Genomic DNA, 115,343 nt, shown 5'->3' on the forward strand with positions numbered 1-115,343 from the left:
GTGCGGTCGTCGCCCGAGGGCCGGCCCGGTCAGCACGCACCGCGGCGGCAGCGGCGCCGGGCCGGTCAGCGCCGGACCGGTCAGGCCGATCGTCAGGTACGGCGAGAACCGCAGGTCGAGGTGCTCGTCGACGGGCAGGTCGGCCATCGCCCACACCCGGTCGAGTTGGGCCCGTACGAAGCCCGCGAAGCCGGGCATCCCGTCGGTCGGCGGGGTCAGCTCCAGCGTTCCGACGCAGACGGTCGCCCACGGCACCCCGTGCCGGTACGCCGCCAGGGCGCCGGCCAGCGCGTACTGGTCGGCGACGACGACGTCGGGACGGCAGTCGGCGACCGCCCGGTCGGCGGCGTCCCGGATGAACCGGTTGGCGGGCAGCACGTGCCCCTCCCAGAGGCTGCGCACCGAGGCCATCCCGGACTCGCCGTCGGGCCGGTACCAGCGCTTGCCGGTGGGGTGCAGCGTGGCGTCCGGGCCGATCAGCGGGCGCAGGTCGCTGCGGGGACCGCACCAGGCCACCTCGTGCCCGGCGTCCTCCAGCGCCTGGGCGATGGCCAGCGGGGCGCTCAGGTGGGAGACGACCGGCAGCACCACGAACAGGAAGCGAGCCACGTCGATATGATGCCACGCCCGTTGACATCCATCGACGTGATTGGTGTGATCCATCGGTGGCGGTCCACTCGGCTCGGACGCGCGACCGGGACGCCGACGGCCCGGCGCCGCCCGCATGACGGCGCTCGACGCCGTGTCGGTGTACCTGCCACCGCGCCGGGTGCCGATCGACAGCCTCGGCGGGCCGGTCGAGCTGACCGACATGCAGGTCCGGCTCTTCCGCCGCTTCCACGGCCTGACCGAGGTACGCCGCGACCCCGACCTGTCCCTGCCCGACCTGCTGCTGCGCGCCACGGCCGGGCTCACCGCGCTGCACGGCCAGGAGCACCGGGTCCGGTTCGTGCTGTACGCCCGGGCGTTCCCCGTCGTGGTGCCCTACCCGGACAATCCCCTGCACGACGTCTGCCGGGCCCTCGGGCTGGGCCACGCGCTCGCGTTCACCCTCACCCAGCAGTCCTGCGCCAGCGCGCTCGCCGCGATCGACGTGGCCGGACGGCTCCTGCGGTCCGAGCCTCCGGGCCCGCAGGCGCCGCTCGCGCTGGTGCTCACCGGGGAGAAGGCGTTCACCGCCGACGCCCAGTTCATCCCGGAGACGTCGGTGTTCAGCGAGGGCGCCTCCGCCTGCCTGGTCAGCGCCGACGGGCCGCGCGACCGGCTGCTCTCCTACGCCTGCGAGCAACGCGGTGAGTTCGACGTCGCCGGCGGCGCCGACCTGACGCGGTTCCAGCGCGAGTACCGGCCGGCCCTGGCGGCGGTGATCGACCGGGCGCTGGCCGGGGCGGGCCTGACCCTGGACCAGATCCGGCTGGTCCTGCCGCACAACGTCAACCTGATGACCTGGAAGCGGCTCTGCCGGCTGATCGGGCTCCCGCTGGACCGCGTCCTGCTGGACAACGTGACCGAGGCCGGGCACGTCTTCTGCGCAGACGCGTTCGCCAACTACCGCACCGCCCGGCAGCGCGCCCTGCTGAGCCCGGGCGACCGGTACCTGGTGGCGGCGGTCGGCGCCGGGGACGGGGTCACGTTCGCCGCGATGGTCCTCCAACACTGACCGCACCGACGAAGGGACGTCCGATGTGGATCCCACCGACCGGCGTCGACGGGCGCGGGTGAGCCCGTGTTCGTCGCGCTGCCGCCACCGCACCCGTCGCCCGGCGCCGACCTGCGCCTGGTCCGGGCCGTACGCCGGACCTTCACCGGGCCGGCCGGGCTGCTCGCCGACCCCGTCCTGCGGGAGCGCGCGCTCACCTACCTGGCGGACCTGGCCGGGGCGTCCGGGCCCGGCGCGCCGGCCGACCGGTTCGACGCGGCGTCGGCGGTCCGGGGCCAGTCCTACGGGGAGATGGCCGCCGAGCTGATCCGGGAGCTCGTCGCGCCGCACGAGCCGGTCGACCTGCTCGTGCTGGCGTTCGCCGTGCACGACGTGCTGCCCGGCCGGGCCACCGCGACCTATCTCAGCCACGTCTGTCCGGGCGCCCCGCTCTCCTTCGCGCTCTGCGACCAGGGCTCCGCCGCCACCTTCAGCGGCCTGCGGATCGCCCGCGAGTACGCCGCGTCGGCGGGCTGCCGCCGGGTCCTGCTGATCACCGCCGAGCAGGCGGTGCTTCCCTATCCGGCGCGGGCCGTGCCGGCGCGGCACCGCGCGGTCGCCATGCTCCTCGGCGACTCGCCGCCCACCCCGAACACGGGCACGCCGGGCACGCCGGCCCGGGTCACCGCCGTCCGCCAGCTCACCGACGTCGCCCCGGAACGGGTCGCCGAACTCGCCGCGGCGGAGCTGGGCGCGCTGGTCGCCGGGCGCCCGGACGTGCCGGTGGTGCTGGGGGAAGGGCTGGCCGCGGCCTGGCCGGCGCAACAGCGCGGCACGGTGCTGGCCGCCCCGCCCGGGCAGCCCTCCACCGGCGTCTGGTGGGCCCTGCTGGACCACCTGGCGCGGGACCCGGACCGGCCGGTGGTGGCCGCCGAGTACGAGCCGGACCTGCGCTACCTCTGCCTGGTCGCGCTGGCGCCGGACGGGCGGTCAGAGCCCGGCGGCGAGCGCCTCCCGGACGAAGGCGGCCAGCCGCTCGGTGGCCTCGTCCGAGCCGACCGTGATCCGGACCCCGGCGCCGGGGAAGGCCGCCACCAGGATCCCGGCCGCCCGGGCCCGGTCGGCGAAGGGCACCGCCCGCTCCCCCAGCGGTAGCCAGACGAAGTTGGCCTCGCTGGGCGCCACGGTGAGGCCGAGGCCGCGCAGGGTGTCGGTCAGGCCGGCACGGGACACCGCGAGCCGCTCGCACCGCCCGGCCAGTTCGCCGGTCGCCGCAGGCGTCAGGCTCGCCACCGCGGCTGCCTGGGCGAGCGCGTTCGGGAAGAACACCGCCCCGGTCAGCGCGGCCGCCCGGACGAGCCGGGGCGGCAGCACCGCGTACCCGATGCGCAGCGCGGCCAGACCGTACGCCTTGGAGAAGGTCCGCAGCACGCAGACGTTGTCGTACGCGCGGTAGAGGTCCATCCCGTCGGGCGACCGCGGGTCGGTGACGAACTCCCGGTACGCCTCGTCGACGATCACCGGCACGTCGGCCGGGATCCGGTCCAGGAACGCCGCGACCTCGTCGGAACGCAGCACCGCGCCGGTCGGGTTGTTCGGGTTGCACAGCAGCACGCACCGGGTCCGCTCGGTCACCGCGTCCGCCATCGCGGGCAGGTCGTGGCCGTACCCGGTCATCGGCACCGGCACCGCGCGGGCACCGACGTTGCCGATGATCAGCGGGTATCCCTCGAAGGAGAGCGCCGCGTGCACCACCTCCGGCCGGGGGCCGAACGACTGCACGAGGTGCTGGCAGAGGCCGGCGGAGCCGGGGCCGACGAGGATCGCCTCGGGTCGCACGTCGAGCCGGGCGGCCAGCGCGGCGACCAGGGCCGAGGCGGTGCGGTCCGGATAGCGGTGCAGGGTCGCGGCACCGTCCCGGACCACCTGGGCGACGCTGGGCAGCGGCGGGTACGGCGTCTCGTTCATCGACAGGTCGGCCGGCGGGTGCGTCCCGACGGAGGTCGCAGCGGTCATCGTCGCTCGCTTCGGGTCGGGGCCGACGGGGCCGGGGTGTGGGCGTGCCGGTCGGTGAGCAGCCCGAGCTGGTACAGCCGGTCGGTGCGGGACAGCGGCCGGACGTCGGTGCCGGAGAGGTTGCCGGCGGTCAGGCCGAGCAGCCGGGGATTGGCCGCGGTACGGCGCATCATCCGCGCGCCGAGCACCCTCGGCAGGCCGGAGACACTGGTGATCATGCGGGAGGCGTTGTGGCTGACGGTCGCGACGTGGTCGAGGCGGGGCCGGCGGGCGGCCTCGAAGGCCCGCAGCGCACGGTCCACCGCGGCCGGATCGGCCGGGTCCCCCTCGGCCGCCAGGGTGGCGGCGAGCGTCTCGGCGTCGCCGAGGGAGCTGTTGACGCCCTGCGCGGCCATCGGGTGCACCGCGTGGGCCGCCTCGCCGACCAGGGCCAGCCCCGGCACGGCCAGCCGGTTGGCCCGCAGTCGGTACACGGCCAGCAGCTGCCGGCGGTGCAGGCTGGCCCGGATCGCCGGGCCCAGCGGCCGGATCGCCGGCACCTCGGCGAGCAGCCGGTCGCACCACGGGCCGAGGTCGCCCGGGCCGCGACCCCGGAACTCGCCCGGGGTCACCTGCACGTAGAGCCGGCACCGCTCCCCCGGCAGCGGATAGACCAGGCAGAGGCCGCGGCCGGTGCGGTAGGCCGACACCTCGTCGGCCACCTCGACGCCGGCCACGTCGAAGGCGACCAGACCGTGCGGGTACTCCCGGCGGTCCACGGCGACCCCGACCGCCCGGCGCAGCGGCGAGGACATGCCGTCCGCGGCGACCACCAGCGGCGTACGGATCTCCTCGTCGTCCCCGCCGCCGGCGACGCGTACCCCGGTCACCCGTCCGTCGGCGCCGCGCAGGACGCCGGTGACCCGCCGGCCCCAGCGCAGCTCCACCGTGGCCGGCAGCCCGTCGGCGAGCACGCCGCGCAGGTCGCCGTAGTCGGCGCAGAGGATCTGCCGGTACGCCCCCGGCAGGTCGGCGTAGTCCAGGCAGAGCAGCGGCGCGCCGGCCGGGTCCCGGATGGCCAGCCGCCCGACGGGGCACGCGCCGCTGGCCCGCAACGCGTCCGCGACACCCCAGGAGTCGAGGATGCGTACCGTCTCGGGTTGCAGGATCTCGCCCTTGGCGATCGCCGCGGGGGTGCGCTGCCGGTCGAGGACGAGCACCCGGCGGCCGAGCGCGCCGAGCGTGCGGGCGGCGGCGAGGCCGCCGGCGCCGGCCCCGACCACGACCGCGTCGGGGGTCATCGGGCCACCGCCCCGGGGGTGGCGTCGGCCCGCCCGGCGGTGACCCGGCGGTACTCCCCCAGGGCCCGCAGGGCGACCGCCTGGGTGATCACCGCGTTGGGGTAGCGCAGGTAGTGCCGGATGTAGTTGCACACCCGGGTCGCCGGCCACCCGCCGTCGGGCCCGGCGGCGGCCAGCAACCAGGCGACGCCCCGGTCGACCGCCCCGGCGACCCCGGGCTCCCCGGTGGCCAGCAGGCCGTGCACGGCCCAGGCGGTCTCCTCGACGGAGCCGGCGCCGCCGTCCCCCGGCCCCCACGAGCCGTCCGGCAGCTGGGTGTCGCACAACCACCGCACCGCGCGCCGGACCACGTCGTGCCGGGCGTGCCCGACCCGGGACAGCGCACCGACCACCACCGCCGTGCCCGAGGTGTGGTCGCGGTACCAGAGGTTGTCGAACGTGCCGTCGGGCCGCTGCCGGGTCAGCAGCCAGGCCGCCGCCGCCCGGATCGCCGGATGGTCGTCGGGGTGACCGGCGTCGTGCAGGGCCAGGACGGCCTGGCTGGTGATGGCGGGACAGGGCCCGTCGTTGGCGAGCCGGGTGTCGCGTACCCACAGGCTCCACGAGCCGCGGCTGTCCTGACGCCCGGTCAACCAGGTCAGGCCGGTGCGCAGGGCCGGGTCGGCGTCGGCGTCGGGCAGGCCGGCGAGCGCGGAGAGGATCTCGGCGGACTCCAGGGTCACCGGCCAGCCGACCCGGTCGGAGTAGCTCCAACCGCCGGCGGGCACGTCCAGCACCTCGAACGGCTCGGTCTTCTGGGCGGCGCGCAGGAACTCGCGGGTCGGACGCAGCCGGGGGTCGGCGGCGTAGCCGGCGGCGATCAGCCCGGTCGCGGCGTACCCGGTGCGGGTCAGGTCCAGGTTGGTCACGGCGTCCCAGGCGCCGTCGGGGCGGACCGCCCGGCGCAGCCAACCGGTGACGGCCCCGGCGATGTCCGACGCCTCGCCGCTGCGGGCCAGGCCGAGCAGCACCAGCGCGGCCGGCCAGGGGTCGGCGCTCAGCGCCCCGGTGCGGCCCTCGTGGTCGTGGATGGAGCGCAGCAGCCCAACGGCGGCCGGCCGGGCCCGGGCAAGGGTGGCCCGGCGCAGCCGACCGGTGGGCAGCAGGTCCGCCTGCATCAGGGCCAGGCCGACGAAGGGGGCGGTCCGGAACGACAGCCGACGGCGGCGGACCCGGTCGAACAGGACGATCTCCAGCGGCAGCCGGCGCAGCCGGCCGGCCTCGGCGGTCATCCCGGCCATGGTGAGCAGCTGCCGGCAGAGCAGCGCGATGGCCGGGTCGGTGATCGTGTCGACGCCGCCCATCGCGGCCAGCCGGGCCCGGCCGGCGCTGATCTCCCCGGCGCTCGCCGCCGGGGCGGTGAGGGCGAGCGCGGCGACGGCGACGGCGGTGGCGACGACCTCGCTGTCGGCGCCGACCACCCCGCCCCAGCCGCCGTCGTCGTGCTGCTGCCCGCGCAGCCAGGCGGTGCCGGCGTCGACCAGGTCGGCGTTGCGCGCCGGGTCGGCGGCGTGCAGCGCGGCAACCGTGCCGGCGGTGCCGAGCACCGAGGCCGGCGGGTCGTCACCGAAGGCGCCGTCGGGGCGGCGGCGGCGCAGCAACGCCTCGGCGCCGTCGGCGATGGCCTTCTCGACGGCCTCGGCGGTCACAGCGGTCACGGGGCATCCTCCAGGGCGACGCGGTGGGGGGTGGCGAGCACCAGCTCCGGTGCGGGTGGGCCGAGCTCGTGCCGGGCGCGCATCGCGCGCTGGGCCCACCAGGTCAGCCCGACCAGGGGCAGGGCCAGCGCGAGCTGCACGCCGCCACCGAGGCCGAGTCCGACGACGGCCGAGGCGAGCACCACCCGTTCGACGACCAGGACGGAGTGGGCGCGCAGCGCCACCACGACGGGCATGTCGTCGCGGTGGCCGACCAGCGGCGCCAGCGCGGCGATCCCGGCCAGCAGGACGACGAGCAGCGTGGCCAGGTAGGCGGGCCGGTCGCCGCGGTCGGCCAGCAGGCCGGCGGTGAGGGCGGCGCCGAGCGTGCCGGCGTACAGGGCCACCACCGTGCGGACCGCGAAGGGTACGCCCCGGCGTACCGGCAGCGTCCGGTAGCCGCCGGCCCGGTCACCGTCGACGTCGCGCAGCGTGCCGACCAGGTTGGACATCGCGTCGTGGGACCAGAAGGCGACGGCCAGCGCGAGCAGCACGGCAACGCTGGACGACCGGTCGGGGGCCGTCCCCACGGCGAGCGCGCCGTAGAGCAACGCGACCGCGCCGAGCGCCCCGCGGACCAGGTTGCCGGCGATGCCCCGGGCCTTGCACCAGCGGCTGTACGCCACGATGCCGAATCCGGCCGCGAGGGCCGCGGCGGTGGTCCCCCAGCCGCCCGAGAGGGCCAACACGGCGAGCACCGCGAAGCAGGCCCAGCCGCAGCGCAGCGCCGCGCGGGCGCCGAGCCGGCGCGACGGGATCGGCCGGTGCGGCTTGCTGCCGGCGTCCAGCTCCCGGTCGAAGTAGTCGCCGAGGTAGTGGCCGCCGAGCCAGCCGGCGGTCGGTGCGGCCCACGCCGACAGCAGCAGCAACGGGTGGTGCGGGCCGTCGGCCACGGCGGCGCCGGCGAGGCCGACGAGCCCGACGTACCAGAGGGTGTAGGGCCGCCAGGTCTCCACGTGCGCCCGGAGCGCCCGCCCGGCACCGGCCGCGCTCACGCCGTCTCGCTCGTCATCCAGGTCGCGATGCCGGAGAGCACATCCGCGCTCGCCGAGGGGGCGAGCACGGCCAGCTCGGCGCGGGCCCGCTCGGCGTGCCCGACCAGTTGCCGGCGGGCCGCCTCGACCGCGTCGACCTCGTCGAGCAGGGCGGTGACCCACTGCACGTCGCCGGGGCCGGCGCCGCGCCGGTGCAGCACCGCCATCAGCTCCACCCGGGCGGTGTCGGTGGCCGCCGCGTACGCCAGCAGCAGCGGCAGGGTGGGGCGGCCGTTGTTCAGGTCGCTGGTGGCGGGTTTGCCGGTCTGCTCCGGGGTGGCGACGTAGGAGAGCAGGTCGTCGCGGATCTGGAACGCCGTGCCGATGTGCTCGCCGTAGCGGGCGAGCGCGGCGGCCACGGTGGGGTCGGCGCCGCCGAGCAGGGCGCCGATGTGGCAGACGGCCCGGAACAGCGCACCGGTCTTGAGCCGGATCATCTCCGGGTACCAGCGGGCGCCGGCGTCCAGGTCACCGACGAGCCGCGCCTCCAGCGCCTGCCCGCGGCACAGGTCCTGCCCGGCCTCGGCGAGCGCGGCGAGGGCCGCCACCACGTGTCCGGGCGGGACGGCCCGGCCACCGTCCACGATGGCCGCGAAGGCGGTGAAGATGAGGTGGTCGCCGGCGACGATGGCGTCGGGGATGCCGAACGCGACCGGCACGGCCGGGCGGCCCCGGCGCAGCGTGTCGGCGTCGATGATGTCGTCGTGCACGAGCGTGGCGACGTGCAGGTATTCCGTGCCGAGGGCGGCGGCGAGGACGTCCCGGGGAGAGCCACCCACCGCCTCGGCGGCGTGCAGCGTCATGATCGGGCGCAGCAGCTTGCCGGCCGGCAGCAGGGCGTAGCGGGCGATCGTGAGGAGCTGGTCGGTCGTCTCCGGCCACCGTCTGCCCAGTTCGGCGCGGAGCAGCCGGCCCGATTCGCTGCGGGCTAGGTCGTCGATAAAGGGCGGATTTCGCGTGAAGCCAGTAACCGTCATAGCGCGTCGACCCTTTCGCGAAGGCTCGGCCAGCCGCAGGCGAGACGTTACCGGTCACCCCACCCGGGAACAACCATTGATAAATGTGCGTACGCATGGGTGGGCGCAAATGTCGCTGTGGCGTCCTCCGGCCGATTGTCGGGGGACACCGGAATCGGCCGATCCGCTCGCTCCGGGTCAGCCCGCGACACCGAACTCCATCAGCGTGAGCCCACCCGTGCCGTGCCAGGTGCGCAGCGGCGTCAGGCCCGCGGCGGCGGCCAGGGCCACGTTGTCGGCCACCCCGCGCTCGCGCCCACCGACCAGCACCAGCATCTGGAGGTCGTACGCGGACAGGTGCGGAACGTACGGCTCGGTCGGCAGCACCTCGACGACCAGCACCCGCCCGGCGCTCCCGGCCGCCGCGGCACAGCGGCGCAGGATCCGGACGGCGTGGTCGTCGCTCCAGTCGGTCAGCGCCCGGGAGACCACGTAGACGTCGGCGCCGGCGGGCAGGGCGGCGAAGAAGTCCCCGACCACCGCCTCGACCCGGTCGGCGAGGCCGTGCTCGGCGAAGGTGCGGGCGGCGGTCGCCACCGGCTCGGGGCGGTCGACGAGGGTGCCCCGCAGCCGTGGGTGCCGGCTCGCCACCTCCCGCAGCAGGCCGCCCGCGCCACCGGCGACGTCGACGACGTGCCGCACCTCGGACCAGGGGTAGAGCGTCGCCACCTCGGGGGCGGTGATCCGCTGCTGGCTGAGCATCAGCGCGTCGAAGTAGGCGCGGTGGTCCGGGTGGGCGTCGAGGTCGGCCCAGAAGTCACGGCCGTGCACCGCCCGGTAGCCCGGCCCGCCGGTGCGGACCGCGTGCGGCAGGCCGGCCCAGGCCAGGTCCATCCGGGCGCCCAACCCGCCGAGGTCGAGGTGGGCGCCGTGCCCGCCGCCGGAGCGGTCGCGCAGCAGCTCACCGACGTCGGTCAGGGCGAAGACGTCCGGGGCGACCTCGACGAAGACGTCCCGGTGCACCAGGTAGCGCAGCAGGCGGCCCAGGGCGGCGGGGTCGGCGTCGCACGCCACGGCCAGCTCGTCGAGGCGGGTCACGCCGGCCGCGATCCGGTCCGGCACCCGCAGGGTGACCGCCGTCCGGACGGCGAACGGGGTGGCCAGGTCGGTGAGCCGGTCGAGCCGCGTCGCGGCGTCCAGCCCGGCCGGGAGATCGATCGCCATCAGCGCATCTTTCAGCTCCACGGTGGACGAGTCAACATCGACCGCTGGTGGACGCATCGACCGGCGTGGAAGAATTCGCCGACGATCCACGGCGCGCCGACCGGAGGGGACCACCGATGACCACTTCCACCGCGACCGAGGTCCGGCTGGTCGCCGGCGCCCTGGGCGCCCAGGTCCGCGGCATCGACCTCAACACCCTGACCGACGAGGGGTTCGCCCAGATCCACGACCTGCTGCTCAAGCACCAGGTCGTCTTCGTCGCCGACCAGGCCGCGCTGACCCCGCAGGCGCACATCGCCTTCGGCCGGCGCTTCGGCGAGGTCGAGCTGCACCCCTACCTGCCCCGGCTGGAGGGGCACCCGGAGATCGTCCTGATCGACTCCACCGACGGCGGCAAGGTCGACGTCTGGCACACCGACATGACCTTCCACCAGAGCCCGCCCATCGCCTCGATCCTGCACCTGGTCGAGCTGCCCGCGGTGGGCGGCGACACCATGTGGACCAACCAGTGCCGGGTCTACGAGGCGCTGTCGGCGCCCCTGCGGGACCTGCTCGACGGGCTGACCGCGATCCACGTGATCCGGATCGGCACCGAGTTCACCAGCCGGGCCGAGCACCCGGTCGTCCGGGTGCACCCGGAGACCGGACGCCGCTCGCTGTACGTCAACCGGCTGTTCACCTCGCACATCCCGCAGTTGACCCGCAACGAGAGCGACGCGCTGCTGCAATACCTGTTCGGCTTCTCCGAGAGCCCCCAGTTCACCTGCCGGTACCGCTGGCAGGCCGGGGACGTGGCGATCTGGGACAACCGGGTCACCCAGCACTACGCGGTCAACGACTACGACGGCCTGCGGCGCGGGCAACGGATCACCGTGCTCGGCGACCACCCGAGCGGGGACCGACCCCGCTGGCCGCACTACGCACCGGGCGCCGGCGAGCGCTACTGGCCGGACCGGGTGAACGCGGTGGAGAGCTACTGACCGGCGGGCTCACCAGGTGACCGGGAACGAGGCGATGCCGCCGTTCATGCGGTCGTGCCGCCACGGGACCTCCTCGATCGGCACCGCGGGCGCCAGCCCCGGCATCCGCTCCAGCAGCGCGCCGAGGGAGAGCTCCACCTGCATCCGGCCCAGCGCCGCACCCAGGCAGAAGTGCGGCCCGAAACCGAAGGTCAGGTGCGGCGCGGTCACCGGCCGGTCGATGTCGAAGACGTTGGGCTCGGGAAAGAACCGCGGGTCGCGGTTGCCGGCCCAGGGCACCGCCATCACGCACTCCCCGGCCCGCATCGCGACCCCACCGAGGACCAGGTCCTCCCGCACCACCTGCACCCGGAACATGCTGCTCACCGAGGTGTACCGGAGGATCTCCTCGGTGGCGGCGGCGAGCTTCTCCGGCGCCCCGCGCAGCTTCGCCAGCTGCTCCGGGTGCTGAAACAGCGCGCGCAGTCCCGCGCTGGTGGCGTTGATCTCCAGGCCGCCGAGCAGCACCCCCATGGCCAGCTCGACCAGCTCGGGGTCGACGAGCTCGTGCGCGTCCTGGCCACGGACCCAGGCCGAGAGCAGGTCGTCGCCGGGGTCCAACCGCTTGCCCGCCAACTGGTCGGCCAGGTAGGCGCGCAGCTCAGCCTGGGCGGTGACGGCGTCCGCCGAGCCGTACGCGGTGATCGAGTTGAGCCCCTCGATCCAGGCGTAGAAGCGGGGGCGGTCCGCCGCCGGCACCCCGAGCACGTCGCAGACCACCAGCACCGGCAGCGGCGCCACCAGACCGGCGACCAGGTCGGCCGGTCGGGGGCCGGCCAGCACGGCGTCGACCAGCCCGTCGACGAGTCCACGCACCCGGGGTCGGAACGTCTCGATCCGGCGGGCGGTGAAGGCGCGACTGGCCACCCGCCGCACGGTCGCGTGCGCCGGACCGTCCATGTTCAGCTCCCGCGGCCCGACGTCGTCCGGGGCCGAGGTCGCCCCGATCGGGAGCCGGGAGAACCGGGGGTCGGCCAGCACGGTGCAGCAGTCCGCGTACCCGAGCACCAGCCAGGCGGCGCGGCCGTCGGGCAGCCGCACCCGGCTGACCGGGTCGGTGACGACCATCTCGAGCAGCTCCGCCGGAAGGTCCCCGGTGAACGGCTCGAACGGATACCGCCGCAGCGCGGAATCGACAGTCATGGTGCGCACCACCTACCGGTCGCGGCCCACGTCGGGCACCGGACAAGACTCCGGTACGCGTTAGGCCGACGTCAATATCTTTCGGTGGATCGTCGGCCTTCCGCCGTCCGACGTCCATCGCCTAGCATCTGTGGGCCGGGACTGCCCTTTGGCGTACGGATTGGTCGGACTTGACTGCGTCTTTGCGAATTCTGTTGTCGACCTGGGGCTGGCGGTCGCATTTCTACGGACTGGCCCCGCTCGGCTGGGCGTTGCAGGCGGCCGGGCACGAGGTGCGGGTGGCCAGCCACCCGTCGATGGCGTCGACGATCAGCTCGGCCGGGCTCGCGGCCGTGCCCCTCGGCGCCGACCTCGACTTCGCCGAGGCGTTCGCCGGCCGGATCGGCACGGTGGGCCCGCTGGACCCGAGCGCGACGCAACCGACCGGCGCCCTGGAACCCGCGATCACCGCCGACGGCGGTGTGGTGCGCTTCGCCGACGCCCTCCTCGACGAGCTGGTCGACTTCGGCCGGTCCTTTCGGCCGGACCTGATGGTGTGGGAGCCGTTCAACCTCGCCGCGCCGGTGGCCGCCGCCGCGCTGGGCGTACCCGGGGTACTGAACCTGTGGGGACCGGACTCCTCGGTCACCCTTCGGCTCGACCGGGAGGCGGTGATCGGGCCACTGGCCGCCCGGTTCGGGTTGCCGGCCTCGGCCGTCGCCCTCGACGGCGCGCTGACCCTGGACCCGGTGCCGCCCCCGATGCAGGTGCCGCTGGCCCGCCCGGGCCACCCGGTGCGCTTCGTGCCGTACAACGGCCCGGCCGTGCTGCCGGCGTGGCTGCGCCGCCCGGCGCAGCGGCGACCCCGGGTCTGCGTCACGGCCGGCACCATGATGGCCGGCAACGGCCTCGCCGACCGGCTGGACCTGCCCCGGGTGGTCCGCTCGCTGGCCGAGCTGGACGTCGAGGTGGTCGTGGTGGTCGACCCCCGGCAGCACGCGGGCCTGGACCGGCTGCCGGACGGCGTCCGGCTGGTCGACGCCCCGCTCGCGCTGCGCCTGGTCCTGCCGACCTGCGCCGCGCTGGTGCAGCAGGGCGGCGCCGGCACCATGATGACCGCGCTCAGCTTCGGCGTGCCGCAGGTCGTCCTGCCGCAGGTCAGCGACCAGCACTTCAACGGTGAACGGCTGGCCGTCACCGGGGCCGGCACCGCGCTGCCCCCGGAACAGGCCGGCGGCGCCGCCCTGCGGGACCTGGTCGGCGAGCTGATCGACGACGGCCCCTGGCGGACGTCGGCGGCGCTGATGCGGGACCGGATCCACGCGACGCCCACCCCCGCCGAGGTGGTACCGACCCTCGCCGCCCTCGCCCGGGCCTGACCGTCCACAGGAGCCGTCGATGTCCTCGCAGCAGTCGCCCATCCCGTACCCGCTCGACCCGGCGCCGACCATCTACCACCCGGCGCCGGCCTACACCGAGCTGCGCGAGCGGTGCCCGGTGGCCCACGTGGCGCTGCCCGACGGGACGTCGGCCTACCTCGCCACCCGGCACGCCGACGTCCGCCGGGTCTTCACCGACCAGCGCTTCAGCCGGGCCGCCGCGGCCGGCCCCAACCGGCCGACCCGCGAGCTGGGCTCCCTCGCGGAGGACTCGCTGATCGGCATGGACCCGCCCCGGCACACCACGATGCGTCGGGCCGTCTCGCACGCGTTCACCGTCCGCCGGGTGGAGGCGCTGCGCCCGACGGTGGCCACGCTCGTCGACGGGATGATCGACGCGATGGTGGCGGCCGGGCCACCGGCCGACCTGATCACCCACCTCTCCGCGCCGCTGCCGATCTACGTGATCAGCAAGCTCTTCGGCATTCCCGAGCAGGACCGGGAGCGGGTACGCCAGTGGTCCGACGCGCTGGTCGGTGACTGGGACGCCGACCCGGCCGCGCCGAAGGCGGCGCTCGACGCCTTCGCCGAGCTGATCGCGCAGCGCCGCCGCGAACCGGGCGACGACCTGATGAGCGCGCTGATCGGCGCCTGGGACACGCACGACGACCTGACCGAACGGGAGCTGGTCTCGGTCACCGCCGGCATTTTCGTCGGTGGCCACGAGACCACCACCAACCAACTCAACCTCTTCCTGCTGGTGCTGGCCCGCCACCCCGAGCAGCTGGCCGGGCTGCGCGGCGACGACCCGGTGGCGGTGGCCCGGGCGGTCGAGGAGCTGTCCCGCTTCATCCAGCTCGGCGACCACGGGGTGCTGCTGCCCCGGGTGACGACCGAGGAGGTGCAGCTCGGCGGGGTACGCCTGCCGGCCGGCGCCCCGGTGCTGCCGGCGATCGCCTCGGCCAACCGGGACGAGGAGGTCTTCACCGGCGCGGACCGCCTGGACCTGACCCGGGCGCACAATCCGCACCTGGCCTTCGGCGCCGGCCCGCACCACTGCCTCGGCGCGGCACTGGCCCGGATGGAGTTGCAGGAGGCGCTGGGCGCACTGCTGCGCCGGCTGCCCGGCCTGCGGCTGGCGGTCGACGAGGCGCGGCTGCGGTTCCGGCCGGGCCTGGTCGTCCGCAGCCTGGAGGCGCTGCCGGTGACCTGGGACACCGTCGACCGGTGACCCGGGCGGCCGGTCAGTCGCCGGTCGACCCGGGCGTCACCCGGGTCGGCGTGTCCGGGTCGAAGGCCGCCTCCACGGCCACCTCCTCCACCCCGCGCAGCAGGCGCTCGGCCTGCGCCTCGGTGAAGCAGGCGAAGTCGAAGATCACCTGGAGGTACACGGTCTCCGGCTGGTCCTCGACGGTGATGAAGACCTGCTCGTGCAGGTGGTCCAGGGCGCCGTCCCAGACCAGGAAGGTCTCGGCGGCCCGCCGGCGGATCAGGTCGGCGGTCACCCGGTCGTCGCGCGCCCCCTCCTCCGCCGCCCGCCGGGTCACCACCCGCCGGTCGTTGATCCGGCAGGTGACCCGGGCCGGATGGCCGCGCTCGCCGTCCAACCGGGCGGTGAGCTCCTCCAGCTGCGCCGGGTCGTAGTAGGCGTACTTGCCGGCGGCGACCGCCGCCCGCCGGGCCCGGGACACCACCTCGTCCACGGTGGTGTCGGCGGTGTCGACGGTCAGGACGCCGTTCTGGCTCAACGGGGCGATCGCCTCGGCGAAGCCCGGCCGGAACCGGTTGCCGACGATGAGCTTCGCGGTGAGCGGGCTGACCCCGGTGGCCCGGCCGACGGCCACGGCGATGACGGCCAGCAGCACGCGCGAGGTGTCGGTCCGGGTCCGCCGGGCGATGGCCTGCACCGCGAGGTACGCCGCGGGCGAGCTGAACCGGCCGTGCCAGTACCGCCGGCCCTGCCGGCCGCCGGGCTCGCCCGGCCCGCCGAAGGTCAGCGGCGGGATGGACCGCAGGTGCGCCTCCCAGTGGCGTACGGCCCGGTCGCTGACCCGGCGCAGCGGCGGGGTCTCCTCCCGCCGGCCGAGGTCGAGCAGCTGCACGGTTCGCGGATCGGGGGTGCGCCGCGCCGCCAGGTCGACCAGGCCGAGGTCGGCCATGAGCAGGGCGGTGGCGGTGCCGTCCACCACGAGGTGGTCGAGGGTCAGCACCCGGTGCACCAGGGCGCCCCGGTGCCGGACCACCGCCATCCGCACCGACCAGTCGCGGTGCAGGTCGTAGGGGGTCAGCAGCCGGAAGTGGCCCAGCTGGTAGGCGTACGTCGCCACGTCGGCGGGGTCTGCGTCGTCGGGGACGTCCACCACGTCTAGGGGCAGCTCACCGGAGGCCGACACGACCTGGCAGGGTCGGCCCCGGTCGTCGGTGCCGAGCCGCATCCGCAGGGCCGGGTGCCGGCCCATCAGGTCGCTCAGCTGCGCGGCCACCTGCTCGACGGTGATCCCGGCGGGCATCGGGTTCGCGCCGCTGACGTTGTGCGTCCAGCCGGTCTCCCGCATGTCCTGCATGATCGCCTTCTGTCCCCAGGTCAGCGGCGCGGTCCCGGCGCCCGGGCCGGCGAAGGGGACGGGGACGCACGCCTCGGCGGTCTGCGCGATCACCGCATCATCAGAGCAACGGCATCGGTGTCTGTCAACGTCCTGCGGGTCGGCGGCGGTTACCCTTCGGTCCATGCGGGACACCGTGCGGCTCTGGGTGCTGTCGGCCACCGCCGGCCGGCGGGAGCTGGCCCGGTGCGTGGCGGTGCTCGACCCCGCCGAGCGGGCCCGCGCCGCCGCGCTCGGGAGCCCGTCGCTGCGCGACCGGTTCACCGTCGCGCACGGCGCGCTGCGGCTGCTGGTCGGGCGGGCGGTGGGCGTGGCGCCCGGGGACCTGACCTGGACCCGGGGCCGGCACGGCAAGCCGACGTTGACCGGGCCGGGGGCCGGGCCGCACACCAGCCTGTCGTACTCCGGTGGTCTCGTCGCGGTGGCGGTGAGCGCCGGGCGGGCGATCGGGGTGGACATCCAGCATCCGGCGCCGGGTCGGGACCCGGCGGCCCTCGCCGCCCGGTTCTTCGATCCACGGGAGGCCCGGCTGGTGGCCGACGCGGGCGACCGGGCGGCCCGGCAGGCACGCTTCACCCGGTTGTGGACCCGCAAGGAGGCGGCCGTGAAGGCGGCCGGGGCCCGGCTCTGGCCGCACCTGGCGCTGCCGGTGCACCGGGGCGACGTGGTGACCGTCGGGTCGGCCGGCAGCTACCGGCTCACCGACGTGGCCACCGGCGGCGCGTTCCGGGTCGCGGTCGCGCTGGCCGGTGAGGCGCCGTACGCCGTCGAACCGGCCGGTGCCGGCCCGCCCCCGACGGCCGAACCGTTGACACTCACCGATGTCCTTTGCTCTGATGGGTCCATGCTGGAGCGTTCGACCGCCCCGCGGGGCCACCGGTGCTAGAGCCGGACACGACGACGGCCGCGGCGCCGCGCGAGCAGGTCGTCGGCCGCCTGACGGCCCTGCTGACCCGGATGTTGAAACCCACCGAGCCGGTCACCGAACGCACCCAGCTGATGGACGAGCTCGGCCTCAGCTCCTCGCTGGCGCTGGAGCTGCTGCTCGAGCTGGAGGACGAGCTGGAGATCCAGATCGACGTGGAGGACCTCGACGAGGACCGGATGACCACCCTGGGCGACCTGGCCGACTACATCACCGCCAACTCCACGCCCCGCTGACCATGGACCGACCTCGGCTGAGCGTCGTCGTGCCGGCGCACGAGAACGGCTCCGCCCTCGACGCCACCCTGCACTCGCTGACCCGGCAGAGCCTGCCCCCGCAGGACTTCGAGGTCGTCGTCGGCGACGACGGCTCCACGGTGCCGCTGGAGCCGGTCGTGGCGAAGTACGCCGACCGGTTGCGGGCCAGCTGCGTACGCAGCGACCGCAACCGGGGTCGCAGCGCCAACCGCAACGCGGCGGCCGCCCGGGCGCAGGCGGACACGTTGATGTTCCTGGACGCCGACACGGTGGCCCACCCCCGGCTGCTGGAGCGGCACCGCGACTTCCACGCCGGACGAGCCGGCCGCCCCGGGGTGCTGCTCGGCCAGCGGTACGACCTCGACTGGGCGGGCGCCGACGCGGTGCGCCGCGGCGAGGAGGTCGTCCCGGCGATGCTGGACGCCGAGCGTGGCGACCCGCGCCTGGAGGACACCGCCCACCCGCAGCGGATGGGGGACTTCCCGAGTGCGCCGTGGGTCCTCGGGCTGACCCACAACGCCTCGGTGGACCGGGAGTCGTTCCGGCGGGTCGGCGGCTTCGACGAGGCGATGATCAAGTGGGGTTTCGAGGACCTCGACTTCTTCTACCGGGTCTTCCACCTGCACGGGGCGCCACCGGAGCTGTTCCGGCTGGACGCCGACGCGCTCTCCTACCACCTCCCCCACTTCCGCAAGACGTCCAACGGGATCGCCTCGATGGACAACATGAAGTACCTGCTGCGCAAGCACCTGCGCTACGACGTCGAGGTGCTGTACGGCCTGAACACCTTCGGCCGGCACCTGGGGCGCATCCGCATCTACGGCGCGGCCATCGAGGCGTACCGGCGGCTCGGGCTGGGCCGACCGGAGGCGCTGCCGGCGGCGCTGCGCGACGAGTTGGCCACCGCCGCGGCCCTGGTGGTCGGCAACGGCGTCGCCACCCTGCCGCTCGGCGCCGGCTCGCACACCTTCGACCACGCGACCCCGCCGGGCCCGACGAACTCGCACCTGCTCGGCACCGTCCTGCAGCAGTTCCGGGCCGGCACGCTGAAGCTGATCGTCAACGTCGACCTGTGGCGGTGCTTCCTCCCCGACGACCTGCCGGCCTTCCTGACCCGGGGCCTGCTGAAGGCCGATCGGATCGAGCTGGTCGCCTCGCACCGCGAGGTCGACCAGCGGGCACTGCTGCCGGTGCCGCTGGTGGCCGACCTCGACTACCTGGTGGACATGCTGGACCCGCACTTCGCGGTCAGCGTCCGCCGGCACGAGGCGGCCACCCTGGTCACGGTCCGCTGAGTCCTCGGTCGCACGCCCGCCTCACCCGGGCAGCGGCTCCGGGTGGCCCAGGACCAGGCTGACGTTGTGGCCGCCGAAGCCGAACGAGTTGGAGAGCACCGCCCGCACCGGGACCGCCCGCGGCTCCTTGCGGATCAGGTCCATCTCGCAGGCCGGGTCCGGGTCGTCGAGGTTGTGGGTGGGTGGCAGCAGGCCGGTCCGCAGCACCTCGGCGCAGACGGCGGCCTCGACGACCCCGGAGACGCCGAGCAGGTGCCCGGTCACGCCCTTGGTCGAGCTGACCGGTGGCGTGGAGCTGCCGTAGACCTCCCGCAGGGCGGTCGCCTCGGCGGCGTCCCCGGCCCGGGTGCCGGTGCCGTGGGCGTTGACGTAGCCGATGTCGTCGGGTCGCAGGCCGGCGTCGCGCAGGGCGATCCGCATGCACTGCGCCGCGCCGGTGCCGTCCGGGCGGGGGGTGGTCGGGTGGTGGGCGTCGTTGGTCGCGCCCCAGCCGAGCACGTCGGCGTAGCGCCGGGCCCCGCGCGCGGCGGCGTGCGCGGCGCGTTCCAGCAGCAGGACGCCCGCCCCCTCGCCGAGGACGAGACCGTTGCGGCGGCGGTCGAACGGCCGGCTCGCGGCGGTCGGGTCCGACCAGCCGCGGGCCAGCGCCCGGGCGTTGCCGAACGCGTCGGCGAAGGTCGGGAACAGCGGCGCCTCGCTGCACCCGCAGAGCACCATGTCGGCCTCGCCGGCGCGCAGGATCCGCACCGCCTCACCGATGGACTGGGCGCCGGCCGCGCAGGCGGTGCCGATCGAGGAGGTGTAGCCGCGCACGCCGAACCGGATGGCGATCCGGGCCGCGCCCATGTTCGGCAGGGTCCCCGGCAGCATGTACGGGCTGACCCCGAACCGCCCGCGCCGGGCCCGCTCCAGCACCTGGCTCTCCAGGGTGGACAGTCCGCCGACGCCGGAGACGATGACGGCGATCCGGTACGGGTCGACGTCCCGGCCGACCTGCACGCCGGCGTCGGCCAGGGCGTCCTCGGCCGCCCTGAGGGCCATGACGATCGAGCGGTCCACCACCCGGGACTCCGGGCCGGGCAGCACGCTGGCCGGGTCGATCGGCGGGCTGAACCCGGCGACGTCGACCACCCCGTGGACCGGGTGGCCCTCGGGCGGGCGGGTGAGTCCGGATCGGCCTTCGCCCACCGCGGTGAAGACCTCGGCGGCGGTGGCGCCGACCGGGCTGACCAGTCCGACGCCGGTCACGGTGACGATCGGCCGCACGCTGATCCCTTCGGGTCGAGGAGCACCGGTCACCGACCGGTACGACGCCGGCGCCGGCTCAGTGCGCCGAGGCCGGTTGGATGCGGGCCTGCACCGATCGGCAGAGCTCGCCGACGGTCATCATCGCGAGGTCCTCCGCCTCGTCGTCGTCGAACGCGACGCCGAACCGGTCCTCCACCCGGACGGCGAGTTCGGCGAGGCCGAGGGAGTCCACGTCGAGGCCGGCCGGACCGAAGACGGTGTCGTCGTCGGCGTCCTCGGCGTCGTACTTCATCTCGGTCAGCGCGGCGAAGAGGAACGTGCGGATCTCATCGGTCATCTCCGGTGTCTCCTGTCCGCTGGGACGCCGCCGGACCGACGGCGCGGCACCGCGTGGTGCATCGACCCTACTCGATCGGAACGGTTTGGCAAGGTCCCCCTGCTCACAGCGGGGGCACCGGCGCGGTGAGGCGTACCGGCAGCCGGTCGTACCCGCGCAGCATGAGCTGGCGACGGTCGCCGGGCGCCGCGGCGAGCGTGAGGTCCGGGAAGCGGTCCAGCAGGCGGGGCAGGACCAACCGCCCCTCCGCCCGGGCGAGGGCCGCGCCCAGGCAGTAGTGCGGGCCGGCGCTGAAGGCCAGGTGGCGGTTGTCGACGCGGGAGGGGTCGAACGAGTCCGGGTCGGCGAACCGGCGGGGGTCCCGGTTGGCCGCGCCGGTGAGCACCACCACGGTCCGTCCGGCCGCGACCGGCAGGCCGCCGACCTCGGTGTCGTGCCCGGCGTACCGGAGCGCGAAGTGCACCGGTGGCTCGAAGCGCAGGATCTCCTCGACGTACGACGCGGCGAGGGTGGGGTCGGCGCGCAGCACGGCCAGGGCGTCCGGGCGCTCCACGAGCAGGGCCAGCCCGTTGCCGAGCAGGTTCGCGGTGGTCCGGAACCCGGCGTTGTACATGATGATCAGGTTGGCCAGCAGCTCGTCCGCGGTCAGCTGCTCCGGGTCCCGGTCGCGGATCGCGACCAGCGCCGAGACCAGGTCGTCGTGGGGTCGTGCCCGGCGGGCGGCCAGCAGCTCGGTGAAGTACCCGGTCAACTCCCCCGCCGCGTCGTTGGCGGCGCGGATCTCCCGCATCGACCGCCGCCCGATCTCGAGCACCGCGTCGAAGGTGCGCACCCGGGACGGGAACCACGCCCGGTCGGCCTCCGGCACGCCGAGCAGCTCACCGACGACGTCGCTCGGCAACCGCAGGGCGAACGCGGCCATGAAGTCCACCGGCCTACCGTCCGCGCCCGCCTCGGCCAGCTCGTCGAGCAGCCCGTCGGTGATCCGCAGGATCGCCGGTTCCAGGGCGGCGACCCGGCGTGGGGTCAGCGCCTGGCTGAACAGCTGCCGGGCCCGCAGGTGGTCGCCGGCCCCGGCGTTGAGCATCGACGTCTGGAGGATGCGGGTGACGGCGTGCTGCCGCCAGCGGATTCCGGCCCGGTCCAGGTACTCCGAGCCGAGCACCCGGAACACCGGGTCCCGGAGCACCCGGTTGACCGCGTCGTAGCCGTGCACCACCAGGGCGTGCGGGTCGGTGGGGCGCAGGGCGGCGACCTCCCCGAGCCGGTGCAGCCGGGCGTAGAACGGGTACGGGTCACGCCGCACCTGGTCGCCGAGGAGCTCGTCGAGGGAGACGGAGACGGCCATGCGGCTCCTCGGGCGGGCACGGGCACGGTCGCAGTGACCATAGGCTCACGGTGGTCGATGTGTCCATGGTCGACCCGGGCTCACCGTCGACTCGGGCTCACCGGAGGCCGGGCGACCAGCCGGCGTCGGCCGCCGCCTCGGCGAGGCTGACCCGCCAGTGCGGCAGGGCCGGCAGGCCGGCCTCGGCCCACCGGTCGTGCCCGAGCACGGTGCAGGCCGGGCGCGGGGCCCGGTCCGCCAGTCGGCTGCGGGGCATCGGGCGGACCCGGTCGGGGTCCAGGCCGCGCAGCGCGAAGACCTCCCGGGCCAGCTCGTGCCAGCTGCTCCGGCCGGCGCAGGTGCCGTGGTAGACGCCGGGCGCGGCCCGACCCGCGAGCGCCGCGTCCAGCAGCGCCACGAGCTGCCGGGCCAGCGCCCGCGCCCAGGTGGGCTGCCCGTACTGGTCGTCGACGACGTGCAGCTGCTCCTGGCGCTCCGCCAGGCGCAGGATCGTGGTGACGAAGCTCGGCCCGCGGGCCGACTGGAGCCACGCCGTGCGGACCACCCAGCCGGCGTCGGGCAGCAGCCGGGCGACCGCGAGCTCGCCGGCGAGCTTCGACCGCCCGTAGGCGTTGATCGGGGCGGGCGGGGCCGACTCGGCGTACGGCCGGTCGGTGTCGCCGGCGAAGACGTAGTCGGTGGAGACGTGCAGCAGCCGGGCGCCGGTCTCGGCGCAGGCGCGGGCGAGGTGGGCCACGGCGTGGCCGTTGACCTCGGTGGCCGTCCGCTCCTGCCGCTCGGCGGCGTCCACGTCGGTGAAGGCGGCGGCGTTGAACACCGCGTCGTGGCCGGCGACGGCGGCGCGTACCGCGGCGGCGTCGGTGACGTCCAGGTCGGCCCGGGTCGCCGCGGTCACCGTCAGGTCCGGCCGGGCGGCGAGGACGGTACGCAGCTCACGGCCGAGCAGCCCGCCGGCGCCGGTGACGAGCAGCCGGGTCGTCGGGCGGTCGCCGGCGGCAGGTTCCCTCACAGCTCGGTGAGCTTACGTCCCGGCCCGCTACGGCGCACGGCTCGACCGCCGCGCACCCAGCCATCGGCACGTATCGTTGCGATGGTGCGCGGAATCATCCTGGCCGGCGGCGCCGGCTCCCGGCTCTGGCCCATCACCAGGGCCGTGTCCAAGCAGCTGATGCCGGTCTTCGACAAGCCGATGATCTACTACCCGCTCTCCACACTGGTGATGGCCGGCGTCCGGGAGATCCTGGTGATCACCCGGCCGGAGGACCGGGACCAGTTCCAGCGGCTCCTCGGCGACGGGGGTCACCTCGGGCTCACCCTGGAATACCGCACCCAGGAACGACCGGCGGGCATCGCGCAGTCCCTGGTGATCGGCGCGGACTTCATCGGCGACGACGCGGTGGCGCTGATCCTCGGCGACAACATCTTCCACGGTGCGGGGCTCGGGCGGCAGCTCGCCGCCTACCGCGAGCCCGTCGGGGGCCGGGTCTTCGCGTACCCGGTGGCCAACCCGCAGGCGTACGGGGTGGTCGAGTTCGACGCGGACGGTCGGGTGCTCTCCATCGAGGAGAAACCGGACCGGCCCAGGTCCCGCTACGTGGTTCCCGGGCTCTACTTCTACGACAACCGGGTGGTCGACATCGCCCGTGGGCTCACCCCCAGCGCCCGGGGCGAACTGGAGATCACCGAGGTCAACGAGACGTACCGGCGGATGGGCGAGCTGACGGTGACGGTGCTCGACCGGGGCACCGCCTGGCTGGACACCGGCACCTTCGCCTCGCTGGTGCAGGCCGCCGAGTTCGTCCGGGTGATCGAGGAGCGGCAGGGCATGAAGATCGGCTGCGTCGAGGAGGTGGCCTGGCGGGCCGGCCTGATCGGCGACGTGCAGCTGCGCGCCCTGGCGGAGCCCCTGCTGCCCAGTGGCTACGGCGGATACCTGCTCGGCCTGCTGGCCGGGCAGCCGGGCGGGACGGCGTCCCGGTGAGAATCGCGCCGATGGGCATCGCCGGCGCCTGGACGCTCACCCCGCAGCAGCACGGCGACCAGCGTGGCCTGTTCCTGGAGTGGTTCCGCGCCGACCTGCTCGCCGAGGTGACGGGGCGCCCGTTCCCGGTCGCCCAGGCCAACCTGTCGGTCTCGGCGCGCGGGGTGGTACGCGGCATCCACTTCGCCGACGTCCCGCCCGGGCAGGCGAAGTTCGTCATCTGCGTACGCGGGGCCGTGCTGGACGTGGTGGTGGACCTGCGGGTCGGCTCGCCGACGTTCGGTCGCTGGGAGGCCGTACGCCTGGACGACGCCGACCGGCGGGCGGTCCACCTCGGCGAAGGGCTGGGGCACGGTTTCTGCGCGCTGACCGACGACGCGACCGTGAGCTACCTCTGCTCGACCGGCTACGACCCGGCGCGGGAGCGCGCGGTGCACCCGCTCGACGCCGAGCTGGCGATCGACTGGCCGGTCGACGTGCCCACCCTCTCCCCCCGCGACGCGGGCGCGCCCACCCTGGCCGAGCTGCGCCGGGCCGGGCTGTTGCCGCAGCACGGTTGGCGCCGGCCGCCGTCGGGCGCCGGGTAGCCGGTTGCGGTGTCGCCGGGAAACGGGCTGGCGGGCCGGGCCGGCCGGTGCGATTGGTCACCGTCCGGATCGCCGGCTCAACTGGACAGAACATTCGACTCGACAGCGCGCCCGCTCTCATTCCGAGTGGCGGACCCGAAGGTGAAGGCGTGTTGTGGTACCGATGGTGACGCCGCCCGGGCGGTTGGCTGGTCGGTGACGGCGGCTACTGTCGGGGCATGGTGCAGCAGCGGATCATCGTGGTCGATGATCGGGTGTATCGGCCTGCCGGGTGGTGGACTCCGACGGTGCATGCGCTGCTGGAATATCTGCACGGAATTGGATTCACCTGCGTTCCGAAGCCGTTCGGCGTGGTCGACGGCACGGAGGTCCTCGGCTTCATACAGGGCGAGTCCGGGGCGGTCGGCTGGCAGCGGGCGGTGCCCGAGGCCGGTTTGCGATCGCTCGCCCGGCTGCTGCGCGACTACCACCAGGCGGTGGCCGGATTCGTCGCACCGGATGGGGCGTGCTGGGCGTTGTCCGACCGGCCGGCCCGGTCCGGTGAGGTCATCTGCCACGGCGACTTCGGGCCGTGGAACGTGATCTGGGACGGCCTGCGGCCGGTGGGCCTGGTGGATTTCGACTTCGCCCAGCCGGGTGACGCGCTGGACGACGTTGCATACGCCTTGGAGTACCTGGCACCATTCCGCGACGATGCGCACGCGATGCGCTGGCAGGGCTTCACGGCACCGCCGGACCGCGTACGCCGTATCGAGCTCTTCGCCGAGGAGTACGGCATGGCCACCAGTGAGGGGCTCGTCGAGGCAGTGATCCGTCGACAACAGTTGACCGGCCGCAACGTGCGTGCATTAGCCGAACGAGGGCTGGAGCCACAGCGCTCCTGGGTTGCCGACGGGTTCTGCGACGAACTGGCGTCCCGCGTGCAGTGGTCCAAGGACAACCGAGCCCTGTTCACGTCGCCGACTCTACGTCAGGAGCCAAGGTAACGGTCCGCCGCCAGCCTGGCCGCCCCGGCTGGAGTCATCGTGTCCGCCCACCCGGCGTACCGACCTGCTCCCCGCCGGGCTCCCGCGGAGGCCGGTCAGTCCACAACAAAGGGTGGGCCTACCAGTGCCGGGACGACCCGGCTCGAGACCATTCGCGCCCGTCGCGCCACGGTCCCACGGGCGGCGGGGCGCCGCGATAGCATCCATCCGCTTCGAGGCGGCGCTCCGCCGGCCGGTGCCCTCGCACTCCCCGGCTACGCACCCGACCGGGGCCGCCGCCCACCCCCACGGCAGGAGGCAGGTCTTGCGGAGGTTTCTCACCGCGGTCGCGGCGGTGCTGCTCGTCGCCGCGCCCGCCCAGGTGGCACGGGCCGACTCGGGGTCCGTCACCAGGGTCACGTTGAGCAGCGCGAACAACTTCTACCCGAACACGGAGGAGCGCCTGCTGAGCAGGATGGTCACCCTCGCGGCCGGAGAGTCCCGGCACGTACGCGGGCGGCTGGAGGCGACCAGCAGCGTGACCCAGGTGGTGGCGATGAACGACACCCTCAAGTGCGTCGACTCCACCGGCGCGGTCGTCGGGGTCACCTCGACGTCGTCGCGCAACCACGAGGGCTCCGACACCAGCTACTACGCCGTGCCGGGGCATCTGCCCATCTACGCCGACCTGCTCTTCACCGCGCCCTCGGCTGGCACCTACACCTGCGGCCTGTACGCGTACACGGCGTCCAGCTCGCTGGACAACTACTACCTGACCGCCGTCGCCACGGACACCTGGCTGGAGGTCAGCAACAGCAACCAGGTCGGCGCCCGCTGGTGGCAGAACCCGGCCTGCAACAGCACCGGCACCTCCAGCACCTGCACCTACGTCGGTGCCGGCACCTCGTCGGCCTGGGTCTTCTACAACGACGGCACCCCCGTCTACAAGTGGACCGCCGCGACCACCGCCACCTCCGTGCAGGCGCTGGCCACCCTGGAGCTCACCACCTGCTACACCGGCACCAGCTCGTGCACCAGCGGCATCGCCGGGTACGAGAAGCCCCGCGGCACCGACGCGGTGGTCGACGTACGCCTCGAGTTCATCCAGCTGGACACGACCGCGCACACCTGCCGGACGACGAGCACCACGACCTCCCGCAAGACCATCCGCGACGACGCCCACCACTACGTGGCGAGCCTCGGCCTGTCCAGCATCCCGATCGACGCCGGCTGCGGGACGCGGACCTTCATCATGCGGATCTACGTCGACCACGTCTCCGGCAACCCGGTCAAGATCGACGGTGTGCAGAGCTCGACCTCGCTCACCAACGGCATCGCGATGAACATCTTCTGACCGCTCCCGCCCGCCGGCGTCACCTGTGACGCCGGCGGGCGGAACGCCGCCCGAGTGGCGAGTACGCCGCCCAGGACCTGCACCTCGTTTGCCCACGCGGACCGGCCTGGGTGCGCCCGAGCCGGCCGACCGCGGCCCGCACGTTCGCCCTGCGCTGAACTCCGTGGATCGGACTCGTAATCATGTAATCATGTAATCCGAGACCGCAGGAGGTTGCCGTGTCCCCTCGTACCGCCCCGCACGGGGCTCGCCAGGACCCGCCGCCCGCCGACGGCGCCACCGGCTGGATCACCGGGGCCGTACCGGACGGCTGGTTCGCCGAGCCGCCACAGATCGTCATCGACCGCGACGAGATCATCATCTGGGGGCGTCTCCCCGAACCCCAACTGGCCGACGACGCCACCGACGCCGACCGCACCGCCGCCCGCTCCGGGCGGATCCACCAGTTCCGCGAGGACACCCGCGACGACCGGATCCGGGTGGCCCGGCAGGCCGAGCACCGCTACCGGCGCAAGGTGAGCTGGGGCGTCCGGTGCGGCGACGCCGAACAGCTCTTCTCCCACCTGGCGGCGCCGGTGATGACCCGGCTGCGCCAACCCGAACGACAGATCCTCGACACGCTGGTCGACGCTGGTGTGGCCCGCTCCCGCTCGGAGGCGCTCGCCTGGTGCGTCCGGCTCGTCGGCCGACACACCGACGACTGGCTGTCCCAACTGCGACAGGCCATGTCGACGGTGGACGACCTGCGCCGTCAGGGCCCGGACGGGCTCTGACGGTCCGACCTGCCCGGACACCGGACCGGCGGGTCCGGGGCGGCCACGTCCGCCCCGGACCCGCCGGGTGCGGGCGCGGCCTCCTCCGCCGCCCCGGCGCCGCGGCGGCGGTCCGGATCGCCGGACATTCGGGACCTCAGCCGACCCCGGTGGACGGCGACGCGCACTGACCGAGCACCGTCAGCGCGTCCTTCTCCAACAGCTCGTAGCCGTACTCCCGGCAGATGACCAGCGCCTGCGTCGCGTACGCCCGCACCTGGTCGGTGCCGGTCGCACCGCGCAGCCGGTGGGCCCGGGCCAGACAGATCAACGCCTGCGCCTCGGCATGCCGGGCCCCGTCGCCCCGCGCCAGGGCGAGGACCTGCTGAAGGTGGTCGATCGCCGGGTCGGCGTCCCCGGCCCGCAGGTCGAGCTCGGCCCGGGCCAGCAGGGCGTGGGCCTCGACCCAACGGTCGCCGACCTCGCGGGCGATCCGCAGGGCCTCCGCCGCCTCGCCGCGCGCCTCGCCGAGGTCGCCCGTCGCCCCGTGCACCGCCGCCAGCAGCCGCAGGGTGTCGGCCTCGCAGCTGCGCGCCCGGGCCCGCCGGTGAGTGGTCAGTGCCTGAGCGAGGTAGGTCGACGCCTCGTCGTAGCGGCCGAGCAGCAGATGCGCCTCGCCCAGGCAGCCGTGCGCCGTGCCCTGCCCGTGCCACTCGCCGATCCTGCCCTCGAGCTCCGTGACCTGCTCGCAGTGGCTGATGGCTTCGGCCAACCGGCCCTGCTGGAGGCGGATGTTGCCGAGATTGGCCAGCCGGGCCAGCTGGCCGGCCAACCGGCCGATCCTGGTGTCGATCTCCAGCGCGTCGAGGCTGTACCGGGCGGCCAGGTCCAACCTGCCGGTCTCGAACGAGACGTGGGCCAGGTTGCTCAACGCGCACCCCTCCCCCTCGGCCCAGCCACCCTGCCGGGCGAAGCCGAGCGCGCGCTGGAAGTCGTCGAGCGCTTCGGCGTACCGGCTGGTCGCCAGCAGGACGGTGGCCCGGCTCAGGTACGCGGCGGCCTGCCCCAACGGGTCGTCATCAGCTCGGGCGTGATCCAGGGCGACCTCGGTGACCGGCAGCCACTCCGCCGACGGCGAGGTGAAGTCCAGGTGCCAGCGCAGGTGGTCGGTGAGTCGCCAGGCGGCCGTACGATGTCCCGGCCCGGCCGCCACCACCGCGGCCACCAGGTTGCCTCGCTCGGCCTCCACCCAACTCAGCGCCGCGTCGGCGGTCGGCAGCTCGACCCGGTGCCGCCCGCTCACACTCGCCGGCAACGGCAGCCGGACGACGCTCGGATAGAGCAGACTGGCGGCCCGGTCCATGCTGGACAGGTAGTGGTCGTAGAGGCGGTCGAGCGCGGCCTCCCGGTCGGTGTCCTCGACCAGACCACGCCGCCGGGCGTAGAGGCGGACCAGGTCGTGCCACCGGTAGCGGCCGCGGGCCACCTGCTCCAACAGGTGGGCGCGGGCCAGGGCATCGAGCATCGGCTCGACCTCGGCCACCGGCATGTCGGCCAGGGCCGCGGCAGCCGGCGGGGTGACGACGTCCCCCGGAGCGATGCCCAGCAGCCGGAACAGCCGGCGGGTGGCCGGCGGGTGCGCCTCGTACGAGAGGTCGAAGGCGGCGACGGTGGCGGTCGTGGCGTCACCGGGAACGCCCAGCGCCGCCAGCCGGTCACCGGCCGCGAGTCGCTGGTTGTACTGCCCGATCGGGGTCAGCTCGGCCCGAAGGTTGGCGGCGGCGATGCGGATGGCCAGCGGAAGATAGCCGCAGAGCCGGGCGAGCTCCGCGGTGTCCCGCCCGGGCGCCCCGGGCAGCAGCTCGGCGAGCAGGTCACCGGCCTCGTCCGGGGAGAGCACGTCCAGCGGCAGCCTGACCGCGCCCTCCCGGGCGGTCAGGCCACGTAGCTGCTCGCGGCTGGTGACCAGCACGACGCAGCCGGCCCCGCCGGGCAGCAGCGGACGTACCTGGTCGGGCTCCGCGGCGTTGTCGAGGACCACGAGGATCCGCCGGAGGGCGGTCACGCTGCGGTAGAGCCCGACCGCTTCGTCCAGCTCGGCGGGAACCTGCTCGGGCGGCACGCCCAGGGCCTGGAGGAAGTGGACGAGCGCGGCCATCGGTGTCACCGGCGGTCGTGGCGAGCTGCCACGCAGATCCAGATGGAGCTGGCCGTCGGGGAACCGGTCACGCACCGCGTGCCCCCAGCGGACCGCCAGGGCCGTCTTGCCGACCCCGGCCAGGCCGGTGACGACCACCGGAGGAACGGGCCGCTGCCGGGCCAGGGCGTCCAGGGCCGCCAGCTGGTCGTGGCGGCCGGCGAAGTGGGTGGCCGCGGCCGGCAGCTGCGCCGGGGTCACCGGCCGGACGGCGGGCGCGGCGAGACTCCGGTCGTCGGTGAGCACGGCACGTTCCAGGTCCCGCAGCTCCGGGCCCGGTTCGAGCCCGGTCTCGGTGACCAGTACGTCGCGGACCCGCCGGTACGCCTCAAGTGCCTCCGCGCGGCGCCCGCAGCGGTAGAGCGAGATCATCAGATACCGGCAGAGCCGCTCACGCATCGGATGCGCGTCAACGAGCGCGGCCAGCTCCTCGACGATCTCCCCGTGCTGGCCGAGTTCCAGTTGGGCGGCGAAGCGTTCCTCGTACGCCGCCAGTCGCAACTGCTCCATGCGGGCCGCCTCGGCCGACACGGTGAGCGTGTCGGGCACGTCGGCCAGCGCCGGGCCGCGCCACAGGGCCAGGCCCTCGGACAGCTGCCGCGCCGCATCGGCGACCCGACCCTCGGCGGCCTCCCGCTTCCCGGCGCGTACCATCCGCTCGAACACCTGGATGTCCACCGCGTCCTCGCCGGTCACCAGCTCGTAGCCGGCCGCACGGCTGACCAGTTCGCCGGCCTCACCCGCGCCGAGCAACCGACGCAGCCGCATGACGTAACCGTTGACGGCGCTGGTCGCCGTCCGGGTCGGCCGCCCGCCCCAGATCTCGTGGACCAGTCGGTCCCTGCTCACTGGCCGCCCGGCCTCGGCCAGCAGCACGGCCAGCACGATGCGGTGGTGAGGCGCGCGGATCGGTGTCCACTGTGCGCCGTCCCAGATCCGCATCGGTCCCAGCGCCCTTATCCGCACCGCCCAGTCCCATCGCTTCACCGCGGACTCATCGACGAATTATCACCCCTGGCTACGTTCCCCGCGAGGCGTAGCGGCGCGGATCGGCGCCGTACGCCCCGGCTGACAGCCCGAGAGGAGACGCCAGCTCATGAGATCCGCGTTACGACCGAGTGGCAAGGCATGGGGGGCCGGCACCGCGGCCCTGGCGGCGGTGGCCGTCCTCAGCCTCATGCTGGGAACCGGTGTCCACGTCGGGGCCCCCGAGCCGCTGACCATCAGCCCGGTCGCGGCCCAGCCCGGCGCCGACCCGGGAATCTGCACCCGCGACATCACCTACCGGGGAGTGCCCACCCGGTGGACCTTCGACCCCTGCATCCCGGACGGGGAGCCGCTGCCCGCCGACGTGCACCAGGCGTTGGAGCAGGACTGGCGGGACGAGCAGGACTGCCCGCCGGCGACCCCGACCGCGACGAACACCCCGGTGCAGCCGACCGTGGCCGGGACCCGGGCCGCGGTCGGGGTGGCGCCACAGGCCGTCGGGACGTACCCGAGCGGTCCCACCGGCAGCCCGAGCCCTCCGGCGAGCAGCAGCCCGAGCGGCAGTCCCTCGCCATGCCCCAGCTCGCCGTCCGGGCCGAGCGGCAGCCCGAGCGGGTCCCCGTCGGCCAGCCCGAGCACCTCACCCTCGACCAGTCCGAGCGGGTCTCCCTCGGCCAGCCCCAGCGGCTCCCCCTCGGCGAGTCCGAGCGGTTCTCCGTCGGCCACCCCCAGCGGCTCCCCGTCGCCCTCCAGCAGCGCCAGCAGCTCACCGTCCGGCAGCCCCAGCGGCTCCCCGTCGGGCAGCCCGTCGGGCAGCCCGTCGGGGAGCCCGAGCGGATCACCCTCCGGCAGCCCCAGCGCCTCCCCGTCGACCAGCCCCAGCGGGACCGCGACGGGCACCCCGAGCCAACCGCCCACCATCGGGCCGACGTGGCCGACGGACCCGCCCCCCAGCCCGACGCCCGCCCCGCCGTGCCCGAGCAACGCGGCGGACGAGAGTCTGACCGAGGCACGAAAGGACCGCTACTGCCCGCCGAACCGCAACCCGTCGCAGCCGGTGGTGCTGGTGGCCACCGGGGACTCGGTCACCTCCGCCCACCTGCAGTTCATGAACGCGTTTCCGATGGGGGCCTGCGTCGGCAACACGAGAGCCGACTTCCGTGGTCTGCCCGGCAACGACATGCTGTTCAGCTACGCCGGCAAGTACGCCATCAACCGGAACCAGCGGGTCGTGGAGTACTACAACTTCGCCCGCACCGGCTACGGCACCGGCCAGATCCTCGGGGCGGGTCCGGGGCACCAGGACGCCTGCGGGAACGCCTGGGCCAGGAACTGGCCACCGATCGATCTGGCCACCAGGGCCATCCGGCAGGCCAAGGCGGACCGCAAGGCCGCCTACTACGTCAGCACGGGCGGGGTGAACAACACCAGCTGGACGACCCTGCTGAAGGCCCTCGCCAGCTGTGGACTGATGGACCACTACCGGTTCCTCATGCAGAAGCACTTCACCGAGAACAAGCTGCCCCTCCAGGCGCAGATGGACTGGTTCGACCGGGCCGGCAACCTCATCGCCAAGTCCGACGTCATCGCGGGCGGCGCGTGCCACGGCAAGATCGTCGGTGACGTCTCCGGGATCCGGTACATCCACCACCGGGTCGAGGTCCCCGTCTGGGACGGTCCCGCCCTCTACCCCCAGATCAAGACGGATGTCGAGGACATCGCCGACCAGGTGCTCACCGCCGGCGCCGACAAGGTGGTGTGGATGGGCTACTACGACATCAGCCCGGCCCGGTTCGACGTCGGCCTGCTCGCCGAGCAGTACCGGGTGAACCTCGCCAAGGACCTGCTCGGCTTCCTACCCGGGCAGATTCCCTCGCAGGAGCGGGACCTGATCGACGACCCGGGATGGAAGGCGACCGTCGCGCAGTGGACGAACCAGCTCAACACGGTGATCCGCAGCGGGCTGCCGGACCAGGCGAACGTGCGGTTCGCCCCGGCTCCGGCGCTCGGGGTCACCGACCTCCAGAAGACCGCCTTCGGCGGATCCCCCCACCCCAACGAGCCGGGTCACGACAAGCTGGCCGCGGCGCTGGCCGCGACCTTCAACTGATCCGCGCCTGACCCGGTCCGCCCGGGGCCCGCCGCTTTCCTGGTGCTGGGCCCCGGAAGGCCGCCGAGGGCGGCGGGGGCGGACAGGGGATCGACACGGGCCCTTGACAGCAGATGAATTGCTTTCGTTAGATACTGCTGCGGTGAAATGCCGACCGCACCTGCGGCAGGTCAAAATCATGGGGGTGTCTGTGCCGAAGGGCATGTTCACAAGAGGCGTGGCGAGAACCGCCTTGTTCGTACTGGCGCTGTGCGCCGGAGTGGTGGCGGCACCGACCGCGGCCAGTGCGGCCTACTACAACACCTACAGCACCGTCGCGACGCTCGGCAACGCGAACGGCTGCTATTCCGCGCAGGGATTCGGCGTGGGGTCCACCTACACCTACTCGGTGAAGGTCAACGGCGACAACACCAAGGCCGTCATCTACCGCACCAACATGAGCGACGGGACCACCACGCTCATGACCAACGGCGACAACGGGTCCAGCTACACGACCGCGCTCGGCCACGCCAACGACGTCGCGCTGCACTCGAACGCCGGCAACTACTACATGTTCGTCGTCACGATGGAAGCCGGCAGCGCGAGCCTCGTGAAGCTGAAGTACGTGGGGGCCACCTACTACAAGGTGGGTAGCTACACGATCGCGTACGGCGGCGCGGGCAAGGCGATGTCCGGTATGAAGATCACCGGCAAGGACGCGAGCAACATCTACTTCCTCTTCAAGAGCGGTCGGACCTTCTACCGAGGCTCACTGCCGCTGAACGCGACCAGTGGCACCATCAACACGACCTACGGTTTCTACGTGAATATCGAGGATGCCCTGGTCAACGGCAGCACCGTCTCGAACATCACCTCGTACGTGACCCAGGGGATCGGCTACCACAACAACACGTTGTATTACCCGCTGACCTACAACAATGTCAGCATCGTGCTCGTCTATCGCAACGTCTCGACCGCCTCGGGAACGATTTACGCGGACAGCGGCCTGTCGTTCAGGATCACGTCCAGCGCATATTCCGACCTCTTCGAGATCGAGGGGCTCGGCGTCGCCAACGGGGACAAGCTCTGGTTCAACACCAACCGAAGGGCCAATCCCGACGACACGACCAGCGACGGCGTGCACTACTTCAACGACTACAGCGCCGTCTGACCTCGCGCCTTGATGACGGCCCGTCGTGAACGGCGGGCCGGGAACGTGGAAGCGCCCCCTGGGCCGGAAGGGTGGGACCCGTCGAGGGTCTCGGCGATCCGGAACAGGGGGCGCTTCGTTGCTTCGCGCCGCAGGAGGGAGGCCGAACGGTCGCCCCTACCGCAGGGCGGCCGCGAGCGCTTCGGCGTTCTTCCTGTCCACCCGGGGGAAGGTCAGCGCGACACCGTCACCGAGTGCGCCGAAGGCGATCCGCAGCAGGGTGACGACGCCCGGCTTGACCTCGGCGAGCGAGATCTGGTCGCGGGGCACCTCGCCGATGACCTTCTTGCCGGGTCCACCCAGGAACGTCTGCGTCAGGAAGATCAGTCGACGGTCGGTGAGCACCACGAACTGCTTGCTGCTGGAGGAGAGCAGGGCGGCGCCGAGCGCGCCCCCGCCCTGCTGCTTCAGCGTCTGGCTCACCACCGTCTCGAGCCGACCGGACGCGAACCTCCCGACGACGGCGCGGGTCGCCGCTACCGGCTGCTCGCCCGGCTGCAGGATCGACGCCACCTGCTCGAAGGCACGGGTCTCAAGCTTCTGCTGCACTGTGGCTCCGTACTCTGGTGATGATCGTGATCGCGCCAGACACTAACCGCCCGGAGCCACTGCCCCATCGGTCGGTCGGCGGCCAGGTCATGACCGAACGGCCTGGCCGGCCTGCACGGGCTCGCCCGACCCGGGCGGGCCGACGACCGGCGCCGTCACGATCCCCGGCACCGCGGGCTCGTCACCGGCTGCCTCGCCTGGTCGAGCGACTCCGCGCTGCCGCACCCGGTCGCGCTGTCCGGGCTCACCGCGTGACGGGGCTGACGGCGAGTGCCGCGGTCAGTGCCGACCCGCCCCCTCGTCGAGCAGGTCCGGCTCATCCCGGACGATCTCGTCGTAGAGGAGCTGGAAGCTGAACCGGGACAGTTGGGCGTCGCCGAAGCCGTCCTTGGCCGCCACTGCCTGCTCGTGGCTCATGACCTTTCCGACGCCGGCCGCGGCGACCAGCAGCTGGACCTGCGCGCAGCTGTCGTACGTGATGAACCAGTGCACGGCCTCCTCGATCGATCCCCCTACGGTGATCAGTCCGTGGTAGGTCAGCAGGATGGCCCGCTTGTCGCCGAGCCGCTCCGCGATGTCCGCGCCTTGTTCGACGGTGACGGAAGGGCCCTGGTAATCGGTGTAGAGCACCTGGTCCTGGTAAAAGGCGGCGGACTCCTGATCCATCGGTTCGAGCAGGCGGCCCAACGTCCCGAGCGCACGGGAGTGTGTGGTGTGGGCGTGGGCCGCGGCCTCGGCACCGGGATTGAGCGCATGAATGCGTGAGTGGATGACGAACGCACTCGGATTGACGGCATGCCTGCCCTCGACCACCCTGCCCGTGTCGTCGACGCAGATCAGGTCGCCGACGGTGACCAGCCTGAAGGACACGCCGAACGGGTTCACCCAGAACCGGTCCGGGTGCTCGGGATCCCGGACCGAGATGTGGCCGGAGATGCCCTCGCCGAAGCCGTACCTGCCGAAGATCCGCAGGGCGGCTGCCAGCCGTTGCTTGCGGTGTCTCCGCTCGTCGTCGACGCGGTCGAAGGTCGGCCTGCTCGGGATCGGCAGCCCGGTGTGGGTGCCAGCCAGGTACGCGGGGCGCAGGCCCTCGGTTGTCGTCATTCTTCCTCCAGGGTTACCCGAGTCGGCTCGGACCGGCCGAACCGGCAGTGGTCAGGCGGGTTGCAGGACCGTGGCGTCAGCGGCAGCGGGCGATCCCGAGGACCTGCCCACATCGTTGATCAGCGCGGTGACGATGTCGGTCGCCCGATCAACCAGTGACTGCACGCCGAAGGTGAAGAACAAGCTGCCGGCGGCGGGGTCACCGAGCGCGAAGAGCCGCTGCTGTAGCCGCCCCTCCGCGATGAGCCGGCTCGAGCGCGGGTCCACACAGAGGCCGCCGTTCGGGTGCAGCTCGGCGAGGCCCGCCCGGACCAGGGAGCGGAAGAGCGGTTCAGCGCTCTCGGCCATCGGGCGGGCACGGGCGTTGATGGCGTTGATCACGTGATCGGCCCGGTAGGTGCCGCCGCGCGCGACGAGGCGGAAACCGTCCCCGGGAACCGAGGTGACCTCGCGCAATCCGCCGATCACCGTGACCTGGCCGCTCTCCAGCAGATCGAGCAGGGTGGCGGCCGTGACCGGCGGCATCGGGCAGCACAGGCTCATCAGCGTCGGCTGGTGGGTGCCCAGCACCGTCGAGCGCTCAGCCGCGGAGAGCAGCGGCCAGAGATCCGGGCCCGCCTCCGGGACCGCCCGCTGCAGAATACGGAGCCCCAAGGCCGGCGAGTCGACCTCGGCCAGTTGTCGGCGCAGTCGGGCCACGGGGTTCTCTGCCCTGACCGCCCGGATCTCGGCCTCGACGAGGCCCGTGTCCTCACCCGCTTCGATCAGCTCAGCACGCACGATGCCGACGAGGTCGACCAACTTGAGCGGCCCCCGCTCGGCAACGAAACGGAGGTGCTCCGGAGTGCAATGTCGCAGGGTGAGCTGGACCGGTCGCTGCCGGACGCTCGGCAGCACGCCGCTTCGGGACGTGAGGTGGATCGGACCCCGGTGCCCCTGGGACGTCAGGGCGAGCACCATGTCGACCGCCGTCAGCCCGCTGCCCAGTATCGACACGGCTGCGTCGGGATCGATGCCCGCCAGTGACGACCGGGCCGGGTAGGGGTTGGCGACGTAGCCCGGTGCGCCGCTGATCGGGTACGCGTCGGGGGGCTGACCAGCCCCCACGGCGACCACCGCGTAGTCCACCGTGACCCGGGTCGCGTCCCCGGTCACCAGCGTCAGCCCTCGTTCCGCCGGTGAGATCCGCTCCACCCGCTCCCGTACCACGTCCACCCGCCAACCCTGAGCGGTCAGGGCGGTCAAGCAGGAGCCGGCGCTGTACGACAGATAGTCGCCATACATCTCCCGAGAGAAGAAGTACGACTGCACAACGGGGTCGAAGAAGGGAGACAGCTCGGCGGTCAGCGCATTCTGCTCCTCCAGCCACGCCCGGAAATGGTTCTTCTCGTCGGCGCGTACGGACATTTCTTCGGGTGGTACATTGATCCGCAGCACGGGAAGGTCGGCCTGATAGGGCTTACCTCGCCACAGCTTTTCTCCAATGTCGAAAACCGTAACCATACCGGGTGACATTCCTGCGTTCGCGAGTGCGCTGAGCAGGCATACCGCGGATGGCCCCCCACCAATGACTCCGATGCTCCATGACGACATCGCAATCCCCCGTCACCCTGACGTGAACTGGCTGCTACCGATGAGTCCCGGGTGGACCGGCGCAGCGTACCGAACCAGCGCTCCCTCCGCGGCCTTGGTCACCCTGCCGCTTCGCTGACCCTCCACTCAGGGCAATGCGCGATGGACGACCGACGCGAGGCGCACTCGGAAGACGTTGGCTCCCGACCTTAGCCCTGCATGTTTGGTCTAGGTCTAGTGCTAGTTCTAGTTCTAGTTCTGCACCGATCTTGACCGGCTTCACACCCGTCGGGCTAAATAGATCTGCCGGCGCGACGGCCGTGGCTCGCTCCGCTGCCATCGGGAAGAACGGAGAATCCGTCCGGGCGGCACGTTGGCAGGCGATGCCACTTGCACATAGTCGGGAGGCAATCGGATGGGTGTGGCGCACGAGGGAGAGCAGGCCGTCCAACGCCTGGCAGGCGAGGGCGCTCCCGGCTGGGGTTCACCGATGTTCGACGGGAGCATCGGCGGCTTCGCCGCGTTCATCCGGCAGCAACGTCTGGTGGCGTTGTCCGGGAGGGACGCCGAGGGAGCCGTATGGTGCACGGTCCTCACCGGCGACGAGGGGTTCGTCGAACCCGTCGACGACCGGACGATCGTCGTTCACGCTCTCCCACCGCCGGGGGATCCGCTGCGGGACGCCTTCGTCCAGCCGGGCAGCTTCGGCATGGTGGTCCTCTCGCCGCCGACTCTTCGCCGCGTGAAGGTGGCCGGCACCGCCCGCCGAGAGGGAGATGGTCTGGTGCTGCGTACTGAGCAGGTGCTCGGCAACTGCCCGAAGTACCTCCAGATGCGTACGGTCATCGACGACAGCGCTGCGCGGGCCGCTCCCCTCGCGACAGTTGCCCGGGAGCTGAGCGCAGATCAGCAGGCCATGGTGCGTTCGGCGGACACGTTCTTCATCGGCAGCCACGCCGCAGGACACGGCGCCGACGCCAACCACCGCGGCGGGTTGCCTGGTTTCGTCGCCGTGACCGGCCCGCGGAGCCTGAGCTGGCCGGACTATCTCGGAAACTCCTTCTTCATGACGCTGGGCAACATCCAGCTCGATCCCCGGTGCGGACTGGCCTTTCTGGACTGGGAGACCGGCCGGACGCTGCAGCTCAGCGGGACCGCGAGCATCAACTGGGACCAACCGCGCGCCCGTGAGTTTCCCGGAGCACGGCGCCTGATCGAGTTCGAGACAAGCCACGTGGTGGACATCGAGCGGGCCAGCCGGCTGCGCTGGCAACTGCTTGGCCGCTCCCGCTTCAACCCACCGGTCTCCGGGCCGGCCGCCTCGCACACCTCGCGCCCCGTCGATGCCCCGTGACCGCGCCGGGACGAGGATCCGGGGGCTCGGTGCTCGACGGTGGACCGCCACCGGAATCTCCGCAAGCAGTTCTCGGTGACGCTCTCCTCGCCGCGGCGCGGCTGCCGGAAGCGGGCCACATCGTGTATCTGGACCACGGCAGGGAGCGGCGCCAGACGTATGGGGAGCTGCTGGATGCGGCGCGGCGCGTGCTCACCGGGCTGCGGCGAGGAGGTGTGCGACCGGGTGACAAGGTGATCCTGCAGATCGACGACGACCGGGACCTGCTGAGTACGTTCTGGGCGTGCGTCCTGGGTGGTTTCGTGCCCGCCCCGACGACGCCGCGCCCTCCGGTGGACACCCGCCTGTCCCCCGAGGCCTGGCTGGCCCGGGTGTGGGACGCGCTCGACCGCCCGTGGGTCGTCACGGGGAGTGCCGTTGAGCCGGACGTGTCGATCGTCGACTCCTGGCTGGGCGCGGCCCCGGCGCTGGCCCACAATGCCGCGGCCACCCACCTCCGCCGGGCCCGGTCCGACGACATCGCCACGCTGCTGCTCACCTCAGGCAGCACGGGCGCGCCCAAGGCGGTGATGCTGAGCCATCACAACATCATCAGCAGGTCGACCGCGACCATCCAGGTTCGCCAGCTCTCGTGGGCCAGTCGGACCTTCAACTGGATGCCGTTGGACCACGTCGGTGGCCTTGTCATGTTCCATGTCCGTGACACCCTGCTCGGCTGCCACCAGGTGCACGCCCGGACCGGGTGGATCCTGGCGGAGCCCCTGCGATGGCTCGACCTGATCAGCGAGCATGAATGTGACACCACCTGGGCCCCCAACTTCGCATTCAACCTCATCGTCGACCGCGAGAACGAACTGCGCGGCCGGCCATGGAACCTGAGCCGGCTGCGGTACATCATGAACGGCGGCGAGTCGATCAAGGCGAGAACGGCGCACCGGCTGCTGGCACTGCTCGCTCCGTACGGCCTACCGGCCACGGCGATGCACCCCGGATGGGGCATGTCGGAGACCTCGTCCGGGGTCGTGGACGCGGTTTTCGACCCCGACACGCAACCGGCGGACGGCCGCTACGTGCCGGTGGGGGCCCCGCACCCCGGCGTCCGTCTCCGGGTCGTCGACGACGAGGGAAACGTAGTGCCGCAGGGAGTGTCGGGGCGGCTCGAGGTCAGCGGAGCCCCGATCACGTCCGGCTACTATGGCGACCCTCCTGGGAACCCACAGTCGTTCACTCCGGATGGCTGGTTCAAGACCGGCGACCTTGCGGTCATCCGCGACGGATCCCTCACGGTGACCGGACGCGCCGACGACGTCCTGGAGATCGATGGCATCAGATACCACGGTCACGAGATCGAGGCAGCCGTCGAGGAACTGCCGTTCGTGGAGCCGTCGTACACCGTCGCGTGCCCGGTCGAGGGCGAGCGAGGAGAGCGGACCGCCCTCGTGGTCTTCTTCCACCCCCGCTCCGGCGTGGCCGGGGACGGGGAGCGGGCGCAGATCAGCGAGCTGGTTCGGGTGCGCTTCGGGCTGCCCGTCGCGCGGGTCGCACCGGTTGCTCGCGAGGACGTCCCGAAGACCGGTGTGGGCAAGCTCCGTCGGGCACGAATGCTGGAGTCACTGCCAAGGGACGTCTCGTGATCCCGGCGTCCCGTAGGCCGGCGCCGGACGGCCACCGGCGGGCCATCCGCACCGGCCGCCCGCAGATGTTGAAGCTCACCCAAGAGCGGTCGCGTCGATGACCTCTTCGGATCCGCGCGGTACGCTGCACCGCCTCTGATCTGCGGAAACGAGAACCTGTAGGTCGGGGTGGGTGCAGTTGAACTCCGCTGGGTGCCGTTGGACGCTGTTCAACGCCGTTCGGTGCACCCGTCTGCTGCGAGCCCTCTCCCCCGAACTCGGCGCGAGCCCGCCGTCGGCTGGTCGGCGAGCATGGCTCCCGGGCGCAGGCGCGCTCCTGAGTGGTCGCCCGACGCGCGGTGTTGCTCCCTCAACTTCGACGCGGTCGCCACGTCGACCGGGCTTTGTCCGCCAGCCCCCCGGTCCCTTGTGGCCCGTCAGCCAGCTCGCCGGGTCGATCGGGACGGGCCCACCTGGCGCTCCAGTCGCCGTTCGGCGATCTCGGCTGAGGCATTTCGCCGGAGCGGGCAGACGCCACGGCCATCTACGAAGGCTTTCCCGATGTCGGCGGAGCTGTGGCAAGTGTTTGGAAGCAGGGGCGCAGTAGGTCGATGATCTGCTCGGGTGAGGCGTCCGCGAGGTGCGTGAGGCGCAGCAGGTGTCGCTCGGCTATCACGCCGTGGACGATCGCGCTGAGCAGGCCCGCGCGTAGGTGGGCGTCGGGCGCGGAGATTGCCTCGGTGAGTTGGTTGAGCTGGGGCTTTCCGGCGGCCCGGTAACGATCGGCGGCATCGGCGTTCGTGAGCATCGAGCGCAGCAGCGCCAGGGAGGCCGCCGGCTCGTCGGTCAGGCGCCGGCGCAGCGACGTCAGCAGCGCCTCGGCCACCTCCCCTGAGGTGCCGCCGGGCAACTCGTCGGCGGGCACCTCGACGGCCCGGGCGAAGAGCAGGTCCTTGCTGCCGAAGTAGTGCATGACCAGGCCGGCGTCGACACCGGCAGCGGACGCCACAGCCCGGATCGTGGTCCGCTCGTAGCCGAGCTCGGCGAAGATCTGGCGGGCCGCGGCGAGGATGCGTTCCTCGCTCTGGAGGCGCTGCTGCGCCCGGGTGGGGCGGGCGCTCGGTTCGGTCACGGGTTCATTCTACGGTTGTTGACCGGCGGCTCCATACGTCCTACGCTCGTTCAATCAACGGGCGTTGAACGAAAGGAGGTGCCATGACCGCCACGTCACGCGAAGTCGTCGAGCAGATCCTGCGCGCAAGCCGCGAGCAGGACACCGAAAGGTTCGTCGACCTGTTCGCGCCGGACGGCTATATCGAGTGGCCGTACCTACCAGCAGGCATACCGGGTCGCGTGGAGGGGCGCGACCAGATCCGAGAGTTTCTGACCGCGCACGCCAACGGCCTCGTCAAGTTCGACGAGTACCGCGACACGGTCATCCACGAAACCACCGACCCGCAGGTGGTGATCGTCGAGTATGAAGCTCACGGCACCGTGATCCCCACCGGCGCATCGTTGCACCAGAAGATCATCGCCGTCCTGCGGATCAGGGACGGCCTGGTCGTCGCGTACCGCGACTACCTCAACCCCCTGGTGTTGGCCGAAACCCTGGCCAGCGTCGGCAACGTTCAGTGACGATCTCGCTCGGAGTCTTGTCCGGTGCTGGGCTGCTTCGCGGGCCGGTTCGCTCGCGTGGAGCCGCGTCGTACGGCGGGACAGTTCGTGACCGGGCTGCTGTCCGATCTTGAGGTCAAGACGTGCCGGCAGTTGGCCGAGCAGGCCGAACATGCCCGTCCGGATGCGATGCGGCCGACTGTTGTACCGGGCGGTGTGGGACGCCGACGCCGTCCGCGACGACTGGCGGCAGTTGGTCACCTCCCGGTTCGGTGGTCCGGACGCGGTCCTGGTCGTTGACGAAACCGAGGGCCGGAAGACCCCTTGGCCGACAACGAGATCACCTCGTCCTCGACTCCGGACGACCGGCACTGACGCTGACGCACGATCTGCGGCTCGAAGCTGCCGTCACGGTCACTGGGGCACCTCGATCTGCACCGGACCGGCCTCGTCAGCACTGTCATCAGGTGCTGCTCCTTGTTCAGGAGTTACACCGATCGTCTTACAGTCCCCGTCGTCGACGTGTTCGCCGGCGCCGGCCGACTGCCGCTCTGACAGCCGGCCCACCGGTGTCGCCGCGCACACCCGCCGGCCCGCGTGCCGCCGGTGCGGGCTCAGGTGGTCGTACCGCCCGCATCGGGAGATGCCGGTGGCTCGGCTGGCCGGCACAGACGTGGTCCGCCACCGCTGCCGGATCGCACGCCTCACCCGGGCCAGCCTGCAAGAGCCGGCCCCGCGCTCAGAGCACCCCGCTGAGGCGGCCCCGCCAACCGGCCAGCACCGCACCCGCGTCGGTGTCCAGCACCTCGTCGAGCAGGGTGGCGTAGACGTCACGGAAGTCGGTGGTGAACCTCAGGTCGCCGTCGTCGAGGTCGGTGAGGCTCGGCGGCGCGCCGTGCAGCCCACCTCGCACCGCGGTCCCGAGCAGCAGCAGATTCGAGGCGGTCCCGTGGTCGGTGCCGTCGGAGCCGTTGGCCCGTACCCGGCGACCGAACTCCGAGTAGACCGCCACCACCACCTTCCGGCCGGCGTCGGTGCGCGCCATCCGGTCGGCGAAGCGGCTCAGCGCCCGGTCCAACTGCCCGAGCAGCACCTCCTGGAGCTGCTTCTCGTCGGCGTGGGTGTCGAAGCCGCCCAGCGACACCGAGAAGACCCGGGTGGACACCTGCGCCTCGACACACTGGGCAACCAGGTCGAGCTGGGCGTCGAGCGGGGTGCGGGCGCCGCCGGTCGCGGTGGCCGGCGCGGCTTCCTCGTCGCTGTCCTGCTCCTCGGCGGCGTCCGCGTCGCGTACCTGGCGGATCATCTCGTCCACGGAGCGCAGGTCGGCGAAGCAGGCGGCGGCGCGGGCCCGGGCCGCGGACTCGCCCGACGCGGTGGCCGCGAACGCCGCCAGCGTCTGGTCGGCCAGGCCCCTGGCCGCCTTGCCTCCGGCCACGGGCACCGACGCTCCGGCGCCGTGCTCACCGGCCAGCAGGGGCGGCAGGGCCGGTTCGAAGGAGACCGCCAGTCGCGGATCAGCGCCGACATGGTCGAGCCACCGGCCCAGCCAGCCGGTCGTGCCGGGCCGCTCCGGCTGGGCGGTGTGCCAGATGTCCATGGACCGGAAGTGACTGCGGTCCGGCTTCGGGTAGCCGACGCCGCGGACCACCGCCAGCCGCCCCTCGCCGTACAGCCGGTGCAACCCGGTCAGGGCCGGGTTGAGCCCGAACTCGTCGTCCAGCCGCTTCACCGCCTCCGCCGGATACGCCAGCTCCGGGCGGGCGTCCCGGTAGGCCGGGTCGGCGTACGGGATCACCGTGTTCAGGCCGTCGTTGCCGCCGTACAAAGTGACCAGGACCAGTGTTTTCGCCTGCGGGTCCCGGTCACCCGCCGTGTCCAGCAGGTCGTCGAGCCGGTACGCGGCAGCGCCGGCGGCCAGCGCGGTCGCGCCGACCACACCGCTGGCCACCAGGAACCGCCGCCGGGTCAGGATGTCCATGCCTCGCTCCTCTCAGCTGACCACGTACTCGGGACTGACCAGGCCGGCCACGAGCAGCCGGCGCGGCTCCCCCGCCAGGGGCGACAGGGCTGCCCGGGTGCGCTCGCTCCAGCCGTCCACCACCAGCAGGCGGGCCAGCGCGTCCGCCCGACCGGCCGGCGGCGCGGCGGTGAGCCGGGCCAGCACCGTCGGTGCTGCGGCGGCGGCGAGCACACCGGCGCAACGCATCCGGGCCTGCAGGGACGAGGTGGTCAGCCAGGCGCTGCCGGCCGGCCAGCCACCCACGCTCGGCGGTCGCAGCGGCACCTGGTCCAGGGCGTTCAGCCCGGCCGACAACCGCTGGCGGGTCTGCTCAGGCAGCGCCGTGGGCCGCACACCCAGTTGCCGGGCCGCCCCGACCAGCCACTCCACCGGCTGCTTGACCAGGGTGCCCCGGGTTCCGGTGAAGGCCGGGGCGGTGAAGATCCGCCGCAGGGTGGTCATCGTGTCCGACCCGGCGAGATCCGCCGGTGGCGGCGCCTGGGCGCCGGCGTACCGCAACCAGAGCCGACCCGCGACGAACCGCGCCGCCTCCGGACGCTCGGCCAGCAGCCCGGCGTACGAGGCCGCGTCGAAGGCGGCGCGCCGGCCGAGGATGGTCTTCGGTCCCGGGTCGTGCCGACGCGGCGCGAAGCGGGCCACACCGGTACGCCGGTCCACCGTCCATCCGGTCAGCGCCCGGGCGCCCTCCTTCACGTCAGACTCGGTGTATCCGCCGTCGACGCCGAGGGTGAACAGCTCCATCAGTTCCCGGGCCAGGTTCTCGTTGGGCGCCCGGCGGGTGTTCTGCTGGCCGTCCAGCCAGAGGATCAACGCCGGGTCGCGGACCATGGCCTGCACCATCGGGCCCAGCGGGCCCGGGCCCACCCGCCGCAGCGTCTCCAGCTGGCGCAGCATCAACGGCGCGGAGCGGACCTTCTGGACGCTGGTGGCCCAGTGGCCGTGCCAGAAGAACAGCAACTTCTCCCGGCACTGGTGGTCGGCGGTGATCATCCGCGCCAACCACCATCCGGTCAGCGCCGTCACCTGCGCCCGGCGCTGCTGGTTGGCCTGCTGGCGCTGCTCCCGCCCGGCTCCCTTGCCGAGCTGCGCGGCCGGGTCCGGGCCGAGGGCGGGCACCAGAGTCCCCGCCGCGCCCCGGTCCGGTCCGTCCGGATCGAGCAGCCGGTCCAGGGTGGCGTCGTATCCGGCCCGCTCGGCGGCATCCACCTCATCGGCGGTCGGCCCGAAGGTGGCCCGCCGCAGCAGATGTGCCACCGCTTCCCGCTCCGTCGTCATTGCTCGGACGCTAGATCGCCGACGTTCGAGGCGGGTAAGGACGCGGTGCGAACGGCATCTGGGACCCACGTCGTGTCGACTACCGGTGGGGAGGCGGGCCAGCAGCACGGCCGGGGCCGTGCCCGCTGCACCGCGCGCCGGTCCAACCCGGGATCGAGGTCAGTGCGGGAGCTCGGCGGCGCAGCAGGCTTCGCCGTCAGCGGAGAGCAGGCCCTCGAAGTCCGTACACTTGATCTTGAAGCGGCCGTGCTGGCCCCAGCCGGTCCCCCACGAGTTCTGGAACAGGTACGCCTGCTCCTCGTCCAGCCGGTCCAGCATCACGTAGCAGTGCCCACCGGCCACCTTGCCGGTCGGCTTCACGTAGCCATCGGCGTCCGGGTGGAACATGTCGTCCGTCCAGTTGGTACCGACCACCACCGAGCCCTGGGCGTCGATCCACCGGTCGATCTCGGCCAGCGACCCGGCGAACGCGAACGCCGCGAGCCGACCCCGGCTGCGCAGCGCCAACGCACCGGACCGGACGGTCGAGCCGTTCTCCGCCCGCGGCTCACCGTCGACCACCTTGCACTCGTAGTACAGCGCGTGCGCGTCGCCGTTCTGATACTCCCCCGGGACCGGCGTGGCGTCTATCCAACCCGACCAGCCGAAGCCCACGCAGTGCCCGGTGTCACCCTGGTCCAGCTGGATCGGCAGCTGCCAGGCCGGGGCCGCGTCACCGGCCGGCGTCGGGCCCGGCGCCGGTGGGGTCCCGCCGGCCTGCTTCTTGAGCCAGCGCCAGAAGACCAGGTACGCCCGCCAGTCGGTGAAGTACGTGGTCTCGCTCAGCACCTGCTCGATGGTCCGCTGCCGGATCTCCTCCGGCGGCTCGGCGATCTCCATGAGCTGCGACAGCGACCAGTCCCGCGGGTCCGGCCGGTACACCCGGCCCAGCAGACGGGGGCCGACCACCTCGCTCGCGCTGCGTTCCGGTGGGTCCTGCACCAACCGCCGGTCCAGCTTCATGACGGTCTCCCTCTCCGACCAGGCCCCAGCAGGGGATGTCCAGCTCCCACGATGCGCCCCGCCCGGCGGCCGGCACAGTCCGTTTGACGACTGCCGGCACAGATATCCGCTGGCCGGGTGGGCTCGGGAGCGGCGACTGTCGCGAATTCACACCCACCGGCGCGGCGGGCCGGCGGTGGACCGGCAGCGGAACGCCGGGACCAGTCCGACCGCATCCCCCGGCCGCCGCGCTGCGACGGTCGTTGCACACCTCGTAACGGGACAGCTGGTGCGGGGCTCCAGGAAACCGCCGACGGACCTACTGCTGCCCAAGCCAGCGACGTGGCCAATCCGTTGTCGCCGAGGATCGACACGAACTGAGCACCAACCCGGGCTGCGCGTCGTCAGCGCCATCCCGATCGGCCGACAATCATGCCGCGGGGCAAGGGCCCTCGCCGGATGAGCCGAGCTGAGATCACGAACGTGGTGGCAACCTCGGGGACATCGCCACCGTGCTCCGCGCGGGCGGCCGGGCGGAGAAAGCAGAGGTCTACCGGCAGCTCGGCCTCCGGCGGAACTACCAGCCAGCGACAAACGGCGCGCGCTGAAAGGATCTCAGCACGCACCCTTGAATTCTTGTTGTGTCCGAGGGGCGACACGAACCATCGCCCCACCGCCGATGACGCTCGGCGCGACTCTAACGCTCACGTAAGGCTAGGGGACCGTCGACATCAACCGCGACGACGGCACGGTGGTCGGGGCCGACCAGTCCCCTCCCCGCGCACGAACCGCGCACCGACCCGGCCGCCGCCGGAATCACCCGGCCCGCGCTGCTGCACGGGCGGCACGGGCATAGCCGGTCAACACGGTCGTCAAGGCGACGGCCTCCCGCGCGGCGGTGTCGGAGGCGTGGAGCGTCCGTACAACAGCTGCCGATCAGCCGCCGTTCCACCAACCGCCAACGCATCCTCGCTGGTCGATATCGTGCAGTCTGAGTGCGGCGGTGAGCGGGATCACGGCCGACTCCCTGGTTGCTGGCGCTTCGTCAGCTGCGCTGCGGGTCCATTCGTCGAGTAACGCGATGTGGACAGTCGGTGTGCGGCCGAGCACGCACGAGGCTTCGGCCAGGTACCACTCCCGGGCCAGCGACGACGACCCGGCAGTGGCAGGGTCGGCTGAGCCCGTCGTCGATGCCGAGGCGGCAGGGGTTGCCGTACGGGATATCAGTCCTGGCACGGCTGCGGCCAGGTCGTTGCGGAGCTCGACCAGGCGTCGGTCGGTGGGTGTGTCGACGCAGGGTCCGCCGGGAGTGACCACCAGCGCGGCCCACAGGAGGATCTCGGGCGCGGCGGTCGCGATGGCCTGCGATCGTGTGGCGGTCGGGAACGCCGCGAGCACGGCGGAGGTCGTCCGCGCTCGGAGGGCGGAGGAGATCGCACATTGATCCGCGCGGTCGGCGGCGGCCGCGAGAATGGCGGCCCGGCGGCCGGAGCCGCCGCGTTCGGCAGCGGCCAACCGCAGGTCCGCAACGAAGTCATGAGGTGTCGACTCGGCCAGGGCCAGGACCACCCGGTCGGTGGGGGTGGCCCTGGGCGCCGGCGTGCCCTGCGGCGTGACGCCCAGCCGCGGCAGAGCCCAGCGCAACAACATCGTCTCGTACACGTCCGAGGTGGTTGCCGCGTCGGGTAGCCGACCTCCCCACCGGACGGTCCTGGCCATGACGGGTGTCAACAGTGCGAGCTGGTCGGCCGGCACGCCGGCGCGCGCGGCGGCCTCCACCACCAGGGCCACCCTGCCCACGCCGGTCAGTGCGGCAGCGCGCAGCGGCTGCCGCCCCGCAGCTGAGACGAGCGCCTGATAGTAGGCTCGGCTGTCCGTTTGATCGATCGCCCCCGCCTCGGCCGCCGCGCCCACGCTGGGCGCCGCGAGCAGCGCCTCCTCGAACAGCTGACCGCCGTCGGCGAGACGGCTGCGCAGCAGCGTGAGCCACGGCCGCAGAGTGGCGCCCGCAGCCTGGGGTGCCACACACCGCGTGCCGAGGTCCCGGCCGATCTCGAGGCTGGCCAGAAGGATGGACGGGTCGTTCTGCGCGTTGACGGCACAGACGCTCGGCGTTCCCAGCGTGCGGCGCAGCGAGGGGGTGATCGACCGCAGCGCCGGGCTGGAAGGCTCTTCCTCGGCCGCTTCCAGCACCCGTGCCAGGGCCAGGGTTCCGGCGAGCGTCGCCGGCTTTCCCGGCGCAAGCCTGCCACCGCGTCCGGGATCGACCAGCGAGGTCAGGGTCGCGGCGAGCCGGTCGACGCGCGGGACCGACCCGCCCCGCCTGGCCACGAGGCGTAGCCACACGTCAGTGTCGCCAAGGATGTTCGACGCGGTGCCGCCGACCGTGCCGGTCGCCGGGTCCTGCGCGGTGGTCGCCAACTCCCGCGCCACGTCGGCGAGGCGCTCGTTGCCGAGGGCCGCGAGCGCGCTGCCCGCAGCGGCCACCGTCCCTGGCTGCGGCTGCCCCAGCGGCGCCGCGACCCCCACGTAGTCCTTGCCCTGCGTCAGTTGGTCCACGGCAAGGACGCCGAGCCGATCCAGCGACATGCTTGTTGGTCTGTTCTGCGGTGCGGCGCGGGGGCCGGTGCTGGACGCCCTTGGGGCACTACAAGCCGACAGCGTCAGCGCGGCGAGCGATAGTAGGACAGTGAGGGAGCGGCGGTTGGCCATACTGACGTCCTCGGAGTCTCGGCGTTGATCAGTGATGCGCCCGTTCGGCGGAGCCCCAGCGCGGAGCGGAAGGCCGCGACCACGAGCGGCCGCGACCTTCCGTCGTAGAGGTGCCGCGGGGGGCTACAGGGCCTGGTCCGCGTCGTAGGTCAGGATGACCTTGCCGGTGGGCGGGATGGTCACCACTGTCGATGACTGCCGGTACGACGGCCCGCGGAACACACCTTGCGCGTTGACGATCACCGTGCCGTTGGCCAGGATGGCGGTAGAGCCGGTCGACGACCCGTTGTTCATGAGGTACTGGTTCTGCTTGGGCGTGACGCCGACGTTGGCGCTGAGGATCCCGCCCAGGGATATCGATCCTCCGCCAGAGGGTTGGGGAAAGTAGAGGTAGACCGTTGACGCGAGCGCGACGTCCCCCGGAACGAGGCCGGAATTCTTGGCCGCCGCATTCCTGACGATCTGGCCTCTGACGTAAGTGTCAAAGTTGACAGTGAATTGATTGCCGACGACGGCTTCCGGATAGTAAAGTTCGGTCTTGAACCACAGGATTGTCTGCCACACCGCCTCCTCCGGCCCATAAGGCCCCTGAACCATCATTCTCCCCACGTCAGAGTACTTGTCACCCGTGGCGAAGATTCGGCATTTTCCGGGAAGCTCCGGCGTGTTGCAGGTCCTGGTCACGTCGTTGTACGCCTGAGCTGACGCCGGAATGCCGACGATCATGACGGAAGCCGTCGCGACCACCCCGATGACTTTTCGAAGAATTCGAGCATGCGACACGGTGGTGCCTCCTTTGAGTTGGCGGGAACCGATGAATCGGCCATCGTCGACCTAGCGTTGATAGCCAGAGTCGTCGATCGATTTGTGGATCTTCGGAACGTGCACGAGGCCGGCGGCGGCGTCGACGGACAGCCTTGATGCTCGTTCTGGTGAATGGTGCCGTGCAGGACGGCCCGTCCCTTGATGCCGTGCCCCTCGTTTAACGGATGCCGGACGCGGTCGCCGGCGTTACTCGTCGTTCAGGCCGGGTACCCGGCGTGGCCATCGAGGCGATTTCTGCCGTTCGAGCCGTCTCTGATGGCGATGAATGAAACTATGCCGCAGGAGAATCGAGCACAGGTAATACCGATCGTGTCCTCACCCGTAGCTTGTCGTGCGATAGCCTGCTAGCCTCGCCCCGTGGAGCTGGAAGTACGGCACCTGCGCAACCTGATCATGATCGCCGATGCCGGCAGCATTCGCGCCGCAGCCATTCGCCTCGGGCTTGCGCAGTCCGCGCTGAGCGCTCAGATCCGTCGACTCGAACTGCACCTCGGCGTCGTGCTGCTCGAACGAGGCACCGCTGGCACCGGCCTGACCGCCGCGGGCAGGGAACTGGTCGGTCGCGGCCGGGTCATCGACCGCCAGCTGCGTGAGGCCGAGGCGGCCGTCTCCGCCATCGGCTCTCGGCCAGAGCAGGTGGTGCGCCTGCACCACGAGTTCGCCCTCGCGGGTCTCGATGAGTACCTGACGTCCGCCGGGTGGCCGCATGAGCTACGCCGCAGCGTCGGCCCACTGGAGGCCGGGGCACGGGCGATGGGACGCAAGGAAATCGACCTGTGTCAAGGGCTGGACAACGCAACCCAGCCGGCCAGGTTCCCCGACGACGCCGTGGTGGTGGTCGTCGTGGATGAACCGAGTTGGGTGGTGCTGCCCGAGGGGCACGCGCTCGCGACCGCGTCCTCCGTGTCACTGAAGGACCTACGCGACGAACGGTGGCTCGGACCGAAGCAGGACGACCCCCTCTACGCTCACCTGGTTGCTTCCTGCCACGCGGCGGGCTTCACACCCAGAATCGCAGTCGCGTCACGGGATTCGAACGTGCTCAGCCGGCTGGCCGCCGAAGGCACCTACGTCTCCATGACGTCACCCACGAGCAGCCCGGTCCCCGGGACGGTCGGGGTCCCCGTCGTTCCGGAGATCACGCTGCGCCACACCCTGGCGTGTCGTCCGGGGTCGCTTCCCGAGCCGCTGTTTCGCGACGTGCTCGTGTGGTTCGGGCACTCCTATCTGCGGGCCGCCGAGAAGCGGAACCCCCGCTACGCCTCGTACATCAGGGCGCATGCCGACCGGTTCGAGACACTGCTGGATCTCGTCGGCGGCACCTGACTCGGCCCGGGAGCATCCCTGGCAGGCCGACCCGTCACCCCCGCCGGCCGAGCACGACATCCGCATCGCCACGGCGGTCGCCCAGCGGCTCAGCAGCGACTGGACCACCCGCCGTCAGCAGATCGTGGTGAGCGTGCAGAACCGGGTGGTGGTCCTCACCGGCATCGTCAGCGACCCGGACACCCGTCAGGTCGCCGGGGAGATCGCGTGGGACACCGGCGACGTGTTCGACGTCTGCAACGCCCTGCGGCTCTCGCGGCCCCGGCGCTGATCAGGTAGGGGCGCGTCCGAGCGGTCCGGCGGTCGCGGCCCGGGACCGCCACTCGTCGGCCAGCACGGCGAAGACCAACTGGTCGGCCCACTCCCCCCGGAACCGGTAGCTGCGCACGTGACGGGCCTCCTGCCGCATGCCGAGCCGGGTCATCAGCCGGGCGGACGCCTCGTTCCCGGCGTGGCACCGGCCATAGATGCGGTGCAGCCCGAACTCGTCGAACCCACGGTCCAGCAACGCCGTGACGGCCTCCGTGGCCAGCCCTCGGCCGCCGTGGTCGGGATGGAAGACGTACCCGATCTCCGCGGTGCGGTCGTGCCGGCTACGCCACACCAGCTCCACGATCCCGATCACACCGGCGTCGGTGACGACCGCCAGCGTCAGACAGTCACCCTCCGCGCGCAGCGCGTCCTCGGCCGCCATGGCGCGCACCGACGCCTGGGACTGCTCCCGGGTACGCGGCTCGGCGCCGAGCATCCACCGGACGACGTCGGGCCGGCGCTGCCAGGCGTGCACGTCGTCGAGGTCGCCGAGGGTGACCGGGCGCAGGGTGAGCCGCGCGGTGCGGATCGGGTACGTCGGCCGGAACATCCGCCGAGTCTAGGCAGCGGTGGCCGGTCGCGGGTTCAGCGGCGTACCGGCATGGCCAGGACACGGTCGCACCTGGTCCGGTCCTCGGCCAGGTGGGAGGCGAACACGCAGGTGAGTCCCGGGCGTCGGTCCAGGGCGGCCCAGAGGAGCGCCCGCGACGCGGTGTCCAGGGACCGTCCGGGCTCGTCGAGCAGCACCACCGGCGGATCACCGAGCAGGGCGCGGGCGACGCTGATCCGGGCGCGCATCCCGGCGGAGCACTGGTTCGCCGGCACCCGGGCGTAGTCGGTGATGCCGAACTCCTCCTCGACCCGGGCGACGACCCGGGCGGCCTCCCGGGTGGACAGTCGCATCCGGGCCACCAGCAGCAGGTTGTCGTGCCCGGAGAGGCGCCCGCAGAGGGTCTGCTCCGGGGCGAGCGCGACGCCGACCAGGCGGCGGGCCCCTGGCGAACCGGCCGGGCGTCCGGCGATCGTGGCCCGGCCGGTGCTCAGCGAGAGCGTGCCGGCCAGGCAGCGCAGCAGGGTGGTCTTGCCGGCGCCGTTGCCACCGGCCAGCAGCAACCGGGTGCCGGGCGTGACCTCCAGGTCGAGGCCCGAGAAGACCGGGCGCCGCCGGAAGGCCCGCCCGGCACTGTCGAGTCGCAGCATGTCGGAAACCGAGTGGCCCGCGGCGGTCAGATCGATCCCTGGACGCCGGCCTGGCCGTCGGCGTCGTCGACGACGGGAGAGCCGCCCCGGGTCAGCTCGGCCAGCGTGTCGAGCCGGCGCAGCGGGTAGCCCTGCGGACCCTCGGCCGGAGCCGGCGATGCCGGAGCAATCTTCATCAAATCCCCCGTTGAGCAGGAATGCCGACTATGTGCACGCTAGCACCCTTTAGCATGACAGACATCGCAAAGAGCCCTGTCCACAAAGTCCGCCGATCGGCGCCGGGAGCCGGCCGGACACCGACAGTGGACGGCGGGCCGGACAGAGGGACGGGTGACGGACGCGCCGCCAGCAGCTCACTGACCAGCCAGCACGTGATATACCAAGATAGCTTTATTTCAATTCATGCAAGTCTTTCTCGTATTCGTCTCTTTCCGGTGCCCGGTCTTCTACCGGGCCCACGGCGCGCCCCGTGCCCGCCGCGCATGTCCGTGCACCGTGCTCCACCACCCCGAAAGGTGGGTCCGATGTCACCCTCGTCCCGCATCCGCGCACTGGTGGGATCGGCACCCGCCGGCCTGCCGGTCGCGACGGCCCCCAGCACCGCCGCGGCGCGCGCCCCCGATCCGGCTGCGCCGGCGGCCCACGCCGCCGTGCCGCAGGCCCGGTCCGGGCACCCGGCGAAACCCGACCCGGGCGAGCGGGCCGCGACGCACGCGAAGCTCCGGCCGCCGTCCGCGCCCGCCGCCCCGGAGGCGGCCCGTACGGCTACGAGGACGAATCCCTCCGCGACGCTCAAGCCGTGACCACCACCACCGGCGGCCTCGCGCTGCGCTGCCTCGCCCTCGACGCCCTGGCCGTGTCCACCAGCGACCTGCTGCGCCGGCACGGCGTCGACAGCGTGCTGCTCAAGGGCGTCGGGCTGGCCCGCCGGCTCGGCGTCGACCGGCTCTATGCCGACGTGGACCTGCTCGTCGCGCCGGACACCATCACCGCCGCGCAGGCCGCCCTACACGCCGCCGGCTACCGGCCGAAACTTCCCCCCGACCTGTACGACGTCGCCGGGCCCTGGCACGAACAGCCCTGGTCCGCCCCCGGCCCGCTACCGCTGACCGTGGACCTGCACCGCGGCTTCGCCGGAGTCGGCGACCACGACGCGCTGTGGCGCTCGCTGCGCGCCGGTGCGGCACCCCTCGACCTGGTCGGCGGGCACATCCTCGTACCGGACGAGGCGGGCACCGCCCTGCTGGCCGCCCTGCACGCCGCCACCCCCGGCGGCGTCGGCAAACCCGCCCGGGACCTGGCCCGCGCGCTGACGGCCCTGCCCCCGGACACCTGGGACGCGGCGGGCCGGCTCGCCGTCGACTGCGCCGCCACGGCGGCGTTCACCGTGGAACTGCGGGTGCTGCCGGCCGGCGCGGCGACCGCGGACCGCCTCGGCCTACCGGCCGCACCCAGCCCGTCGTCGGCGTGGCTCGCCGCCCGGCTGGCCAGCCCCACCTCGGTCGGCCTGGCCCGCTGGGCGGAACAGTCCGGGCCGGGGCATCGCCTCCGCTTCCTCGCCCGGCTGGTGCTGCCGCCACCGGCGTACCTGCGGCAGCTCGATGCGGGGGCGCGGCACGGCCGGTGGGGCCTGCTGCGGGCATACGTCCGGCGGGCCGGCCGGCACGTCCGGGAGCTGCCCCGGGCGCTGCGGGAACTGCGGACCGCGCGGCGGCGGTCGCATGGCTGACCGGTTGCGGGCCCTGGCCCGCCTGACCCGCCGGCACGGACCGCTCGGCCTGGCGCTGGTGGCGTGGACGATGCTGGCCTGCCGGCGGGTACGCCGCCAGCTCGCCCGGGGCGGGCTGGACGCGGTACGTCTCGCCGCGCCCCCGCCCGGCGGCACCGACACCCTGGTCCGGCACGCGCTGCACCGCAGCGGCGGCAACTGCCTGGAGAGCGCGCTGGTGCGACAGCGCTGGTTCGCCCGGCACGGGGTGACCCGGACCGTGGTGATCGGGGTCAGCGCGCCCGGCGCCGGTTTCCACGCCCACGCCTGGCTCGACGGCGATCCGGACCCGCACCGGCACGAGCTGGCGGAAATCCTGCGGCGCCCGGTACCGCCCTCCTGGCTGCCCTGACCCGACCGGCGCCTCCCCGCCGCTCTGCTGCGCTGAGCGCGTCAGCGGCGCGGGCGTCAGCGGCGTTCGAGCAGGTCGGCGGCCTCCAGTTCGGCGAGGAAGGCGTGCACGTCGGCGACGGCGCGCTCCGGGTCGACCGCCTCCCGCCCGGCCAGCGCCTCGGCCAGCTCTGCGGCGGTGGCCCCCGCCACCAGATACGGCCACAGCAGCGCCGCCGAGCGATCCAACGCGAAGTAGACCGACTGCCGGACGTCCAGCAGCACCGCTTCGTCGCCCGCCGCCCGCCAGGCCACCCGGTCGTCCCGGACCCGGTACACGGTTGATGTGTCGGTGTTCATCTCGGTACCTCCTGAGTAGGTCGTCGCGCGGCCGTCCGGCCACTTCTGCTGCGCCCCTGCCCGTAGCGGGATGGCTGGCCGGCACCAACGAGGAGTCGACCGAGATCAGTCACGGGTGAGGACCCCTCGGCGCCGGGCGATCCACAGCGCACGATCGAAGATCCAGGCGGACAACGGCAGCAGTACGGCGGTGGTGCCGGCCAGTACCGCGGCCGTGCCCCGCCAACCGCCCCCGGTGAGCGCGTGCCGCAGCCCGTCCAGCGCGATACGGGTGGGCAGCACCGCGCACACCGGGTGCAGGACGTGCGGCAGGGCCGACGGTGGGAAGTACGTGCCGGACAGGAACGACAGGGCCACCACCAGGAGCCGGGCGGCCGGGTCGCCGTACCCGATCGCGACCCCGATCCCCATCAGCGCCACCCCGATCGGCAGCGTGCACAGGGCGGCGAGGGCCAGCATGACCGTCACCCCGGGCCAGTCGGCATGGCCGACGTGCAGGCCGAAGAAGCCGGCCAGCAGGGCCAGGTAGAGCGCGGCGCGCAGCAGCGCGAAGGCGAATGGGTAGCCGGCCAGTTCCAGCCCGACCGACCAGCCCGGCACCGGCTGGGCGGCCAGCAGTTCGAGCGTCCCGTCCCGCTGCTCGGTGACCACCCGGGCGACCACCTGCAGGGTGGCGGCCTGGAGCACCAGCAGGAAGACGATGCCCACCGCGACGAAGTCGAAATAGCTGGCCGCCCGCTCCAGGCCGCCGGCCGGTACGGGCGTCAGCACCCGGGACACGAACAGGAAGACCAGCAGGTTGAGCAGCCCGAAGAGCAGGCCCAGCAGGAACGACAGGCGCAGCCCTCGCCGCTCGGTCAGGTCCCGGCGCAACAGCGCCAGCATCCCGCGCCCGCCGGCCCGCCACTGCGAGGGCGCCCCACCGCGCGTCCGACGGTCGCCGTCGACGCCGTCCTCCGCGACGCGCGCCCCGGGACGGCTCGCCAGCAGCACGTCGATGCCGGACGGCTCCGCCCCCGGCCCGTCGGCGGCAGCACCGCCGCCCGCCGGCAGCTCGTCGAATCCCCGCATGCGCGCCTCCTCCCCCTCGGTTAACGCGCTCGCGGCCGATACGGCACTCCCGGAAGACGCCCGATGCGGGCCGGCGGGCTGGCGTGGGCGGCACGAACGACCTGGGAGGCCAGCCGTGGGTGATCTCGACGAGGCGGCGTCGGTCTTCACGGGAGTGCGACCGCGCCTGTTCGGGATCGCGTACCGGATGCTCGGCAGCGCCAGCGAGGCCGATGGCCTGCTGCAGGACGTCTGGCTGCGGTGGCAGGCGACCGACCGCAGCGTGGTGGACAACCCCGGCGCGTTCCTGGCCACCACCACGACCCGGCTGGCCATCGACGAGCTCCGGTCGGCGCGGGCGCGCCGCGAGACGTACGTCGGGCCGTGGCTCCGGAGCCGGTCGACACCAGCGCGGACCCGTTCCTGGGTGCCGAGCGCGGGGAGGCGTTGGAACTCGCGGTCCTGATGCTGATGGAGCGGCTCACGCCGCACGAGTAGGGCACCGGACGGCCTCGAGCAGGTCCTCCTGCAACACCTTGGCGCGATAGTAGACGAGGTCGGGCACCTGGTCGACGCCGACGATGGACAGGATCACGGCGTGGCCGACGCCCGCCTGCCCGGCAGCCGTCAACAGGTTCTCCATCGTCGTACCGAAGAAGCCCGCCGACGCCTCGTCGAGCGTGGGCGAGTTCGTCAGGTTCAGCACGACGTCGGTGCCCTTGAGCCCGGTGTCGAGGCCCGCACCGGTGAGCAGGTCCACCCCGTTGGGCGGGGACAGCGGCACCGCCTCGTGCCCGTCTGCCTGGAGGATCTTCACGACCTGCGAGCCGGTGAGCCCGGTACCACCCAGCACGGCGATCTTCATGGCTCCCACATCCCTGTCTCGGTCCCGCAGCCGAGGCGTTCGCTCCGGCTGCGCCAGCCATGACCGGACAGCCCTGCCGGTTGGGACACCCGGCGACCCTGCCTGGACCCCGCTGTCCGGACCGCGACCTCAGGTGGCCGGAATGGCTCGCGCTGCCACGCGACCAGGGCGGCCGGCTGACCGGCCAGGTTCGCCGCCCGCCCGCAGCCCGCCGGGCGGGAGATTCCCAAGCATCTGCTTGACATTCGGCGGAAAGCGAGGAGACTCCAAGCATGTCCTTGGAAAGTGGGCGGCGGCGCGTCATCGGCGACCCGGTAGCCATGCGCGCTCTGGCCCACCCGCTTCGACTCAAGCTCCACGCACTCGTCGGCCGTGAGGGCACCATGACGGCTGCGACGGCCGCGCGCGCGCTGGGGATCAGCCAGGCGCTCGCCTCCCATCACCTGCGCCAGCTCGGGAAGTACGGCTTCGTCGAGCAGGCCGGCCGCAGCGACAACCGGGAGCGCCCGTGGCGGGTGACCGCCGTTTCCCAGGACTGGGAGCCCGGCGAGACAGCCGAGGGCCACGAGGGACTGAGCATGTTGGAGCGGTTCGTGCTGGAGCGCAGCGCCGCTCAGTTGGCCGAGTGGCAGCAACGCCGCCCGGAGATGGATTCCCGCTGGAGTGAGCACACCGGGGTCTCACAGAACCTCGCCTATTTGACCGTCGACGAGCTGGCCGAGCTGCACCGCGCCTGGGAGGCCCTCATCTCGCCCTGGGTGCAGCGCCGTCCGCTCGGCGACACCGCGAGCCGGCCCGAGGGTGCCGTACCGATCGACATCACTCTGATCATCGCGCCGCTGCCGCCGACCGCGTCAGGCGGTTGACCGACGCTTCGGCTCCCCCTTCGTGTTCCGGCGAGGGCCAACCCGTGCGCTCGATGGGTGCACCGATCGAAGGAGGGAATGCTGTGCCACCGCCGACCAACGCCTCGAGGATCCGCCGCGACTATCTGATCCTGCTCGCCCTTCGGTGGTTCCCCAGCGGCCTGATCATTCCGGTGCTGGTGCTCCTGCCGCTTCAGCGTGGACTCAGCCTCGGCCAACTCGGCGTGGTCATGGCGATCCAGGGACTGACGATCCTCTGCCTCGAAGTGCCGACGGGTGGCGCGGCCGACACGTTCGGTCGGCGACCGGTACTGCTCTTCGCCTCCGCGGTCAACATCTGCTCCCTGCTGCTGTTCGCCTTCGCGTCGTCGGTTGCCGCCTTCGCCGTCTACTTCCTGATCCAGGGCGTCTATCGGGCCCTCGACAGCGGACCGCTCGATGCCTGGTTCGTGGACAGCACCCTGGCCCGGGACCCGGACACCTCCATCGAGCGCGGACTCGGTCTGGGTGGCACCGTGATGAGCATCGCCATCGGCGCGGGCTCGTTGCTGAGCGGCCTCCTCGTTGCGGTTCAGCCGATTCCCGGCGTTCCCGGCATCGTCACGCCGGTCGTCATCGCGATCGTGGTGCGGGTGATCGAGCTCGGGTTCGTGACGGTCCTGCTGCGCGAGGAGCCGCGGAACCGGCCGGAACGGTCCGGACGAGACCGCCCGTCGGTCCGATTCGGACGGACGGTCGCCAGTGCAACGCGGCTCATGACCCGCTCCCGTGTGCTGATCTGCCTGCTCGCCGTGGAGATCCTGTGGGGATTCGGGATGGTCAGCTTCGAGACGCTTACCGCGGTCCGGCTGACCGCGGTAACCGGAGACACGGAACAGATCGCCTCGCTGATGGGGCCGTTGACAGCGTTCGCCTGGATCGCCTCGGCAGCCGGCGCGGCTCTGATCATCCCGGTTGCGGAACGCGTCGGCACGCCGCTCGCCGCCGCCCTGATGCGGGTCCTGCAGGGGCTCGCCGTCGCCGCGATGGCACTGTTCGGCGGGCTCGCCGGCATCATCACCGCGTTCCTCGCCTGCTATCTCGTGCACGGCGCGTCGAACCCGCTGCACAACGCGCTGCTGCACCGCCAGGTCGGCACCGACGAGCGCGCCACCGTGTTGTCGCTGAACTCGATGGTCTCGCAGCCGGCCGCCGCACTCGGACTCGTCACGCTGACCGCGCTGGCCGACGCCATCAGCCTGAGCGCGGCGATGGTGATCGGTGCGATCATCCTGGCCGTCGCCGCCCCGCTGTACCTCGCGGCGCGCAACGACCGCCGCCCGGTGACGCCGCAACCCGCTACGACCCGCTGACCGGTCGAGGACCGATCAGCGGGGCAGCGAGGTGCCGGGTCACGAGGAGGAGTGGCGAGGCAGGCAGATGCCGGACAATACGGCCGTGAGTACGGTGAACATCGCGTCCGTCGAACTCTCCTGGTAGAAGTGGCCCCCGTCGAACACGTGCAGCGACGATGGCGCGGTGCTGTGCCTCCGCCAGCCGAGCAGGTCAGCCTCGTCGACCTCGGGGTCGTCACGCCCGCCCAGCACATCGATCGGCACGGTGAGCGGGGGCCGTTCGGCGTACCGGTAGCGCTCGCACGCCTCCAGGTCCGCCCGCAGGATCGGAATGGCGCGGGCGACCAGGTCGGGGTGATCGAAGAACTCGGGCGGCGTGCCGCCCTGCGCCCGTAACATCGTGGTCAAGGCGGCATCGCTGCCGAGGTGGGACGATGTCCGGAGCCGGTTCCAGCGGTCCGGGCTGCGCGCGCTACTGACCACCAGGCGCCGCGGCTCCGGACCGCCCCTGTCCCGCAACATCTGGGCGGTCTCGTACGCGAGCAGACCGCCCATGCTGTGCCCGAACAGGACGAACGGCAGCCGGTACCGTTCGTCCGCTATGCCGTGGGCGATCTCGGCGCTCAACTCGGCGATCCGGGTGCGCGGCGGCTCATCAGCCCGGGCGCCCCGTCCGGGCAGCTGCAACGGACACAGCTCGACGTCCGGTGGCAGCCGATCGGCCCAGCCGAGATATGCCGCCGCGCTGCCGCCCGCGAACGGCAGGCAGTAGAGACGGATCCGCGGCGTCGCAGTGGATCGGCGGTACGGCAGGAGACCGGTGTCCATGGGTCACCCCTGCCCGTTGGCGATGGACATCGGCATGGGCATCGACCCGACCATGATCTCGCCGAGGGTCTCGGCGTCGCCGGCGCACAGGGCGCGCAGCACCTCGAGGAAGGTGTGCGCAACGGTCGCAGCGGCTGGGGCGTCGTACCAGCGGCGGTCGTAGAGCAGCTCCAACCGCAGCCGATCAGCGTCAACCACGTTGACGACCAGCGGATACTCAGTGCTCTCCACTGCGCCGGCCACGGTGAGCGTGGCCCGGCCGGTGCAGACCCTCGGCGACAGCGTCTCGGTCACCACGATGCTGTGGAACAGCGGCACCCCGCGCGGGATCCCGGTGCACTCCTGGACCTCGCTGAGGGGCGAGTTCTCGTGCTCCTGCATAGGCACCATCTGCGCCTGGACGTCGTCGAGCCAGGCGGGCACCGCCATTCCGGCGTCGAGGCGCACCCGGACGGGCAACGTGTTGAGCATCGGCCCGACGACCCGGTCGGCCCCCGGAAATGCGGCGGTGCGCCCGGAGACGGTGCAGCCGAAGAGCACGTCGTCGCGATCGGTCAGGTGACCGAGCGCTGTCGCCCAGGCGGCAGTGGCCACACTGGCCAGGGTGAGCCCGTGTCCGCGCGCGTATGCCCGGACGGTCCGCGTCTGCTCGTCGGTGAGGCTGAGCGTCACGTAGTCGCTCCCCCGGCGCTCCGCCTGCGGTGCCGGAACCGGCATCGGGGTGGGCTCAGTGACGTCGTGCAGCTGGGTGGCCCAGTACCGGCCCGATTCGACGGCATCCAACGTCCCGAGCCAGCCGACGTACTGCCGGAAGGCCGTCGCGGGCTCCAGGCGGGCCGGTCGTCCCTCCAGCAACGCCGTGTAGACCGCCATCACGTCGCGCAGGAGCAGGTCGACACTCCATCCGTCGAGCAGCAGATGGTGATAGGTGAGGATGCCGGTGACGGCGTCCTCCGAACGGCTCAGCACCAGTTTCCAGAGCACCCGGTCGAGGGTCATGCCCGTACTCCGCTCGGCGACCGCGACTCCGGCCGCATCGTCCACCGTACGGATGAACAGTTCCGGTTCCCGCCAGACGACCTGAACCGGTTCCTGCCCGCTCTGCCAGTCCACGGTGGTCCGCAGGATTGCGTGCCGGCCCGCGGCCTCGCGCCAGGCCCGCTCGAACAGAGCCAGGTCCACCGCACCGGTCAGCCGGAGGTTCTGCTGGTCGATGTAGACGCCCTCGTCCGGGCGCAGAAGAGTCTGGAACAGCATGCCGGCCTGGGTGGTGGTGAGCGGATAGACGTCCTCGACGACTCCGGGCCCGGAGGTGATGAGGCGGACTTCGTCGTCGGTCAGGCGGGCGAGCGGGAAGTCGGAGGAAGTGTGCCCGCCGGGGTGTGCGACGCAGTACCGCACCAGTTCGTTGACGTGGTCGAGGAACCGCTCGGCCACCGTCACCACGCTCGACTCCGCCAGCCGCTCCGGAGGGTAGGTCCAATCGACCAGGAGCCGGTCCTCGCGGATCTCGGCCTCGATCTCGATCGGATGGGTACGGCGCTGCCCGGGTGCACGGTCGGCGCCGCACACCGGTGCCAGCATGCGCAGCGGACCGGTGGCGGACGGCGGTGTCACCCGGCCGTGATAGTTGAACACCACCTCGGCGTCCTGCTCGGCGCGCAACCGATCCGCCTGCGGGCTGGTACTGAGGTGACGCAGGAGGGCATGGTCGAAGCCGCCGTGGGGCATCGAGCGGAGATGTTCCTTGACGGTGTCGAGTGCGGCGCCGAGGTCATCGCCGTCGATCGACGGTGCGAACGGCACCACCGAGGTGAACCAGCCGACCGTACGGGAGATGTCGATGCCGGGCAGGGGATGGTCGCGGCCGTGCCGCTCGACGTCCACCCGCACCGAGCCACCGGCCCAGTCCCGCAGGGCCCGGGCGAGGGCGGTCAGCAGCACGTCCTCGACCTGCACGTGCCGGGCGGCGGGGGCGCCGCTCAGCAGCAGCCGGGTGTCCTTCACGCCGAGCTCGGCGCGCACGGTGCTGGCGGCGCCGACGAGGTCGGAGCCCGCGTCCGGGTCGCCGGGCAGCGCGGTCCCGGTCGGCACGGTGAGCCGGTCACACAGAGCCAGCACCGTCGGGTCGTCAGCGCGCCGCTTGAGCGCTGCGGCCCACACGCCGGGGTGCACCTCCGGGGCCGGCAGGGCGGCGTCCTGCCCGTCGGTGTCACACGCCGCCGCCAGGTCTTCGACCAGGAACCGCCAGGACACCGTGTCGACCGCGAGGTGATGGACGACGACGATCAGGTTGGCCGGCCGGTCCCGGCGCGTGACGAGCGCTGCGCGTAGCAAGGGTCCGCGGGTCAGATCGAGGCTTGCCTGCACCCGGTCCGCGACGGCCGAAAGTTCCTCGTCGTCGGCGATCGACTCGTGGATCAACAGGTCGGCATCCCCGGGTGGCTCGATGTGCTGCTGCCAGCCCGCATCGGTCCGGGTGAAGCGCGCCCGCAGCGCCGGGTGCCTGTTCACGACGGCGCGCAGCGCTTCGGCTATCACCGTCGGGTCCTCGATCTCGGTCTCCAGCAGGACGGACTGGTTGTAGTGGTGTGCGTCGGCCAGGTCGCAATTCAGGAACCAGGCTTGCATCGGCGTCGGTGGCAGGGTGCCGCCGATGTCGCCGGCCTCCGCCCCGGCCGCGTCCGAGGCGGTCGCCACCGGCTCGGTGTGCGCCGCGAGGGTGGCCACCGTCGGATACCGGAAGATGAGCCTCGGCGTGATCTCCAGGCCCTCCGCGCGGGCCGCGGCCATGATCTGGATCGTCAGGATGGAGTCGCCGCCGAGTTCGAAGTAGTTGTCGTGGACACCGACCCGATCGAGGCCCAGTGCTGCGGCCCAGATGGCCGCGACCCGCACTTCCACCTCGTCGCGAGGGGCGTCGTATCCCCGGTCGGCGGGTTCCGCGACGAGGTCCGGGGCGGGCAACGCCCGACGCTCGACCTTGCCGTTGGCGTCCAGCGGCACCGCGTCGATCGCCACGAACAGCGAAGGGATCAGGTAGCCGGGCAGGAGCCGGCCGAGAAACTCGCGCAGTTCACCCGCGCCGGGCACGCCGCCTGCGTCGTCGGTACCGGTACCGCTACCGACGACGTAGGCGACCAGCTGGCGGCGATTCTGCTGATCCGACCGGGCCAACACGATCGCCCGCTCGACGCCGGGATGGGTGGCCAGATGCTGTTCGATCTCGCCGGTCTCGACCCGGTACCCGCGGATCTTCACCTGGTCGTCGAGTCGGCGCTGGAACTGCACGTTGCCGTCGGGCAGCTGGTAGCCCCGGTCGCCGGTGCGGTACATCCGCATGCCGGGGCGACCGGTGTAGGGATCGGGCAGGAAACGCTCCGCGGTCAAGCCGGGTTGGTGCAGGTAACCCCGGGCCGGGCAGACGCCGCCGATGTAGATCTCCCCCGGCACGCCGACCGGCGCCGGGGCCAGATTTCGGTCGAGTACGTACATCGTCGTGTGCGGGATCGGACTACCGATCGGCAGCAGATCCCGATCGACTGGATCACCCACCGGCGTGTACACCGAGTTCGCCACGGACGCCTCGGTCGGACCGTACTCGTTGAGGATGTCACTGTCCGGAGCGAGGCTCCGCCAGCGGCGCAACGCGGAAGACGGAAACGCGTCCGCACCGACGGCGAGCACCCCCGCCAGTCCAGCCGCCTCCGCGGCGGTGAGTTGCTGGGTGAGCAGCTCCAGGTGACCCGGGGTCATCTTGAGGAAGCTGTACGGGCCACCGCGCACCAGTTCCGCGGCCAGTTGCGCCGGGTCGAGCCCTTCCGGCAGCAGGCGGACCGGTCGGCCGAGCAGCAGTGGGGTGTAGAGGTTCGGCACGATCATGTCGAATCCGACGGATGAGAAGAGAGCCGTGCCGCCGTCGCGCCCGCCCGCGTACCGATCGGCGCAGAACCGCAAGTAGTTGACGAGGCCGCGATGGTGGCAGGCCACCCCCTTGGGTCGTCCCGTCGAGCCCGAGGTGTAGATGACGTAGGCGAGCTGGTCGGCGTGCCGGGCCCCGGGCGGGTCGGTGTCGTCCTGCTCAGCTATCAGCTCGGCGTCGCGGTCGAGCAGGCATACCTGTCCAGGTGGGTCGGTCAGCAAGGTCTGGTACTGGTCCTGGGACACCACATGGGACAGCCCGGCGTCGGCCATGATGGTGCGGACCCGCGCGGCCGGGTTGTCCGGCGCCAGGGGCACGTACGCGGCTTGCGCCTTCAGCACCGCGAGCAGGGTGACCAGCAGCTCGGGGCTGCGCTCGACGATCACGCCGACCAGGCTCTCCGGACCGACACCGATGCCCTTCAGGTGACGGGCCAGCCGGTTCGCCCTGGCGTTCAGCTCCCGGTACGTCATCGTCTGCTCGCCCCAGAGCAGCGCAGCGGCGTTCGGCGTGCGGCGGACCTGTTCCTCGAACAGGCCATGGATGGTGGCATCGTCGGGGCCGGGCACCACGGTGTCGTTGATGCTCAGCAGACGGTCGTGTTCGGCCCGGCTCAGCACGGAGGTGTCGCGGAGCAGCCGGCCGGGTTCCTCGGCGAACGCTTCGGCCACCGTACGCAGGTGGTCGGCGATGCGTCGCGCGGTCTCGGGCTGCACGGCGCGCAACTGGTGGCGAAGGAGGAAGCGGATCCGGTCCGGCTGCTCCTCCACCATCAGGATCAGCGGATAGCCGGTGCGCTCGTACGTCTCGGCCAGGCGCAGACCCGCAGCGTGCGCGGCCGGACCGGTGCCCGGCTGGTTCTGGGCGATGACGATGGTGTCGAACAACGGCGTGCCCCTCGGCATGTCGCTCACCGCCTGGATGTCCGGCAGCGCCGCGTGCGCGTGATCGCGCATCCGCACCAGGTCGGTCTGCAGGTCGTTCAGCCAGCCGGCCAGGGTGTCGCTCCCGTGGTAGCAGGCACGTACCGGAATGGTGTTGATGAACAGGCCGACCATGTCCTCCACCGCGGGCAGGTCGGCCGGTCGCCCCGCCACCGTCGACCCGAACACCACCTCGTCCTGTCCGCTGTAGACCGCCAGCAGCAGCGCCCAGAACCCGTGCGCCAGCGTGCTGGCGGTCAACCCCGCGTTCCGGGAGGCCGCACGCAGCCGGGCCAGCAGCGGGCCGTCGACGTCCATGGTGACCTCGCCGATCGTCCCGTCCGTGGCGGTGTCGTGGCCCGAACCGTGCACCTCCCAGGCCGTCGGCTCGGTCAGGCCGGCCAGGTACGCGCGCCAGAAGTCCTCGGTGGGTCCGCGATCCTGAGCGCGGAGCCAGTCGGTGAGACGCCGGTACGGCACGCCGTGGATCTCCGCGCGGCGCCCGGCACGCCGAGCAGCGTATGCGACGCCGAGTTGCTCGGTCAGCGTGGCGAGGCTCCAGGCGTCCAGGATCAGGTGATGGTGGCTGAGGACCAGCCGGGTGTGGGCTCCGAAGTCGATGAGAGTGGCGCGCACAGGTGGCGCCGAGACGAGATCGAACGACGCTAACCGGTCCTCCCGGAGGAACGCGGCGAAGAGAGCCGGGCGTTCGGCGTCCGGGCGGTCTCGCCAGTCGATCTTCCGGACCGGAAGCGCGAACCGCCGCAGCACCACCTGGGTCGGGTCGGCGACCCCCTCGAGCTGGACCCGGCTCCGCAGCACCGGGTGCGTGTCGACCAGGTCCTGGAGGGCCGCGGTCAGCGCCTCGTCGTCGACGGGCGCAACGGCGTCGATCACCGTCTGCTGGTGATAGTCCCCGCTGTCCTCGGACAGCTCGCTGTGGAAGAGCATGCCGGCCTGCATCGAGGTGAGCGGGTACGCGTCGGCGATGTCGGCGCGGTTGCGTAGCTCGGCCAGCGCCGGGTCCTCGACGTGACCGGCGACCGCCGGGGCACCCGTGGTCGGAACGACCTCGTCGGCAAGCCGGCGGACGGTCCGCAGACCGAGGATCTGCGCGGCAGTCGTCTGCAGCCCGGCATCCCGGGTGCGGACGATGATCTGCAGCGCGGAGATCGAGTCGCCACCCAGTGCGAAGAAGTCGTCGTCGATGCCGAGCTCGGCCAGGCCGAGCACCTCGCTCCAGACCGCGGTCAGGGTCCGCTGCGTCGGGTTCTCCGGGGGTGAGTACGGCGATCGCAGGTCGGCGCGGGTCAGCATGGGTACGGGCAGGGCCGCCCGATCGACCTTGCCGCTGGTGGTCAACGGAATGTGCGCCAGCGGCAGGTACATCGCCGGCAGCATGTAGGCCGGGAGGTCGCGGGACAACCACGACTCCAGCTCGTCGCGACCGGGCAGGGGACGGTCACCCGTACCGACGACGTAGGCCACCAGGCGGGTGTGCTGGTTCTCGCTGTGCGTCACCACGACGGCATCGGCCACCGCAGGGTGACCGCGCAGTACGGCGGAGATCTCCCCCAGCTCGATCCGGTTTCCATTGATCTTCACCTGGTGATCGACGCGACCCAGATAGTCCAACTGCCCGCCCGGCAGCGCGCGGACCACGTCACCGGTGCAGTACATCCGGTGCCCGCCGCCCGCGAACGGGTCGGGCAGGAACCGGTCGGCGGTCAGGTCGGCCCGGCGGTGATACCCGCGGGTGACGGCGACGCCGCCGATGTACAGCTCACCCTCCGTACCGGCCGGCACCGGTTCGAAGTTGTCGTCCAGCACGTACCAGGTCACGTTGTCGATCGGGTCACCGATCGGAACGCTCGTCCCGTCACTGCCCGGCTGCCAGGTGTGCGCCGACACCTCGATCGAGGTCTCGGTCGGCCCGTACATGTTGTGCACCTGCGCCGACATCAGCTTGGCGGCCCGGTCGGCCAGATCGGGCGGCAGTGCCTCGCCGGTGCAGAAGACATCGCTGACGCAGTCGAGATTCGCCACGGCGGGCTCGGTGACGAACTGGGCGAGCATGGACGGTACGAAATGGACGATGTCCACTCTCTCGGCTGCGATGATCTGCGCCAGATAGGCCGGATCGCGGTGTCCGCCGGGCCGGGCAAGGACCAACCGGGCACCGCTCACCAGCGGCCAGAACAACTCCCAGGCGGACACGTCGAAGCTGATCGGTGTCTTCTGCAGGATCGTGGTGCCGGGGCCGATGGGTCGCACGCGCTGGTGCCACAACAGCCGGTTGACGACCCCGCGGTGGGGGACCAGCACCCCTTTCGGGCGGCCGGTCGATCCCGAGGTGTAGATGACGTAGACCAAGTTGTCCGGATCGGCGGGCGCCGGGGGTGCCTCGCCCGGCGGAAGCGAGTCGATGTCGAGCACCGGTACGCCGGCGCCGTTACCGTTCATCAGACCGTCGTGGGTGAGGACCACCGGCGCCGCGGTGTCGGTCAGCATGAACGCCAGCCGGTCGACCGGATAGTCCGGGTCCAGCGGCACGTACGCGCAGCCGGCCCGGATGATGCCCAGCAGGCCGGCCATCATCGCCACACTCCGCTCGGCGCACAGACCGATCGGGGTCTCCGGCCCGAACCCCCGCCGGCGCAGGGCCGCGGCGACCGCCGAAGCCCGTGCGTCGAGGTCCGTGTACGACAACGTCACACCGTCCGCGGTGATGGCCGGTTCCTGCGGCGTGGCCGCGACCTGGGCTCGAAACAGACTGTCGACCGTGTCATGGGGGTTCGCTCGCATGGCCGCACCATCCCGAGGCCGGCTATCCACGGTCTATCGGCGCCCTATCCCCCCGGGACCGGAGCGGCATCCGGCGCCGACAGGGATCGAACAGGGCCTCGATAGGTCGACCGGGCAACGTCGCCGGCATGACCAAGCCAAGGGCCATCCTGCACTCGGCCGTCGTGGCGCAGAGTGACCGGACGCCGGATGCGATCGCCGTGATCGACGGGAACACCGCCCTCACCTACCGCGACCTCGTCTCGGGAGCGGATCGGATCGCCGGCGCCCTCGTCGCCGGGGGAACCCGTACGGACGACGTGGTGGCGATCGTGCCGGACCGGTCGGCGGCCATGGTGACGGCGCTGCTCGGGATCCTCCGCGCCGGCGCGGCCTACCTGCCGATCGAGCCCGGCACCCCACCGGCCAGGACCCGGCAACTGGTCGCCGACGCGCGGGCCCGGATCTGTCTGGCCGGGCCCGGCGAGATCGCCAGCACGGCCGAGGCGCTCCGGTCGGTCGCCGTCGTCCTGCCGTTCAGCGTCGCCGGGCCCACCCCGGGACCCGCACTGCCGGACGTCCACCCGGACGGCCTCTGCGCCGTCTACTACACGTCCGGCTCGACGGGGCACCCGAAGGGAGTGGCCTGCACGCACCGGGGCTGGACGAACCGGATGGACTGGATGCAGCGGCACCACCCGCTGAGTCCCGCCGAGACGGTTCTGCACAAGACGACGTTGACCTTCGACGACGCCGCGGTGGAGCTGTTCTGGCCACTGGCCGCCGGTGGCCGGACCGCGATGCTGGCGCCGGGCGCGCACCGTGACCCTCGCGCGATCATCGACGCGGCGATCAGGTACGAGGCGGTACACCTGAACTTCGTACCGTCGATGCTGGAGCTGGTCCTCGACGAGCTGACCGACGCCGATGTCCACCGGTTGCACCGACTCCGCAGCGTGCTGTCCAGCGGCGAGGCGCTGCCCGCCCGGCTGGCCGAGCGGTTCCTGGCCCGCTTCGGGGACACGGTGACCCTCGACAACACCTGGGGCGCCACCGAGGTCTCGATCGACTCGACCTGTCATACCTGCACGCCTGAGGACCGCTCCGGGCCGGTCGCCTCGGTCAGCATCGGCCGTCCGATCGACCGCAACGAGGTCCTGGTCCTCGACGACCGCATGCAGGCTGTCCCGGACGACGAAGCGGGCGACCTCTACATCGGCGGAATCGGCCTGGCCCGCGGTTACCTCCACGCGCCCGGGCGCACGGCGGCAGCCTTCCTGCCTCATCCGTGGCGGCCCGGCGAACGGGTGTACCGCACCGGCGACCGCGGCCGCCGTGACCGTGCCGGCCGGCTCCACTATCTCGACCGTCAGGACCGGCAAGTCAAGATCCGCGGGGTACGGATCGAGCTGGGCGAGATCGAGGCCGTGATGCGGGGATGCGACGGAGTGTCCGATGCCGCCGCGACCACCTGGCGCGGGCCGTCCGGCGACGCCCGTATCGCGTTGTTCCTGGTGGTCGACCAGCCTGGCCTGACGGCCGCCCGGCTGCGCGAGCATGCCGCCGCGACCCTTCCGGGATATGCCGTGCCGTCGGCCATCGAACTGCTCGACCACCTGCCCCGACTGCCCAGCGGCAAGCTCGACCGGCAGGCACTGCCGACGCCTGCGGCGGTCGAGCAGGACGAGCACGTGGCCCCCCGGACACCACCGGAAAAGGTGGTGGCCCGGATCTGGGAGGACATGCTGGGTGCCCCACGGGTAGGCGCCACCGACAACTTCTTCGCTCTCGGCGGGCACTCCCTGCTGGCCATCCGGACCACCAGCCAGATGATCCGCACCTTCGGCACCGACATCCCGATGAACCTGCTCTTCGAGCATCCGACGGTGGAGGCGGTGGCCGCCCGTATCGAGGAGCTGGTCGAGCGCCAGGTCGCCGCCCTGAGTGACGAGGACGTGCTGCGCATGGCGCGCAGCTGACCGGAAGGACAACGAGATGAGCACCACGGAGCAGTTCCAGGTCGTGATCAACGACGAGGAGCAGTACTCCATCTGGCCGCTGCACCGGACCCCTCCGGACGGCTGGCAGCCCGACGGCACGACCGGCACCAAGGATGACTGCCTCAGCCACATCGACGAGGTGTGGTCGGACATGCGCCCACTGTCGCTGCGCCGAAGCATGGACGGATAACCGACCCGGCGCGCGAAGGGGAATCCCGAATGACCGACACGACGAACATCCCATCGCCAGAAGCCACGGGCCCCAGCACCGTGGCCGCCGAGGGCTGGCTCCTGCGGCGACGACCCGGTGCGCCGGACGAGGATCGTGTCGTGGCGCTCGGACGCGATGCGGCACATTGCACCGAACTGCTCGACGGCGGGGATTCGTGGCTCGTCGCCCGTGGCCGGCCCGTCCCGCCTGCTTCGGTGGTGCTGATGTTCCCCGGCGTGGGCGACCAGCGTCCCGGTCTCAGCCGCGACCTTTATCACGCCGTACCCGCTTATCGGGCCGAGCTCGACCGGGTCAGCGAGATGCTCCGCCCCCTTCTCGATCAGGATCTGCGCGAGCTGCTGCTCACCGACGAGTCGGGCCCGACCGGGTGGTCCCTGCGGGAGCTCCTCCAGCGGGATGCCGGCGGTCCTCTCAGCCGGACCAGCCTCGCGCAACCGCTGGTCTTCGCCCTGGAGTACTGCCTCGCGCGGCTCCTGCTGCATTGGGGCGTCCGACCCGCCGCGCTGGTCGGATACAGCATCGGGGAGTACGTTGCGGCCTGCGTGGCCGGAGTGCTGGACATCCGGGACGCACTGACCCTGGTCACGCGCCGAGCGGCGTTGATCGAGGAGGTACCGGCCGGCGCCATGCTGGTCGTGATGCTGGATCCGGGCGACCTGGCCGAGCATCTCCGAGACGACCTGTGGCTCGCCGCAGTGAACGGCGCCGGGCTGTGTCAGGTGTCAGGGACGCCCTCGGCCGTCGCCCGGCTGGCGGAACGGCTGACCTCTGCGGGTGTCGCCACTCTTCCGGCGCCGGCCCGGCACGCCTTCCACTCCCCGCTGATGGATCCGGTCGCCCGGCCGCTGGAGCGTCTGCTGGAGAACATTCCCCTCACGCCGCCGAGCATCCCGGTGCTCTCCAACGTCACCGGTGACTGGCTGACCGACGAGGAAGCCTGCTCGCCCGGCTACTGGGCCCGGCACCTCTGCCAGCCGGTCCAGTTCGCCGGCAACCTGGCGCGCATGTGGGGGATGCCGCGCGTGCTGGCGGTCGAGGTCGGTGCCGGGCAGATGCTCACCTCGCTCGCCAACCAGCACCCCGCGCGTCCCCGCGGCCCGGGGACACCACCGGTCGTCGCCACCCTGACCAGCCGCGGCAACGACCATGGCGAGGTGGCCGCGATGGCCCGGGTGCTGGCACACGCCTGGGCGAACGGCGCCTGGGAACCCACCGCGGCCGGATCCGGGCCGGCGGACGCCGAGAGGGGAAAATCATGGACTTCGCGCTGAACGAGGACCAACGCCGGCTGCGCACCGAGATCATCGAATTCGCGCAGGCACGCCTGGGCGAGCAGGCCGGTGCGAACGACCGCGAGGCACGGTTCGACCGTGCGGGGTGGGACGAGTGTGCCCGGTTCGGGGTGTTGGGCTGGCCCTTCCCGGCCGAGTACGGAGGCGCCGGACTGGATCCACTCAGCTGCGTCGTCGCCTTCGAGGCGCTCGCCTACGGATGCGCCGACAATGGTCTGGTCTTCGCGATCAACAACCACGTCTGGGCCTGCGCCGTGTACATCGCTGAGCACGGCACCCCGCAGCAGCGCAAGCAGTTCCTGCCGGGCCTGATCGACGGCTCGACGATCGGCGCACACGCGCTCACCGAGCCGGACGTGGGCTCTGACGCCCTGTCGGTGACCACCAGGGCCGTCGAGGAGAACGGTCAGTACCTCCTCACCGGAACCAAGTGTTTCATCAGCAACGCACCGGTGGCCGATCTGTTCGTGGTCTTCGCCGTTACCGAACCCGATGCGGCGCCGCAGGGGCGGCTGTCGGCCTTCATCGTCCCGGCGTCGACGCCGGGCGTCCGGGTCGTCCGCGAGATCGGTAAGGCCGGTCTGCGCGGGACCCCGATGGGCGAGGTCAGGTTCGAGGATTGCGTGATCCCGGAGGACTACCTGCTCGGCGCTGCCGGTGGCGGATACCGGCTCTTCACGTCGGCGATGGAGTACGAGCGCGGCTTCATGTTCGCCGCCCAGGTCGGCGCCCTCCAGCGGGTCATGGAGCGGTCCGTGGCGCATGCCAGTGCGCGCCGGCAGTTCGGCCGACCGATCGCCGCTTTCCAGGGCGTCTCACATCCCATCGCTGACATGCGAGTCCGTCTGGAGCTGGCCCGCCTGCTGCTGTACAAGGTCGGCTGGCTCAAGCGGGAGGGCCGGATGGCGATGCTGGAGGCGGCGATGCTCAAGCTGTACGCCAGCGAAGGTCTCGTCGATTCCGCTCTGGCAGCCCTGCAGATCCATGGCGCCCGAGGCTATGTCGAGGACCAGCCGATCGAACGTGAAGTACGCGACGCGCTGGCCGGCACGGTCTACGGCGGCACCTCGGAGATCCAGCGCAACATCATCGCTTCGCTGATCGGCCTGCCCGCATGAACAGCCGGCTCGCGACCTGTCATGCCCGAGGAGGCATCTCTTGACCACCCTCACCATCGCCATGGAACAGCCGCTGTCGTCTGTTTCCGCCGAGGAGTTCGGCCGCCGGATCTTCTTCGCCACCGCTGACATCCTCAACTTCCGCTTCGTCCGGAACGGCGATGAGGTCACCGCCGTCGACCTGACGGTGGCCGACCAGGGAGACGTCGACCAGGTCCGGCGCAAGGTCAACGCTGTACTGAACGACGATGTCCTGAGCCAGCTGACCCGTCCACCGAAGGTCATCTGGTCCTCCCCGGCCGAGCGTCCCGTCCCGGACGGGACCTTCGACCGGCTCATGGCCGACGGGGAGGCGTCGCCTTCCGGCCAGGGCCAGGTGGCGCTGGGCCCACAGATGCTGCACCTGATGGACGCCCTCGACGACACGATTCGCGACATCGTCGTGGACGAGTTCCGCGCGCGCGAACAGCGTTACCCGACGCTGATCCCGGCATCCGTGATGCACCGCTGCGGCTACCTGACGTCCTTCCCGCAGTACCTGATGTTCGTCAGCCGCCTGCACAGCGATCGAGACGTCTACCGCGACTTCGTGACGGACACCAGCACCGGCGGAGCGATGGTGCCCGATGTGCTCGACCGGTGCGCCGGCGTGGACTACTGCCTCCCTCCGACCATGTGCTATCACACCTTCCACCAGCACGCCGACGGAACGCTGCCGGAGGACGCCGGCGTGGTGACCGCCCGCGGCAAGTCGTTCCGCCACGAGGAGAAGTACCACAGCGGTCTGGAGCGGCTCTGGGACTTCACCATCCGGGAGATCGTCTTCCTGGGCGACCGCGACCATGTGACAGCCGGCCGGCAGCGCCTCCTCGACCGCATTCTGGGTCTCACCGAGGATCTCGGCCTCAGCGGCCGGTGCGAGGTGGCGAGCGATCCGTTCTTCGGCGATCTCGACGTGGCCGCCCGCGCCACCTCGCAGCGTCTGCTCGAGCTCAAGTACGAGCTGCGGCTCGACGTCGGCGGCAGCCGGGACATCGCGGTCGGGTCGTTCAACCTCCACGAGCGCACCTTCGGATCGGCCTTCGGCATCCACATGTCCGACGGGGAGGTCGCGCACTCCGCGTGTGCCGGATTCGGCCTGGAGCGGCTGGCCTATGCCGTCGTGTGCCAGCACGGACTCGACCCGGCCGGCTGGCCCGCCCGGGTCGCCGAGTTGCTCGCCGCGCCTGACGGCCGATGAGTCATGACAACTGAAAGGGGATTACCCGTGCGAGAGAACATCGCCGTCATCGGGGCGGGAACCATGGGGATCGGCGTCTCGCACGCCTTCGCCGCCGGCGGCCACCACGTGACCCTGGTGGACATCGGCAAACCCGCTCTCGACCGAGCGGCCGAAGAGATAGCGCGTAACGTGCGGCTCTTCGGCATGGTCGGTGGTACGCCGGAGAGCACACCGGGCGCAACGCTGGCGGCGATCACGTTCAGCACCGAGCTCGCTGACGTGGCCGACGCCGACTTCGTGGTCGAGAACATCACCGAGAACTTTTCGCTCAAGCAGCGGGTGTACCGAGAGCTGGACGAGATGTGCAAGCCCGCCGCGGTCTTCGGGGTCAACACGTCCGCGATCCCGATCACCCGCATCGCCGGGCTGACCGAGCGGGCCGACCGGGTCGTCGGCACCCACTTCATGAATCCGGTGCCGCTCAAGCCGCTGGTCGAGGTCATCCGCGGTTTCCACACCTCGCCCGAGACCATCGCCTTCACCCGTGACCTGATCTCCCGGCTCGGCAAGGACACTGCGGTGGTCGAGGACTCGCCCGGCTTCGTCACGAATCGCGCCATGATGCTGATGGTCAACGAGGCCATCTGCCTGTTGCAGGAGGGCGTGGCACCGGCGGCCGAGATCGACCGGCTCTTCGTCCAGTGCTTCGGGCACCGCATGGGACCACTGGCCACCGCCGACCTCATCGGCCTGGACACCGTGCTCTATTCGCTCGACGTCCTCCTGGAGAACTTCAACGAACCCAAGTACCGCCCGAGCCTGCTGCTGCGGAAGCTCGTCGACGCCGGTCACCTGGGCCGCAAGACCGGGCAGGGCCTCTTCGACTACCGCACCACGGACCCCACAACCGTTCCGGAAAGGAACTGACATGCAGAACCACCTGGACACGATCCGTGCGTTCGTCCGGCGGCAGGCCGACGGCATCGCCGACGACGAGGACATCTTCGCCAACGGTTACGTGAACTCCCTCTTCGCCGTGCAGGTCATCATGTTCGTGGAGCAGACGTTCGGCATCACGGTGGCCGGGGACGACCTCGACATCCGCAACTTCCGGTCCATCGCCGCGATCGACCAGTTCGTGGTCGACCACGCCGGTGATCGGCTGGTCGCCCCGCTGTAGCCCTCGTCCCGCACGACGAACTGGCCGGCTGCCCGTGGGCAGCCGGCCAGTTGGTCTGTGGCGGTGAGGTCACCCAGCCGGCGGGGAAACCGGGGTGGCGACTGCCAGCAACGACCGCATCACCGCCCTGGACGAGCGCATCCGGGCGGCCAGTTCGTGCAGCGCCAGCAGCAGGTGCGCGTCACCGGAGCGGTAACGCAGCACACTGATCCGGATGAGCGGGCCCATCACCGGATCCAGCGGGCGGTCACGCTCGAGGTTCAGCCGCGTGCGGGCGGCCTCGTCCTCGATGTCGATCTGATGGGTCTCCACATAGACCTCCGGCGCTACGGGGCACGGCTCGTAGCGCCAGCCACCCTGGTCACGACGGACCCGATCGGCCAGTTCGGGTACGTCGTCGATCAATCGCTGTTGGGCCGCCGCCAGACTGTCGACACTTATCCCGTCGGACGCATAGCGGACGACGACCCGGCGGAACCGCCGCGACGGCCCGTCCCGCAGATCCTGCAGGAATAGATCGACCTCCGGCGGCTCCAGATAGCGCATACGGTGGTCACTCCCCCTCGGCGATGCGGTCCGACGCGGTGGCCGGCGGTCGCTGCTGAAGCCGTCCCACCGACACCACGACCGTCACGACTGTTGTACGAACCATGGCTTTCGCCGGGCTTCCGCCTCGGTCGACCGTCGGCCTGCGATCGCGTCCTCATGACGGCACGAGCCGACAGCACGCCGATAGGCCCGGCAGTGAGTATCGGTGCTGCACCACCCACCGGCTGGTGTGAACCGGCTTGTCGAGAGGGCGGCGGATAGACATGTTCACTATGGCGGCAGCAGCACCAACGCCGTTGTCGGTCTGCGTACTCGGCGGCGCGAACAGCAGTCAGGACCGCAGCGCGCCCGCCGCCGCCGACCGATTCGGGCGCCGGTCGGGTGGACGCGGTCACCGCATCACCTGTGGCGGCAGGTCCGGGCTGACGGATCTCGTGGCGTGGTCCGCGCACCTGGCCGGCCCCGACACCACCTCCGCGCTGACCGCGGTCGAGGGAGTCCAGGCGGCTGGAGGTGCACGGTGCTGAAACTCAACCAGACGGCTTCCATGATCGACCGTCGGCGGTTCCTGTCCCACCTGGCGGAGCTGGCCCGATTCGGCGCGGACGAGCTGGGCGGAGTGTCTCGGACCGGCTTCAGCGAGGCGGATCACGCCGCCCGGCGATACCTCTGCGAGCGCTCGCGGATGCTCCGGTTGCGCGCCACCGTCGACGCGGCCGGGAACCTCTTCATCGGACGCCGGGAGGCGGACCGGGACCGGCCGGTCCTGCTGTTCGGATCGCATCTCGACAGCGTGGTGCACGGCGGCCGGCTCGACGGGGCATACGGCGTCGTGGCCGCCCTGGAGACCTTGGCACGGCTGGACGAACGAGACGGCTCCTTTGCGTACGAGCCGGTGGCGGTCGCCTTCGCCAACGAGGAGGGCGCCGAGTTCGGGTACCCCTTCTTCGGATCGAAGGCGATGGTCGGTCCCATCGAACATGCCGAGCGTCTGGTGGACAGCGCCGGGCTTCCCCTGCGCGACGCCTTGCGGGCTGCCGGGGGCGATATCGACGCCCTGTCCTCGGCCGTGTGGCCGGCCGGCCGGCTCGGCGGCTTCCTCGAGCTGCACATCGAACAGGGCCCGGTGCTGCAACGGGCCGGTGTCCCGCTCGGATTGGTCGAGGCGATCACCGGGCGCCACATCTTCGAGATCACGCTCACCGGCGAGCAGAATCATGCCGGAACCACCCCGATGGACGATCGGCACGACGCGCTCGTAGCCGGTGCCCGCCTGACGCTCGCCATCGAGGACATCGCCCGGGTGCGCCGGCTCTGCGCCGTCTCGACGGTGGGCCGTTTCGATGTCCGGCCGAACGTGACCAACGTGATCCCGGGCGCCGTCACCTTGACCGTGGAGATCCGGGACGGCTCACTCGATCGGCTGGCGAACGCCGAACGCGCCGTCCTGGCGGCGGTGGCCGCGCTGGGACCCGGCATCGACGCGCGGGTGGACGTCCGCATGCGCGCCGCTCCCGTCCGCACCGACCACCGGCTCAGCGCCGCGATCACCGACGCCGCGGCCGAGCACGGACTTCCCGTGCTGACGATGCACAGCGGCGCCGGTCACGACGCGCAGATCGTCGCTGCGGCGGGCCCGGTCGGAATGATCTTCGTACCCAGTCGGGACGGGATCAGCCACTCCCCCCGTGAGCACACCGAGCCGGAACATCTGCTGGCCGGGGCGGACGTACTCCTGACCACGGTGCGTCGCCTGTTGGAGGGGGCGGACCGGTGAGGTTCACCGGGCGTGTCGACGCTTCCCCGGCCGACGTCCTGCACGAAGAGATACTGCGCCCGCAGTTCGAGAAGGAAGCCCGCACGCTCCTGCCCTGGTACGTGCTGATCGAAAAGGTCCTGTTGCTGGAGTACCGGCGAATGGGGTTGATCGACGACACCCAGTCGGCCGCGCTGGTCTCTCGGCTGAACGAGCTGACCCCGGAACAGATCACCGCCGATCCGGAGGGCAACATGTCCGACCTCGCGTTCGCCATCGAACGGTACGTCCAGGGCGGACCGGAACCTGTGCCGGCCGCATGGCACGTCGACCGCAGCCGCAACGATCTCCAGGCCTGCGCCCAACTGCTGTACGGCCGATCGCAGCTCGCCGCGCTCATTGAGAGTCTGGTCGGTCTGGCTCGGGCCGCCGCCGACCGCGCGGCGGCCGGCGTCGACCTGCCGATGCCCGGATACACACACCTGCAGGCCGCTCAGGTCGTCACGCCCGGCTTCTACCTTGCCGCCCTGGTCGAGGAGTCGCTGCGGACCATCCGGCAGATGCGTGCGACCTACGACGCGGTCGACGAGTGCCCGCTCGGCGCCGGTGCGATGGCCGGTCAACAGCTGGACTGGGACCTGCCCCGCATGGCGACGCTCCTGGGTTTCGATCGGCCGACCCGGCACGCCCTGATGGCGGTGGCCTCCCGTGGGTGGGCGCTGCGTGTAAGCGGGGATCTGTCCGCCTACGGGGTGGTCCTCAGCCGCTTCGCCACCGACCTGATGGCGTGGGCCAGCGGCGCCTACCGCCTGGTGGACCTTCCGGACTCGATGGTGGGCATCTCCTCGTCCATGCCGCAGAAGCGCAACTTCCCGGTGCTCGAACGGATCCGTGGCCGGAGCGCACACCTGACGGCGCTGCACCTCGATGTGGCCATGGTCCAGCGCGCGACTCCGTACGCCAACATGGTCGAGGTTTCCAAGGAGGCCGGTAGTCACCTGAATGCGCTGTTCGCCCAGGCTGGATCGGTGTTCCGGCTGACCAGCACCGTGCTCGCCGAGCTCCGCTTCCGGCCCGAGCAGATGCGGGATGCGTGCGCCGGTGACCACCTCGGCGGCTTCCGGCTGGCCAATCTGCTCACCCTGAGAGCGGGACTGCCATGGCGGCACGCGCAGGTGGTGGCCGGCCGGTACATCGCGGCGGCCGTCGACGCGGGCCGCTCCCCCGGCGAGCCCGACGGGCCGCTGTTGCGCAGGCTGGCCGCCGGCTACCCGGTGACGGAGCCGGCGGACCTGCTGACCGAGGCGTTCGACGTGGACGCCGACCTGGCGTCACGGACGTCCGACGGATCAACCGGTCCGGACGCGGTACGTCGCCTCCTGGCCGTCCAGTGCGCCGAACTCGACGAGCACGCGGCATGGGGACGGCACCGCCGCTCCGCGACGACCTCTGCGGTGAACGCCGTGGAAGACCAACTGCGAGGACACCATGTTGTTTGACTCGGTGACGGCGGCGATCGGACATACCCCGCTGGTCCGGCTGCGGATTCCGGCAGCCCCCGGGGTGCGGGCGTACGCCAAGCTCGAGATGCAGAACCTGATGGCGATGAAGGACCGGGTGGCCAAGGAGGTCGTCCTGCGCGCACGCGAGGCCGGCACGCTGGTCGACGGCGCGCCGATCGTGGAGAGCTCGTCCGGCACCATGGCGCTGGGGCTGGCGCTGGTGGGCAACCATCTCGGTCATCCGGTCCACATCGTCACCGATCCCCGGATCGATCCGATCACCCTGACCAAGCTCGAGGCGCTGGGCTGCGCGGTGCACGTCGTCGAGGCGATGACCGGAGCGGGCTGGCAGAGTGCCCGGCTGGAACGCCTCGCTCACCTGATGGACGACCTGCCCGGTGCCTTCTGGCCGCAGCAGTACCACAACCCGCACAACCCGCTGGCGTACCGCGCCCTGGCGGACGAGCTCCTGGAGGACATCGATGGCCTCGATGTGCTCGTCGGCGCGGTGGGCAGCGGCGGTTCGCTGTGCGGGACCACGGCGGCGCTGCGCGCCGACCGGCCGGAGCTGACCTCCGTCGGCGTCGACGCCGTCGGCAGCATGCTGTTCGCCCAACCGGACCGTCCCGAGCGCCTGCAGAGCGGACTGGGCAACAGCCTGCAACCGGACAACATCGACTACGCCGTGCTCGACGAGGTGCACTGGCTGTCCGATGACGAGGCGTTCGCCGCGACCCGGGCGCTGGCCCGGGAGCAGCAGATCTTCGCCGGCAACACTTCTGGTTCGGTGTACCGGGTCCTCACCCACCTGGCCCGGCAGGCCGCCGAAGGGACGACGCTGGTGGGCATCTTCCCCGACCGCGGCGACCGGTACGTGGAGTCGGTCTATCGGCACCGGCCGGAGACGCAGCCTCGTAGCCACCCGGTGCAGGTTCCGTACGGCACCGTGGTGACCGCCTGGTCGTTCGCCGAACTCGGGCGGAACCACCGCCGTCAGCTCGGCTTCATCGAGGCGAACACCACGGGCACCGGCATGACGGCCATTCGGACGGCCGCCCGCCTCGACGTGGAGCCGGTGTTGTTCACCAGCTCGCCCCAGCGTTACCGCGGGCTGCCCGACGTCCGCGTCCGCACCGTGGTCTGCGACACCGACGACACTGCGGAGCTGGCCCGGACGATCAAGGCGAACCTCTCGTCGCCCGCCGGCATCGCGACCACCAGCGACTTCTACCTGCCGCAGGTCAGCGAGCTGACCGCCTCGTTCGACCTGCCGGGCAACCCGCCGGAGGCGATCGCCGTGTGCCGCGACAAGGCGGCGACACGGCGGATGCTGAGCGCGGCCGAGGTGCGCCAGCCCGGGTACGCCGTGGTCGCCGCCACCGACGAGATCCCGGCCGCGATCGCCGTGACCGGCCTGCCGTGCGTGGTGAAGCCGATCGACGACTCCGGCTCGAACAACGTCCGGCTCTGCCACGACCTCGCCGAGACGGCGGACCAGGTCGAGTGCATCCTGGCGGTCACCACGAACGTGCGCGGCCAGGCGACCGCCAGGCTGGCACTGATCGAGGAGTACGTGGCGGGGCCGGAGGTGTCGGTGGAGATGTTCAGCCACGACGCCACGGTCACCTGTCTCGGCGTCACGGCGAAGTCCACGCTCGCACCGCCGCACTTCGTCGAGGCACGGCACGTCTTCCCCGCGGCTCTTCCGCCGGCCCTGCACGCCGAGGTGCTGACTTTGGTCACCCGTGCCCTGTCCGCGGCGGGTATCCGGGAAGGCGCGACGCACACCGAGGTACGGCTCGGCTCGGCAGGCCCGTCCATCGTCGAGATCAACGCGCGCCCCGCCGGCGGCATGATCCCCGAGCTCGTGCGGCTGGCCACCGGGGTGGACATCGTCGAGCAACACCTGCGCGCGGCGTGCCGGCTCCCGGTCCAGCTCAGTCCGGCACGGGACCGCACCGCCGGGATCGCGTTCCTCACCGCCGGTCGCACCGGCCGGCTCACCGCCGTCGAGGGCACTACTGCGGCCCGCCGGACGCCGGGCGTGGTCGACGTGGCGGTGACGGCCGCACCCGGGACCGCCGTTCGTCCGCCGCGTAACGCCTATGACCGGCTCGGGCACGTCATTGCGGTGGGCAGCTCCGGCCACGAGGTCAGCGAGGCGCTGGACGCCGCACTCGGATATCTGCGAATCGAGGTCAACCATGATCGAACTGCGTAGTGACACCTTCACGCTGCCCTCTGCCGCGATGCGCTCGGCGATGGCCACCGCCCCGCTCGGTGACGACGTCTACGGCGAGGACCCCACCGTGCTGCGACTGGAGCGACTGGCCGCCGACCGCCTCGGCAAGGCCGCCGCCTGTTTGATGCCGAGCGGGACGATGGCCAATCTGGCTGCGCTGATGGCTCACGCCCCGCGCGGGGCCAAGGCGATCGTCGGGTCGGAATCCGATATCTATCTGTACGAGGCGGCCGGCGCGACGGTATGCGGTGGCATCTCCTACGAGCCGATCCGCAACCTTCCCGACGGCACTCTGCCACTGGCCTCGATCGCCGCGGCGTTCCCGGAGGACGACGAGGATCCACAGTTCGCCCCGGCGGCGGTCATCTGTCTGGAGAACACGCAGAATCGCTGCGGCGGGGTGGTGCTACCGGACGGGTACGCGGCCGAGGTCGCCGCGCTGGCCCGGACCCGCGGCGTCGCGGTGCACCTGGACGGTGCCCGGATCTTCAATGCCGCGGTGGCGCGCGGCGTACCGCCGGCCGAGCTGGCCCAGCACGCCGACACGGTGCAGTTCTGCCTGTCCAAGGGGCTCGCCGCACCCATCGGTTCGATGGTGGCCGGCGACGAGGCCACGCTGCTGCGGGTCCGCCGGATCCGCAAGATGCTCGGCGGCGGAATGCGACAGGCGGGCGTGATCGCCGCTGCCGGCATCCTGGCGATCGACGAGGCGGCCGAGCGCCTGAGCACGGACCACGCCCACGCGCGGCTGATGGCCGAGGGGCTGGCCGCGATCCCGGGTGTCACGCTGGACCCACCACAGACCAACAGCATTCTTCTCCGGGTCGCGGGACGGGACCCGGAAGAGGTCGTGCGGATGGCCGCCAGTGCCGGCGTCGCCGTCAACACCTTCGGGCACGGCCGGATCCGCGCGGTCATCCACTGCGGCGTCACCACCGGTGACGTGCACGAGGCGGTGAGCCGCCTCGCCAAGGTGATCACCCATTCCGAGCCGAGGCTGAACGGCGCCGGAAGCCCACGGTAGACAGTCGTGCGATCACACCGCCCCACCCGTCGAGGAGTGACGACCATGTACTCGATCCCGAACACCCCGGCCCGCTCGCACCACGCCACCGCCCCGGGCCGCACGGACACCAACTGGGGGTGACCGCAGATCTGCCCGGCCCCGCCGGACCGCTCAGGAGGCCTCGCCGACCTGGAACGCCAAGGAGGCCGAGGTGAGCCTGCGTACCAGTTCCTCGGCGAGGTCACGGGCATCTTGTGAATCGACCTTACCGAGTATGGTCAGCGCCTCCCGCCAGGCCGCCATCGCCGTCGCGGTGTCCGCGATGGTGTCGCCGAGCAGGCGCAAACCTCGGGCCTGCCACACCTGGTCGCCCAACTGACGGAAGCTCTGCAGCGCGGCGCCGGCCAGGCGCGCGGCCATGTCCCGCGAACCGATCGCGTACTCGGCCTCTGCCCAGGCGAGCTGGATGCGGGCACTCACCATCCGGTCGCCGCTCTCCGCGGCGACCTTGCCCGCCTGGCGCAGCGTGCCGACGGCACGATCCGCATCGCCGGCCGCGGTCTGCGCCAGGCCCTGGCCGTAGCGCGCGTAGGCCTCGCCGATCCGGTCGCCGTACTCGACGACGATCTCCAGGACATCGTGAAAGCAGTCGAGCGCGGTGCCGATGTCGTCACCCTTCAGGGCCACCTCGCCGAGGCGGTACCGCAACTGTGCCTCCATCCGGCGGCTCCGTCCCTCGGTGAGCCGGATCGCCTCGGTGAGATGCCCGAGCGCAGCACGCCGGTCGTGGGCGATGACGGCCAGCTGGGCCAACCCGGACAAGACGTGGGCCTCCCCGATCACGTCACCGGCGAACCTGAACCACTCACGCGCCTGCTCGTACTTGCGCCGGGCCTCCTCGTGGCGGCCTTGCGCCCGATCGATGAAGGCCAGGTTGCGCAGGACGAGCGCCCGGCCGTACAGCACTCGTTGGTCGACGAAGAGCTCGTCGGCGGCACGGGACAACCGGGCCGCGTCGTCCAGGCGGTACTCCGCGGCAGCCAGGGCGCCCATGGAGTAGAGGACCGCGGCCTCGCCGTACTTGTTGCCCGATCGCCGCACCGCGGCGAGCGCGCTGTCGTGCGTGGCCCGCCACTCGACGAATTCCGACCGCACCTCGAAAATGGTCACCAGCGTCACCGCGAGGTCCCAGCAGAGGTCGTCGGCGCCGAGGTCAGCGGCCTGACCGACCATCGCCACCAGGGCATCCTTCTCGACCGCGAACCATTCGAGCGGGTCGGCCAGTAGTTCTTCGCAGAGAGTCTCATCGACCTTCCAGCGAACCGCGTCACTGTGCAGGACGGTGTGGTCGCCTCCGTACTCGCTGCGGTGGGCCTTTTCCGCGACATACAGCCACGCGCCCAGAGCCCGGCGCAGCGCCTCGGCCCCATCCTCGGCTCGGTCCTCCGCGTCGTGGCGTTCTGCGGCGAAGATCCGGATCAGGCCGTGCATCCGGAACCGGGCTCGGCCGCCGACCGGGGTCTCGACCTCCAGCAGCTGCGCCGTCACCAGCTCGCTGAGCGCCTCCGCACCTGCGTCGTCGTCCGAGCCGAGCAGGGGTGCGCAGATCCATTCCGGGAAATCGCGTGCCTCCAGCACGCCGAGCAGCCGAAACAGTCGGCGTGCCGGGTCGCTGAGCCACTCGTAGCTGGGAGCGATGTTGGCCCGGAGGCTCTGTTCGCCATGCGACAGTTCGTCGAGGCGCCGGCTCGTGTCGGCGAATCGCTCGGCCATCCGAGCCACTGTCCAGTGGGGCCGGATGAGGAGTCGCCCGCCTGCCGCGCGCAGCGCCAGCGGCAGGTGGCCGCACATGCTGCTCAGTCGCAGCGCCTGGGTCGGCTCGGCATAGATCCGACCGGGCCCCGCGATCTGTGCCAGCAACTCGACCGAGTCGCTGGGTTCGAGCAAGGGACATTCCACGTGGTGAGCCGCCGGCAAGGCGGTGAGCCGGCGGCGGCTGGTCAGGATGACCACGCTGGGGGCGGAGTTGGGCACCAGCATGCGGACCTGCTCCTCGTCCGCGACCTCGTCGAGAACCATGAGCACGCGCCGCCCGGCGAGCAGGGCTCGCAATGTCTCGGCACGCTCCTCGATGCCGCCGGGGATCATCACGTGCGGTACGCCGAGGGCACGCAGGAACCGCTCCAGGACCTGGGCGGCGCCCAGCGGGGTGTTGTTGCCGTTGAGCCGGGCGTAGAGCTGCCCGTCGGGAAAGAAGTCCTTCGTCGCGTGTGCCACCCGGATCGCCAGGGCGGACTTGCCGACACCGCCGGTGCCGGAGACCGAGATGATCCGGGGCGCCGCGTTCCCGTCATCCGGTTCCGCGGTGACTATCTCCTGGAGCCGGTCGAGCAACGGCCGGTTGCCCGTGTAGTCACCGATGTCGGGCGGGAGCAGCCGGGCCGGGCGGTAGTCGGCCGGCGTGACGTCGGCAGGCTGGGTCGCGGCCCTCGGATCCAGCTCATAGTCGGTTTCACCGCCCAGGACCGCACGTTCGACCTCGCGCAGCTCGGCGCTCGGCTCGATGCCCAGCTCGTCGACGAGTGTCTGGCGACCGTCGCGGTAGCAGGCCAGGGCCTCCCCCTGGCGACCGCTGCGAAACAGCGCGAGCATCAATTGCGCCCGCAGGTGTTCGCGCAGCGGGTTGGACGCCACCAGGTCGGCGAGTTCGGCGATCATCTCCTGGTGGCCGCTCTGGCGCAGTCTCAGGTCCATGAACTCCTCGACCGCCCGCAACCGCATCTCTTCCAGGCGAGCGCCGGCAGCTGCCACCAGCCGGCTCTCCACCCCGGCCAGCGCGTCGCCCCGCCAGAGCTTCAACGCGCGTTCGTAGCGGCCGATCGCCTCATCGAGCCGCTGCTCCTCGGCGCTCTGTCGGCCCTCTGCCACGAGCCGCTCGAAGACGAGCAGGTCGACCTCGTCGGGCCCGGCGTGGATCAGGTAGCCCGGAGCGCAGGTCTCCAGCCGGTCCGGCAGGCCGACGTCGGCGAGCGCCCGCCGCAGCGCGGAGACGCAGATCTGGATCTGTCCTCGCGCGGTCTGCGGTGGGGCGTCGTCCCAGATGGCTGTGGACAGCCGGTCGACCGGGACGACCCGGCCCGCCTCGAGCAGCAGCATCACCAGGACGATGCGCTGCCGCGCCGCTCGGATGGTGGCTGTGCCTGTCGGGCCTTTCACCCCCAGCGTGCCGAGGATCTCGAAGTTCATCACAGCCGCAGTCCCCCGTGGTCTCGGCTCCGTCTGTTACACCTTGCGACGCGCGGCGAAATCGCCCTCGCACCCCTGGCGATGGGCAAGGGCATTGCCGTTGATCACTGTCCGAATCAGGAGCGTAACAGCTCGGAGCGGGGCCGTCGAGCGTTCAACAATCCGCTGTGTAGGACCAGCGATCACTCTCGGTCCGAATATGAGCCCTGACTACGCGGCGGCGTTATGTATTTTGAGCGGCCGGTATGCCGACCCGAAGATTCGCTTTCCAGAAACCGGGGAGGCTGAGTAGACCCATAGCGATCACCGACCTGACCGGACGACATCGGGCGGCGGACCGACCGGCGAACCGTCAACGGGCTCCCGGCCCAGAGCGGGACCCGGTGGGAAGATCGGTCGACTGCGGCATCGTCGGCATGGATCGGTCGACCCAGGCCCGGCCGGCCAGGGCGCGGCAGCCGTACCGTACCCGGGCGAGCTTGTCCGGGTAGTCGGGGTCGTCGTCGGCGAGCAACAGGCCGAGGATCGTTCCGCTGTGCGCGGCGACCACCCCGAGGGCGCCCGTCGCGGCCGAGAGGGCCACCAGGTCGCCGAGCATCGACTTGGGACGCAGCCGCTGGTTGAGCAGCGCGCTCCGGGTGGCCACGGCGCCGACCGTCGCGAGATCCCCCTTGCCGATCGCCACCGTGATCTCATCGAGCAGGCTGCGGTACTCCCGCCGCTCGGCGCGGCCGAACGGTTTGGGAATGCGGTTGAAGTCGACCGTGTCGACCTGGCCACCCTCGTCCACGCCCACGATCGTCGTTGCCGGCAAATGACCCAGCATCGCTTGCAGCCGGACCTGCCGGTGCAGGAAGGCCACCACACCGGGATACATCACCCCGTCGGTGGGCTCGATCGGGCGCAGCAGTGACTCGATGTCGGCCGGGGTGAGCGTCACCCCGATCGCCTCGCTCACCGCCCGCACGGTGGCCACCAGATCGGCCGAGGAACTCGCCTGGCCCTTGCCCTCGGTGAGATCGCCGTCGAGGGTGAGCCGACCACCGCCCCACACGCCGTACCGGCGCAGCATGGCCTCGGCCACTGCCCGTGATTTCGTCTTGCTCCGTGGTGCGACTTCGACCCTCGATGCGCCTGGGTGTAACTCGAAGTACGCCGAACATCCCCGCCTGATCGGCAGCGTTACCAGGAAATCCGTACCCGGTTCCGGCAACACGCCCTGAAGCAGCTCACCGAAGGTGCCATAGGCCCAGCCACGGCCGGCCTGCACCGGCCGGCCATCGAACGCGGCGCGGGCCGATCCCGATGCGATGATCATTTTTCTCCCTTGGTCGGCGCGTTACCGGATCGTTGGTCACAGCGTCGGCGGCATGGGGAATTCCAGTTCCGCGAACAGATCGGCCAGGAATGGCCTCCCCCCGATGTTCGAGAGGACGACCAGACCCGCTCCGTCGTCGAGATCCGTCGCGGTCATGCACTGGAAGCTGTGCCGATCGCCGGGATGACCGAACCACCGGTGACCGTCGACGACCTTGCTGACGCAGCCCAGGCCGTACCGACCGCCCGGCACCTCCGGCGTGATCATGGCTTGCGCGGACGCCCGGTCGAGCACCCGCGACGGTTCGCCGGTGGCAGCTGCCCGGATCTCCACCGCTACCTTGGCCAGATCGGCGGCGGTCGTCCACAGGCCACTCGCGGCCTGCTGGGGGAAGACTCGCCAGCCGCCGGGCAGGTGCGTGCCGTCGTCCCGGTGGCCGTGCGCCACACGGCCCGGCCGCAGGTGCGGGAACGCCTGGTCGAAGCTGCTGTCACGCATGCCGAGCGGACCGAGCACCAACCGTCGCATCGTCTCGGCGAACGGCTCGCCGGTGACCGCCTGGAGGACGCTCTGCACCACGGTGAAGTTCGCTCCGGAATAGCCGAACGTCCCTGCCGCGCCCGTCACCTCGATCGGCGGTGTCGCGGCCGGCGGCCGACCCAGGATCATGTCGGCGAGGGTGGGCAGCGGGTCCGCCTGCTCATGGCCCGGGTGGCCGTACTGCACCAGCCCTGCCACGTGGCCCAGCAGGCCCCGCAGGGTGACCGGTCCCGACGCGCCGCGCAACCCGCCTGTCAGGTGGGTACGCACGTCCGCGTCCAGGTCCAGCACGCCGTCCATGGCCAGCCGCAGCACGCCCACCGTGGTGACGTGTTTGCTCACCGAACAGGCCTGGAAGATCGTTTCGGCATCGACCGCCGCACCCCCACGGGCGTCGGTCGTTCCCTCACCCCAGGCCCGGGCGACCTGCCCGTCGGCGATCACCGCGACACTCACCGCCGGCGCCTGACACCGCCGACGCGCGGCGGCCATCAGTGCCGAGCCCGGCTCGAGGCGCTGCCAGGACGCCGGAACCGGCCGGTCGGCCGGTGCCGCCAGCTTGCGAAGTCGCTGCAGGTGCTCCTGAAGACGCCGGCGGCCCACCCGCTCCTCGACGTTTCCGGCCGGGAAGGTCCAGTCGACGTGCAGCCGGCCGTCTCGCACCCACGACCTGACGTCCAGGAGGTAGCGGCGCTCACCGGCGGGGGCCCGGGCCGTCGAGTCGTCGTCCACGCCGTGGAACAGGCCCGCACCGTCGCCCTGGTCGAGCAGATGACCGAAGTGGGTCAGGCTGACCCACGACCTGGATGCCAGATCGGCCTGGCCCGCCAGGTGACGCAACAGTCCATGTCCGATCCCATGGTGCGGAATCGCCGCCAGGGTGTCGGCCAGGGCGTCCACCGCCGTGTCGACGCCACCCCGGCCGACCGGCCGGACGACCACCGGGTACCTGGCGGTGAACCAGCCGACGGTGCGGGAGAGATCCACATCATCGAACAGCGGCTCGCGGCCGTGGCCCTCGATGTCGACCGAGACCGGGAGGCCGCCGCCGGCCCATTCCACCAGCACGTCCCCGAGAGCGGCCAGCACCAGCGTCTGCATCGGCACCCCGTGCGCCGCCCTGCGGGTCAGCCGGCTCGTGTCCGCTTCATCGAGCACCGCCTCGACCGTGCGGGTCGCCGACTCACGATTGATGCCGCCTACATCAACTGCGGGCGGTGGCGCCACCGGCTCGCGAGCCACCGCCTGCCACAACTCGCGTTCCTCGTCCAGCTTCCCGCTGCTCGCGTACGCGGCGAGCCGCGTGGCCCACTGCCCGAACGAGGTCGGGACCGGCGTGAGCGCGGCGGGATCGTCGGTTCGGTACACGGTGGCGAGGTCGTCGAGCAGGATGCGCCAGGAATACGTGTCCACGGCCCAGTGGTGGACCACCACCACGACGCGGTCGTCGAATCCGTCGGCCCGGATCAGTGCCGCCCTGAGCAGGGGGCCGTCGGCCAGGTCGAGACCGGTGTGCAGCCGATCGGCGATGGCCCGGATCTCGTCCCGTCGCTCATCGGCTGTCCGGGTGCCGAGATCGACCACCCGTAGCGGATTGGTGTCCGACACCGGCGCGACCCGCTGGCGCCGGTCGGGCGCGGCGCGGTCGAGACGCAACCGCAGCGCGTCGTGCTGGGCGGTCAGCGCCCGCAGAGCCCGTCCCAGGCGGCCCGGATCGGCGGCGCCGTGCCAGTCCACCTGCACCGACTGGTTGTAGTGGTCGTGCGGCACACGTTGGTCGAGCAGACGATGCTGCGCCGGAGTGAGCGGTACCGCCGACCAGGGGTCCGGGTGCTCGGCACGCGGGGCCGCCACCTCCACCGCCGCGCCCGGCGCCACGGTGGCGGCCAGGTCTCGCAGCCTGGTGTCGCGCAGCACGTCCTGCACAGTGATCGACAGGCCGGCACGCCGCCCCAGGGTGACAACCTGGAAGGCGAGGACCGAATCGCCACCGAGGGCGAAATAGTCGTCCTCTGGCCCCACCCGGTCGAGGCGCAGCACGCCCTTCCAGATCTCCGCGAGCACCCGCTCGGCCTCCGTGACGGCGGCGGCGAGCCCCGTCCCGGCCGGCCCGGCGGCGCCCGACGACGCGGCCGGAGCCGGTTCCGGAACGACCGGCGCGGGTACGACTTCGCGCCACGCGGCGACCGGGTCGTCGGCGGGCGCAACGGTGACGGCCTCGAGCAGCATTCGGTAGTGCCCGAGGAGTTCCGCGACCGCGTCCCGGTCATAGACTGCGTGCTCGAACTTCAGTCCGAGCTCGAGGTGACCGGCGACGCTCACGGTGAGCACCAACGGGTACGCGGTCTCGCCCGGAGCGCCGTCGCTCTGGTCGACCCGCAGGCCGGCCCACTCGCCCTCCTCCTCGTCGGCGGCGCGCTCCAGGACGAACAGGTTGGTGAACAGCCGTTCTCCGCGGGGCACATCGACGCATCGGGCAATCTCCACCAGGGATGCGCCGGCATGCTCCTGTTGGGTCAGGCGGCCTCGGTGCACCTCGGTGAGCCAGTCGCCGATCGACATGTCCGGGGACACGCCCATCCGGGTGGGCAGGGTGTTCATCAGCATCCCGACCATGCGGTCGATGCCGGGCACGTCGGCGGACCGGCCGGCCAGCGTGGTGCCGAAGACGACGTCATCGGTGCCGCAATGCCGGCTCAGGAGCAACGCCCACGCCCCCTGCAACAGATTCGGCAGGCTGATCCGGTAACGAGCTGCGGTGTCGCGCAGAGCCTGGAACAGCGAATCGGCGAGAGTGCTCTCCTCGACGCCGATGCCGGTTCCCGGGCGTCGACCCGCTGCGACGGCGGGTAGCGGCGTGGGACCGCGCAGGCCGGCCAACGTTCGCCGCCAGTAACCCATGTCCCGGTTCGCCGGGTGGCGGTCGAGCCAGGACAGGTAGTCACGGAACGGTGCCGGCGGATCGGCCGGCAGGGCACCGCCGGTACGCATAGCGGCGTATGTCTCCAGCACCTCACGGCTCACGATCGACCGGCTCCAGCCGTCCAGCACCAGGTGGTGGACGTTCCACAGCAGGCGGTGGCGCGTCGAACCGGTTCGGATCAGAACCAGCCGCATCGGCGGTCCGGCGGTGAGGTCGATCCCGCGCTCCCGTTCGTCCGCGGCCAGCCGCTCCAGCCAGCCCACGCGCTCGCCGTCAGGAGTGGAACGGCAGTCCCAGCGTTCGACCACGATCGGCTGGGCGCGGACGACGACCTGCACCGGGTGCGGCAGGTCCTGCCAGATGAACCGGGTCCGCAGGGCCGCATGCCGGTCGATGACCCGCTGCCACGCCGTCACGAACGTTCCCACGTCGAGATCGCCGTCGAGGTCCCAGATGAACTGGCGGAAGTACTCGTCCCGCTGCGGGTCGGCGAGCCGGTGCAGCAGCATGCCGGTCTGCAGGTGGGTGAGCCGGTACACCTCGGCCGTGTCCAACTCCCTCAGCTGGGTACGCAGGACGGCGGCAGCCTCGTCGTCCAGCCCGGTGAGCGGGTCGGGCCCGGCCACCGGTGGCTCCGCAGCCGATCGCTCCGGAGCGGGCTCCGCCGCTGCCGGCTCCGCGAGGGTCACCACGGCCGCGAGACCGGCGACGGTCGGATGGCGGAACACGTCACGCGGGTTGACGGCGAGACCGTACTCCTGTGCCAGAGCGACCAACCGCACCGAGACGATGGAGTCGCCACCGAGCCCGAAGAAGTCGTCGTGCACGCCGACCCCGGTCACACCGAGCGCCTGTTCCCAGACACTGACCAGGCGTCGCTCGGTCTCGGTGCGGGCAGCGACGTACCCGGCTTCCTCATCCCGGGTGACCGGGCCCGGTGCCGGCAGCCGGCTGCGGTCGACCTTGCCGGCCGCCGTGAGCGGCAGCTCCGGCAGACAGACGAACTGTGCGGGACGCATGTAGGTGGGCAGGTCGCGGGCCAGCCATTCCTGCAGGTCAACGGCGCTCGGCAGCTGCCCATCGGGGCGGGGCACCAGGTACGCGACCAGCCGACGGTCGCCTGACTCGTGGGCGAAGGCGGCGACCGCACCCTCGACGATGTCGGGATGAGCCAGCAGCCGGGCCTCGATCTCCCCCAGTTCGACCCGGTATCCGCGGATCTTCACCTGATCGTCGCAACGGCCCAGGAAGTCGAGGTTCCCGTCGGCGCGCCACCGGGCCAGATCCCCGGTCCGGTAGAACCGGGCGCCCGGCTCCGACGCGTACGGATCCGGCAGGAACCGCTCCGCCGTGACCAACGGCCTGCGATGGTAACCACGGGCGACACCGTCACCGCCGATGAACAACTCCCCCGTCACACCGATCGGTACCGGGGAGAGGTGACGGTCGAGCACGTACATCCGGATGTTGGCGATGGGCCGGCCGATCGGCAGCGGCAGCTCCGGATCGACTTCGTCCGGCAGGACATAGGTCGAGCAGCCGACCACCGTCTCGGTCGGGCCGTACTCGTTGATGATCCGTGCCCGTGGAGCCGCCTTACGCCAGCCCAGGGCGGTTTCCGTACGCACCTCGTCGGCGCCCACCACGAAGGTGCGCACCGAATGGACGCTGTCGGGCTGCACCATCCGACGCAGCACGTCGAGATGCCCCGGCGTGATCTTGAGCAGACTGAAGTCGGCCGGCTCGGTGAGCAGGTCGGCGAGATTTCCGAGGCCCTCGTCGGGCGGCAACAGTGTCACGCTCAGCCCGGCCGTCAGCGGCAGGAAGAAATTGGGAACGGAGAGGTCGAACGCGATGGAGCCGACCATCGGAGCGCCGTCCGCGCCGTCGATCCCATAGCCGGAACGCGCCCACCACAGATAGTTGATCAGACCTCGATGGTCGATCAGCACGCCCTTCGGCCGTCCGGTCGAGCCGGAGGTGTACATGATGTAGACCAGGTTGCGCGCCGTAACACCCGTCTGGGGCGACGTGGCCGGTCGCTCTGCGATCTGCGCGGCCTCGGCGTCGAGCAGCACCGCGGGCAGGTTCTCGCCGTCGGTGGCCAGCGCCGCGAGGTCGGCCCGGGTCACCACGAGCCGGGCACCGCTGTCCCGCAGGTAGTACTTCAGCCGGTCACTTGGATGGCCGGGGTCTAGGGGGAGATAGGCGCCGCCGGCCTTGAGCACGCCGAGCAGGGCCACGAACATCTCGACGGAATGGTCCAGGAGCACGCCGACGATCTGCTCGGGGCCGACGCCTCGGGCACGCAGGTGGTGCGCCAGCCTGTTCGCGGACTCGTCCAGGTCGGCGTAGGAGACCGAGGATCCGTCGACATCGACGATCGCCGTAGCGGCGGGATTCTCGCGAGCCGCCTGCTCGAACAACTCGTGCAGGCACGTCTCCGACGGGTACCACGCGTCGGTGTCGTTCCATGTCCGGAGCACACGTTCGCGCTCGACGTCGGGCAACGCGTCGAGCGTGTCGATCGAGCCGGACCGGTCATCGGCGATCGCGGTGAGGATGATCGCCAGGTGCGCGAGCAGCCGCCGGATGGTCTCCGCCTCGCCGCAGGTGCGTTGGTACGCCAGTTGCAGGCACAGCCCGTCCCCCGCCGTCACGTCCAGCACCAGCGGGTAGCCACTGTCCAGCGCGGTGCTACCGGGCACCGGGGACACTTCCGGCGGCAGCGCCGGTTCGCGCTCCTCGTGCTGGAACACCACGATGCTGTCGAACAGGCGCTCGTCCGCCCGCACCGCGCTCTGCCGCTTGGCGTCGACCAGCGAGCAGTGGACGTGCTCGTGCAACTCGGCCATCTGATCCTGGACTGCGCGGGCCACCGCGCCGGCGGTGATCCCCTCTTCGATCCGCATCCGGACCGGGAGGGTGTTCATCAGCAGGCCGACGACCTGTTCGATCCGAGGGAAGTCCCCGGACCGCCCGTTGACGGTGACCCCGACGACCACGTCGTCCCCGCCACCGAACCGACGCAGCAGCAGTCCCCAGGCCGCGGTCACCAGCGAGCCCAGCGACACCCGCCAGCGGCGCGACACCTCGGTCAACCGATCCAGCTGGCCCCGGTCCAGGTTCAGCAGTTCGAGCGCCGTACCCACCCGGCCGCCTTCCTCCGTCGGCAACCGGTTGACCGGTAGCGCGGTCGGCGTGGTGAATCCGCCGAGCACCTTCTGCCAGTGCACGGCGTCCGCGTCGCGGTCGCGTCCGGCGAGCCACGCCCGATGTGCTGCCGCCGGCACCGGGTCGGGGAGGTCGACGGACGTGCCGTTGCGGAGGCCGCCGACGATCTGGAACAGTTCCCGGACCACTATCTCGGTGCTCCATCCGTCGAGCAGGATGTGGTGGGTCCGCCACACCAGCCGGTAGGACGAGTCACCGGTGCGCAGCGCGGTGAATCGGTTGATCGGACCGGTCAGCTCGATCGGTTCGGCCCGGTCCTCGGCGAGGAAGTCCTCGTACCGCCGCGGAGACGCGTCGGCGCGCCAGTCGAGGACGACCAGTTCCGGCTCTGCGCGACAGTGCACCTCCTGGACCGGATGTGGCCGCCCGCGCCAGGCGAACCGGCTGCGCAGCGCGGGGTGCCGGGCGCAGACCTCGCGCAGCGCCGAGGCCAGCGCCTCCTCGTCGAGCGGCTGGTCCACATCGAAGGCGTGGTACTGCGCGTACCGGTTCTCCGCCGGGAAGGCGATCGTCTCGAACAGCATCCCTTCTTGGAGGGCGGAGAGCCGGTGCACGGACTCCACGCCGTCCGGTAGCGGTTCGGCAGCGCGGGCCGGGGCGGCGCCGTGGCCGTCAGCGGCCGGGCCGTCCGTGGCGCGGAGCGCCGCCACCACCTCGGCCACCGTCTGGTGCCGTAGCAGCAGACGCGGGGTCACCGGCAGGCCGGCGGCGCGAGCCCGGTTGGCGATCCGCACCGCCAGGATCGAGTCGCCACCGATGTCGAAGAAGTTGTCCCGCACGCCACAGAAGTCGAGATCGAGCAGCTCGGCCCAGATCGCGGCCAGCACCCGCTCGGTCTCGTCGCGTGGCCTGGTCGGCTCCGCTCGCGATGCGGCTGCCGGTGACACGTCCGGCAGCGCCTTCCGGTTCACCTTGCCGCTCGAGGTCAGCGGCAGCGCGTCCAGGGGCACGTACGTGGCCGGGACCATGTACTCCGGCAGCGTGCCGCGCAGATGGGCCGTCAGATCGCTCGCCGACAGCACGTGCCCGGGCGTCGGCACCACATAGGCGACCAGCCGCAGAGCGCCGGCCGAGGTCTGCTGTGGCACCACTGCGGCCTGCGCGATGTCGGGGCGGGCCAGCAGGGTCGAAACGATCTCATCGAGCTCGATGCGGTGGCCGTGTACCTTGACCTGATCGTCGATCCGTCCGAGGAATTCGAGGGATCCGTCGGTACGCCACCGCGCGACGTCGCCCGTCCGGTACATCCGGCCGCCGTGGAACGGGTCGGGCACGAAGGAGCCAGCGGTCAGTACGGGCCGGCCGACGTATCCGCGGGCGAGGCCGACACCACCGATGAACAGCTCGCCGGGCACCCCGACGGGCATCGGGCGCAGGGCGTCGTTCAGGACGTACAGCCGCGTGTTGTCGATCGGCCTGCCGATCGGGACGGTCGCCTCGCCCGGCGCAGACACACAGGTGTACGCGGACACGTCGATCGACGCCTCGGTCGGGCCGTACAGGTTGTGCAACTCGGCGGTGAGCCGGGAGCGAGCCTGATCCGCCAGCCCGGCCGGAAGGGCTTCGCCGCTGCAGATGACGTGGCGCAGGCTGGGAAGGTCGTCGACCGTGGGATCGGCGAGGAACTCCGCGAGCATCGAGGGCACGAAGTGCACGACGGTCGCGGCGCTGCGGCGGATGAGGTCCGCCAGGTACGCCGGGTCCTGATGTCCACCAGGCTCGGCGACCACCAGACGCGCGCCGACGGTCAGCGGCCAGAAGAACTCCCACACCGACACGTCAAAGCTGAACGGCGTCTTCTGGACGACAGTGTCGCCGGTGCCGATCGGGTAGGCCTTCTGCATCCACTGCAGCCGGTTGACCACACCCCGGTGCGGTACACAGACGCCCTTGGGCCGCCCGGTCGAGCCGGAGGTGAAGATGATGTATGCGAGGTCGTCCGGTGACACTGCCGTCAGGCCGGAAGTGCCGTCGTCGGTGATCGCCGCCTGCCGGTCCACGTCCAGCACGACGACCTCGTCGCCGGTCCAACGACCGGCGGTCTCCTGGTCGACCAGGACGACGGACATCCCGGTGTCGGCGACGATCATCGCGTGTCGGCCGTCGGGATGATCGGGATCGAGCGGCACGTACGCGCCACCTGCCCACTCGACAGCAAGCAGCGCGGTCACCAGCCTGAACGAGCGCTGCAGGCAGACCCCGACCGGCACATCGGGTCCTACCCCGGCTCGCCGCAGCCCCGCGGCTACCCGGCTCACTCGGTGCGCCAGTTCCGCGTACGTGAGCGTCTCCTGGTCGTCGACGACGGCGCAGGCATCCGGGGTCCGGGCCGCCTGCTCGGCGAACAGGGACGCCAGGGTCGTCTCGCGCAGCGGCACCTCGGTGTCGTTCCAGGACCGGAGCTGCCGGTGCAGGTCGTCGGCCCCCAGCAGATCAAGGTCGCCGGTCCGGCGTGCGGGATCGGCGGCCATCTGCTCCAGGACGGCAACCAGACTGCGCAGCAGCCGCCGTACGGTATCGGCCTCGAACAGATCCGTGGCGTACCGGAGCTCCAGGCGGATCGCGCCGTCGTCGTCGCGCGCCACCAGCGTGAGTTCGAACTTCTCGGTGGCCTCGTCGAGGTCGACCGGCTCGGTGGTGATACCCGGAAGGTCCCACCAGTCCTCGTGGTCGTCCAGGTATTGGAACAACACCTGGAACAGCGGGTTGCGATCCGGCGCGCGTCGCACGTTCAGCGCGCGGACCACCTCCTCGATGCTGACGTCGGCATGGTCCAGCGCCCCGGCCACGGTCCGGCGCAGGCGGATCATGAGGTCACGCAGCTCCGGCCCGTCAGCCAGATCGACCGGAACGGCGACGGTGTTGACGAAGAGCCCGACAGTCTCGTCGGTGCCGGCCGTGCCACGGCGCGACATGGGCGTCCCCACCGCGAAACGCGTTTGCCCGCTGTAGCCACCAAGGGTGGCCGCGAGCCCCGCCAGCACCGCGACGAAGGGCGTCACGCCGGCCTCGGCAGCGACCTGCCGTAGCCGGTTCGCCGTGTTCGGGGGCACGGTCATCACGACCCCGTCGCCGCGGTATGTCGGTTCGGGCGGGTGCGGCCGGTCGATGGGAAGTTCCAGGTACGGGTCGACATCCGAGAGGGCCCGGCGCCAATGGTCCAGGTGGGTCTGCCGGCCGTCGGCAGCGCCTTCGAGGGCCCGGCGCGCGTAGTCGGTGTAGCGACCCGGCGCCGCGACGTCCGCGACGCCGCGATAGAGCCGGCTGAGGTCGGTGGCCAGGATCTGGCAGGACCATTCGTCGGCGATCAGGTGGTGCAGGTGCAGCACCAGGAGGTGATCGCCGTCCGCCTCGACGAGAGCAGCGCGGAACAGCGGTCCCGCCTCGAGGTCGAAGCGCCGCGCCAGCTCGGCCCGGACCGAGGCCATCGGGTCGCCTCCGTGCTCGGTCCGGTCCACCACGGTGAAGGCGGCCGGCCCCGGGGCGCGGACGATTTGCATCGGTCCGTCCTCGGTCTCGACGACGACGGTACGTAACGCCTCGTGCCGGGCCACCAGACGATCCAGCGCGGTCCGCAATCTGCTGACCTCTACGGCCCCGTGCAGTCGCACGACCTCATGCACGCTGTAGAGCCCCTCGTGTGCGCCGAGCATCTCTCCGACGAGCCACAGAGAATGCTGCTCCGGCGACAGCGGGACGGGCTCCTCGGGCGACCGTGCGGCGTCCGGTGTCTGCACCGGGCTCGCGGTCGGCGCGGCTCCGCGCAGCAGCCGTTCCGTGACACTGCGCCGTGCCGCGGCCAGCAGATCCTCGCGCTCGTCAGGAGTGATGGTCATGGGCCGACTCTCGGCCGGTCGCCTATCGGCCCGCTGTCCCGCCGTCACCGGTTGGAGGCGCCGGTCCGGGATACGTGGACGATAGGGGGTGTCCACCGCGCTCAGGCCGTAGACTCTGGTCGATGCTCGCGACTCTGCTCCCGGCCGCCGTACGCACCGCTGAGGCGTTCTCCGACATACCCGGCGAGCCGGTGTTCCCTGGCGAGGAGGACCTGGTGGCGAACGTCGTCGACCTCCGGCGCCGGGAGTTCGTCACCGCCCGCCGCTGCGCGCGCGAAGCCCTGCGGCGGCTCGGTGTGGCTCCGGCACCGATCCGGATCGGTGCCGAACGGGCGCCGGTCTGGCCGACCGGGGTGGTCGGCAGCATCACGCACTGCACCGGCTACCGAGCGGCCGCCGTCGCGCGCTCGGCCGACCTGATGTCGGTTGGCATCGACGCCGAGCCGCACCAGACACTGCCGGCCGGAACCCAGGACTACATCGTCGCGCCCGGCGAGGCCGACATGCTGCGCGACCTGCGCAGTGCCCATCCTCGGACGCATTGGGACCGGCTGCTGTTCAGCGCGAAGGAAGCGGTGTACAAGGCGTGGTTTCCGCTGACCGGACGGTGGCTCGGACTGCCGGACGCCCGGCTGACCATCGACCCCACTGCGGGCCGGTTCAGCGCGCAACTGCTCGTCGACGGATCGCGGTCCCGGTTCTCCGGACGCTTCCTGGCGACCGACCGGTTGATCCTGACCGCGGTGGCGGTCGGGTCAGGCGATTGACAAGCCCACCCCGCCCGCTCGACGGACGCCCCGAACGGGCGGCCGGTCGACCTCTGAACGCTCCGGTACGCAGTGATCGACAGTGGGCGCCGGCGGCGGACGTCCGTTGAGCAGACACCTGGGCCGACCCGGCGGCTGCCCGTGACACGGCCCTCGCGGCAGGTGACCTGGCGGCGGCCGAGGTGCCGCCGGGCGGCCACCCGAGCGGTCGGTCGCACCTCGGTCGGCGGTGTCGCTGTCGTGCAGCATGCGCGGACCGTCGAGGTACGAAGAGTGGGTCACGACCCGCCTATGGGACTCGGCAACCGATGAACTCGGCTCAGAGCCGCTCCGCGTCGACGGCGGCCAGTCCCGCGGTGTGGTTCGCGTGCCTCTCCACGCACCGCAGCGCGTCCTCCGTGGTGCCGGTCACCGAGCAGAGCGAGCCGAGGTCGGGATCGGTGAAGCCCCAGTCGGTCAGCTCCTGCGCCATTCCGAGGAACCGATCCCAGAACCCGTCGGTGTTGACCAGCACGATCGGCTTGGTCAACACTTTCAGCTGGTTGAGGCTTATCACCTCCAGCACCTCGTCGAGAGTCCCGAACCCGCCGGGCAGGGCGACGAACGCGTCGGCCTGGGTGAGGAACGCCACCTTGCGCTCGCCCAGCGTCGAGGTGACCACCGTCTGCTGCGGTGGTGCCGCGATGCCTCGCTCCTTCTCGACCAGGAACGTGGGAATGACCCCGGTCACGGGCGCACCGTGCCGCTGCGCGGACCACGCCACCTCGCCCATGAGCCCCGAACCACCACCGCCGTAGAGCAACCGGTGACCGCGTCGGCCGATCAGCAGACCCAGGTGCCGGGCCGCCTCGGTGTCGGCCGCCCGCCGGCCCGGCCGGGCGCCGCAGAAGACACAGATGGTCAGGGGACGCGCCGCAGCGCCTCGGGGATCAGGCTCGGTCGGCGCCGCCGACATGACTCGCAGGCTCATGACACTGCATTGGGGACGCCGCGTCTATCACCAAGATATCGACGGCGAGCAGGACGACAAGAGATCGCCGATAGGGCGGCGACAGGTCAGCGGTGGACGGTGATCCCACGATGAAGGAAACCCGACGTCCACGAGCCCCGTCCCTCTCGGGCGCGGTGGAGATCCATTTGGGGATCGCCTCGACTCCTACGCGTTGGCCCTGCCTCGTTGCCGTCGGCATCAGCACGAGACGGGATCCGGCGGCTCGCACCCGATCCGCGCCCCGGGTGGGGAGCTGATCGGGGACGGCCACCGGCTGGACGGCCACCACGATGCGGACATCGACAGGACGACCGACCGACACGCAGGAGGGACGTCATGGGTACCGTGCTCAGCTTCGACCAGTACGGCAAGGCCGAGAACCGCGTCGTGCGCATCTACCGGGACAACCCGCGACACGAGATCTGGGATCTGAACGTCTCCACGGCGTTACGCGGTGACTTCGCCGCGGCGCACGTCGAGGGAGACCAGCGGGATGTGCTACCGACCGACACCCAGAAGAACACCGCCTTCGTGTACGCCAAGAAGCACGGCGTCACGTCTCCCGAGGACTACGCGATCGCGGTCGGCCAACGGCTGATCGAGGCGTCCCCCAAGGCGTCCGGCGCCCAGGTCCGCGTCGAGCAGTACGCCTGGGACCGAATCGACGTCGACGGGGCCGGCCACGACCACGCGTTCCTCCGCCGCGGCGGAGCCGTCCGGACGACCGTGGTCACGCTCTCCGGGCGGAACGCCGAGCAGCTGGTCCGCGTGGTTTCCGGCCTACGTGACCTGGTCCTGCTCAAGTCGACCGGTTCGGAGTTCAAGGGTTTCCTCCGGGACGAATACACGACGTTGCAGGAGACCGACGACCGCATCCTCGCCACCTCGCTCGTCGCGAGGTGGCGGTACGCGGGTACCGAGGTCGACTGGAACTCGACGTACGGCGCCATCAGTGCGTCGCTGCTGGAGACCTTCGCCACCACCTACAGCCGGGCGCTACAGGAGACCCTCTATCTGATGGGAGCGCACGTGCTCAAGGCTCACGAAGAGGTGGCCGAGATCCGCTTCTCCGCACCCAACAAGCATCACTTCCCCGTTGACCTCGCCCGATTCGGCCTGGAGAACAGCGGCGAGGTGTTCACCGCCACCGACCGGCCGTACGGGCTCATCGAGGCCGCCGTGACCCGCGACGACGCGCCCGAGCCGGGCGACGCCTGGCTCGCCGTGCCGTCCTTCCTGTGAACTGACGAGCGACATGGCCGACTCCGGGCGTCACCGCCTCGCCATCTGTTGTCCGCTGATCGCCGGACGGCCCGACGAGGCGCGATCATGATGCTGGATCTCGTCCTTCGCAGTCGACGCGTGGTCATCGAGGGCACCGAGACCGCGGGTGTGATCGGTGTGCGTGACGGGCGCATCGCCGTCGTGGCACCACTCGACGCGAAGCTGGAAGCCCAGGAGTCGATCACTCTCGCTGATGACGAGGTGCTTCTGCCCGGCCTGGTCGACACCCATGTGCACGTCAACGAGCCCGGTCGTACCGAGTGGGAAGGCTATGCCAGCGCGACCCGGGCAGCCGCAGCCGGCGGAGTGACCACCATCGTGGACATGCCGCTCAACAGCATTCCACCGACGACCACGCCCACCGCGCTGGCCACCAAGCAGGGCTGCGCCCGCGGCCAGACCTACGTCGACGTGGGCTTCTGGGGCGGGGCAGTGCCGGGCAACATCACCGATCTGGCGGCCCTGCACGACGGCGGAGTCTTCGGCTTCAAGTGCTTCCTGCTCGACTCCGGGGTGCCGGAGTTTCCACCGCTGGACGCTGCGGAGTTCGTCGCGACGATGGCAGAGACGGCTCGCCTCGGTGCGATGCTGATCGTGCACGCCGAGGACGCCGAGGTGGTCGCACTGGCGCCACGCCCCACCGGGCCGGAGTACGCGGCCTTCCTGCGTTCCCGCCCGCACCGGGCCGAGGATCGCGCGATCGACCAGGTGATCAACGCCGCGCGCGCGACCGGTGGCCGGGCCCACGTCCTGCACCTGTCCAGCGCCCACGCGCTGTCAGGGCTCACCGCAGCCAGGGCTGCCGGTGTCGATGTCTCGGTGGAGACCTGCCCGCACTACCTGACGTTGTCCGATACCGATATCCCGGATGGAGCGACCCAGTTCAAGTGCTGCCCGCCGATCCGCGACGGCGGCAACCAGGACCGGTTGTGGCAGGCGCTCGCCGCCGGAGACATCGACATGGTCGTCTCGGACCACTCACCCTGTACGCCCGAGCTCAAGCTGCTCGAACACGGCGACTTCGGCAAAGCGTGGGGTGGCATCGCGGGCCTGCAGCTGGGACTGCCGGTGGTATGGACGGCGGCCCGCTCGCGCGGGCACTCGCTGGCCGACGTGACGCGTTGGATGGCGCAGCGCCCAGCCGAGCGCGTCGGGCTGCCGTACAAGGGTCGCATCGCCGCCGGCGCCGACGCGGATCTGTGTGTTTTCGCCCCGGACGCCGATTTCGTGGTCGATCCGGCGAGCCTACTGCACCGTCACCAGCTGACGGCGTACTCGGGTCGACGGCTGGCCGGCATCGTCCGGCAGACCTGGCTTCGCGGGCGGCGCGTACGTACGGAGGGACAGCCGCTCGGGAAGCTGTTGATGAGGGGAAGAAGATGACCGGGACGCACCATGCATTCCGACCGGACCTACCCGGTCGGCAGGAGCCGACCGCGGGCCGAGCGGTGTCGACCGACACGCCCCCGCTGCCTGACGACACCACGCGGAGCGGCGGCGACATCACGGTCAACGGCCGGATCACTCCACTCGGGGATGTCACGCCACACACCACGGCGCTGGAATGGCTGCGTGGACGAGGCCTCACCGGCTGCAAGGAGGGTTGCGGAGAGGGTGAGTGCGGCGCTTGCGCGGTGCTCGTCGCCCGACCCGGCGTTGATTCGCCCACCGAATGGGTGGCGGTCAACGCATGCCTGTTGCCGGTCGCCGCCCTGGATGCCCAGGAGATCCGCACTGCCGAGGGGCTGGGCAGCCCCGACCGCCTGCACCCGGTCCAGCACGAGATGGCCGTCCGCGGTGGATCGCAGTGTGGCTACTGCACACCCGGCTTCGTCTGCAGCATGGCTGCCGAGTACTACCGGGCCGGAAGACGGGCGTCCCCGGACGGCGACGTGACCGGACACGACAAGGGGCCCAACGGCTTCGACCTGGACGCCCTCAGCGGCAACCTGTGCCGCTGCACCGGATACCGGCCGATTCGCGACGCCGCGTTCGCACTCGGTCCACCGGTGCCCGACGACCAGCTTGTGCAACGCCAGCAGGCGCCCACGGCGCCGCCCCGGCCCGTTCGGCTGCGGCACGGGGGCCGGGAGTTCGTCCGGCCGGCCTCGCTGCCCGACGCCCTGCGACGGCTTCGCGAGCAACCCACTGCCACCGTGGTGGCCGGCTCCACCGATTGGGGTGTGCAGGTGAACCTGCAGGGCGCCCGGGCCGAGTCGGTCCTCGCGATCGACCGCCTCGCGGAGCTGCGGAAGCTGATGATCACGCCGGAGAGCATCGAGGTCGGTGCCGGACTGGCCCTCAGCGAGATCGAGCGCCGCCTCGCGGGCCGGGTGCCGCTGCTCGCCCACATGTTCCCCCTCTTCGCCTCCAGGCTCATCCGCAACAGAGCCACCATTGGCGGCAACCTGGGCACCGGATCCCCGGTGGGCGACACCGCGCCGGTGTTGCTCGCGCTTGCCGCCGAGGTCATCCTGGTCAGCGTCGACGGCGAACGCAGGGTGCCGCTGGCGGACTACTTCACCGGGTATCGGCGCAGCGTTCGTCGCTCCGGCGAGCTGATCCGGGCAGTGCGGATCCCACGCCCGCTCGCCGGCCTCGTCGCCTTCCACAAGATTGCGAAGCGGCGGTTCGACGACGTCACCAGCGTCGCCGTCGGCTTCGCCCTCGACGTCGTCGGTGGAACGGTCACCCGCGCACGCATCGGCCTGGGTGGGGTGGCGGCCACACCGATCCGGGCCCGGGCGACCGAGGCGGCGCTGGAGGGCAACCCCTGGTCCGCAGCCACCGTCGCTGCCGCCGCTCGGTCTTTGCGCCGCGAGGGCACACCGCAGGACGACCACCGGTCCAGCGCCGAGTATCGAGCCGCGATGCTCGGCCAGAGCCTACTCAAGCTCTACGCCGAGAACCCGGCCCCGTACGAGATCGCCGCAGTCCCCGGCGGACGGATCGCCGCGGCCACCGAGCACCAGGCCGAGAGGAGGCCACGGAATGAGCGCGCTGTCTGAGAGGCCGGAGAGTCCCGCGGTGGGTGCAGCGGTCCCGCACGAGAGTGCGCGGCTGCACGTCACCGGTGCGGCACAGTTCACCGACGACCTGATCCCTCGTACCAAGGATGTGCTGCACGCCCACCCGGTACAGGTGCCCCAGGCGCACGCCCGGGTCACCGCGCTGCGAGTCGCCCCGGCGCTCCGCGTGCCAGGTGTCGTCCGGGTGCTCACGGCCGCCGATGTGCCCGGAGTGAACGACGCCGGGATCAAGCAGGACGAGCCATTGTTCCCCGAGGAAGTCATGTTCTTCGGCCACGCCGTCTGTTGGGTGCTCGCCGAGACGTACGAGGCGGCACGTGTGGGCGCGGCCGCCGTGGAGGTCGAGACGGAGCCGTTGCCCTCCTACGTGACCGTGCGGGAGGCGATCGCCGCCGACAGTTTCCAGGGCGCCATGCCGCAACTGGTGCGGGGCGACGTCGAGACCGGTCTGGCCGACGCCGTGCACGTCTTCGGTGGGGAACTCGAAATCGCCGGGCAGGAGCACTTCTACCTGGAGACGCACAGCTCGCTGGCCCACGTCGACGAAGCCGGGCAGGTCTTCGTGCAGAGCAGTACCCAGCACCCCTCGGAGACCCAGGAGATAGTCGCCCACGTGCTGGGCCGGGCCAGCAACGAGGTGACCGTCCAGTGCCTGCGCATGGGCGGCGGCTTCGGCGGCAAGGAGATGCAGCCACACGGCCTCGCTGCCATCGCCGCGCTGGGCGCGACGTGCACCGGCCGCCCGGTACGGGTGCGCCTGACCCGCGCCCAGGACCTGACCATGTCGGGCAAGAGGCACGGGTTTCTCGTCGAGTGGCGGGTCGGGTTCGATGCGGCGGGCCGGCTGCTCGCGCTCGAAGCGACCCTGACCTCGGACGGCGGCTGGAGCCTCGACCTGTCCGAGCCGGTGCTGGCCCGCGCGCTGTGCCACGTTGACAACGCGTACTGGTTGCCACATGTACGACTCAACGGCCGCATCGTGCGCACCCACAAGACATCCAGCACTGCCTTCCGGGGCTTCGGGGGCCCGCAGGGGATGCTGGTCATCGAGGACATCCTCGGCCGCTGCGCCCCACTGCTCGGCATCGACCCGATGGAACTGCGCCGACGCAACTTCTACCGCCGCGGGCAGACCACGCCGTACGGCCAGTTGGTCCGGCACCCGGAACGGCTGGACAGGCTCTGGCGTCAGGTCGTCGACACCGGTGACATTGCCGCCCGGCAGCGGGAGGTCGCGGCCTTCAACGCCGCACATCCGCATGCCAAACGTGGCCTGGCCGTCACGCCGGTCAAGTTCGGCATCTCGTTCAACCTCACCGCGTTCAACCAGGCCGGCGCACTCGTGCACGTGTACCGGGACGGGTCGGTGCTGATCAACCATGGCGGCACCGAGATGGGTCAGGGCCTGCACACCAAGATGCTGCAGGTAGCAGCAACCGAGCTGGGCATTCCACTGGGCCGGATGCGGCTGGCGCCCACACGTACCGACAAGGTGCCCAACACCTCGGCGACCGCAGCGAGCTGCGGTGCCGACCTCAACGGTGGCGCGGTCAGGCAGGCCTGCGAACAGCTTCGCGAGCGGCTGACCCGGGTGGCCGCCACCATGCTGGGGCTGAACGCCGCCGACATCAGCATCGTCGACGGTGTGGCGCGGGGTACCGGGGCCCCTACCGGCGTCGAGTGGAACGATCTGGTGCGGACCGCGTACTTCCAGCGGGTGCAACTGTTCGCGGCGGGTTTCTACCGCACCGAGGGGCTGTACTGGGACTCAGCGGCGATGCAGGGCTCGCCGTTCAAGTACTTCGCGTACGGGGTGGCCGCGGCCGAGGTCGAAGTCGACGGGTTCACGGGCACGTACCGAACGCGACGGGTGGACATCGTGCACGACGTCGGGGACAGCCTGTCACCGCTCATCGACATCGGACAGATCGAGGGCGGGTTCGTACAGGGCGCGGGCTGGCTGACCCTGGAGGACCTCCGTTGGAACACCGGCACGGGAGCCGCGCGCGGCCAGCTGGCCACGCGAGGGGCCAGCTCGTACAAGCTGCCCAGCTTTTCGGAGATGCCGGAGGTCTTCAATGTGACGATGTTGGCCGACGCGGCCGAGGAGGGGGCGGTCTACGGCGCCAAGGCGGTGGGCGAGCCGCCGCTGATGCTCGCCTTCTCCGTGCGCGAGGCCCTGCGCCAGGCGGCGGCCGCGTTCGGGCCCGCCGGCATCAGCATCGACCTCGCCTCGCCGGCCACCCCCGAGGCGGTCTTCTGGGCGATCGAGCGGGCCCGGGCGTGCGGCGGGCACGGCCCCACGGCGGACGCGGACCTCGCTCCGGGTGGGGCGGCGAACGCCGGGCACCCGACGCCGGAGCGGGCCCTGCGGACGGTGAGTCATGTCTGAGGGAACCTGGCTGGCAGCGGTGGCGCACCTGCGCAGCGTCCGTGAGCCCGGTGTACTCGTCACGCTCGTGACGGTCCGCGGCCATGCCCCTCGCGCGGCCGGCGCGAAGCTCGTGGTGAGCGAAACGCAGACGTGGGGCTCGATCGGCGGCGGCAAGCTGGAAGCGGTCGCGATCGACCGGGCCCGTACGCTGCTGGCCGCAGGCGGCCCGACGCCCGAGCTGTTCACGCTCGCGCTGTCCGACAAAGCGCCCTACGAGCACGGGGTGCAGTGCTGCGGAGGGACCGTCACGGTGTTGCTCGAATCGCTACCCGTGGCGCCGGTGGTGGCTGTCTTCGGCGTAGGGCACGTGGGCCTGGAGCTGGCTCGTGTCCTGGCTCGGCATGATATCGACCTACATCTCATCGACACCCGCCCGGAGCAGCTCACCGAGGACCGGTTGGCGGTCTTCTCCGATGCGGTGGCCCGGGTGCACGTCCACCGGGTGGCAGTGCTGCCGGAGACCGTGCTCGGCGAGCTGCCCACAGGCACCCACGCGTTGATCATGACGCACGACCATGCGGAGGACCTCTCCCTCTGCGACGCGATGCTGCGCGGCGGTGAATTCGGCACCATCGGCCTCATCGGTTCGGCGGGCAAGTGGGCCCGGTTCCGCACCGAACTCGCCGCACAGGGCCACGACGCCACGGCCATCGCCCGCATCACCACGCCCATCGGGCTCGCCGACATCCACGGCAAGGAGCCCGCGACGATCGCCGTCAGCGTCGCCGCCGATCTCCTGGGCAGGATGGAACATCACCAGGCGATGGCCGGCGACCGCGCTCCCTCGGCGGCCCGGCCATGACCCTCTACCGCGCTCAGGTCGTCGACACTCCCGACGACCCGTTCCGCGGCGGCGCGCTCCGCTGTGACGGCGATGCGGGGCTGCTCGTCGAGGACGGGCGGATCGTCGAGCGGGATGCCTTTGCCACGCTGCGCTCCCGACACCCGGAGGCACAGCTGGTCGAGCTCTCCGATGGAGTCCTGCTACCCGGCCTGGTGGACGCCCATGTGCACTTCCCGCAGGTCCGCGTCATCGGTGCGCTCGGGATGCCGTTGCTGGAATGGTTGGAACGCTGCGCGCTGCCCGAGGAGGCACGGATCGCCGAGATCGACTACGCGCGCGTGGTAGCCGGCGAGTTCGTCTCGGCCCTCACCTCGGCAGGCACGACCACCGCTCTGGTTTTCGGCTCGCACTTCGCGCCGGCGGTGGACGCACTGTTCCAGGCGGCCGCGGGGCACGGCCTACGGATCACCAGCGGCCTGGTCGTCGGTGACCGGATGCTGCGGCCGGAGCTGCACACGTCCGCAGAGCGCAGTTACGACGAAGGCCGCGAGCTGGCACGGCGCTGGCACGGCGTCGGACGCAGTCGGTACGCGGTGACCCCCCGGTTCGCGTTGTCGTGCAGCGACGAACTGCTCGCGTCATGCGGGGAGTTGCACCGGGATGTGGTGGGCAGCTGGTTCACGTCGCACCTGAACGAGAACCTCGACGAGGTCGCCACGGTCCGGCGACTGTCCGGCACCACCAACTACCTGGACTGCTACGACCGGCACGGACTGGTCGGCCGACAGAGCGTCTTCGCACACAACGTGCATTCGACTGACACCGAGCTGACCCGGCTGGCCGAGGCCCAGGCCAGCGTGGCGCACTGCCCGACGAGCAACGCGGCGCTGGGCAGCGGCATGTTCCCGCTCAACCGCCACCTCGCCCATGGCGTACTCGTGGCACTCGGTTGCGACGTGGGTGCGGGCACTGGCTTCTCACTGCTGAAAGAGGGGCTGCAGACGTACCTCCTGCAACGCCTGCGCGGCGTGGACGGCGTGCCCCTCACTGCGGCGCACTTGTTGTACCTGGCCACCGCAGCGGGCGGGCAGGCCCTGGGCCTGCGGGACCAGATCGGCGACCTGAGCGTCGGCAGACGGTTCGACGCGATCTGGATACGACCCCGTCCGGGCACGATCCTGGATATCGGCATACGTCACTCGAACGGACCGGAGGATGCCCTTGCGAAGGTGTTCGCGCTGGCCACGCCGGACGACCTGGGACAGGTGTGGATCGACGGAGCACCCCTGCGGGCCAGAGCCGTCGACGCTCGTCCGCTACGCCCTCAATCCCGGCGTCGACCTGAGCATCCCAGGAGCAAAAAGGCAGCCCGCCGCACCAACAGCGATGAGCGGACGCGTCATCGCGGCCGAGCCGGCACCGATGGTGGGGTGAGCCGGTGACGACCTGGACTCTGGATCGGTTGAACAACGCGCCCGACGACGAGCGCCTGCGGTCGGCCCTACGCCAGTGCTGCTCGGCAGAGGCATGGGTGGCCGAGGTCATCGCCGGGCGACCCTACGTCAACGAGGCCGAGCTCAGCGCGGCCTCCGACGCGGGCACCAGCACCCTCGACGAGACCGGCTTTGCCGAGGCGTTGGCCGGTCATCCACGGATCGGCAAGCCGGCGACCGGCAGCGGCGGACAGTGGTCGCGGCGAGAGCAGGCAGGAGTCGGCGCCGCGGACGAGGAGCTGCTGACGAGTCTCGACCGGGCCAACGCGGCGTACGAGGCGCGCTTCGGGCACCTGTACCTGGTCTGTGCGACCGGACGATCAGCGGCGGACCTGCTCGCCATCTGCCGCTCCCGGTTGGCGAACGACCCGGCGACCGAGCGCCGGGTAGCGCTCACGGAGCTGGCCGAGATCAACCGCCTGCGGCTGGGCAAACTCCTGCGATCGGAGGCCTGATGAGCCTGTCGACTCACGTACTGGACATCACCACGGGCCTCCCCGCGCCGGAGCTCGCGGTCGTCGTCGAGCGCTGTCATCGCGACGCGTGGCAGCACCTCGCCCGGGCCTGCACCGACGCCGACGGGCGCGTCCGCGAGCTGTACGCACCCCACGCGGGCGTACACCGACTCCGCTTCGACACAGGGCGGTACTTCGTCGATCGCGGAGTCCACACCTTCTACCCGGAGATCGTGGTCACCTTCCAGATCGTCGATGAAGGGGCGCACCATCACGTACCACTACTGCTCGGCCCGTTCGGCTACTCGACCTACCGGGGAAGCTGATGGGCGCGGGTGCTCGTCATGAACGGCGTCGGTCAACTCAGGAGGCTCCATGGGCTTCACGACTACTCCGGTGCGAACCTCCTGGCTGACCTGGCCAGCAGGGATAGTTGCCGCGCTCGCGTGGGCCCTCGGCCACTTCACCCGGATTGCGGCGTTCGATCTCCTGTTCGTCGCGGCTCTGTCGTGGCTGCTCGGCGTGCTCCTGAGTGACGGCGCAAGTCGCTACCTAGTACCGGGCGACGAGCATCCCCGCGGCGACAACCGAGCGTCAGCCGAAGACCGAGCAGGCACCCCGAGCAGACCGGCAGCGGTTCGCCCGCGACGGCGGCGGCAGCCAACCGTGGCACTGGACTCTCGGCCATCACGGGCACCGGTTCCAGGCCGCCGCCCACAACCGGCCCGAGCCCACCCTCCGGACGAGCCGCCAGACCGTGCAACGACTGTCGGCCAATCCGCACCTGACACACCTGCTCACCACCAATGAGTTCTTCGTACGGCTCACCGCACACGCCCGCCAGCACCCCGAGGCGCGGCTGGACCGGTGGTGGTCCGAGGCGATGACGACCAAGCAGTTCCGCACCATCACCGCGGACGGGCACGGCCTGTGGAGCGTCGCCCACGCCACGGTGGGGCTCTTCCTGGAGGCCGACACTGGCACCGAGCCGTTGCGGAGCCGGGTGGTGACCAAGCTCGACCGGTACGCGAAGCTGATCCGCCGCGGCGGCCCGCGCTATCCGGTGCTGTTCTGGCTGCGCAGCGAGCAACGCGAAGAGCACCTTCACCAACTCCTGCGTGGCCAGCACACCGATGTTCCGGCCGCGACCGCCACCCACGGCACCGACCCGGCGCACGCCGTCTGGCTTCCGATCGGTGCCACCGGCCGGGTACGCCTCGCCGACCTGCCCAGCGACCACGGGCAGCCCGTGGCGGACAACCCCAACTACGACGAAGGCGTCTTCGTGCCCTGACGGGCCCTGGCAGGCCCCGCGTGAATCCTGTCAGCCCAGGTCAGAGGCATGATCGCGATTCCTGACAGGAGCGGTGCTGTCAGGTCACGAAGCTACGGTGCAGATTCTTCTTTTGCTCGCACCGCCGCCCGTCTGGTCCTCCTCGGATCTGCCCGCGCCCGGCGAATCACCCACAGCCCACCCTCGGTCGGCTCGTGATCCACGCCCCGCGCCTCTCAGGCAGCTTCCCAAGTCCAGACGCCGCGCCCCGGTGGCACCACCGCACACCCCCATGCATGCCCACTCCTTCGCAAAGGAGCACCTCGCCATGCCCACATCCGCCCCGCTCACCGACCAAGTCGTCACCGTCTGTTTCGCCCCCGGCGAAGACGCCGACTGGTTCGCCGCCTCGGAAAAGGTCAACGACCTCCTGCACGCCAACGGCACCCCCGCCCGCCGCTACCACGTCCGCCACCGCCGCTTCATCGGCTGGCTGACCCGGTTCCTCAGCTACTACCTGCTCGACGCCGCCCGCCGCCTCGGCGCGGTAACCATGGCCGCCGGAGGCCGCAAGAGCCGCCTCGACCTGACCGCCACCACGACCAAGGCCGCCCACGCCGCCGCACTGCGCTGGATCGACACGAACCGATGCCCAACTCGGGTTACGTGTTGTTGGTGCCATCCCGATCGGCTGACGATTAACCTACCCGGACTGTGCGGGTTCCCGGGCCGCCAACGGGGACCCGCGCGGTACACCGTCGAGGGCTGGCCTGAGATTTGGCCAGCCCTCGATTTTAAATCGGATCATCTGGATTCGAACCGACACCCCTGATACGTTCCGTAGTGATTACAGACTTGTCGTTGGTTGTCACAGATGGGCGATGATCTGCACCGACATAACCAAGCGACAGCCGTCGTTTGTCACTGATTGTCGACCACTGGCTCGGGTTTTCGGGGGATAATGGGGGGGGTCGAGACACAGGGTCCGTCGCGCCGGGGCCACCGAGACGGGCTCGCCTGGTCCAAGACCGCCGTACGGACGATCCTGATCAACCCCCGCTACACCGGCCGGCAAGTGTGGAACAAACAACGCACCGACGAAGTGCTGCTCGACGTCAACGACGTCGCCCTCGGCCACACCCCCGTCATGCGATGGAACCAGCGCGACCGGTGGATCACCTCCAACGAACTGGTCCACGAACCCCTGATCGCGCAGACAGACTTCGACCGTGTCCAAGAGATGCTCGGCCTACGGGCCCGGACCGCCACCGCCCCAAAGCGGGCGCACCGATCCCGCCACCCCTACATCTTCAAGAGCCTGGTCCACTGCGGCATCTGCGGCCGAAAGATGCAAGGCCAACACTCCCACGGCGTCGCCTACTACCGCTGCCGCTACCCCCAGGAATACGCCCTGGCCAACAAGGTCGACCACCCCCGCAACGTGATCCTGCGGGAAGACGTGCTGATCACACCGTTGGACACCTGGCTCGTCCAAGGCTTCGGGCCGCTCCAGCGCCGCCACACCATCGCCACGCTCCTCGACCAGGCCCACACCGACATGCCAACCGTGGCCCCGCTCACGAAGGAAGGACCCACCGTCGCCGAGTGCGACGCGAAACTGGCCCGCTACCGGGCGGCACTCGACGCCGGCGCCGACCCCACCGTCGTCGCCGGCTGGATCGCCGAAACCCAGACCGACCGCCAACGCGCCGAGCAACACCAGCACACACGAACCGAGGAGAACACCGACAGCCGGGTCCAGTTCAGCGAGGAACAAATTATTGCCATCGTCGAGGAACTCGGAGACCTGACAGGCGCCCTCCGGGACGCCGAGCCGGAACACAAGCTGGAGGTCTACCGCAGCCTCGGGCTACACCTGGCATACGACCCGGACACACAAACGGTGCGGGCAAGTTTGGATCTTGCCGCGCACCGTTGGGATTCGGTTCGTGTCCGAGGGGGGACTTGAACCCCCACGCCCTATACGGGCACTAGCACCTCAAGCTAGCGCGTCTGCCATTCCGCCACCCGGACCTACTCGTCCAGCCTACCCTGTCGGCCGCGGCGGTCTCACACCCCGTCGGCCGGCCTGGCGGGCCGCACGGGGGACTACTTTACACGGCAGATCTGGATCATGCACATCGCCGTACCGTCACTCGACGGCGGGACCGTTTCCGCAGCTCAGGGCCGTGACGGCATCGACCGCCGCGAGTCGTCGAGGCGGCCGGGTGGCGCCCGGACGGCGAGTACCGGCAGCATTACCGACGTGTCCCACCCCTCCCCTCTCGCCGCGACGCAGCACCAGGCGCTCGCCCTGCGCTCCGCCGGCGATCTCGGTAACGCCCGTCGCCTGCTCGACGACGCCGTCGCCTCGGCCCGACCGACGTACGGCGAGGACCACCGGGAGGTGCTGAGCGCCACCCACCTGCTGGCGAGGCTGCACCTGGAGGCCGACGACCCGGCGGCCGCCCGCCGCACGCTGGAGCAGGCGTACGCCGCCGCGGAACGACGTTGGCCGGCCGCCGACCCGCTGATGCTGGCGCTCTCCTTCGAGCTGGCCTCCGTCGCCGAGGAGCTGGGCAACCGGCACGAGGCGCGCCGCCACTACACCCGGGTCGCCGCCGTCGGCCCGGAGGTGCTCGGCGCGGACCATCCCGCCGTACGCACCGCCCGGCAGTACCTCGGCGACGCCGCGCCGGTGCCGCCCCCACCGGCGGTCCCGCCCCAGCCGGCGCCCCCGGCGGAACCACCTCGACCGATCCCACCGGCGGAGTCGACCGCCCTGTCCGGGCCCACGGTGCAGCTGGCCGACATGTCCCGGCCGCGGTCCGCGCCGCTGCCGCCGGCGCCACCGGTCCCGACGCCCCCGCCGCCGCCGGTACACCCGCAGCAGCAGTCGCCGTGGGCGCCCCAGACCCCCGCGCCACCGGTCGTCCCCGCGCCACCGGTCGTTCCCGCGCCGCGGACACCCCAAGCCGCGCCGCCACCCGCGCCGCCGGTCCCCCCAGCTCCCCGGGTCGCGGCTCCCGTGCACGGCACCGGCCCGCACCCGGTACCCGAGCCGGAGCTGGCCACCGCCCTGCCCCCGGCGCCGGTGATCAGCGCGCCCCCGGCCCAGCGCAGCGCCGAGCCCTCGACGGCCACGGCATCCCCGGCGCCGCACGCTCCCGCGCCGCAGCTGCCGCCGGCCCCCCGGCAGCCTTCCGCCGACCCACTCCGCCCGGTCGACGCTCCCCCGCCGACCGTGGCGAACCCGCCGGACGAGCGGCGCTGGGACCGGCCGACGATCCAGGTGCAGCAGATCACACCGCTGCTCGAGGAGGAGGCCGCCCGCGCCGCGGCAGCGGGCGGCCAGCCGCATCCGGTCGCACCGGGCCCGGGCGGTCAGCCGCATCCGGCCCCGCCGGGCCCGGGCGGCGCGACCACGGCGGCGGGGCCGGCATCGACGGGTACGTCACCGACGCCGACCAGCGGACCGACGCAGAACCCGGCCCCGGTCAGCGGGGCACCCGTGACCGAGCGGCCGGTGAGCGGCCCCGGCATGGCCGGGCAGCCCGTCCACCCGGCGGTGGGCGGCCCACCCGTCAGCGGCGTCCCGCACAGCGGGCCGCCCGTCGACACGGTCCTCCCGCACGGCGGCCCACCCGCCGGCACCGCCCCGCACGTCGGCGCACCGATCAGCGGGGGCCCGCAGAGCAGCCCGCCGATCAGCGGGGTCCCGTACAGCGCGCCTCCCGTGCCGGCGCCGCCGGTCAGCGGACCGCCCGGGTCACCCTTCCCGGGGACGTACCCGCGGACGCCGCCGGTCAGCGCACCGCCGTTCAACGCAGCCCCGGCCAGCGCACCGCCGTTCAGCGCGCCGCCGGTGCCGCCGCCACCGATCAGCGCACCGCCGGCCGCCGCACCGCCGTGGGGGATGAGCGTGCCGCCGTGGAGCAGCGTGGCGCCGTCGCAGCCGCTCGCCACCCCGACGCCGGACGAGACCGACGACACGGACCCGGACGACGGCGGGGACCCGGCCGACGACATCCCGGCTGACGGTCTGCCCGTGCCGTACCCGGCCCGGACCACCCCGGACAGCGAGCTCGCACCCCCGCCCGTCGCCCCACAGCCGCCGGCGTCCTACCCGCACCCACAGCCGGTCGCACCGCCCGCACCGGGCTTCGGACCCTCGGCACCGCAGCCCCAACCGGGTCACCGACCGCAGGCCGGGCAGCCGGACGGCGGCCACGATCCGGCGACCGGGCGTCCCCGGCCGGCCCAGCCGGGACCGGCGGGTCACCTGACGTCCGACCCGCGCACGCCGCAGATCGGGCCGGCGCACCAGCCGGCGTACCCCGAGCGGCCCGGCCAGCCGGCCGCGTACACCACACCGCAGGGCTACCCGGCCGACCCGTACCTGGCCGCGCCGGGGTACCCGCAGCTTTCGGCGTACCCGCAGGGTGAGCCGGAGCGGGACGGCCGCAACCGGACGGTGGTGGCCGTGGCGGCGGGCGCGGCGGTGGTCCTGGCGGCCGTGATCGGCGTCGGCGTCGTGGTGCTGGGCCGGGACCCGGCTCCCCCGGCCGCGGCGCCGACCACGGCGACGCCGAAGACCGGCGGGGCGAGCGCGGCGGCCGGCGCGCCGCCGGGCGACCTGAAGCTGCGCGACGACATCACCACGATCACCCTGACCTGGACCGATCCGACCAAGGGGACCGTGCCGTTCATGGTGGCCAGCGGCCGGGCCGGGCAACCGCTCAAGGTGACGGCCCCCCTGGACCCGGGGACGACCCGCTACACGGTCAACGGGCTGGGGACCAAGGTGGACTACTGCTTCACCGTCCTCGCGGTCTACTCCACCGACTCGTTCGCCACCTCCGGACAGGTCTGCACCCAGCGGGAACGCGGTACGCCCACCGGCTGATCGTCCACATTGCCACGCTGGGTGCCCAACGGCGGACCGTGCGGGTTCTCTCCACCATCGACCGGACCATATGATGTGCCGGGCTCAGGGGAAGGTCGGCGGCAGCCGGCACCACGGGACGGGGGAGGCAGCCGGTTGTGGCGACCAACGACGAGGCCGTGAGCACCGGCGCGGGGCCGACCCGCCCGCGCAGACGGCTGCGGGGCGGCCTGGTCACCGTCGGCACCGTGACCGCCCTGCTGGCGGCCATGGGGTTGACCGTCCTCGGGCTGGGCGCGGCCGACGACGCGGTCGCCAACTACGACGCCAGCTCGTGGCTGTGGAGCGCGGCGCGCAGCGAGATGGCCCGGGTCAACGGCGTCACCGCCCGGGTCGACACCCGGGTCGAGATCCCCGGTGCCCGCCGGCACCCGATGCAGGTCACCCAGACCGACCGGATGCTGATCCTGCGCGACCTGAACACCGGCCAGGTCAGCTCCCTCGACCTGGCCACCCTCCAGATCATGGCCACCAGCAGCACCACCCCCGGGCTCGGGGTGAACGTGGCACTGCACGAGGACGCCGCCTTCGTCGTCGACTCCGTGCAGGGCATCGTCCGGCAGCTCGACCCGCGTTCCCTCGCGCCGGTCGGCCAGCCGGTCCGCTACCCGCCGGGCATCACCGGCGGCTCCTTCGACGACGAGGGCAACCTCTGGGTCGCCGTCCCCAGCGAGGGCACCGTCTCGGCGATCACCCCCGCCGACCTGCCCGACGAGCCCGGCTCCGCGGCCCCGCCGGACGCCGGCCTGAGCCCCCGGCAGGTCCGCACGTACGACGTCGCCGAGCCCAGCCACGAGCTGGTGGTCTCCACCCTGGAGGAAGGGGTGGCGGTGCTCGACCGCACCTCCTCGGCGCTGGTGACGGTGCGCGGCGGCCAGACGCGGCGGGCGCCGTTGAAGCTCTCCGGCACCGGCGCCCTGCCGGCGCACACCACCGGACCGGTGGTGCCGGTCACGGTCATCGGGCAGCGTCGGGTGCACGTGGTCGCCGAGGACCGCGAGGTGCGGCGGTTCACCGTGCCGGGCACCGGCGAGCGGCTCAGCCCCGCCGTGGCCTGGGCGGACCGGTTCTACTGCGCCGACGAGGCGAACGGCACCGTCTACTCCTTCGACGCCGGCGGCAAGCTGGTCGACACCATCCCCGGCAAGGGGGTGACCGGTCCGCTGGAGCTGGAGGTGCGGGAGAACCACCTGTTCATCAACGCCCCGGATGCGGCCACCGCCCGGGTGGTCGACGACCGCAACCAGGTGCGCGAGGTCAACAAGTACGCCAACGACGTGCTCGGCGGCGACCCGCCGAAGCAGGCCCCGCCACCCCCGCCGCCGCCGAGAAAGAAGAAGAAGCTGCCGACGGTGCTCAAGCCGGGCGCCCCGGCCGCGGTGACCGCCGCCGCCGGCAACGCGCAGGCCCGGGTCACCTGGCAACCGGCGGCCGGTAATGGCGCCGACATCATCCGGTACGTGGTGGAGGGCGCCGGGCAGCGCCACGAGGTCGGCGCCAACCAGCGCGCGGTCGAGATCACCGGCCTGACCAACGGCCAGACCTACACGTTCTCCGTGTACGCGGTGAACGCCAAGGGCGCAGGTCCGAAGCGGACCAGCAACCCGGTCGTCCCGACCGCGGCGGTCCCCGACCCGCCGGCCTCGGTGACCGCCCAGGAAC

General features: G+C 71.8%; 87 protein-coding genes, 1 tRNA gene and 2 pseudogenes (2 of these 90 cut by a window edge). 51 read left to right on the forward strand and 39 right to left on the reverse strand.

Annotated elements, in window-relative coordinates; translation table 11 throughout:
- Positions 1-609: the 5' portion of a glycosyltransferase gene (locus GA0070564_RS10145; RefSeq protein ID WP_091606304.1), read on the reverse strand. It extends 603 nt beyond the left edge of the window; only the first 609 of its 1,212 coding nucleotides appear in the window; the start codon lies at positions 607-609; its stop codon lies beyond the left edge, outside the window.
- A gap of 115 nt (positions 610-724) precedes the next feature.
- On the opposite strand from GA0070564_RS10145, the gene GA0070564_RS10150 reads away from it, so the two are divergent.
- On the forward strand, positions 725-1,660 hold the full coding sequence (locus tag GA0070564_RS10150; protein WP_091606308.1) for a 3-oxoacyl-[acyl-carrier-protein] synthase III C-terminal domain-containing protein: 936 nt from the start codon (positions 725-727) through the stop codon (positions 1,658-1,660).
- A gap of 969 nt (positions 1,661-2,629) precedes the next feature.
- On the opposite strand, the gene GA0070564_RS10160 is transcribed toward GA0070564_RS10150, so the two are convergent.
- The 6 genes from GA0070564_RS10160 to GA0070564_RS10185 all read right to left on the reverse strand — a co-directional run bounded on the left by GA0070564_RS10160 (position 2,630) and on the right by GA0070564_RS10185 (position 9,885).
- Positions 2,630-3,655 (reverse strand): histidinol-phosphate transaminase, encoded by a 1,026-nt coding sequence (locus tag GA0070564_RS10160; RefSeq protein ID WP_091606312.1) that lies wholly within the window; start codon positions 3,653-3,655, stop codon positions 2,630-2,632.
- Positions 3,652-4,935 carry an FAD-dependent oxidoreductase gene (locus GA0070564_RS10165; protein WP_091606316.1) on the reverse strand — a complete coding sequence of 428 codons (1,284 nt, stop codon included), beginning with the start codon at positions 4,933-4,935 and terminating at the stop codon, positions 3,652-3,654. The genes GA0070564_RS10160 and GA0070564_RS10165 overlap by 4 nt, the downstream gene beginning before the upstream one ends.
- On the reverse strand, positions 4,932-6,632 hold the full coding sequence (locus GA0070564_RS10170; RefSeq protein ID WP_091606320.1) for a prenyltransferase/squalene oxidase repeat-containing protein: 1,701 nt from the start codon (positions 6,630-6,632) through the stop codon (positions 4,932-4,934). Before GA0070564_RS10170 ends, GA0070564_RS10165 begins: the two co-directional genes overlap by 4 nt.
- A complete protein-coding gene (locus tag GA0070564_RS10175) occupies positions 6,629-7,666 on the reverse strand; it encodes a UbiA family prenyltransferase (RefSeq protein WP_091606325.1) in 1,038 nt (345 codons plus the stop codon). Before GA0070564_RS10175 ends, GA0070564_RS10170 begins: the two co-directional genes overlap by 4 nt.
- A complete protein-coding gene (locus tag GA0070564_RS10180; protein WP_091606330.1) occupies positions 7,663-8,682 on the reverse strand; it encodes a polyprenyl synthetase family protein in 1,020 nt (339 codons plus the stop codon). Before GA0070564_RS10180 ends, GA0070564_RS10175 begins: the two co-directional genes overlap by 4 nt.
- 177 nt (positions 8,683-8,859) lie before the next feature.
- The gene (locus tag GA0070564_RS10185) at positions 8,860-9,885 is read right to left on the reverse strand and encodes a methyltransferase (RefSeq protein WP_091606333.1); all 1,026 of its coding nucleotides are present in this window, start codon (positions 9,883-9,885) and stop codon (positions 8,860-8,862) included.
- Between the two features lie 116 nt (positions 9,886-10,001).
- On the opposite strand from GA0070564_RS10185, the gene GA0070564_RS10190 reads away from it, so the two are divergent.
- The gene (locus GA0070564_RS10190) at positions 10,002-10,865 is read left to right on the forward strand and encodes a TauD/TfdA dioxygenase family protein (protein WP_091606336.1); all 864 of its coding nucleotides are present in this window, start codon (positions 10,002-10,004) and stop codon (positions 10,863-10,865) included.
- A gap of 9 nt (positions 10,866-10,874) precedes the next feature.
- Here the strand turns inward: GA0070564_RS10190 and GA0070564_RS10195 are convergent, their stop codons facing one another.
- On the reverse strand, positions 10,875-12,047 hold the full coding sequence (locus GA0070564_RS10195) for a cytochrome P450 (protein WP_091607114.1): 1,173 nt from the start codon (positions 12,045-12,047) through the stop codon (positions 10,875-10,877).
- Between the two features lie 182 nt (positions 12,048-12,229).
- Between GA0070564_RS10195 and GA0070564_RS10200 the strand changes: the two genes are divergently transcribed.
- Both GA0070564_RS10200 and GA0070564_RS10205 read left to right on the forward strand, forming a co-directional pair.
- The gene (locus GA0070564_RS10200) at positions 12,230-13,405 is read left to right on the forward strand and encodes a nucleotide disphospho-sugar-binding domain-containing protein (RefSeq protein WP_176730623.1); all 1,176 of its coding nucleotides are present in this window, start codon (positions 12,230-12,232) and stop codon (positions 13,403-13,405) included.
- Between the two features lie 19 nt (positions 13,406-13,424).
- On the forward strand, positions 13,425-14,636 hold the full coding sequence (locus GA0070564_RS10205; protein ID WP_091606343.1) for a cytochrome P450: 1,212 nt from the start codon (positions 13,425-13,427) through the stop codon (positions 14,634-14,636).
- A 13-nt stretch (positions 14,637-14,649) separates the two neighbouring features.
- On the opposite strand, the gene GA0070564_RS10210 is transcribed toward GA0070564_RS10205, so the two are convergent.
- Positions 14,650-16,062, reverse strand: coding sequence for a condensation domain-containing protein (locus GA0070564_RS10210; RefSeq protein ID WP_091606347.1), 1,413 nt, complete (start codon positions 16,060-16,062; stop codon positions 14,650-14,652).
- Positions 16,063-16,132: 70 nt separating this feature from the next.
- Between GA0070564_RS10210 and GA0070564_RS10215 the strand changes: the two genes are divergently transcribed.
- The 3 genes from GA0070564_RS10215 to GA0070564_RS10225 are packed head-to-tail and all read left to right on the forward strand — an operon-like array spanning position 16,133 to position 18,485.
- The gene (locus GA0070564_RS10215) at positions 16,133-16,894 is read left to right on the forward strand and encodes a 4'-phosphopantetheinyl transferase family protein (protein WP_091606352.1); all 762 of its coding nucleotides are present in this window, start codon (positions 16,133-16,135) and stop codon (positions 16,892-16,894) included.
- The gene (locus tag GA0070564_RS10220; protein WP_245669894.1) at positions 16,888-17,169 is read left to right on the forward strand and encodes a phosphopantetheine-binding protein; all 282 of its coding nucleotides are present in this window, start codon (positions 16,888-16,890) and stop codon (positions 17,167-17,169) included. The genes GA0070564_RS10215 and GA0070564_RS10220 overlap by 7 nt, the downstream gene beginning before the upstream one ends.
- A gap of 2 nt (positions 17,170-17,171) precedes the next feature.
- Positions 17,172-18,485, forward strand: coding sequence for a glycosyltransferase family 2 protein (locus GA0070564_RS10225; RefSeq protein ID WP_091606355.1), 1,314 nt, complete (start codon positions 17,172-17,174; stop codon positions 18,483-18,485).
- Between the two features lie 21 nt (positions 18,486-18,506).
- Here the strand turns inward: GA0070564_RS10225 and GA0070564_RS10230 are convergent, their stop codons facing one another.
- The 4 genes from GA0070564_RS10230 to rfbD form a co-directional block, all read right to left on the reverse strand.
- On the reverse strand, positions 18,507-19,757 hold the full coding sequence (locus GA0070564_RS10230) for a beta-ketoacyl-[acyl-carrier-protein] synthase family protein (protein WP_091607123.1): 1,251 nt from the start codon (positions 19,755-19,757) through the stop codon (positions 18,507-18,509).
- Positions 19,758-19,809: 52 nt separating this feature from the next.
- Complete coding sequence (locus tag GA0070564_RS10235) at positions 19,810-20,070, reverse strand: acyl carrier protein (protein WP_091606358.1); 261 nt, start codon at positions 20,068-20,070, stop codon at positions 19,810-19,812.
- A 103-nt stretch (positions 20,071-20,173) separates the two neighbouring features.
- Positions 20,174-21,418, reverse strand: coding sequence for a cytochrome P450 (locus GA0070564_RS10240; RefSeq protein ID WP_091606361.1), 1,245 nt, complete (start codon positions 21,416-21,418; stop codon positions 20,174-20,176).
- A 97-nt stretch (positions 21,419-21,515) separates the two neighbouring features.
- Positions 21,516-22,427, reverse strand: coding sequence for a dTDP-4-dehydrorhamnose reductase (rfbD, locus tag GA0070564_RS10245; protein WP_091606365.1), 912 nt, complete (start codon positions 22,425-22,427; stop codon positions 21,516-21,518).
- Between the two features lie 84 nt (positions 22,428-22,511).
- Between rfbD and rfbA the strand changes: the two genes are divergently transcribed.
- The 5 genes from rfbA to GA0070564_RS10270 all read left to right on the forward strand — a co-directional run bounded on the left by rfbA (position 22,512) and on the right by GA0070564_RS10270 (position 27,078).
- On the forward strand, positions 22,512-23,399 hold the full coding sequence (gene rfbA / locus GA0070564_RS10250; RefSeq protein ID WP_091607128.1) for a glucose-1-phosphate thymidylyltransferase RfbA: 888 nt from the start codon (positions 22,512-22,514) through the stop codon (positions 23,397-23,399).
- Positions 23,400-23,410: 11 nt separating this feature from the next.
- The gene (locus GA0070564_RS10255) at positions 23,411-23,986 is read left to right on the forward strand and encodes a dTDP-4-dehydrorhamnose 3,5-epimerase family protein (protein ID WP_425412439.1); all 576 of its coding nucleotides are present in this window, start codon (positions 23,411-23,413) and stop codon (positions 23,984-23,986) included.
- Positions 23,987-24,204: 218 nt separating this feature from the next.
- Positions 24,205-24,972, forward strand: a complete 768-nt coding sequence (locus GA0070564_RS10260) for an aminoglycoside phosphotransferase family protein (RefSeq protein WP_091606370.1) — start codon at positions 24,205-24,207, stop codon at positions 24,970-24,972.
- 304 nt (positions 24,973-25,276) lie between these two features.
- Positions 25,277-26,305 carry a hypothetical protein gene (locus tag GA0070564_RS10265; protein WP_218104905.1) on the forward strand — a complete coding sequence of 343 codons (1,029 nt, stop codon included), beginning with the start codon at positions 25,277-25,279 and terminating at the stop codon, positions 26,303-26,305.
- Between the two features lie 218 nt (positions 26,306-26,523).
- The gene (locus GA0070564_RS10270) at positions 26,524-27,078 is read left to right on the forward strand and encodes a hypothetical protein (protein ID WP_091606373.1); all 555 of its coding nucleotides are present in this window, start codon (positions 26,524-26,526) and stop codon (positions 27,076-27,078) included.
- 136 nt (positions 27,079-27,214) lie between these two features.
- Here GA0070564_RS10270 and GA0070564_RS10275 read toward each other — a convergent pair whose 3' ends face one another.
- Positions 27,215-30,241, reverse strand: coding sequence for an AfsR/SARP family transcriptional regulator (locus GA0070564_RS10275; RefSeq protein ID WP_141714739.1), 3,027 nt, complete (start codon positions 30,239-30,241; stop codon positions 27,215-27,217).
- Positions 30,242-30,535: 294 nt separating this feature from the next.
- Positions 30,536-31,141 carry a hypothetical protein gene (locus GA0070564_RS10280; protein WP_141714740.1) on the reverse strand — a complete coding sequence of 202 codons (606 nt, stop codon included), beginning with the start codon at positions 31,139-31,141 and terminating at the stop codon, positions 30,536-30,538.
- Between the two features lie 166 nt (positions 31,142-31,307).
- On the opposite strand from GA0070564_RS10280, the gene GA0070564_RS10285 reads away from it, so the two are divergent.
- Together GA0070564_RS10285 and GA0070564_RS10290 are read left to right on the forward strand one after the other, a co-directional pair.
- On the forward strand, positions 31,308-32,351 hold the full coding sequence (locus tag GA0070564_RS10285) for a hypothetical protein (RefSeq protein ID WP_141714741.1): 1,044 nt from the start codon (positions 31,308-31,310) through the stop codon (positions 32,349-32,351).
- 184 nt (positions 32,352-32,535) lie between these two features.
- Positions 32,536-33,501, forward strand: a complete 966-nt coding sequence (locus GA0070564_RS10290) for a hypothetical protein (RefSeq protein WP_245669895.1) — start codon at positions 32,536-32,538, stop codon at positions 33,499-33,501.
- Positions 33,502-33,657: 156 nt separating this feature from the next.
- On the opposite strand, the gene GA0070564_RS10295 is transcribed toward GA0070564_RS10290, so the two are convergent.
- The 3 genes from GA0070564_RS10295 to GA0070564_RS10305 form a co-directional block, all read right to left on the reverse strand.
- Complete coding sequence (locus tag GA0070564_RS10295; RefSeq protein WP_091606382.1) at positions 33,658-34,089, reverse strand: PH domain-containing protein; 432 nt, start codon at positions 34,087-34,089, stop codon at positions 33,658-33,660.
- 279 nt (positions 34,090-34,368) lie between these two features.
- A complete protein-coding gene (locus tag GA0070564_RS10300) occupies positions 34,369-35,193 on the reverse strand; it encodes a class II aldolase/adducin family protein (protein WP_091606385.1) in 825 nt (274 codons plus the stop codon).
- Positions 35,194-35,244: 51 nt separating this feature from the next.
- Positions 35,245-36,786, reverse strand: a complete 1,542-nt coding sequence (locus GA0070564_RS10305; RefSeq protein ID WP_091606388.1) for an FAD/NAD(P)-binding protein — start codon at positions 36,784-36,786, stop codon at positions 35,245-35,247.
- Between the two features lie 394 nt (positions 36,787-37,180).
- Here GA0070564_RS10305 and GA0070564_RS10310 point away from each other — a divergent pair, with 394 nt between their 5' ends.
- Complete coding sequence (locus GA0070564_RS10310) at positions 37,181-38,119, forward strand: pyridoxamine 5'-phosphate oxidase family protein (protein WP_091606391.1); 939 nt, start codon at positions 37,181-37,183, stop codon at positions 38,117-38,119.
- Positions 38,120-38,148: 29 nt separating this feature from the next.
- The gene (locus tag GA0070564_RS10315) at positions 38,149-39,753 is read left to right on the forward strand and encodes an AMP-binding protein (RefSeq protein ID WP_176730624.1); all 1,605 of its coding nucleotides are present in this window, start codon (positions 38,149-38,151) and stop codon (positions 39,751-39,753) included.
- 523 nt (positions 39,754-40,276) lie between these two features.
- Here the strand turns inward: GA0070564_RS10315 and GA0070564_RS10320 are convergent.
- Positions 40,277-40,864 (reverse strand): TetR/AcrR family transcriptional regulator, encoded by a 588-nt coding sequence (locus tag GA0070564_RS10320; RefSeq protein ID WP_091606397.1) that lies wholly within the window; start codon positions 40,862-40,864, stop codon positions 40,277-40,279.
- An 83-nt stretch (positions 40,865-40,947) separates the two neighbouring features.
- On the opposite strand from GA0070564_RS10320, the gene GA0070564_RS10325 reads away from it, so the two are divergent.
- Together GA0070564_RS10325 and GA0070564_RS30565 are read left to right on the forward strand one after the other, a co-directional pair.
- Positions 40,948-41,367 (forward strand): nuclear transport factor 2 family protein, encoded by a 420-nt coding sequence (locus tag GA0070564_RS10325; protein WP_091606400.1) that lies wholly within the window; start codon positions 40,948-40,950, stop codon positions 41,365-41,367.
- Between the two features lie 27 nt (positions 41,368-41,394).
- Positions 41,395-41,653 (forward strand): annotated as a pseudogene (locus GA0070564_RS30565) (transposase); the annotation flags it as partial.
- 13 nt (positions 41,654-41,666) lie between these two features.
- Here the strand turns inward: GA0070564_RS30565 and GA0070564_RS28835 are convergent.
- The 6 genes and pseudogenes from GA0070564_RS28835 to GA0070564_RS10350 all read right to left on the reverse strand — a co-directional run.
- A pseudogene (locus GA0070564_RS28835) lies at positions 41,667-41,796 on the reverse strand (transposase); the annotation flags it as partial.
- 289 nt (positions 41,797-42,085) lie between these two features.
- The gene (locus tag GA0070564_RS10330) at positions 42,086-43,327 is read right to left on the reverse strand and encodes a DUF1501 domain-containing protein (protein ID WP_091606403.1); all 1,242 of its coding nucleotides are present in this window, start codon (positions 43,325-43,327) and stop codon (positions 42,086-42,088) included.
- A gap of 12 nt (positions 43,328-43,339) precedes the next feature.
- A complete protein-coding gene (locus GA0070564_RS10335) occupies positions 43,340-44,644 on the reverse strand; it encodes a DUF1800 domain-containing protein (RefSeq protein ID WP_091606404.1) in 1,305 nt (434 codons plus the stop codon).
- A 159-nt stretch (positions 44,645-44,803) separates the two neighbouring features.
- Complete coding sequence (locus GA0070564_RS10340) at positions 44,804-45,646, reverse strand: C1 family peptidase (protein ID WP_091606405.1); 843 nt, start codon at positions 45,644-45,646, stop codon at positions 44,804-44,806.
- Positions 45,647-46,561: 915 nt separating this feature from the next.
- On the reverse strand, positions 46,562-48,214 hold the full coding sequence (locus GA0070564_RS10345; RefSeq protein WP_091606406.1) for a hypothetical protein: 1,653 nt from the start codon (positions 48,212-48,214) through the stop codon (positions 46,562-46,564).
- 246 nt (positions 48,215-48,460) lie between these two features.
- Positions 48,461-49,120, reverse strand: a complete 660-nt coding sequence (locus GA0070564_RS10350) for a hypothetical protein (protein ID WP_141714742.1) — start codon at positions 49,118-49,120, stop codon at positions 48,461-48,463.
- Positions 49,121-49,519: 399 nt separating this feature from the next.
- Here GA0070564_RS10350 and GA0070564_RS10355 point away from each other — a divergent pair, with 399 nt between their 5' ends.
- Together GA0070564_RS10355 and GA0070564_RS10360 are read left to right on the forward strand one after the other, a co-directional pair.
- A complete protein-coding gene (locus GA0070564_RS10355; RefSeq protein ID WP_091606410.1) occupies positions 49,520-50,488 on the forward strand; it encodes a LysR family transcriptional regulator in 969 nt (322 codons plus the stop codon).
- Entirely contained in the window at positions 50,442-50,759 is a 318-nt protein-coding gene (locus GA0070564_RS10360) for a BON domain-containing protein (protein ID WP_091606412.1), read from the forward strand. The genes GA0070564_RS10355 and GA0070564_RS10360 overlap by 47 nt, the downstream gene beginning before the upstream one ends.
- Here GA0070564_RS10360 and GA0070564_RS10365 read toward each other — a convergent pair whose 3' ends face one another.
- The 3 genes from GA0070564_RS10365 to GA0070564_RS29265 are packed head-to-tail and all read right to left on the reverse strand — an operon-like array spanning position 50,760 to position 52,176.
- The gene (locus GA0070564_RS10365) at positions 50,760-51,350 is read right to left on the reverse strand and encodes a GNAT family N-acetyltransferase (protein WP_091606417.1); all 591 of its coding nucleotides are present in this window, start codon (positions 51,348-51,350) and stop codon (positions 50,760-50,762) included.
- A gap of 35 nt (positions 51,351-51,385) precedes the next feature.
- Positions 51,386-52,000, reverse strand: a complete 615-nt coding sequence (locus tag GA0070564_RS10370; RefSeq protein ID WP_091606421.1) for an ABC transporter ATP-binding protein — start codon at positions 51,998-52,000, stop codon at positions 51,386-51,388.
- Between the two features lie 26 nt (positions 52,001-52,026).
- Positions 52,027-52,176 (reverse strand): hypothetical protein, encoded by a 150-nt coding sequence (locus tag GA0070564_RS29265; RefSeq protein WP_176730625.1) that lies wholly within the window; start codon positions 52,174-52,176, stop codon positions 52,027-52,029.
- A 348-nt stretch (positions 52,177-52,524) separates the two neighbouring features.
- Between GA0070564_RS29265 and GA0070564_RS29270 the strand changes: the two genes are divergently transcribed.
- From GA0070564_RS29270 to GA0070564_RS10380, 3 genes are read left to right on the forward strand one after another with little or no spacing between them, the layout of a single operon-like run.
- Entirely contained in the window at positions 52,525-52,803 is a 279-nt protein-coding gene (locus tag GA0070564_RS29270; RefSeq protein ID WP_176730626.1) for a hypothetical protein, read from the forward strand.
- Positions 52,800-53,729 (forward strand): nucleotidyltransferase family protein, encoded by a 930-nt coding sequence (locus tag GA0070564_RS10375; protein ID WP_176730627.1) that lies wholly within the window; start codon positions 52,800-52,802, stop codon positions 53,727-53,729. Before GA0070564_RS29270 ends, GA0070564_RS10375 begins: the two co-directional genes overlap by 4 nt.
- Positions 53,722-54,120, forward strand: a complete 399-nt coding sequence (locus tag GA0070564_RS10380) for a lasso peptide biosynthesis protein (protein WP_176730628.1) — start codon at positions 53,722-53,724, stop codon at positions 54,118-54,120. Before GA0070564_RS10375 ends, GA0070564_RS10380 begins: the two co-directional genes overlap by 8 nt.
- Before the next feature lie 56 nt (positions 54,121-54,176).
- Here GA0070564_RS10380 and GA0070564_RS10385 read toward each other — a convergent pair whose 3' ends face one another.
- Complete coding sequence (locus GA0070564_RS10385) at positions 54,177-54,458, reverse strand: PqqD family protein (RefSeq protein ID WP_091606434.1); 282 nt, start codon at positions 54,456-54,458, stop codon at positions 54,177-54,179.
- A gap of 105 nt (positions 54,459-54,563) precedes the next feature.
- Positions 54,564-55,529: an ABC transporter permease gene (locus GA0070564_RS10390; protein WP_091606438.1), complete on the reverse strand. Its 966-nt coding sequence runs from the start codon at positions 55,527-55,529 to the stop codon at positions 54,564-54,566.
- A gap of 115 nt (positions 55,530-55,644) precedes the next feature.
- Between GA0070564_RS10390 and GA0070564_RS10395 the strand changes: the two genes are divergently transcribed.
- Positions 55,645-55,974 carry a sigma factor gene (locus GA0070564_RS10395; RefSeq protein ID WP_245669897.1) on the forward strand — a complete coding sequence of 110 codons (330 nt, stop codon included), beginning with the start codon at positions 55,645-55,647 and terminating at the stop codon, positions 55,972-55,974.
- A gap of 15 nt (positions 55,975-55,989) precedes the next feature.
- Here GA0070564_RS10395 and GA0070564_RS10400 read toward each other — a convergent pair whose 3' ends face one another.
- Positions 55,990-56,373 carry an SDR family oxidoreductase gene (locus tag GA0070564_RS10400; RefSeq protein WP_245669898.1) on the reverse strand — a complete coding sequence of 128 codons (384 nt, stop codon included), beginning with the start codon at positions 56,371-56,373 and terminating at the stop codon, positions 55,990-55,992.
- Between the two features lie 272 nt (positions 56,374-56,645).
- Here GA0070564_RS10400 and GA0070564_RS10405 point away from each other — a divergent pair, with 272 nt between their 5' ends.
- Both GA0070564_RS10405 and GA0070564_RS10410 read left to right on the forward strand, forming a co-directional pair.
- Entirely contained in the window at positions 56,646-57,239 is a 594-nt protein-coding gene (locus GA0070564_RS10405) for an ArsR/SmtB family transcription factor (RefSeq protein WP_091606442.1), read from the forward strand.
- Positions 57,240-57,322: 83 nt separating this feature from the next.
- A complete protein-coding gene (locus tag GA0070564_RS10410) occupies positions 57,323-58,591 on the forward strand; it encodes an MFS transporter (RefSeq protein ID WP_176730629.1) in 1,269 nt (422 codons plus the stop codon).
- 39 nt (positions 58,592-58,630) lie between these two features.
- Here the strand turns inward: GA0070564_RS10410 and GA0070564_RS10415 are convergent, their stop codons facing one another.
- Both GA0070564_RS10415 and GA0070564_RS10420 read right to left on the reverse strand, forming a co-directional pair.
- Positions 58,631-59,401: a thioesterase II family protein gene (locus GA0070564_RS10415; protein WP_091606449.1), complete on the reverse strand. Its 771-nt coding sequence runs from the start codon at positions 59,399-59,401 to the stop codon at positions 58,631-58,633.
- A 3-nt stretch (positions 59,402-59,404) separates the two neighbouring features.
- A complete protein-coding gene (locus tag GA0070564_RS10420; RefSeq protein ID WP_091606453.1) occupies positions 59,405-67,051 on the reverse strand; it encodes a non-ribosomal peptide synthetase in 7,647 nt (2,548 codons plus the stop codon).
- Positions 67,052-67,179: 128 nt separating this feature from the next.
- Between GA0070564_RS10420 and GA0070564_RS10425 the strand changes: the two genes are divergently transcribed.
- Genes GA0070564_RS10425 through GA0070564_RS10455 form a run of 7 tightly spaced genes read left to right on the forward strand, consistent with a single transcriptional unit; the run spans position 67,180 to position 74,074 of the window.
- Complete coding sequence (locus GA0070564_RS10425) at positions 67,180-69,009, forward strand: non-ribosomal peptide synthetase (protein ID WP_091606456.1); 1,830 nt, start codon at positions 67,180-67,182, stop codon at positions 69,007-69,009.
- A 16-nt stretch (positions 69,010-69,025) separates the two neighbouring features.
- Positions 69,026-69,220: an MbtH family protein gene (locus GA0070564_RS10430; RefSeq protein WP_091606459.1), complete on the forward strand. Its 195-nt coding sequence runs from the start codon at positions 69,026-69,028 to the stop codon at positions 69,218-69,220.
- Between the two features lie 29 nt (positions 69,221-69,249).
- Positions 69,250-70,533 (forward strand): acyltransferase domain-containing protein, encoded by a 1,284-nt coding sequence (locus tag GA0070564_RS10435; protein ID WP_091606462.1) that lies wholly within the window; start codon positions 69,250-69,252, stop codon positions 70,531-70,533.
- On the forward strand, positions 70,518-71,672 hold the full coding sequence (locus tag GA0070564_RS10440; protein ID WP_091606465.1) for an acyl-CoA dehydrogenase family protein: 1,155 nt from the start codon (positions 70,518-70,520) through the stop codon (positions 71,670-71,672). The genes GA0070564_RS10435 and GA0070564_RS10440 overlap by 16 nt, the downstream gene beginning before the upstream one ends.
- 40 nt (positions 71,673-71,712) lie before the next feature.
- Positions 71,713-72,912: a class-II aminoacyl-tRNA synthetase family protein gene (locus GA0070564_RS10445; protein ID WP_091606468.1), complete on the forward strand. Its 1,200-nt coding sequence runs from the start codon at positions 71,713-71,715 to the stop codon at positions 72,910-72,912.
- Positions 72,913-72,939: 27 nt separating this feature from the next.
- On the forward strand, positions 72,940-73,821 hold the full coding sequence (locus GA0070564_RS10450) for a 3-hydroxyacyl-CoA dehydrogenase family protein (protein ID WP_091606472.1): 882 nt from the start codon (positions 72,940-72,942) through the stop codon (positions 73,819-73,821).
- Between the two features lies 1 nt (position 73,822).
- A complete protein-coding gene (locus GA0070564_RS10455; protein ID WP_091606476.1) occupies positions 73,823-74,074 on the forward strand; it encodes a phosphopantetheine-binding protein in 252 nt (83 codons plus the stop codon).
- Between the two features lie 69 nt (positions 74,075-74,143).
- On the opposite strand, the gene GA0070564_RS28840 is transcribed toward GA0070564_RS10455, so the two are convergent.
- The gene (locus tag GA0070564_RS28840; RefSeq protein ID WP_141714744.1) at positions 74,144-74,620 is read right to left on the reverse strand and encodes a hypothetical protein; all 477 of its coding nucleotides are present in this window, start codon (positions 74,618-74,620) and stop codon (positions 74,144-74,146) included.
- 550 nt (positions 74,621-75,170) lie between these two features.
- Here GA0070564_RS28840 and GA0070564_RS10470 point away from each other — a divergent pair.
- Genes GA0070564_RS10470 through GA0070564_RS10485 form a run of 4 tightly spaced genes read left to right on the forward strand, consistent with a single transcriptional unit; the run spans position 75,171 to position 81,147 of the window.
- Entirely contained in the window at positions 75,171-76,400 is a 1,230-nt protein-coding gene (locus tag GA0070564_RS10470; protein WP_091606487.1) for a Zn-dependent hydrolase, read from the forward strand.
- A complete protein-coding gene (locus GA0070564_RS10475) occupies positions 76,397-77,878 on the forward strand; it encodes an argininosuccinate lyase (protein WP_091606490.1) in 1,482 nt (493 codons plus the stop codon). Before GA0070564_RS10470 ends, GA0070564_RS10475 begins: the two co-directional genes overlap by 4 nt.
- Positions 77,868-80,102 (forward strand): pyridoxal-phosphate dependent enzyme, encoded by a 2,235-nt coding sequence (locus GA0070564_RS10480; RefSeq protein ID WP_091606493.1) that lies wholly within the window; start codon positions 77,868-77,870, stop codon positions 80,100-80,102. Before GA0070564_RS10475 ends, GA0070564_RS10480 begins: the two co-directional genes overlap by 11 nt.
- A gap of 40 nt (positions 80,103-80,142) precedes the next feature.
- Positions 80,143-81,147, forward strand: a complete 1,005-nt coding sequence (locus GA0070564_RS10485) for a GntG family PLP-dependent aldolase (protein WP_245669915.1) — start codon at positions 80,143-80,145, stop codon at positions 81,145-81,147.
- Positions 81,148-81,300: 153 nt separating this feature from the next.
- Here the strand turns inward: GA0070564_RS10485 and GA0070564_RS10490 are convergent, their stop codons facing one another.
- The 3 genes from GA0070564_RS10490 to GA0070564_RS10500 form a co-directional block, all read right to left on the reverse strand.
- Positions 81,301-84,375, reverse strand: coding sequence for an AfsR/SARP family transcriptional regulator (locus tag GA0070564_RS10490; protein WP_141714746.1), 3,075 nt, complete (start codon positions 84,373-84,375; stop codon positions 81,301-81,303).
- Between the two features lie 352 nt (positions 84,376-84,727).
- Positions 84,728-85,693 (reverse strand): GHMP family kinase ATP-binding protein, encoded by a 966-nt coding sequence (locus GA0070564_RS10495; RefSeq protein WP_141714747.1) that lies wholly within the window; start codon positions 85,691-85,693, stop codon positions 84,728-84,730.
- Between the two features lie 36 nt (positions 85,694-85,729).
- On the reverse strand, positions 85,730-96,226 hold the full coding sequence (locus tag GA0070564_RS10500; protein WP_091606503.1) for a non-ribosomal peptide synthetase: 10,497 nt from the start codon (positions 96,224-96,226) through the stop codon (positions 85,730-85,732).
- A 215-nt stretch (positions 96,227-96,441) separates the two neighbouring features.
- Here GA0070564_RS10500 and GA0070564_RS10505 point away from each other — a divergent pair, with 215 nt between their 5' ends.
- On the forward strand, positions 96,442-96,993 hold the full coding sequence (locus tag GA0070564_RS10505) for a 4'-phosphopantetheinyl transferase family protein (protein WP_483819059.1): 552 nt from the start codon (positions 96,442-96,444) through the stop codon (positions 96,991-96,993).
- Between the two features lie 319 nt (positions 96,994-97,312).
- Here GA0070564_RS10505 and GA0070564_RS10510 read toward each other — a convergent pair whose 3' ends face one another.
- Positions 97,313-97,963 carry an LOG family protein gene (locus GA0070564_RS10510; RefSeq protein WP_091606509.1) on the reverse strand — a complete coding sequence of 217 codons (651 nt, stop codon included), beginning with the start codon at positions 97,961-97,963 and terminating at the stop codon, positions 97,313-97,315.
- 357 nt (positions 97,964-98,320) lie between these two features.
- Here GA0070564_RS10510 and pucL point away from each other — a divergent pair, with 357 nt between their 5' ends.
- From pucL to GA0070564_RS10565, 11 genes are all read left to right on the forward strand, one after another.
- Positions 98,321-99,226: a factor-independent urate hydroxylase gene (gene pucL / locus GA0070564_RS10515; RefSeq protein ID WP_091606513.1), complete on the forward strand. Its 906-nt coding sequence runs from the start codon at positions 98,321-98,323 to the stop codon at positions 99,224-99,226.
- An 87-nt stretch (positions 99,227-99,313) separates the two neighbouring features.
- Entirely contained in the window at positions 99,314-100,651 is a 1,338-nt protein-coding gene (gene allB, locus GA0070564_RS10520; RefSeq protein WP_091606516.1) for an allantoinase AllB, read from the forward strand.
- A 65-nt stretch (positions 100,652-100,716) separates the two neighbouring features.
- Entirely contained in the window at positions 100,717-102,276 is a 1,560-nt protein-coding gene (locus GA0070564_RS10525; protein ID WP_218104906.1) for a xanthine dehydrogenase small subunit, read from the forward strand.
- Positions 102,260-104,689: a xanthine dehydrogenase molybdopterin binding subunit gene (gene xdhB / locus GA0070564_RS10530; protein ID WP_091606523.1), complete on the forward strand. Its 2,430-nt coding sequence runs from the start codon at positions 102,260-102,262 to the stop codon at positions 104,687-104,689. The genes GA0070564_RS10525 and xdhB overlap by 17 nt, the downstream gene beginning before the upstream one ends.
- Positions 104,682-105,533: a xanthine dehydrogenase accessory protein XdhC gene (xdhC, locus tag GA0070564_RS10535; RefSeq protein WP_091606528.1), complete on the forward strand. Its 852-nt coding sequence runs from the start codon at positions 104,682-104,684 to the stop codon at positions 105,531-105,533. The genes xdhB and xdhC overlap by 8 nt, the downstream gene beginning before the upstream one ends.
- Positions 105,530-106,957 carry a guanine deaminase gene (locus tag GA0070564_RS10540; RefSeq protein ID WP_091606531.1) on the forward strand — a complete coding sequence of 476 codons (1,428 nt, stop codon included), beginning with the start codon at positions 105,530-105,532 and terminating at the stop codon, positions 106,955-106,957. The genes xdhC and GA0070564_RS10540 overlap by 4 nt, the downstream gene beginning before the upstream one ends.
- Positions 106,954-107,463: a 2-oxo-4-hydroxy-4-carboxy-5-ureidoimidazoline decarboxylase gene (uraD, locus tag GA0070564_RS10545; RefSeq protein WP_091606535.1), complete on the forward strand. Its 510-nt coding sequence runs from the start codon at positions 106,954-106,956 to the stop codon at positions 107,461-107,463. The genes GA0070564_RS10540 and uraD overlap by 4 nt, the downstream gene beginning before the upstream one ends.
- Positions 107,463-107,789, forward strand: a complete 327-nt coding sequence (gene uraH / locus GA0070564_RS10550; protein WP_091606539.1) for a hydroxyisourate hydrolase — start codon at positions 107,463-107,465, stop codon at positions 107,787-107,789. The genes uraD and uraH overlap by 1 nt, the downstream gene beginning before the upstream one ends.
- Positions 107,790-108,034: 245 nt before the next feature.
- Entirely contained in the window at positions 108,035-108,757 is a 723-nt protein-coding gene (locus GA0070564_RS10555) for a replication-relaxation family protein (protein WP_091606543.1), read from the forward strand.
- 307 nt (positions 108,758-109,064) lie between these two features.
- On the forward strand, positions 109,065-109,568 hold the full coding sequence (locus GA0070564_RS29820) for a hypothetical protein (RefSeq protein ID WP_245669900.1): 504 nt from the start codon (positions 109,065-109,067) through the stop codon (positions 109,566-109,568).
- A gap of 96 nt (positions 109,569-109,664) precedes the next feature.
- On the forward strand, positions 109,665-110,705 hold the full coding sequence (locus GA0070564_RS10565; protein WP_281182126.1) for a recombinase family protein: 1,041 nt from the start codon (positions 109,665-109,667) through the stop codon (positions 110,703-110,705).
- Here the strand turns inward: GA0070564_RS10565 and GA0070564_RS10570 are convergent.
- Positions 110,687-110,770, reverse strand: a tRNA-Leu gene (locus GA0070564_RS10570). The genes GA0070564_RS10565 and GA0070564_RS10570 overlap by 19 nt on opposite strands.
- Before the next feature lie 232 nt (positions 110,771-111,002).
- On the opposite strand from GA0070564_RS10570, the gene GA0070564_RS30335 reads away from it, so the two are divergent.
- Together GA0070564_RS30335 and GA0070564_RS10580 are read left to right on the forward strand one after the other, a co-directional pair.
- Complete coding sequence (locus GA0070564_RS30335) at positions 111,003-113,642, forward strand: tetratricopeptide repeat protein (RefSeq protein WP_342672540.1); 2,640 nt, start codon at positions 111,003-111,005, stop codon at positions 113,640-113,642.
- 137 nt (positions 113,643-113,779) lie between these two features.
- A protein-coding gene (locus GA0070564_RS10580) for a fibronectin type III domain-containing protein (RefSeq protein WP_425412440.1) crosses the window boundary here: on the forward strand, positions 113,780-115,343 show its 5' portion. Its footprint extends 1,085 nt past the window's final position; the window shows 1,564 of its 2,649 coding nt (coding positions 1-1,564); it begins with the start codon at positions 113,780-113,782; the stop codon falls past the right edge of the window.

Origin of the sequence: Micromonospora mirobrigensis (assembly GCF_900091555.1) — a bacterium.
In the GTDB taxonomy this organism is placed as follows: Bacteria; Actinomycetota; Actinomycetes; order Mycobacteriales; family Micromonosporaceae; genus Micromonospora; species Micromonospora mirobrigensis.

Bases quoted from the DNA above. Each gene is read 5' to 3' on its own strand.
- GA0070564_RS10240 (WP_091606361.1), bottom strand. From the start codon at position 21,418: ATGGCCGTCTCCGTCTCCCTCGACGAGCTCCTCGGCGACCAGGTGCGG.
- GA0070564_RS10190 (WP_091606336.1), top strand. From the start codon at position 10,002: ATGACCACTTCCACCGCGACCGAGGTCCGGCTGGTCGCCGGCGCCCTG.
- GA0070564_RS10300 (WP_091606385.1), bottom strand. From the start codon at position 35,193: ATGACGACAACCGAGGGCCTGCGCCCCGCGTACCTGGCTGGCACCCAC.
- GA0070564_RS10370 (WP_091606421.1), bottom strand. From the start codon at position 52,000: ATGCTGCGACTCGACAGTGCCGGGCGGGCCTTCCGGCGGCGCCCGGTC.
- GA0070564_RS10385 (WP_091606434.1), bottom strand. From the start codon at position 54,458: ATGAACACCGACACATCAACCGTGTACCGGGTCCGGGACGACCGGGTG.
- GA0070564_RS10325 (WP_091606400.1), top strand. From the start codon at position 40,948: ATGACCGCCACGTCACGCGAAGTCGTCGAGCAGATCCTGCGCGCAAGC.
- GA0070564_RS10150 (WP_091606308.1), top strand. From the start codon at position 725: ATGACGGCGCTCGACGCCGTGTCGGTGTACCTGCCACCGCGCCGGGTG.
- GA0070564_RS10380 (WP_176730628.1), top strand. From the start codon at position 53,722: ATGGCTGACCGGTTGCGGGCCCTGGCCCGCCTGACCCGCCGGCACGGA.
- GA0070564_RS10330 (WP_091606403.1), bottom strand. From the start codon at position 43,327: ATGGACATCCTGACCCGGCGGCGGTTCCTGGTGGCCAGCGGTGTGGTC.
- GA0070564_RS10260 (WP_091606370.1), top strand. From the start codon at position 24,205: ATGGTGCAGCAGCGGATCATCGTGGTCGATGATCGGGTGTATCGGCCT.
- GA0070564_RS10335 (WP_091606404.1), bottom strand. From the start codon at position 44,644: ATGACGACGGAGCGGGAAGCGGTGGCACATCTGCTGCGGCGGGCCACC.
- GA0070564_RS10345 (WP_091606406.1), bottom strand. From the start codon at position 48,214: ATGTCGCTGGATCGGCTCGGCGTCCTTGCCGTGGACCAACTGACGCAG.
- uraH (WP_091606539.1), top strand. From the start codon at position 107,463: ATGAGCCTGTCGACTCACGTACTGGACATCACCACGGGCCTCCCCGCG.
- GA0070564_RS10540 (WP_091606531.1), top strand. From the start codon at position 105,530: ATGACCCTCTACCGCGCTCAGGTCGTCGACACTCCCGACGACCCGTTC.
- GA0070564_RS10430 (WP_091606459.1), top strand. From the start codon at position 69,026: ATGAGCACCACGGAGCAGTTCCAGGTCGTGATCAACGACGAGGAGCAG.
- GA0070564_RS10235 (WP_091606358.1), bottom strand. From the start codon at position 20,070: ATGACCGATGAGATCCGCACGTTCCTCTTCGCCGCGCTGACCGAGATG.
- xdhB (WP_091606523.1), top strand. From the start codon at position 102,260: ATGAGCGCGCTGTCTGAGAGGCCGGAGAGTCCCGCGGTGGGTGCAGCG.
- GA0070564_RS10415 (WP_091606449.1), bottom strand. From the start codon at position 59,401: ATGGACACCGGTCTCCTGCCGTACCGCCGATCCACTGCGACGCCGCGG.
- GA0070564_RS10405 (WP_091606442.1), top strand. From the start codon at position 56,646: ATGTCCTTGGAAAGTGGGCGGCGGCGCGTCATCGGCGACCCGGTAGCC.
- GA0070564_RS10425 (WP_091606456.1), top strand. From the start codon at position 67,180: ATGACCAAGCCAAGGGCCATCCTGCACTCGGCCGTCGTGGCGCAGAGT.
- GA0070564_RS10500 (WP_091606503.1), bottom strand. From the start codon at position 96,226: ATGACCATCACTCCTGACGAGCGCGAGGATCTGCTGGCCGCGGCACGG.
- GA0070564_RS10490 (WP_141714746.1), bottom strand. From the start codon at position 84,375: ATGAACTTCGAGATCCTCGGCACGCTGGGGGTGAAAGGCCCGACAGGC.
- GA0070564_RS10310 (WP_091606391.1), top strand. From the start codon at position 37,181: ATGGGTGTGGCGCACGAGGGAGAGCAGGCCGTCCAACGCCTGGCAGGC.
- pucL (WP_091606513.1), top strand. From the start codon at position 98,321: ATGGGTACCGTGCTCAGCTTCGACCAGTACGGCAAGGCCGAGAACCGC.
- GA0070564_RS10165 (WP_091606316.1), bottom strand. From the start codon at position 4,935: ATGACCCCCGACGCGGTCGTGGTCGGGGCCGGCGCCGGCGGCCTCGCC.
- xdhC (WP_091606528.1), top strand. From the start codon at position 104,682: ATGTCTGAGGGAACCTGGCTGGCAGCGGTGGCGCACCTGCGCAGCGTC.
- GA0070564_RS29265 (WP_176730625.1), bottom strand. From the start codon at position 52,176: ATGAAGATTGCTCCGGCATCGCCGGCTCCGGCCGAGGGTCCGCAGGGC.
- GA0070564_RS29820 (WP_245669900.1), top strand. From the start codon at position 109,065: ATGCCCACATCCGCCCCGCTCACCGACCAAGTCGTCACCGTCTGTTTC.
- GA0070564_RS10480 (WP_091606493.1), top strand. From the start codon at position 77,868: ATGTTGTTTGACTCGGTGACGGCGGCGATCGGACATACCCCGCTGGTC.
- GA0070564_RS10195 (WP_091607114.1), bottom strand. From the start codon at position 12,047: ATGACTGTCGATTCCGCGCTGCGGCGGTATCCGTTCGAGCCGTTCACC.
- GA0070564_RS10340 (WP_091606405.1), bottom strand. From the start codon at position 45,646: ATGAAGCTGGACCGGCGGTTGGTGCAGGACCCACCGGAACGCAGCGCG.
- GA0070564_RS10205 (WP_091606343.1), top strand. From the start codon at position 13,425: ATGTCCTCGCAGCAGTCGCCCATCCCGTACCCGCTCGACCCGGCGCCG.
- GA0070564_RS10305 (WP_091606388.1), bottom strand. From the start codon at position 36,786: ATGTCGTCATGGAGCATCGGAGTCATTGGTGGGGGGCCATCCGCGGTA.
- GA0070564_RS10470 (WP_091606487.1), top strand. From the start codon at position 75,171: ATGATCGACCGTCGGCGGTTCCTGTCCCACCTGGCGGAGCTGGCCCGA.
- GA0070564_RS10495 (WP_141714747.1), bottom strand. From the start codon at position 85,693: ATGATCATCGCATCGGGATCGGCCCGCGCCGCGTTCGATGGCCGGCCG.
- GA0070564_RS10365 (WP_091606417.1), bottom strand. From the start codon at position 51,350: ATGTTCCGGCCGACGTACCCGATCCGCACCGCGCGGCTCACCCTGCGC.
- GA0070564_RS10185 (WP_091606333.1), bottom strand. From the start codon at position 9,885: ATGGCGATCGATCTCCCGGCCGGGCTGGACGCCGCGACGCGGCTCGAC.
- GA0070564_RS10400 (WP_245669898.1), bottom strand. From the start codon at position 56,373: ATGAAGATCGCCGTGCTGGGTGGTACCGGGCTCACCGGCTCGCAGGTC.
- GA0070564_RS29270 (WP_176730626.1), top strand. From the start codon at position 52,525: ATGTCACCCTCGTCCCGCATCCGCGCACTGGTGGGATCGGCACCCGCC.
- GA0070564_RS10360 (WP_091606412.1), top strand. From the start codon at position 50,442: ATGCCGACCGGTTCGAGACACTGCTGGATCTCGTCGGCGGCACCTGAC.
- GA0070564_RS10215 (WP_091606352.1), top strand. From the start codon at position 16,133: ATGCGGGACACCGTGCGGCTCTGGGTGCTGTCGGCCACCGCCGGCCGG.
- GA0070564_RS10180 (WP_091606330.1), bottom strand. From the start codon at position 8,682: ATGACGGTTACTGGCTTCACGCGAAATCCGCCCTTTATCGACGACCTA.
- GA0070564_RS28840 (WP_141714744.1), bottom strand. From the start codon at position 74,620: ATGCGCTATCTGGAGCCGCCGGAGGTCGATCTATTCCTGCAGGATCTG.
- GA0070564_RS10160 (WP_091606312.1), bottom strand. From the start codon at position 3,655: ATGACCGCTGCGACCTCCGTCGGGACGCACCCGCCGGCCGACCTGTCG.
- GA0070564_RS10390 (WP_091606438.1), bottom strand. From the start codon at position 55,529: ATGCGGGGATTCGACGAGCTGCCGGCGGGCGGCGGTGCTGCCGCCGAC.
- GA0070564_RS10485 (WP_245669915.1), top strand. From the start codon at position 80,143: ATGGCCACCGCCCCGCTCGGTGACGACGTCTACGGCGAGGACCCCACC.
- GA0070564_RS10255 (WP_425412439.1), top strand. From the start codon at position 23,411: ATGGGCATCGCCGGCGCCTGGACGCTCACCCCGCAGCAGCACGGCGAC.
- GA0070564_RS10455 (WP_091606476.1), top strand. From the start codon at position 73,823: ATGCAGAACCACCTGGACACGATCCGTGCGTTCGTCCGGCGGCAGGCC.
- GA0070564_RS10510 (WP_091606509.1), bottom strand. From the start codon at position 97,963: ATGAGCCTGCGAGTCATGTCGGCGGCGCCGACCGAGCCTGATCCCCGA.
- GA0070564_RS10435 (WP_091606462.1), top strand. From the start codon at position 69,250: ATGACCGACACGACGAACATCCCATCGCCAGAAGCCACGGGCCCCAGC.
- GA0070564_RS10225 (WP_091606355.1), top strand. From the start codon at position 17,172: ATGGACCGACCTCGGCTGAGCGTCGTCGTGCCGGCGCACGAGAACGGC.
- GA0070564_RS10440 (WP_091606465.1), top strand. From the start codon at position 70,518: ATGGACTTCGCGCTGAACGAGGACCAACGCCGGCTGCGCACCGAGATC.
- GA0070564_RS10420 (WP_091606453.1), bottom strand. From the start codon at position 67,051: ATGCGAGCGAACCCCCATGACACGGTCGACAGTCTGTTTCGAGCCCAG.
- allB (WP_091606516.1), top strand. From the start codon at position 99,314: ATGATGCTGGATCTCGTCCTTCGCAGTCGACGCGTGGTCATCGAGGGC.